This window comes from Isobaculum melis (genome assembly GCF_900111355.1).
GTDB classification, from domain to species: Bacteria; Bacillota; Bacilli; order Lactobacillales; family Carnobacteriaceae; genus Isobaculum; species Isobaculum melis.
In genome coordinates this window covers 1-107628 of record NZ_FOHA01000009.1, presented here as the reverse complement: position 1 = coordinate 107628, position 107628 = coordinate 1, and the positions used below count along the sequence as shown (strand labels likewise).

At 35.5% G+C, this 107628-nt stretch carries 95 protein-coding genes, 1 tRNA gene, 1 pseudogene and 2 other annotated features; of the genes and pseudogenes, 61 read left to right on the top strand and 36 right to left on the bottom strand.

Translation table 11 applies throughout. The annotated features are described in order from the left end of the window. Positions 1–510 (top strand): DUF3324 domain-containing protein (locus BMW29_RS08330; protein WP_143047347.1); only part of this gene is annotated, 510 nt, incomplete at its 5' end. A gap of 63 nt (positions 511–573) precedes the next feature. Here the strand turns inward: BMW29_RS08330 and BMW29_RS08325 are convergent. The 10 genes from BMW29_RS08325 to BMW29_RS08280 all read right to left on the bottom strand — a co-directional run bounded on the left by BMW29_RS08325 (position 574) and on the right by BMW29_RS08280 (position 15301). Then, positions 574–1401 (bottom strand): MetQ/NlpA family ABC transporter substrate-binding protein, encoded by an 828-nt coding sequence (locus BMW29_RS08325; RefSeq protein WP_092652324.1) that lies wholly within the window; start codon positions 1399–1401, stop codon positions 574–576. A gap of 49 nt (positions 1402–1450) precedes the next feature. Then, complete coding sequence (locus BMW29_RS08320; RefSeq protein ID WP_092652322.1) at positions 1451–2272, bottom strand: MetQ/NlpA family ABC transporter substrate-binding protein; 822 nt, start codon at positions 2270–2272, stop codon at positions 1451–1453. 37 nt (positions 2273–2309) lie between these two features. Further along, the gene (locus BMW29_RS08315) at positions 2310–2990 is read right to left on the bottom strand and encodes a methionine ABC transporter permease (RefSeq protein WP_092652320.1); all 681 of its coding nucleotides are present in this window, start codon (positions 2988–2990) and stop codon (positions 2310–2312) included. Positions 2991–3004: 14 nt separating this feature from the next. After that, positions 3005–4048 (bottom strand): methionine ABC transporter ATP-binding protein, encoded by a 1044-nt coding sequence (locus BMW29_RS08310; RefSeq protein ID WP_092652318.1) that lies wholly within the window; start codon positions 4046–4048, stop codon positions 3005–3007. 66 nt (positions 4049–4114) lie between these two features. Beyond that, positions 4115–4371: a binding site (T-box leader), on the bottom strand. Positions 4372–4423: 52 nt separating this feature from the next. Next, positions 4424–4688: a binding site (T-box leader), on the bottom strand. A gap of 137 nt (positions 4689–4825) precedes the next feature. Beyond that, on the bottom strand, positions 4826–5359 hold the full coding sequence (locus BMW29_RS08305; protein WP_092652316.1) for a MarR family transcriptional regulator: 534 nt from the start codon (positions 5357–5359) through the stop codon (positions 4826–4828). Beyond that, positions 5352–11114 carry an InlB B-repeat-containing protein gene (locus tag BMW29_RS14130; protein WP_092652314.1) on the bottom strand — a complete coding sequence of 1921 codons (5763 nt, stop codon included), beginning with the start codon at positions 11112–11114 and terminating at the stop codon, positions 5352–5354. The genes BMW29_RS08305 and BMW29_RS14130 overlap by 8 nt, the downstream gene beginning before the upstream one ends. 112 nt (positions 11115–11226) lie before the next feature. Continuing rightward, entirely contained in the window at positions 11227–11946 is a 720-nt protein-coding gene (locus BMW29_RS08295; protein ID WP_092652312.1) for a hypothetical protein, read from the bottom strand. Then, on the bottom strand, positions 11933–13345 hold the full coding sequence (locus BMW29_RS08290; protein WP_092652310.1) for a sensor histidine kinase: 1413 nt from the start codon (positions 13343–13345) through the stop codon (positions 11933–11935). Before BMW29_RS08290 ends, BMW29_RS08295 begins: the two co-directional genes overlap by 14 nt. Further along, entirely contained in the window at positions 13329–13997 is a 669-nt protein-coding gene (locus tag BMW29_RS08285; protein WP_092652308.1) for a response regulator transcription factor, read from the bottom strand. Before BMW29_RS08285 ends, BMW29_RS08290 begins: the two co-directional genes overlap by 17 nt. A gap of 683 nt (positions 13998–14680) precedes the next feature. After that, on the bottom strand, positions 14681–15301 hold the full coding sequence (locus tag BMW29_RS08280; RefSeq protein ID WP_092652306.1) for an NAD(P)H-dependent oxidoreductase: 621 nt from the start codon (positions 15299–15301) through the stop codon (positions 14681–14683). A 141-nt stretch (positions 15302–15442) separates the two neighbouring features. Between BMW29_RS08280 and BMW29_RS08275 the strand changes: the two genes are divergently transcribed. The 19 genes from BMW29_RS08275 to BMW29_RS08185 all read left to right on the top strand — a co-directional run bounded on the left by BMW29_RS08275 (position 15443) and on the right by BMW29_RS08185 (position 35212). After that, the gene (locus tag BMW29_RS08275) at positions 15443–16111 is read left to right on the top strand and encodes a Crp/Fnr family transcriptional regulator (protein WP_092652304.1); all 669 of its coding nucleotides are present in this window, start codon (positions 15443–15445) and stop codon (positions 16109–16111) included. 178 nt (positions 16112–16289) lie between these two features. Further along, positions 16290–16670 carry a GntR family transcriptional regulator gene (locus BMW29_RS08270; protein ID WP_092652302.1) on the top strand — a complete coding sequence of 127 codons (381 nt, stop codon included), beginning with the start codon at positions 16290–16292 and terminating at the stop codon, positions 16668–16670. Continuing rightward, positions 16663–17391 (top strand): ATP-binding cassette domain-containing protein, encoded by a 729-nt coding sequence (locus tag BMW29_RS08265; RefSeq protein ID WP_177165724.1) that lies wholly within the window; start codon positions 16663–16665, stop codon positions 17389–17391. The genes BMW29_RS08270 and BMW29_RS08265 overlap by 8 nt, the downstream gene beginning before the upstream one ends. After that, complete coding sequence (locus tag BMW29_RS08260) at positions 17388–18098, top strand: hypothetical protein (protein WP_092652298.1); 711 nt, start codon at positions 17388–17390, stop codon at positions 18096–18098. The genes BMW29_RS08265 and BMW29_RS08260 overlap by 4 nt, the downstream gene beginning before the upstream one ends. A gap of 25 nt (positions 18099–18123) precedes the next feature. Continuing rightward, on the top strand, positions 18124–20136 hold the full coding sequence (locus BMW29_RS08255) for an ABC transporter ATP-binding protein/permease (RefSeq protein WP_092652296.1): 2013 nt from the start codon (positions 18124–18126) through the stop codon (positions 20134–20136). Positions 20137–20425: 289 nt separating this feature from the next. After that, positions 20426–20968: a hypothetical protein gene (locus BMW29_RS08250; protein ID WP_092652294.1), complete on the top strand. Its 543-nt coding sequence runs from the start codon at positions 20426–20428 to the stop codon at positions 20966–20968. A 537-nt stretch (positions 20969–21505) separates the two neighbouring features. Further along, positions 21506–22129 carry a TetR/AcrR family transcriptional regulator gene (locus tag BMW29_RS08245; RefSeq protein ID WP_092652292.1) on the top strand — a complete coding sequence of 208 codons (624 nt, stop codon included), beginning with the start codon at positions 21506–21508 and terminating at the stop codon, positions 22127–22129. Positions 22130–22167: 38 nt separating this feature from the next. After that, positions 22168–23892 (top strand): ABC transporter ATP-binding protein, encoded by a 1725-nt coding sequence (locus BMW29_RS08240; protein ID WP_092652290.1) that lies wholly within the window; start codon positions 22168–22170, stop codon positions 23890–23892. After that, on the top strand, positions 23889–25790 hold the full coding sequence (locus tag BMW29_RS08235; protein ID WP_092652288.1) for an ABC transporter ATP-binding protein: 1902 nt from the start codon (positions 23889–23891) through the stop codon (positions 25788–25790). The genes BMW29_RS08240 and BMW29_RS08235 overlap by 4 nt, the downstream gene beginning before the upstream one ends. A gap of 135 nt (positions 25791–25925) precedes the next feature. Further along, positions 25926–26546, top strand: coding sequence for a hypothetical protein (locus BMW29_RS08230; RefSeq protein WP_092652286.1), 621 nt, complete (start codon positions 25926–25928; stop codon positions 26544–26546). A 91-nt stretch (positions 26547–26637) separates the two neighbouring features. After that, the gene (locus BMW29_RS08225; RefSeq protein WP_092652284.1) at positions 26638–27819 is read left to right on the top strand and encodes a GNAT family N-acetyltransferase; all 1182 of its coding nucleotides are present in this window, start codon (positions 26638–26640) and stop codon (positions 27817–27819) included. A 104-nt stretch (positions 27820–27923) separates the two neighbouring features. Continuing rightward, positions 27924–28385, top strand: coding sequence for a GNAT family N-acetyltransferase (locus BMW29_RS08220; protein WP_092652282.1), 462 nt, complete (start codon positions 27924–27926; stop codon positions 28383–28385). Positions 28386–28640: 255 nt separating this feature from the next. Next, positions 28641–29075 (top strand): PTS sugar transporter subunit IIA, encoded by a 435-nt coding sequence (locus BMW29_RS08215; RefSeq protein WP_092652280.1) that lies wholly within the window; start codon positions 28641–28643, stop codon positions 29073–29075. Next, on the top strand, positions 29059–29526 hold the full coding sequence (locus tag BMW29_RS08210; protein WP_092652278.1) for a PTS sugar transporter subunit IIB: 468 nt from the start codon (positions 29059–29061) through the stop codon (positions 29524–29526). Before BMW29_RS08215 ends, BMW29_RS08210 begins: the two co-directional genes overlap by 17 nt. Next, positions 29527–30309, top strand: coding sequence for a PTS mannose/fructose/sorbose/N-acetylgalactosamine transporter subunit IIC (locus tag BMW29_RS08205; protein WP_092652276.1), 783 nt, complete (start codon positions 29527–29529; stop codon positions 30307–30309). It begins immediately after the preceding gene. Further along, positions 30309–31124 (top strand): PTS system mannose/fructose/sorbose family transporter subunit IID, encoded by an 816-nt coding sequence (locus BMW29_RS08200; protein WP_092652274.1) that lies wholly within the window; start codon positions 30309–30311, stop codon positions 31122–31124. Before BMW29_RS08205 ends, BMW29_RS08200 begins: the two co-directional genes overlap by 1 nt. A gap of 16 nt (positions 31125–31140) precedes the next feature. After that, the gene (locus BMW29_RS08195; protein WP_092652272.1) at positions 31141–32190 is read left to right on the top strand and encodes a tyrosine-protein phosphatase; all 1050 of its coding nucleotides are present in this window, start codon (positions 31141–31143) and stop codon (positions 32188–32190) included. Between the two features lie 62 nt (positions 32191–32252). Then, positions 32253–34205: a BglG family transcription antiterminator gene (locus BMW29_RS08190; protein WP_092652270.1), complete on the top strand. Its 1953-nt coding sequence runs from the start codon at positions 32253–32255 to the stop codon at positions 34203–34205. Positions 34206–34351: 146 nt separating this feature from the next. Next, entirely contained in the window at positions 34352–35212 is an 861-nt protein-coding gene (locus BMW29_RS08185) for a VOC family protein (RefSeq protein WP_092652268.1), read from the top strand. Between the two features lie 21 nt (positions 35213–35233). Here the strand turns inward: BMW29_RS08185 and BMW29_RS14165 are convergent, their stop codons facing one another. Beyond that, entirely contained in the window at positions 35234–35911 is a 678-nt protein-coding gene (locus BMW29_RS14165; protein WP_092652266.1) for a TetR/AcrR family transcriptional regulator, read from the bottom strand. A 163-nt stretch (positions 35912–36074) separates the two neighbouring features. On the opposite strand from BMW29_RS14165, the gene BMW29_RS08175 reads away from it, so the two are divergent. Together BMW29_RS08175 and BMW29_RS08170 are read left to right on the top strand one after the other, a co-directional pair. Next, on the top strand, positions 36075–37790 hold the full coding sequence (locus BMW29_RS08175; RefSeq protein WP_092652264.1) for an ABC transporter ATP-binding protein: 1716 nt from the start codon (positions 36075–36077) through the stop codon (positions 37788–37790). A gap of 2 nt (positions 37791–37792) precedes the next feature. Continuing rightward, complete coding sequence (locus BMW29_RS08170) at positions 37793–39571, top strand: ABC transporter ATP-binding protein (RefSeq protein WP_092652262.1); 1779 nt, start codon at positions 37793–37795, stop codon at positions 39569–39571. A 64-nt stretch (positions 39572–39635) separates the two neighbouring features. On the opposite strand, the gene BMW29_RS08165 is transcribed toward BMW29_RS08170, so the two are convergent. The 3 genes from BMW29_RS08165 to BMW29_RS08155 form a co-directional block, all read right to left on the bottom strand. Beyond that, positions 39636–40238 (bottom strand): NAD(P)H-dependent oxidoreductase, encoded by a 603-nt coding sequence (locus tag BMW29_RS08165; protein WP_092652328.1) that lies wholly within the window; start codon positions 40236–40238, stop codon positions 39636–39638. Continuing rightward, positions 40238–40672, bottom strand: a complete 435-nt coding sequence (locus BMW29_RS08160) for a MerR family transcriptional regulator (RefSeq protein ID WP_092652260.1) — start codon at positions 40670–40672, stop codon at positions 40238–40240. Before BMW29_RS08160 ends, BMW29_RS08165 begins: the two co-directional genes overlap by 1 nt. A 191-nt stretch (positions 40673–40863) precedes the next feature. Next, positions 40864–41460 (bottom strand): nitroreductase family protein, encoded by a 597-nt coding sequence (locus tag BMW29_RS08155; RefSeq protein ID WP_092652258.1) that lies wholly within the window; start codon positions 41458–41460, stop codon positions 40864–40866. Between the two features lie 227 nt (positions 41461–41687). On the opposite strand from BMW29_RS08155, the gene arcD reads away from it, so the two are divergent. The 3 genes from arcD to BMW29_RS08140 all read left to right on the top strand — a co-directional run bounded on the left by arcD (position 41688) and on the right by BMW29_RS08140 (position 44908). After that, positions 41688–43124 (top strand): arginine-ornithine antiporter, encoded by a 1437-nt coding sequence (gene arcD / locus BMW29_RS08150; RefSeq protein ID WP_092652256.1) that lies wholly within the window; start codon positions 41688–41690, stop codon positions 43122–43124. An 89-nt stretch (positions 43125–43213) separates the two neighbouring features. After that, the gene (locus BMW29_RS08145) at positions 43214–44230 is read left to right on the top strand and encodes a serine hydrolase domain-containing protein (RefSeq protein ID WP_092652253.1); all 1017 of its coding nucleotides are present in this window, start codon (positions 43214–43216) and stop codon (positions 44228–44230) included. Continuing rightward, on the top strand, positions 44231–44908 hold the full coding sequence (locus tag BMW29_RS08140) for a DNA alkylation repair protein (protein ID WP_092652251.1): 678 nt from the start codon (positions 44231–44233) through the stop codon (positions 44906–44908). A gap of 37 nt (positions 44909–44945) precedes the next feature. On the opposite strand, the gene BMW29_RS08135 is transcribed toward BMW29_RS08140, so the two are convergent. After that, complete coding sequence (locus tag BMW29_RS08135) at positions 44946–45788, bottom strand: DUF368 domain-containing protein (protein WP_092652249.1); 843 nt, start codon at positions 45786–45788, stop codon at positions 44946–44948. A 158-nt stretch (positions 45789–45946) separates the two neighbouring features. Between BMW29_RS08135 and BMW29_RS08130 the strand changes: the two genes are divergently transcribed. From BMW29_RS08130 to BMW29_RS08120, 3 genes are all read left to right on the top strand, one after another. Next, a complete protein-coding gene (locus BMW29_RS08130) occupies positions 45947–46900 on the top strand; it encodes a magnesium transporter CorA family protein (protein ID WP_092652247.1) in 954 nt (317 codons plus the stop codon). Between the two features lie 154 nt (positions 46901–47054). Next, the gene (gene manA, locus BMW29_RS08125; RefSeq protein WP_092652245.1) at positions 47055–48011 is read left to right on the top strand and encodes a mannose-6-phosphate isomerase, class I; all 957 of its coding nucleotides are present in this window, start codon (positions 47055–47057) and stop codon (positions 48009–48011) included. A 21-nt stretch (positions 48012–48032) separates the two neighbouring features. Beyond that, positions 48033–48662: a TetR/AcrR family transcriptional regulator gene (locus BMW29_RS08120; protein ID WP_092652243.1), complete on the top strand. Its 630-nt coding sequence runs from the start codon at positions 48033–48035 to the stop codon at positions 48660–48662. Positions 48663–48708: 46 nt separating this feature from the next. Here the strand turns inward: BMW29_RS08120 and BMW29_RS08115 are convergent, their stop codons facing one another. Together BMW29_RS08115 and BMW29_RS08110 are read right to left on the bottom strand one after the other, a co-directional pair. Beyond that, on the bottom strand, positions 48709–49389 hold the full coding sequence (locus BMW29_RS08115) for a type 1 glutamine amidotransferase (protein ID WP_092652241.1): 681 nt from the start codon (positions 49387–49389) through the stop codon (positions 48709–48711). Then, on the bottom strand, positions 49386–50744 hold the full coding sequence (locus BMW29_RS08110) for a Mur ligase family protein (protein WP_092652239.1): 1359 nt from the start codon (positions 50742–50744) through the stop codon (positions 49386–49388). Before BMW29_RS08110 ends, BMW29_RS08115 begins: the two co-directional genes overlap by 4 nt. A gap of 408 nt (positions 50745–51152) precedes the next feature. Here BMW29_RS08110 and BMW29_RS08105 point away from each other — a divergent pair, with 408 nt between their 5' ends. From BMW29_RS08105 to BMW29_RS08060, 9 genes are all read left to right on the top strand, one after another. After that, complete coding sequence (locus BMW29_RS08105; protein WP_092652237.1) at positions 51153–51737, top strand: thymidine kinase; 585 nt, start codon at positions 51153–51155, stop codon at positions 51735–51737. A gap of 38 nt (positions 51738–51775) precedes the next feature. Then, positions 51776–52852 (top strand): peptide chain release factor 1, encoded by a 1077-nt coding sequence (gene prfA, locus BMW29_RS08100; RefSeq protein ID WP_092652235.1) that lies wholly within the window; start codon positions 51776–51778, stop codon positions 52850–52852. Next, on the top strand, positions 52842–53687 hold the full coding sequence (gene prmC / locus BMW29_RS08095) for a peptide chain release factor N(5)-glutamine methyltransferase (protein WP_092652233.1): 846 nt from the start codon (positions 52842–52844) through the stop codon (positions 53685–53687). Before prfA ends, prmC begins: the two co-directional genes overlap by 11 nt. A 208-nt stretch (positions 53688–53895) precedes the next feature. Then, positions 53896–54921 carry an L-threonylcarbamoyladenylate synthase gene (locus tag BMW29_RS08090; protein ID WP_177165723.1) on the top strand — a complete coding sequence of 342 codons (1026 nt, stop codon included), beginning with the start codon at positions 53896–53898 and terminating at the stop codon, positions 54919–54921. Between the two features lie 735 nt (positions 54922–55656). After that, positions 55657–56157, top strand: a complete 501-nt coding sequence (locus BMW29_RS08080) for a MarR family winged helix-turn-helix transcriptional regulator (protein ID WP_092652227.1) — start codon at positions 55657–55659, stop codon at positions 56155–56157. A gap of 334 nt (positions 56158–56491) precedes the next feature. After that, on the top strand, positions 56492–57160 hold the full coding sequence (locus tag BMW29_RS08075; RefSeq protein ID WP_177165722.1) for a response regulator transcription factor: 669 nt from the start codon (positions 56492–56494) through the stop codon (positions 57158–57160). After that, positions 57144–58574, top strand: coding sequence for a sensor histidine kinase (locus BMW29_RS08070; RefSeq protein WP_092652223.1), 1431 nt, complete (start codon positions 57144–57146; stop codon positions 58572–58574). The genes BMW29_RS08075 and BMW29_RS08070 overlap by 17 nt, the downstream gene beginning before the upstream one ends. Next, the gene (locus BMW29_RS08065; protein ID WP_092652221.1) at positions 58558–59274 is read left to right on the top strand and encodes a hypothetical protein; all 717 of its coding nucleotides are present in this window, start codon (positions 58558–58560) and stop codon (positions 59272–59274) included. Before BMW29_RS08070 ends, BMW29_RS08065 begins: the two co-directional genes overlap by 17 nt. A gap of 109 nt (positions 59275–59383) precedes the next feature. Then, positions 59384–65005, top strand: a complete 5622-nt coding sequence (locus BMW29_RS08060; protein ID WP_092652219.1) for an InlB B-repeat-containing protein — start codon at positions 59384–59386, stop codon at positions 65003–65005. 42 nt (positions 65006–65047) lie between these two features. On the opposite strand, the gene BMW29_RS08055 is transcribed toward BMW29_RS08060, so the two are convergent. Then, the gene (locus BMW29_RS08055) at positions 65048–66073 is read right to left on the bottom strand and encodes a PTS sugar transporter subunit IIC (RefSeq protein WP_245706256.1); all 1026 of its coding nucleotides are present in this window, start codon (positions 66071–66073) and stop codon (positions 65048–65050) included. Between the two features lie 167 nt (positions 66074–66240). Here BMW29_RS08055 and BMW29_RS08050 point away from each other — a divergent pair, with 167 nt between their 5' ends. The 4 genes from BMW29_RS08050 to BMW29_RS08035 all read left to right on the top strand — a co-directional run bounded on the left by BMW29_RS08050 (position 66241) and on the right by BMW29_RS08035 (position 68886). Next, entirely contained in the window at positions 66241–66765 is a 525-nt protein-coding gene (locus tag BMW29_RS08050; RefSeq protein ID WP_092652215.1) for a hypothetical protein, read from the top strand. Between the two features lie 40 nt (positions 66766–66805). Continuing rightward, a complete protein-coding gene (locus BMW29_RS08045; RefSeq protein ID WP_092652213.1) occupies positions 66806–67561 on the top strand; it encodes a GH25 family lysozyme in 756 nt (251 codons plus the stop codon). A 131-nt stretch (positions 67562–67692) separates the two neighbouring features. Next, positions 67693–67777 (top strand) — tRNA-Thr (locus tag BMW29_RS08040). A 236-nt stretch (positions 67778–68013) separates the two neighbouring features. After that, positions 68014–68886: an Abi family protein gene (locus tag BMW29_RS08035; protein WP_092652211.1), complete on the top strand. Its 873-nt coding sequence runs from the start codon at positions 68014–68016 to the stop codon at positions 68884–68886. A 290-nt stretch (positions 68887–69176) separates the two neighbouring features. Here the strand turns inward: BMW29_RS08035 and BMW29_RS08030 are convergent, their stop codons facing one another. After that, positions 69177–70022: a hypothetical protein gene (locus BMW29_RS08030; RefSeq protein ID WP_092652209.1), complete on the bottom strand. Its 846-nt coding sequence runs from the start codon at positions 70020–70022 to the stop codon at positions 69177–69179. A gap of 109 nt (positions 70023–70131) precedes the next feature. Then, positions 70132–72177, bottom strand: a complete 2046-nt coding sequence (locus BMW29_RS08025) for an LTA synthase family protein (protein ID WP_177165725.1) — start codon at positions 72175–72177, stop codon at positions 70132–70134. A 324-nt stretch (positions 72178–72501) separates the two neighbouring features. Between BMW29_RS08025 and murE the strand changes: the two genes are divergently transcribed. Continuing rightward, on the top strand, positions 72502–74025 hold the full coding sequence (murE, locus tag BMW29_RS08020) for a UDP-N-acetylmuramyl-tripeptide synthetase (RefSeq protein ID WP_092652205.1): 1524 nt from the start codon (positions 72502–72504) through the stop codon (positions 74023–74025). 211 nt (positions 74026–74236) lie between these two features. Continuing rightward, positions 74237–75634, top strand: a complete 1398-nt coding sequence (locus tag BMW29_RS08015; RefSeq protein ID WP_092652203.1) for an L-cystine transporter — start codon at positions 74237–74239, stop codon at positions 75632–75634. Positions 75635–75761: 127 nt separating this feature from the next. On the opposite strand, the gene BMW29_RS08010 is transcribed toward BMW29_RS08015, so the two are convergent. Next, positions 75762–77765, bottom strand: coding sequence for a BspA family leucine-rich repeat surface protein (locus tag BMW29_RS08010; protein WP_092652201.1), 2004 nt, complete (start codon positions 77763–77765; stop codon positions 75762–75764). 485 nt (positions 77766–78250) lie between these two features. Between BMW29_RS08010 and BMW29_RS08005 the strand changes: the two genes are divergently transcribed. Both BMW29_RS08005 and BMW29_RS08000 read left to right on the top strand, forming a co-directional pair. Next, the gene (locus BMW29_RS08005; RefSeq protein ID WP_092652199.1) at positions 78251–79027 is read left to right on the top strand and encodes an MBL fold metallo-hydrolase; all 777 of its coding nucleotides are present in this window, start codon (positions 78251–78253) and stop codon (positions 79025–79027) included. A 91-nt stretch (positions 79028–79118) separates the two neighbouring features. Continuing rightward, entirely contained in the window at positions 79119–79553 is a 435-nt protein-coding gene (locus BMW29_RS08000; RefSeq protein ID WP_092652197.1) for a GNAT family N-acetyltransferase, read from the top strand. Between the two features lie 29 nt (positions 79554–79582). On the opposite strand, the gene BMW29_RS07995 is transcribed toward BMW29_RS08000, so the two are convergent. After that, entirely contained in the window at positions 79583–79978 is a 396-nt protein-coding gene (locus BMW29_RS07995) for an effector binding domain-containing protein (protein WP_092652195.1), read from the bottom strand. A gap of 53 nt (positions 79979–80031) precedes the next feature. Continuing rightward, positions 80032–80958 (bottom strand): helix-turn-helix transcriptional regulator, encoded by a 927-nt coding sequence (locus tag BMW29_RS07990; protein WP_177165721.1) that lies wholly within the window; start codon positions 80956–80958, stop codon positions 80032–80034. A gap of 113 nt (positions 80959–81071) precedes the next feature. On the opposite strand from BMW29_RS07990, the gene BMW29_RS07985 reads away from it, so the two are divergent. The 3 genes from BMW29_RS07985 to BMW29_RS07975 are packed head-to-tail and all read left to right on the top strand — an operon-like array spanning position 81072 to position 82365. After that, positions 81072–81488 carry an SRPBCC family protein gene (locus tag BMW29_RS07985; protein WP_092652191.1) on the top strand — a complete coding sequence of 139 codons (417 nt, stop codon included), beginning with the start codon at positions 81072–81074 and terminating at the stop codon, positions 81486–81488. Then, on the top strand, positions 81485–81946 hold the full coding sequence (locus tag BMW29_RS07980) for a MarR family winged helix-turn-helix transcriptional regulator (RefSeq protein ID WP_092652189.1): 462 nt from the start codon (positions 81485–81487) through the stop codon (positions 81944–81946). Before BMW29_RS07985 ends, BMW29_RS07980 begins: the two co-directional genes overlap by 4 nt. Next, positions 81946–82365 carry an EVE domain-containing protein gene (locus tag BMW29_RS07975; protein ID WP_092652187.1) on the top strand — a complete coding sequence of 140 codons (420 nt, stop codon included), beginning with the start codon at positions 81946–81948 and terminating at the stop codon, positions 82363–82365. The genes BMW29_RS07980 and BMW29_RS07975 overlap by 1 nt, the downstream gene beginning before the upstream one ends. Positions 82366–82424: 59 nt before the next feature. Here BMW29_RS07975 and BMW29_RS07970 read toward each other — a convergent pair whose 3' ends face one another. Then, a complete protein-coding gene (locus BMW29_RS07970; protein WP_092652185.1) occupies positions 82425–83639 on the bottom strand; it encodes an amidohydrolase in 1215 nt (404 codons plus the stop codon). 187 nt (positions 83640–83826) lie between these two features. Between BMW29_RS07970 and BMW29_RS07965 the strand changes: the two genes are divergently transcribed. The 4 genes from BMW29_RS07965 (at position 83827) to BMW29_RS07950 (ending at position 87596) form a co-directional block, all read left to right on the top strand. Next, complete coding sequence (locus BMW29_RS07965) at positions 83827–84255, top strand: MerR family transcriptional regulator (RefSeq protein WP_092652183.1); 429 nt, start codon at positions 83827–83829, stop codon at positions 84253–84255. Positions 84256–84261: 6 nt separating this feature from the next. Continuing rightward, complete coding sequence (locus BMW29_RS07960; protein WP_092652181.1) at positions 84262–84831, top strand: NAD(P)H-dependent oxidoreductase; 570 nt, start codon at positions 84262–84264, stop codon at positions 84829–84831. 361 nt (positions 84832–85192) lie between these two features. Then, positions 85193–87106 carry an endonuclease MutS2 gene (locus BMW29_RS07955; protein WP_092652179.1) on the top strand — a complete coding sequence of 638 codons (1914 nt, stop codon included), beginning with the start codon at positions 85193–85195 and terminating at the stop codon, positions 87104–87106. Continuing rightward, positions 87096–87596, top strand: a complete 501-nt coding sequence (locus tag BMW29_RS07950) for a GNAT family N-acetyltransferase (RefSeq protein WP_092652177.1) — start codon at positions 87096–87098, stop codon at positions 87594–87596. The genes BMW29_RS07955 and BMW29_RS07950 overlap by 11 nt, the downstream gene beginning before the upstream one ends. Positions 87597–87632: 36 nt before the next feature. Here BMW29_RS07950 and BMW29_RS07945 read toward each other — a convergent pair whose 3' ends face one another. After that, positions 87633–89822, bottom strand: a complete 2190-nt coding sequence (locus BMW29_RS07945) for a HelD family protein (protein WP_092652175.1) — start codon at positions 89820–89822, stop codon at positions 87633–87635. Positions 89823–89975: 153 nt separating this feature from the next. Between BMW29_RS07945 and BMW29_RS13980 the strand changes: the two genes are divergently transcribed. Then, positions 89976–90140, top strand: coding sequence for a hypothetical protein (locus BMW29_RS13980; RefSeq protein ID WP_177165720.1), 165 nt, complete (start codon positions 89976–89978; stop codon positions 90138–90140). 16 nt (positions 90141–90156) lie between these two features. On the opposite strand, the gene BMW29_RS07940 is transcribed toward BMW29_RS13980, so the two are convergent. Further along, entirely contained in the window at positions 90157–90924 is a 768-nt protein-coding gene (locus tag BMW29_RS07940) for an SDR family NAD(P)-dependent oxidoreductase (protein WP_092652173.1), read from the bottom strand. A 106-nt stretch (positions 90925–91030) separates the two neighbouring features. Between BMW29_RS07940 and BMW29_RS07935 the strand changes: the two genes are divergently transcribed. Beyond that, the gene (locus tag BMW29_RS07935; protein ID WP_092652171.1) at positions 91031–91405 is read left to right on the top strand and encodes a MerR family transcriptional regulator; all 375 of its coding nucleotides are present in this window, start codon (positions 91031–91033) and stop codon (positions 91403–91405) included. A 42-nt stretch (positions 91406–91447) separates the two neighbouring features. Here BMW29_RS07935 and BMW29_RS07930 read toward each other — a convergent pair whose 3' ends face one another. From BMW29_RS07930 to BMW29_RS07915, 4 genes are read right to left on the bottom strand one after another with little or no spacing between them, the layout of a single operon-like run. After that, positions 91448–91825, bottom strand: a complete 378-nt coding sequence (locus tag BMW29_RS07930) for a VOC family protein (RefSeq protein WP_092652169.1) — start codon at positions 91823–91825, stop codon at positions 91448–91450. 13 nt (positions 91826–91838) lie between these two features. Beyond that, on the bottom strand, positions 91839–92747 hold the full coding sequence (locus tag BMW29_RS07925; protein WP_092652167.1) for a phosphotransferase family protein: 909 nt from the start codon (positions 92745–92747) through the stop codon (positions 91839–91841). A 13-nt stretch (positions 92748–92760) separates the two neighbouring features. Then, complete coding sequence (locus BMW29_RS07920) at positions 92761–93285, bottom strand: MATE family efflux transporter (RefSeq protein ID WP_177165719.1); 525 nt, start codon at positions 93283–93285, stop codon at positions 92761–92763. Next, positions 93257–94069 carry an MATE family efflux transporter gene (locus tag BMW29_RS07915; protein WP_092652163.1) on the bottom strand — a complete coding sequence of 271 codons (813 nt, stop codon included), beginning with the start codon at positions 94067–94069 and terminating at the stop codon, positions 93257–93259. The genes BMW29_RS07920 and BMW29_RS07915 overlap by 29 nt, the downstream gene beginning before the upstream one ends. A gap of 161 nt (positions 94070–94230) precedes the next feature. Here BMW29_RS07915 and BMW29_RS07910 point away from each other — a divergent pair, with 161 nt between their 5' ends. The 4 genes from BMW29_RS07910 (at position 94231) to BMW29_RS07895 (ending at position 99354) form a co-directional block, all read left to right on the top strand. Then, positions 94231–95157 (top strand): dipeptidase, encoded by a 927-nt coding sequence (locus BMW29_RS07910; protein WP_092652161.1) that lies wholly within the window; start codon positions 94231–94233, stop codon positions 95155–95157. Between the two features lie 23 nt (positions 95158–95180). Further along, the gene (locus BMW29_RS07905; RefSeq protein WP_092652159.1) at positions 95181–97286 is read left to right on the top strand and encodes a CocE/NonD family hydrolase; all 2106 of its coding nucleotides are present in this window, start codon (positions 95181–95183) and stop codon (positions 97284–97286) included. A gap of 106 nt (positions 97287–97392) precedes the next feature. Next, entirely contained in the window at positions 97393–98424 is a 1032-nt protein-coding gene (locus BMW29_RS07900) for a tyrosine-protein phosphatase (protein ID WP_177165718.1), read from the top strand. Positions 98425–98532: 108 nt separating this feature from the next. After that, entirely contained in the window at positions 98533–99354 is an 822-nt protein-coding gene (locus tag BMW29_RS07895) for a MerR family transcriptional regulator (protein WP_092652155.1), read from the top strand. A 96-nt stretch (positions 99355–99450) separates the two neighbouring features. Here BMW29_RS07895 and BMW29_RS07890 read toward each other — a convergent pair whose 3' ends face one another. The 3 genes from BMW29_RS07890 to BMW29_RS07880 are packed head-to-tail and all read right to left on the bottom strand — an operon-like array spanning position 99451 to position 102270. Continuing rightward, positions 99451–100668, bottom strand: coding sequence for an ABC transporter permease (locus BMW29_RS07890; RefSeq protein WP_092652153.1), 1218 nt, complete (start codon positions 100666–100668; stop codon positions 99451–99453). A 17-nt stretch (positions 100669–100685) separates the two neighbouring features. Next, on the bottom strand, positions 100686–101378 hold the full coding sequence (locus BMW29_RS07885) for an ABC transporter ATP-binding protein (RefSeq protein ID WP_092652151.1): 693 nt from the start codon (positions 101376–101378) through the stop codon (positions 100686–100688). A 16-nt stretch (positions 101379–101394) separates the two neighbouring features. Then, entirely contained in the window at positions 101395–102270 is an 876-nt protein-coding gene (locus tag BMW29_RS07880; protein WP_092652149.1) for an efflux RND transporter periplasmic adaptor subunit, read from the bottom strand. 217 nt (positions 102271–102487) lie between these two features. Here BMW29_RS07880 and BMW29_RS07875 point away from each other — a divergent pair, with 217 nt between their 5' ends. Next, a complete protein-coding gene (locus BMW29_RS07875) occupies positions 102488–103222 on the top strand; it encodes a metallophosphoesterase family protein (RefSeq protein ID WP_092652147.1) in 735 nt (244 codons plus the stop codon). 52 nt (positions 103223–103274) lie between these two features. Here BMW29_RS07875 and thiD read toward each other — a convergent pair whose 3' ends face one another. Both thiD and BMW29_RS07865 read right to left on the bottom strand, forming a co-directional pair. Further along, positions 103275–104090 carry a bifunctional hydroxymethylpyrimidine kinase/phosphomethylpyrimidine kinase gene (thiD, locus tag BMW29_RS07870; protein WP_092652145.1) on the bottom strand — a complete coding sequence of 272 codons (816 nt, stop codon included), beginning with the start codon at positions 104088–104090 and terminating at the stop codon, positions 103275–103277. Between the two features lie 71 nt (positions 104091–104161). Continuing rightward, positions 104162–105028 carry a Cof-type HAD-IIB family hydrolase gene (locus BMW29_RS07865; RefSeq protein WP_092652143.1) on the bottom strand — a complete coding sequence of 289 codons (867 nt, stop codon included), beginning with the start codon at positions 105026–105028 and terminating at the stop codon, positions 104162–104164. Between the two features lie 110 nt (positions 105029–105138). On the opposite strand from BMW29_RS07865, the gene BMW29_RS07860 reads away from it, so the two are divergent. Further along, complete coding sequence (locus BMW29_RS07860; protein WP_092652141.1) at positions 105139–105819, top strand: uracil-DNA glycosylase; 681 nt, start codon at positions 105139–105141, stop codon at positions 105817–105819. Positions 105820–105993: 174 nt separating this feature from the next. After that, positions 105994–106974 (top strand): phosphate acetyltransferase, encoded by a 981-nt coding sequence (gene pta, locus BMW29_RS07855; protein WP_092652326.1) that lies wholly within the window; start codon positions 105994–105996, stop codon positions 106972–106974. A gap of 177 nt (positions 106975–107151) precedes the next feature. On the opposite strand, the pseudogene BMW29_RS13975 reads toward pta, so the two are convergent. Next, positions 107152–107628: pseudogene (locus BMW29_RS13975) on the bottom strand (TMEM43 family protein); the annotation flags it as partial.

Sequence of the window (107628 nt, the reverse complement as noted above, 5' to 3'; positions counted from 1 at the left end):
ATTAAAAATGAATATGCCTATGTCGTTGGGATTGTGCTCAGTGAATCAGATGAGGCAGTTAAGCCAGAGCTTGTTTTAAATCAAGTGGTAGCAGATCAAGTCAATGCTAGAAATGCCATCAAAGCAAATGTCCAAAATACAACACCAACCTTTGTCAATCAATTGAAAATCTCCACAGAAATTCGTAAAAAAGGCAGCCAAGATGTGCTTTATAGCACCACAAAGGAAGCGATGCAAATGGCACCAAATTCTAACTTTGACTTTCCAACGATGTTAGAAGGAGAGAAGTTAGCAGCAGGAACTTACCTACTAAGTATGGAGGCTACATCAGGTGAAAATACGTGGCATTTTGAACAAGAGTTTACCATCGATGCAGATGAAGCCAAAGAGTTAAACAAATCGGATGTAACCATTCGTGAAGACTACACATGGCTTTATATTCTGTTAAGTGCCCTTGGTGGGATGCTGTTAATGCTTGCCTTTTACATCATCTTTAAAAGAAAAAGATAAGTATCAGTGAACAAACTGAAAATAAAAAAACAATCTACCCTAGAAAAGTAGATTGTTTTTTTGTTATTTATCTTGTGTCCAAGCAGGAGTAGAAGAACCTTTTGAAATTTCTTCAATCAGCTTAGCTGTGCCATCAGATTGATAAGCTTTTATAATTTTTTTGAAGACTTCTTTATCTTTATCCTTCCCATTTGCCACAATAATATTGATATAAGGCTTTGATGTCTCATCAATTGGTTCTAAGAAGATTGCATCCTCAGTTGGTACAAAGCCAGCATCGACAGCCATGCCGCTGTTAATTAACGAAGCATCAACATCTGGTAGTGCACGAGCTGTTTGGGCTGCATCTAATTCTTCAATTTTAAGATTTAATTTATTTTCAGTGATATCTTTTACAGTAGGGGTTTGAGCAGCTGTTTTATCTAGTTTAATCAAACCGGCTGTTTGTAAAAGTAATAAAGCACGCCCACCATTGGTTAAATCATTGGGAATCGCAATTTTAGCGCCTTCCTTTAACTCTTTTACATCTTTAATTTTATTTGAATAAATCCCTAATGAGGCAATTTGTGTATCAGCAATAGAGACTAAATCTGTGTCATGATCTTTATTGTAATTATCTAAAAAGATTTGATGTTGGAATGAATTTAAGTCAATTTCGCCTTCAGCTAAAGCAGCATTTGGCTGTGTATAGTCTGTAAATTTGACTAACTCAATCTCAATATTTTCTTCTTTTAATTGTTCTTTCACATAATCCCAAACTTCATTGTTTTCTCCAACAACGCCGATTTTTACTTTTTCAACTTTTTCAGCACTCTCTTCTTTTTTGTTACCACAGCCTACGACAAAACCGAGTATTGCGATAATTAAAAAGCTTATTGACCATTTTTTCATTTTTCATTCCTCCATTTTCTCTTCTAGTTTTTATTTAATCAATCATTGATTATTTGCTTTCTTCCCAAGCCGGCATAGCGGAGCCGTTGGTTGTTTCTTCAATAATTTTAGCCGCTTCTTTTGTTTGATAAGCTTTGATAATTTTTTGGAAGATTTCTTTATCCTTATCTTTTTCATTGGCTACAATCATATTGATATAAGGATCAGATGTCTCATCAATTGGCTCTAAATAAATCGCTTCTCTTAGTGGATTTAGTCCAGCATCCACAGCCATATTTCCATTAACAATTGAAGCTGTTACATCTGGCAGTGCACGTGCTGTTTGAGCCGCATCTAATTCTTCAATTTTAAGGTTTAATTTATTTTCAGTAATATCATTTACTGTTGGCATTAAACCAGCATCCTTATCGACTTTGATTAAGCCAGCTGTTTGTAAGAGTAAAATCGCACGTCCACCATTTGTTGTATCATTTGGAATGGCAATTTTAGCGCCTTCTTTAATCTCACTAATGTCTTTCACTTTTTCTGAATAAATCCCAAGTGGTGCAATATATGTTTTACCAATCGCAACCAATTTCGTCCCATGGTCTTGATTATAGCTATCTAAAAAGCTTTGATGTTGAAAGGAGTTAAGATCCAGCTCACCTTCAGCTAACGCGGCGTTCGGTTGGTTATAGTCATCAAAAACAACTAACTCTAAATCAATACCATCTTTTTTTAGTTCCTCTTTGACATAATCCCAGACTTCATTATTTTGACCAACAAGTCCAATTTTTACTTTATTTGTGTTATCATCCTTTTTACTGTTTCCACAACCTACAAATAAGACTAAAATTGTGGCAAGTACTAAACCAACTGTCCATTTTTTCATTTCTATTTCCCCGTTTCTTTTTTCAAATATGTTCTATCTAGTGGCTCACTTTTTTGATCAATAGATTGCCAATAAATTGACTGATAAAAACCATTGCTAAGATAATCAGTGTTGCAACTAAGGTAATATCGTTAAAGAAGCGATTATAGCCGCGAGCAATGGCTAGATTTCCCAAACCACCGCCACCAATCGCACCTGCCATAGCTGTTAAACCAATGAGGTTGACAATGGTGATGGACGCTGCTCTAATGATTCCTGCTAAGCCCTCTTTTAAATAAACACGGAAGATAATCCCTAGAGGACTTGTCCCCATTGCTTGAGCTGCTTCAATCACACCAGGGTCTACTTCAACCAAAGCATTTTGAATCTGTCTTGCAAAGAAAGGGGTCGTTCCAACCACAAGCGGAACAATTGCAGCAGTTGTTCCAATCGATGTCCCAACAACCCATCTTGTGAAGGAGACAATCATTGCCATCATAATGATAAATGGAATAGAGCGAAAGATATTCACAAATTTATCTAAAATATGAAAGATAAAGGGGTTTGCCATAATGCCATTTTTATCTGTAACGAGTAAAATCACGCCTAATAAAATCCCTAAAATCCCAGCGATTAGTGCGGTTACACCAACCATATATAAGGTTTGCCAAGTGCTTGTAATAAACTCCTCTTTTAGTGGAGCAACATGAGGTAAATAAGTGTCAAAAAATTGTTGCATGATGATTCTCTCCTTTAATTCGTAATGTCTTTAGTAATCGGTGTGACTTGAATTTGCTTTTCCTCTAAATAGGCTAAAGCTTGTGCTAGGTTTTCTTGTTCTCCTGAAAAGGTCACAATTAGGTTTCCAATTGGTGTATCCTGTAAAATTTCAATATTCCCAGAGAGAATATTGGTTGTAATATGAAATTGACTATATAAATGCGCAACAAGCGGTTCACTGGTTGTATCTCCAAGATAAGTGATTTTAGCTAGGAAATCTTGAGGGCCAATATGCACCACACTCTTATGCGATAAAATCGTTTCTAAAGCTTGATCAATATGGGTGGCTGTATTGATAAAGTTTTGGGTAACAGGAGATTGTGGTTTGCTAAAGATATCTACAATATTTCCTTTTTCAACGATTCTCCCATTTTCCATTACGGCTACTTTGTTACAAATTTCTTTGACTACTTGCATCTCATGAGTGATTAAAACAATGGTTAATGAGAGCTTTTGATTGAGTTCCTTCAATAGTTTTAGAATAGATAAGGTTGTTTGTGGATCAAGTGCACTTGTTGCCTCATCACATAATAATACTTTTGGATCATTAGCTAGAGCACGGGCAATCGCAACTCTTTGTTTTTGTCCACCAGATAATTGAGAAGGGTAAGCCTTACTTTTATCTGAAAGACCAACAAGCTCCAATAGTTCAGTGACTTTTTGCTTTTTCTCTGCCTTGCTTAATGCGCTACCTTTTAAAGGGAAAGCCACATTTTCATGAATCGTAAGAGTATTCATTAAGTTAAAATGCTGAAAAATCATCCCAATTTTTTTTCTTTCTTCTCTCAGTTCTGAGGGAGATAATAATTGCAGCGGTTTTTTACCTACAAATACTTCGCCTGTAGTAGGGGGCTGTAAGAGGTTAATGGTTCTAACCAAGGTGCTTTTTCCTGCACCACTAAAGCCAACGATACCATAAACATCACCTTTATCTACAGATAAATTGACCTCTTTAACAGCGTCAATTGTTTGTTTTTTTTGTGTAAACGTCACGTTAATATCTTTTAATTCAATCATGTGTTTCTGCCTCCAATTTTTTTTTAAAATAAAAAGCTCATCCTTTTAGCCAATTATTGTTTTGACTAAAAGGACGAGCATAAATGTCGCGTTACCACCTTTGTTTATGATATTCTCACGAATACCACCTTTTTGCGTACAAACCAGTTGGTTGATACGCTAGCACTGTAATGGGTGCGCCCATGATAGCCTTATATAGAAGTCTCTATACTCGGTACCCTTGCTCGAAGGCCATTTTCTTAAAAATTCCGCCACCTGCTCTCAGCATCTACAGGTTCTCTGTGGGACTTTCTTTTTAGTACTTTCCTTGTCTTAGCATTTCTTTATTCAAATAAAAAAGCTTCCGTCACTGAACATAAGATAAGTTATCTTTTGTTCAAGGACGAAAGCGTTTATTGCTTCGTGTTACCACCTTGTTTTGCTCATACTTCACAGTATTAGCCTCTATCAGTACTTGAATCCATTGCAATTCGTATACTGTTACACTGTAACGGGTGTGCCCGTAATCACCTTATCTTAGTTAGACTCAGTCATTCCACTCAGAGACCATCTTCTGTTCAACATCCACTGCTTGTTTTCAGCTACCCAAGCTCTCTAAAAAGTTTCTGTTTAAACGTACTCTTCTCATCAATGCGTTTTATAAAGTTTTATCAACTTGCTTCAAAGTTTAACAGATAATGGGAGCCTTTGTCAATAGGAAAAAATATTTACAGACATTCATTGAAAAAAACTCCCTCACTGATTTAGTTTGATCAGCGAGGAAGGGGGGAGAATAAATTAGGCACCTGTTGCTAAAGACTCTTCTTCAAGAATCATTTGTGAAAACAGTGATTCTCCATAGTAGGATTTAAGCAAAATGGCCACTTCTCGGAAGTCAGGCTCTTGTCCAAAAAATTGAGACATATTTGTTGTTTTTTCAAATAGTGTGCTATCTGTCTTATCCCATTTTTGTTCAATATCTCCAAGGATTTTTCGGCCTTTATCAGTAATGGTTGCATAGGTTGTTCTTTTATCAATCGTACTTTTCTGTAACGTCAGATAATTTGCTTTTTGTAATTTATGCGAAGCGTTTTGTGCAGTTGAAATATGCATTAAACCAAGCTGTGCTAATGCTGAAATCGTTAGATTTCCGTTTGCATTTAGAAAAGTAAGAATGGTGTATTCATGGATGCTTAGGTTCGTATATTTTAATAAATTATCCCAATCATCTTCAATTGCTTTCCAGAATGCTTTGCTTAAATGATAAATATATTGTCGATAATATTGCTCCTTGTTTCCAATAGTAGTAGGAGTTGATGTTTGACTAGTCATTTAGAGAACCTCTTTTCTTTTTTAGGAAAGTGTAGATACCTACAAGTGCAATGATAGGAGCTAACAGTATATTGTAAGATACTTTTTCACCTGTACTTGGTAACTCAGCTTTATCTTCTTCTGTATCTTCTATTTCTTCTTTTTCTTCATCTTCATTATCAGGTAGATTTTCCTCATCCGTCACTTCAATTTGGATATCTGTTGCTAGAACTTTTGTATCATTTGTGTCTGTGTCGCTACTTATTTGAGTTGCTGGATCATAAGAAAGGGTCACTTGATAAGTTCCAACAGCAGCTATTAGATTTGTATCATCTACTTCAATAGGATCTAATGAATCTTTTGTTTTCTCGACCCAAGCTTTTGCCTGACTACGTTTTAAAATTTCTGATTGAAGTGTACCATTGGCTTTTAATGCTTCCAATTCAGCAACTGAAATAGAGAAGTTTTCAGCCTGAATTTTCCATGAACCAGATGCAATTAAATCAATCCATTCAGCTTTTAGATTTAAGCCACCTGCAGGAATTGTGATTTTTCCGCTGTATTTAGTTGTACCATCATACCAACCAGCAAATTCATAGGCTGTTCTAGTTGGTTCTGTTAAAGTGTCTAAATCTAAAGTTTCACCAGTGGCTAGTATCATGTCTTCTGGTTGTGTTGTAGAATCACCACCATTAACATCAAATGTAATGAGTTGATCTTCTGCAAACCATTTCGCAGTAAGATTTAACCCACCTGCTGGCATTGTAATGACCCCACTAACTTGTGTATCGCCATCGTACCAGCCTTCAAAGGTATAGCCTGCCTTCGTTGTGATTTGAGCATCAATATCTACTGATTCATGTGTTTTAGCTGTAATGGATGCAACACCCGTTCCACCAGCTGTATCAAAGTGAATGACTTGGTCAGCTTCAGTCCATCTAGCTTTTAAGTTTAAGCCGCCAACAGGCATTTGAATCGTCCCACTAATTTGTGTTGTATCATTATACCAGCCAGTAAAGGTATAGCCTGGTTTGGTTGGTTTCTTGATGGCATCAATATTGATATTGCTATCTGTTGGCGCAATCAAATCAGCTGGTTTACTTGCTAGATCGCCTGATGTGACATCAAAGGTAATGGTTTGGTTATCTGCTTTGAATTGAGCCACTAAGGTTAACTCTCGTGCAGGCACTTTATCAGTTGCGAAGTGCCATTCATTTCCAGATAGTTGCTCTTTCCAGCCCATAAAAGTATAACCTGCTTTAGTCGGGGCTACTGGCTCTGTTAATAAGGTATCAAAAGTTGCTGAAAGTGTACTTTCTGTTCCTTGATCATTAAAGGTTACTTGGTAATGATTAATTGTATATTGTGTATATAAGGTTAATTCATATGCAGGCATTTTATCTGTTGCAAAGTTCCATTTATTTCCACCTGTAGCTGCATCATACCAGCCTATGAAGGTATGGCCAATTTTAGTAGGAGGCGCTGGTTCTGTTAGTAAAGCATCATAGGTTACCATTTGATCAGAAGTTGTTCCTTCATTATTCAAGGTTAATTTATATTCTCCAGCTGCAAAGCGAGCGTACAGGGTTAAGTCGTTGCTAGGTACTTTATCGGTTTCAAAGTCCCATTTATTCCCACCATCTGATGCAGTGTCATACCAACCAATGAAGGTATAACCCGTTTTTTGTGGTGTTGTTGGTTCTGTTAATAATGTATCGTAACTTGCTGAAAGCTGTGTTTCAGTTCCTTGATCATTAAAGGTTATTTGGTAGTCATTGACTGTATAACGAGCATATAATGTTAGCTCATTTGCAGGCATTTTATCTGTTGCAAAGTTCCATTTATTTCCGTCTGTAGTTGCATCATACCAACCTACGAAAGTATGCCCCTCTTTAGTTGGGAGAGCTGGTTCTGTTACTAAAGTATCATATGTTGTTGGTACTGTTGTTTCAGTTCCTTCATCGTTAAACAGGACATTATATTTTGTTGCAGTAAATTGTGCATACAGTGTTAAGTTGTTAGGTGGCATTTTATCTGTTGTAAAATGCCATTTATTTCCACCTGTAGCTGCATTATACCAACCAGTAAAGTCATGACCATATTTTGTTGGATCGTTTGGTTTGGTTAATAGGGTATCGAAGAACGCAGTATCATTTGTTAGCGTACCTTCTATCTGATAGGTTATTTGGTATTCTTTGGCTTTATATTGTGCAAATAATGTTGTATCCTCTGTACCAACTGTATATGGAAAGGTAATTTTTGTGCCACCTAGAATGCTATCATACCAGCCTGTAAAATCAGTTCCTGGATAAATCGCTGATGGCTCAGCTACGATGGTGTCACCTGGATATCTTTTGATGATTGTATTGGCTGTTGTGCCACCTACAGGGTTTAAGGTAATCTTTGTTGGTTCAATAATCCCAGCATCAATTTGATCAAAATTTGTTGCACTTGGAACAAGATTGCTGGCTATGGCTTGAAGATGATCGCCTGATTCTGTTGGTGTGCTTCCACCACTTGTAGGAGGGGAGAAGCGTGTCTCATCATTAGTCGTCGGATTTATAAAGAGAATATCCACCTTTTTATTTTTGTCTAAACCTAAGAATTCGTAATAACCATCTTTATCTGTTGTTACTGCGTAGATTTCTTTGTTTGTACCGGTTTCATAAGCTCTAACGGTTACACCACTACGACCATTTTCTTCAGCATCTTTAATGCCATTACGGTTTGTATCATTGAACACTTGTCCTTTGATGACACCTGTTTTTAAGCGAATCGCAATGGGATCGCTTGGTTTATAACCAGAAACAGCACCTGGAATGGCTCTATAAATACGTGCAGAATAAATATTTGCTTTTCCAGCATTGATTTCAGCTTTAGGATCATCTAGATTTAATGGAAAGCAAATCGCTTCAGTAAATTGATTCGGAATAGTATCAGTTGTTGAAATTTTTACCATTCGAATCTCTTCTTTATTTTCAATCTCATTCCATGCTTTAAATTGAGGTGAATCTTTTTCAATTTCATAAGTTGTGGCATACAAGACTTCATAGTTTAAATTTCCAACTGGAACAATCTCGTCTAAAATGGAGGTTGTCCAACCAAATGCTTCTTTTTGTAAATGATCATTTTGGTTAAATTCAGCAGGGGTATCCGGTGTTAAATCGGTTTGTTCACCTGCTTTTGGAACAGGAATTAAAGCAGTGTAACCGTCAATTTCTTTACCAGTATTATTCGCAACCGTTAATTGATAATTTGTTCTTCCTTTTGGATTTAAATCAATAATCGTTTTACCTGTATAATAGTCATAACTTGTCCAAGGACCGTCATTTAAATTGGCAGCTGTACTAACTGAAAACTCTTTTTGTGCACTAATTTTTAGGGTAGTATCTTTGTTGAGTGTACCAACAAGTTTGTTTGTATCGCCACTGCCATCTATATCAAATTTATTTTTTGTATTAAAGTATGCCGTGTTTCCAACAACAGTGACTGTATCACCGTTACTAGGAATGATTGCTAGTAAATCGGCAGTATTAATAGTGGTAGCAGGTGTTTCATTTTTTATTTTCACATCATAAGATAATTCAATTGGAGGATGAGCCTCTGTCCCGTTTTTAACGCCTAAAGTGACATCGTTTAAGGTAAACTTAATGACTCTATTTCCTGTATTATCAACGGTTTCAATCGGTGTAATGGTCCCATCTTCAACACGATAGAATGTAGTCCCTTGTTTGACAACGATTGATTCTGGATTAATTTGTAAATAGTCTCCTTCTCTTAAGTAGAGATCAAACCCTTTTTTGACAAATGCACCATTTAATTCTTCTTTAGAAATTGTTAAAGAAGATCTTAGCGTAGTAACATCGCCAGCTTTATGGTCTAGTGAAGACAACAGATTATTATGTCTAAAAGTCATATGAGTGTTGTTAGAAACGGTCGTTGTCATGATGCTGTGATTAGCTTCAGGGCCATCTAAATCTCCATCACTCACTGCAACTGTAGATAAAGTAGACTCGAATAATTTAGACTCTGGTGCATAAAAGAATTTTCCGTAAAATACGCCAGGTGTAGATGACCATAGACTATAAGAAACAGAAGGCGTTCCATTTGTCCCAGAACCAGGTAAGAATTCTGTTGACTCATAGATGATTTCTTTAATAAATTCCTCAGGGTCACTTGTGTAATCAGTTAAATCTAAGTTTGCTACTCCAGTTAGTTTAAAGTTTTTTGAAAATGGTATACGCTCAATGGTGTACTGGTCTTTATTGGTTTTTATTGTCACATTTGTTGCATCTTGGTTTTGTCCAGTTACTAATTGCACATAAGTCACACCAATTGCTGGATCATCAAAGGTTAAACGGATTTTTTGATCTGTCACATTTTCAGCAAATGAATTAGAAAAATGATAGACACCTAAAGGATAGTTTGTTGCCTCCAAAACGCTGGGGGTGTTAAAAACTCTACCAGTAGTAGGTTTAGGTATCAGTTTGTTTTCAAAAATTGCTGCAACTTTGATGATTTGTGCATCACATTTACCTAGTTCTAAGGAAGTGGGTGATTGGTAAGGCGTTGCACGGGATTCTGTGGCTTGAATGGTGTAATTCCCTGGTTCAATATTTGCTGCAGTTGAAAAATAAAATGAAATGAGTTGACGATCACTGGTTGCAAAATTTTGAATAGTCAACGTGACAATATCATGATCAGGGTCACTGACAGAGTCAACAGAATAACTAAGTTGCGATTCTTCCATAAAATTATTTGGATTATCCAGTTTTTGAAACCCTAATTCTTTCTTAAAATAAAATGTTTGGACATACTCATCGTATAGTACTTGTTCATCTCGACTGTTAGTAAAGCTGCTACCCGCGGTACTAAGACGGTAAGGGACAACAACTTCATCACCAGGAGTAATGATTTGTTCGAGGGCTCTTCTATAAAACCAAGGTTCAAGCTTTCCAGTAACTGTGTAAGATTCAATTTTTTCATCAGAAATAATGGTTGGAATACCTGATAGCTCAGCAGAAGAAGAAACTTCAAGAATATTTTCAAAACTGCGGCGGCCATCATTTGCACCAAAACCTAAGTCAAAGGTAAGTAATAAGGAAAAGTCAATATTGGCAGTTCCATGGGAGATTTCATAAATAAGCGTTCCACCTTTTGGATTGTAACCATAAATAGATTCATTAGGTGTATATGTAGCATTCGTGATGACGCCCTGATACTGTGATTCTAGTGCTGTGCTGGAAAAGATCCAGTCATTATTGTCTTTCGAAGTAGCAATCATACCAGGAGCTTGTGCGATTCCTAGACCATTGTTTAAATGAATGATTATTTTACGATTTGTTGTGGCATGATCGCTACCAAATTTAGCACTGATATCTAAACTTCTTGCATGAAGCAATGCACTGCTAATATCGTATTCCAATGCTGTCTGCCCAGCTAAATCACTTCCTCCACTTCCTGCAATGCCACCAAATACTGCAAAAGGAGTAGTCGATTTAGGTTGACTTTCGATTGTAGGAACTTCTGGTAGGGGAACGTCTTCTTTAATTTCTGGTACTGGATTATTTTCAAGTGGTAGTTGTTCCGGTTCAATCTCCAGCTGTTCTTCTTGCTCGAATTGTTGACTACTATCAACAATTGTACTTAAATCATTATCTGTGTCTTTACTTTCATCTAAAACATTTGCAAGAGCGTAGATGTTTGTTTGAGAAAGTGTTAATAGTACAATCATCGCAATAGTGATGATTGTTTTTACCCAATTTCTTTGTTTCAATGTATTTCCTCCTATGAGTTGTGTGCTATTTTTCTATTTGGTATATTTTAATATTAAAATGTTTTGTTAGTTAACTCAATGTTATTTATTTTTTTTTTGTGTCCTTTTTGTGTTATTTAATAACCAGTCGAATGACTTGCATGACAAGCTTTTGTGTGAAGCCATATTGCAGTAGTAAGGCGATAATAGGCACAAATAATAGAAGGATAAAGGTAAATTGTAAAACAACGGTTAGGGCATTTTCAAAATTAAGCCAGCTAATTTTTTCTTCCGGAGCCAGTTCTTCAAAATTGCCTAACGTGTCATTCTGATGATAACTATTGATAATTTCTTGGGTTTCTTTATCTAAAACAACTTGCACTTGAATCGTTGTCTGTACTTGATTGACGGTAAAAAAAGTAATTGGATAGGTGCCTAATTCTGTGCTTACTTTAGAAGTATCTACACTGGTAACCGAAATTTGTTCAGCTGTATCCGTGCGCCAAGCGCGAGCATCTGTTAGTTGGATCCAATCAGCTAAAGATAATTTTTCGATACTATCTTTAGGTACGACAATAGAATGTGCATCAATTGCAATTGGATCTTTGACAGTAGTTTCTTCACCAAAGACCGTCACATAAACGTTTTCTTCAATGGTTTGATCATCATCATGATAGCGTAGAAAAACCAAGTAGGTACCAGGCTTACTTTGTAGGCTAGCTGTTTTTGCTTTAACCGCTTCTTCTTTACTTGAATAAATTTCTTCTTGTGGCGTTTCTGCAAAAACTAGCATAGCACTATTTATCAGGAAAAAGAATGGAATGAAGCACCATAAATAGTTATATTTCTTCATCATTTTCATCTCCAAAAGGTAGGATAATCTCTAATCGAACGCCTGCTTCAACTGGTGTGAACGTACAGCTACCATGATTTTTTTCAACGGTATTTTTAATGGTATACAGCCCAATACCGGTTCCAAAGCCATTTTTTTCTCCTTGATTTGAATAAAATAAATTGAAAACTTGTTCAAAATCAATACCATGGTCTTGTTCAATGTCATTAAATGCTTCAATATGCAATTGCTGATTTTTCTGATAAATCGTTAATTCAATATTTCCGCCAACAGGTGTATATTGGGCAGCATTTGACATCATATTATAGAGCAGTTGCTTCAGTTCGGTTAGATCCATTGTGAAGGCCAAATGTCTTGGCGCATCTAGATTATAAAGGATATCTTTACTTCGTAGCAGGTCTTCAAAACGCTGTAACACTTCTCTTGCCACTGTAATCACATCCATATTTTCTGGTTGTTTCTCAGTGGCTGTTTCATGACTGAGCTTCACGATTTCTTTAATTTCAGTTAATAACAATTGGTTTTGTTCTTGCATCTTTTGGATGATTGCTTTTGTTGCTTCATCTTCAGTTTGCATGAGTGCTTGTTGTGCGTATAAAGCGATGAGCGCATTTGGTGTTTTTAAATGATGTACCATGGTACCAAGTGATTGGTTTTTATAGATTAATTTTTCTTTTTCGGCCTGTAGTTCTTTTTCTAATAGGGTATAGTTGATGCCAAAATTGTCTATTTTCCCTTGTAAATCATCTGTGAATTCGCTTAGCTCTTCAGAAATGGCATCATATTCAGTTCGTTTACTATCATTAGAAACATCTTCAAATTGAAAGTGTTTTAATTTTAAAATATTGTTCTTCAAGCGATTAATTGGTTCAATTAATTTCTTAAACATGATAAAAATAAGTGAAGATAGTAAGGTGAATAATAGAAGGACAGAAAAAACGAGTAGTGAAATGACCACCTCAAAAAAAGCTTGAGGTTCCATTTGATAAACTGCAAGCCAAATGCGGTAGTTTACATCATTTAATTTTAAATGATAGGAAGATTGATAGCTTAATAGTTTGGTATTGATATCTGTCTGTAGTACTTCGAAATCAGAGGTCTTTGTGGTTTTAAATTCAAAGCCATCATCTGTTAAAATGACTAAATCAATATGATGATCAGTTGCGATTCTATGTAGTTGCTTTTCCTGGGCGGTACGATCTTTGTTTTGAAGTACTTGTTCTATGTTTTCTTTAATCTGTTCAGTTCTTTTGCTATCGACAGCTTCGTAAATGCTTGGTAATTTATAGGCACCTAATGCTAGAACGACTACAATTGATAGATAAATGCATGTTAAAAGATAAAATGATTTTCTCCAAATATATTTTTTAGATTTTTTCTGTTTATTCAACCCACTCATAGCCAATTCCCCTTACTGTATAGAGTCTAGATATACGTAATTTTGCGCGAATTTTTTTAACATGGGTATCCACAATCCGTGTATCAAAAAAATCTTTGTATTCGCCCCAAACCGTTGCGATAATTTGCTCTCTTGGTAAGACGATATTCCGATTTTTTAGAAATAGCACCAACATTTCATATTCTTTAAAGGTTAGTAAAACTTCTTGTTCATCTTTAAAAACTCTTCTAGCATTTGTATCAATCCGGATGCAATCATTTTTAGAGGATAAAGAATGTGTCTCTCCTACCCAAGTCTGGTTAAGCGTGTGTTCGATGCGTTTTAAGAGTATTTTGATAGAGGTGTCTTTCTGTATGTAAGCATTAACGTTTGATTCTAGTCCTTTAATTTCATCTTCTTCACTTTCTGAGCTAGTTAGGATAATGACTTTGGTATTTTCATTTATTTTACGCAAAAGGTGTAAAAAACTAATGCCATCGACAACATCCATTTTTAAGTCACTAATCACCAAATCAAATGTTTCTTTTTTAAATAATTCAATACCCGCCATTGCATGAGTAGCTGTTTTAATTTGATATCCTTCTAATGAGAGTGCTTCTTTCAAAAAGGAAAGATAATGCTGATTGTCATCTACAAATAGTATTTTATGCATTTGGATTCCCCTTTCATTTATTGCTTATGAATCGTTATCATTATACTTTAATTGTATTTCTTTATTTATTATATGCTATTTTTATAGGATAAAACAAGAGGGTTTTGACAGAAAAACAAATATTCTTAGATAGCAAAAAATGAACGGTTCTATTTGTTTTGAAATGATTGGATGATAGGGTGGACAACAAATAGAAGATTTTTTATTGTTTTTACTCTTGGATGGATAGTGAGGATTTCGTATTTTGAAAGAGTATTAGAACGCTTTAGTAGTGCAGTTGAGACAAAAGGCGTTTAGGTTCGAGCACCAAGTAGGTACTATTCATCATCGAATCACTTTGTTCTCCGTGATTCTTAGCAACTCTAGCATTGTCATGCTTCTTAGGATTTTAATCCTTAGAAACATGATACAGATCAAACGCAGTTTGACTCTGAACCTTATAAAGTTGTTGTGATCGAAGCGTAGCGTAGTAGGTATCAATCAGCATCTGTTCACTGCGTTTACAGTGGTTCTTGACAATTGCAGACCGAACCTGCCTTTTGGCCACCGTCTATAGAGGTAATATATGGTTTTTCAGAAGCAATTTAAGAGGGCGAGACAAAACGTTAACGTTTTGTCTCGCCCTCAATAGAAATTTTTTTTCTATTGCCTTCATTAAATTATTTGATTTTATCCGTTGAAAATTAGAATGTTTGAGCAATTTTCACTGCTTTTTGAATACCTTCTAATACGATACTTTCTGTTTGAGAAGGGTCATAATTAACCCCTTCTAGGAAAACTTGTTGTTGATCTACTACACCAATAAATCCGAAAATTGTTTTAATATATTGACTTGCAGGATCTTGTTCTTTATATATACCACCATTAGATTGAATGTGTAGTAATTTTTTGCCTTTAATCAAACCAACGGGACCTTCAGCAGTATATTTAAAGGAGGTTCCTGAAACAACTACTGTATCAATCCATGCTTTTAGACGAGTTGGAATACTTAGATTCCATAATGGGTTTGCAATCACAATTTTATCTGCATCTAAGAATTTTTCTGTTAATTCATTGAAGCGAGAAACTTTATCTTGTTGAGACTGTGATAGTTTTTCAAAGCTTTCGCCATTTGCTAGCATTCCCCAAGCCATTAAAATTTCTTCATCAATTTCAGGGATAAAGCTTGTATATAGACTTAATTCTTCAATATGATCAAAATGATTGGTTTCTTTATATGCTGTGATAAATGCATCTGCAACGCGAATAGAATTTGAAGCTTCTCCTGTTAATGGATGTGCTTTAACTACTAATACTTTAGACATAAAACATGTACCTCTTTCTAATTTTTATAATTTTAAGAACAAATACTATCTTACTATAAGTTAGTGACCAATGCAAAGTTAAAAAAACTTGTTTTTTCTGCTATAATAAAATTATTAATCAATGTAAGGAGAACATTTACCATGGATATTTCTCACTCAAAAAAAGCTAATGTTGAAGCGATTATTACTTTTCTTAAACAAGTACCTTCCTATGAGGACTACATACAATATCGTTCAATTAAAAAAAATACCAGCCTATTCAGACAAGAGAGCAAAAAGAAAACCGTTTTTGTGATGTTGACGGGGTATTTAGCGGTTGAGGTGCATCAAGAAGGAGAAAAAAATCAAATCACAACTTTTGTCACACCTGCTGACTTTGTCGGTATTCATGCCTTTTCAAAAGAAGTTCATCATGATGATGGGAAAGAAGTGATCATTAATGCTTTAACGGATGCAGAAATCTTAGTGATAGATAAGGAATTTCTATTAACAGCACTCTCTATGCACCCCACATTGAATGATATCTTATTAGGAATTATTGCAGAAATATTTCAAAGACATTATGCCATCATGAACATTGTTGCAAAAAAACCAACAGAGCGATTAAAAGAGGCGTTGCTTTTTTTAGGTGAGGAGCTAGGTGAAAAAAAGGGAGAGAATATTCTCTTACCAACCTTTCTGTCTCAAGGGATATTGGCTAAGTTTTGTAGAACCTCACAAGGAAATATCTCCAAGGAATTTAAACGTTTACAGGAAGAAGGATTCATAAAAAATAGCAAAAAACCCCTGATATTCAAAAATATCCGTTGAAATTGTGACAAATGTGAACACTTAGAGCCGTAAGGGATTTTAGCGAATGATATGTTTAAATGATAGGGGAAAATGAAAGCCATTTATGTTTTTAACATAAATGGCTTTTTTGTTTGGCTTTATATTATGGATAAGCGTATGACCACACTCATACAGTCAAACAGGAAGGAGCAATAAAATGAAATTTGATCATCAACGAGCCATTTATTTACAAATTGTAGATTGGGTAAAAATAAAGATTGTGACCAGTCAATGGTCAATAGGCAAGCAAGTTCCATCAGTTAGAGTGTTATCCGTTGAATTAGGTGTTACACCTAATACTGTGCAGCGAGCCTATCGGGTTTTGGAAGAGGGAGATTTATTAATGAGTAAGCGAGGAAAGGGTAATTTTGTAACGGATGATGAGCATTTACTTGAAAAATTAAGAAAGCAATTAGCCAATCATCATGTGAGTCTTTTTTTTAAAGAGATGCAGGAATTAGATTATTCAGATGACCAAATCTATGAAGAAGTCACACTTTTTATCAATGAAAAGGAAAGAGGGGAAGAAAATGAGTAATGGAAATGAGCTATTAATTGTGGAGCATATGAAGAAAAATATTGGGTCAAATGAAGTCTTAAAAGATATTAGTTTCAAAGTGAACAAAGGCAAATTGGTTCTTTTAATTGGGTCAAATGGCGCTGGAAAAACAACTTTATTGAATATAATAGGTGGTCAAAGTAAGGTGCTACAGGGAGCTGTTCAATTAGAAAACCATTTAATTGCAGAAAATCATCTTGAAACAAATGAGATTCTACGAAGAAGAACAGCCTACTTATCAGCTGATTTAACCTTCCCAACACATTGGCTGATTAGTGAAATTGGAAAATATGGCGGTGCACTTTTTCCAGATTTTAATGAGGACTCTTTTAAAAGATTTATTTTGACTTTTCAATTAGGTCATAATCAATCTTATCAAAGTCTTTCTTTAGGGCAACAAATGAAAGTAAAGCTGAGTTTTATTTTGGCAAGAGAAGTTCCACTCTATTTATTAGATGAGCCTTTTACCAATTTAGATTTAGAAACACGCTTAGATTTAGTCCGCTTAATTATTTCTGAGACGTCACCAGATGCGAGCTTCATCATTGCCACACATTTAATTGGTGAATTTGAACAAATTTGTGATGAAGCATTAATGATGAAAGATGGCACCATTAGAGCGCATATTGAAATAGACGATATCCGTGAAAAATCGCAGCAGTCGCTGATTGAATTTTATCAAGAGGAGTTGAGAAAATGAAAGCAAGTGTGATGTTTTATTATCAGTTATTGAAGCAGAAAGTACTGACGGTTTTACTCATTCAAGTATGTCTGAATCTAATCGGATTAAGTTTATTGCTACTAGGAAATGAGTCAAGGGGGATAGAACGTGGCTGGTTCATCCCTATTATATTCACAATAGGTAGTGTTATTTATAGTGCCACACAGATAATGAAGCTAGATACTAGTCAGAAAACTAAAACCTTGGTTTCATTTTCTGCTTTAGGTGAGGGCAAAAAAACAATCATTAAGTTTTTAACATTATATGGTTGGGTAACGCTATTGATAGTTATTCAAGGGCTATTTCTTCTTCTGTTTCAGCTCTTAAATGGTACCTTTGATTGGCAAAATATATTGTATCTACCACAGGTATTAGCCTTTGTCTGTTTACTTGCAACAATGTTTAGTAGTTACTTATTAATGCCCTTTTACTGGATGAATCATCTTATTCAGAATAAACGAATGGCTAAGCTGGGGAGTGTTGCGTTGGTATTGATTGTATTTAGTATTTGTCTCTTGATTCGAACACAATTTTTAACTTTTGAACTTGCGACAGATTTCACTGTTTTTCCAAATGGCTATTTAAGTGTTAGTCTGGAATCCATTCTCTGGAATCTCTTCTTTTCGGCATTTGCAATCTTTATTGATACACAGTTTAAAGAATATCTTTTGATTAAAAAACGTTAAGAAGAAAGAAGGAGGAGTGAATGACATGTTAGAAATGAAGCATATTAGTAAATCATACCCACAAGCAAAAGGGTTAACAGAATCCGTTTTAAAAGATATTAATTTTACTTTTGAAGCAGGAGATTTTGCGGTTATTTTAGGGCCAAGTGGCAGTGGGAAATCAACTTTATTGAACATTATTAGTGGACTAGATACTTCTTATGAAGGAGAGGTCATCCTCTCTGGAAAGCCTCTTTCTAAGAAGGGCTTAGATGATTACCATAAAAATACAATTGGCTTTATTTTTCAAAGTTTTAACTTAGTAGGGCATATGAGTATTTTAGAAAATGTCAAAATGCCTCTTTATTTAGATAAACATTTATCCAATGAAGCCCGCAATCAACGGGCACAAGAATTGCTAGAAAAAGTTGGGTTAGGTGAATTTAGTAAAAAGAAACCCAATCAATTATCTGGTGGACAAAAACAACGTGTGGCGATTGCTAGATCATTAGCAAATAATCCAGATATTATTTTTGCAGATGAGCCAACAGGTGCCCTTGATTCAAAAACAGCGACTGAAATCATGAATATTTTAAAATCTTTAGCCGCTGAAGGTAAAACCATTGTTGTCGTAACTCATGAGGAAGCCTATATCAATGAAGCGACAAAAGTACTACGTTTGAAAGATGGTGTGCTAGATGCGAAAGCAACTAAGATAACAATAAAAAAGAAGAAAACACCTGTCTTTTTTGAAGAAAAGAAATCAAAATCAACGTTATCACCACTCTCAATTTTAAAATTAGGTTTTAAAAACTTTATGAATCGGAAATTAAGAAATGTTCTTGTCGCATTAGGTACTTCAATTGGAATCATTGCAATTCTATTAGCATTAGGATTAGGAAATGGCATTAATCGTGTTGTGGCTGATTTGTTTAATACAGCTTATTCTCCTAATCAGATTACCGCATTTTACCGAGAAGAAGGAGCTGGTGGACCGCCAAGAGCATCCGCGCCATTAACAGATGAAGAAATAAAAAAATTGGAAAAAATGTATCAAACAGAAAATGTAACAGAAACCTATCAAACATCACATGTTTTGGGTGTGAGATTTGAATATGAAGGAGAACTGTTAGCAGAGGTTCCACCAGCAGATGCACAAGAAGCCGTATTATCAGATGCGCGTTATGAACAATATTCAGTTGAAGAAGGCTATTTATTAGTTGGAAAGATGTTTACAACAAAAGAGGAAGGCATCTTACTCCCTTCAGAGGTTGCTAAAAATATGTTGAATTTGGAAAGTGTGGATGATTTAACAAAAGAAAATACCGAAGGATTAGTTGGGAAAAAAATAACGATTGTTACCTCAGTCAGAACCTCTGAGGTAGGAATGAGTAAAACTGAGACAATTATCAGTGGTGTCCTAAATCCAGAAGAAGAAGGTTTTGTACAAGGCTTTCTAATGAGTCAAGTCAGCTATGAGCAACTCCTAACAGCAGGAGGATTAACAAAAGATATTTATAGCGTTGATGGGTTTGCAAACACACCAGACGAGGTAGAGCCAATTATTGAGAAATATAAAAATCATCCTGATTTTGAAAACTATCAAATTACAAACGGTGTCGCTTTTCTTGAGATGATTACACAATTTACAACGATTATTGTGTACTTAATTTCATTTATTGCAGGTTTATCATTGATTGTTGCAGGGGTCATGATTGCAGTTGTCCTTTATATCGGTGTTGTAGAGCGTACGAAGGAAATCGGTGTATTGCGTGCAATTGGTTATAAAAAGAAACATATTCGCTATTTATTCATCAGTGAAGCCCTTTATATCATGTTGACATCGAATATCTTATCAATAGGCATTGCATTAGGGCTCAGTACCATTGCAAATCCCATTATTCAAACGCAAATTGGGTTTAGTCAGGTGATTCAAATGAGTGTCTTAAATATGCTAGTGACACTAGGTATTACGCTAGTATTAGGTATTCTATTTGCACTTTACCCAGCTAGTAGAGGGGCAAAATTAGATCCAACTGAAGCATTGCGCTATGAGTAAGAAGAAAGCGAGGTAAAAAAATGAAGAAAATAACAAAATTGAGCTTGATTGCGACTGGTGTATGTCTATTAGTTTTTGGTATAAAAGCGAAGAAATGTTCAACTTTTCGAATCAACTAAAGAATAGAGGGAAAAGAATGCAACTATTAAAAAAAATCTGTTTCATCATAATTGCTGCCTGTCTTTTAATGGCTATCGGGGGTGCTGTTACTTATTTGGTGTTAGGCTATCGTTAACATCCTGAAATCAGATGATTCAAAAATAAACAATCAAAGAAAAGAGGAACAACAATGAGAAAATCAACCAAAGTTGGGGTTATCACAATCAGTGCGTGTATCTTCCTTTTTTTAGGAGGAGCGTTCACTTATCGTTACATGAGAACGCAAGGTATTGCAGAAAGTCAGACGATTAATAAAGAAGAAAAGTCCGATACAAAAGTGCTGATTTTAACACAACAAAGTAGTTTTAAAGATGCAGTGATGGAAGAGGTGGAAAAGCAATTTAAAGGAAAGGATATTTTGATTCAAATACAAGATATTTCCACAATCAGTCAAGTGAAACAAAGTGAATGGGATGGCATATTGTTAGTCACCACTGTCCAAAGTAATGACTTACCAGAAAAAGCTGTAAGATTTATTAAAGAGGAAGCTGATTTTGATAAAGTTCAATTATTTGTAACAGCAGATTCTGGAAATTGGACAAAGCAGCCTGCTGATGTAGATGCTGTTACCACAACTTCTAAGTCTTCAAATGTTGATGCGTTTAGTAAAAAAATCAATCATGCGATTCAGCAAATTGAGTTGGATAAGTTGTCATGCTTCTTAGGATTTTAATCCTTAGAAACATGATACAGATTAAACGCAGTTTGACTCTGAACCCTATTCAAGTTGTTGTGATCGAAGCGTAGTAGGTATCAATTAGCATTAGCATCTGTTCACTAGGTTTACAGTGATTCTTGACAATTGCAGACCGAACCTGTCTTTTGGCCACCGTCTATAGAGGTAATTTATGGTTTTTTAAAAGTAATTTAAAGGGCGAGACAAAACGTTAACGTTTTGTCTCGCCCTCATGTCATTTTTTCTTGTATTCATTTAAATATGTAGCTTTATAAAATAGTTGCTACTTAGCTAAAAATTTCTTTCGACTTTCAGTATGTCATTCAAAAAAACGTTCATTAGAGCAGCTAAATAAAAACTTAATAAGTGGTATAAAATCAGCTAGGACTGGTTTTTTTAAGAACATTTAATAAGAAAACGCTTCATTAAAAAAAGCTGAATATCTTTTTCTTGCAATGTGACACGCTGTCATATATAATAAGAAAACGTAAATGACACCGTGTCATAAATTAGCTGAGTCAGGAGGGAAAGTCAATGCCAACTAAAACATTTTTTAATTTACCAAAAGATAAGCAAGCACGTTTATTGGAGGCCGCACGAATAGAATTTTCCAGAACATCCCTTAGCGAAGCATCAATCGCAAATATCGTCAAGCATGCGGAAATACCAAGAGGCAGCTTTTATCAATATTTTGAAGATAAAGAGGATTTGTTTTACTACTATTTTAGTTGTATTAAAAAGGACAATAAAAAAATGTTTTTAAATGCGATTAAAGTTCATGATGGTGATTTTATTTCTGCTTTTGAAGACTACTTTGTACAAACTGTGGATTTGTTGTTAGAAGAAAAGAATCAGCAATTTTTTAAAAATATGTTTTTAAGAATGGATTATCGTGCTTCAAGAAAAATAACACCCGATCTTATTAAAAGTCGTCAAGAAAAGCATGCAGATATGCAAAAAAAATTCATTCAATTGATTGATATGGAGTTATTAAATATTGAGAATGAGGAAGAATCTGAAATGCTGATGCGCCTCTTAATGACGATTATGTTTCAAACAATTGGGGATGGTTTTTCAGCGGATTTATCTAAAGAGCAAATCATTCAAAATTTTAATTTAAAAATGAAGTGGATAAAAAATGGGGTTTATCGTAAATAAGTAAGCACCATTTTGAAGATAGAGGGGGAAACACAAATATGATGAAATTAGCAAAACGAATGTCCCTATGGGTTGTGTTAGGTGCAGTCTTTTTCATGATTATTCAAGTAATCAGTGATTTATACTTACCAACATTAACTGCGGATATTATTAACAATGGTGTAGCAAAAGGAGATACGGATTATATTTGGCAAGTCGGCTTTAAAATGCTAGGCTTTTCATTAATTAGTATTGCAGCAGCTACAGGAAATGTTTTATTAGCATCAAGAGAATCACAAAAATTAGGGAAAACGCTGCGTTCTGATATTTATAAAAAAGTCAGCAACTTTTCAAATGATGAATTTGATCAAGTAGGTACAGCATCACTGATTACACGTACTACCAATGATGTGGTACAAATTCAAAATGTCGTGATGATGTTTTTAAGAATGATGATTATGGCACCGATTATGTTAATTGGTGCAAGCTTCCTTGCATATAGTAAAGATGCGCAATTAACCAAAATCTTCATTATTGTTTTACCAGTCCTAGCGATTTTTATTGGGCTTGTGATGGTATTTGCAGTCCCTTTGTTTAAATCAATTCAAAAGAAAACAGATAAATTAAACTTAGTTTTCCGTGAGGGCTTAACGGGGATTCGTGTGATTCGAGCCTTTAATCGGTCAAACTATGAAGCAGATCGTTTTAAAGAAGCCAACCAGGATTATACCAATACAGCGATTAAAGTGAATACCATTATGAGCTTTATGCTACCTGTGATGACCTTTATCATGAGTGCAACCAATATTGCGATTATTTGGAATGGTGGACATTATATTGCAGATGGCACACTTGAAGTGGGGAACTTAATTTCCTTTATGACCTATGCGATGCAAATTTTAATGAGTTTTATGATGCTTTCAATGGTCTTTGTATTTGTCCCACGTGGACAGGCTTCAGCAGCGCGTATTAATGAAGTATTAGATATGGAAAGTAAGATTAATGATCCTAAAACACCAGCTCAATTACCGACAACTAAACAAGGAACGCTAGACTTTAATCATGTGGATTTCCGCTATCAAGGTGCAGAAAATCTAGCTCTTAAAGAGATTGATTTTCATGCGAAAAATGGTCAGGTAGTGGCCATTATTGGTGGAACAGGTTCAGGTAAATCTTCTCTCTCAAATTTAATTCCGCGCTTTTATGATGTCGAATCTGGAGAAATTAAAATTGATGGGATCGATATTAGGGAAATGAAACAACATGATTTGCGTAACCGTGTAGGATTTGTTCCTCAAAAAGCAGTCCTTTTTACAGGAAGTATTCGTGATAATCTACAATATGGTAAAAAAGATGCAACAGATGAAGAAATTTGGAAAGCGTTGGAAATTGCACAATCTAAAGATTTTGTTTCAGAGTTGCCTGATGGCTTAGATACCTTTGTAGAACAAGGAGGAGGCAACTTCTCTGGTGGACAAAAACAACGTTTGGCGATTGCTAGAGCACTAGTAAAACAACCAGATGTGTATGTTTTCGATGATTCTTTTTCAGCTTTAGACTTTAAGACGGATGCAGCACTAAGAAAAGCATTAAAACCAGAAATAAAAGAAGCAATTGTTGTCCTTGTTGCACAACGCATTAGTACAGTAGTGGATGCGGATATTATTATTGTGTTAGATGAAGGACAGGTTGCTGGAATTGGAACACATCAAGAATTAAAAGAAACAAATGTGACCTATCAAGAGATTATTAGCTCTCAACTTAGAGAGGAGGAAATTGCATGAGTGAAACAAAAAATAACGTAAAAACAGCACCAAAAACTGGGAAAGGTCCTGGCGGCGGTGGTCCTGGTGCTAGAATGCCAGCAGAAAAAGCAAAAAACTTTTGGCCAACAGTCAAACGTTTATTAAAATATATGTCTGGTCGTTCAATTGCCATTTTAGTGGTATTCGTTTTAGCGATTGCAGCAACGGTTTTCCAAATTCAATCTCCAAAAGTCTTAGGGGAAGCCACTACGAAAATTTTTGAAGGCTTTGCAACAGCCATGAAATTAAGAATGAGCGGTGTAGCAGATGCACCAATCACTATTGATTTTGATGCGGTTAAAACGATTCTGTTTACAGTAGCATTGCTTTATATTGGCTCAGCCATCTTTAGTTTCCTACAACAATTTATTATGACACGTGTGTCTCAAAGAACGGTGTTTGATTTACGTAGAGACTTAAAAGATAAAATGAATAAAGTGCCAATGAAATATTATGATACCCATACAAATGGGGATATTTTATCTCGTGCAGTCAATGATATGGATAATATTGCCAATACCCTACAACAAAGTTTAACTCAAATGGTTACAAGTCTTGTGATGTTCTTTGGGGTACTCTATATGATGCTTACAATTAGTGGGAAATTAACCTTAGTAGCACTCGCGACAGTGCCTCTTAGCTTAATTGTTGTTGGCATTGTGGCACCAAAATCACAAAAATTATTTGCCAGTCAGCAAAAAACATTAGGTTTGCTGAATAACCAAGTAGAAGAAACGTATAGCGGTCACGTAGTCGTGAAAGCTTTCAATCGTGAACAAGCATCAATTGATGTATTTGAAAAAGAAAATGAAAAGCTGTTAAATGTTTCTTGGAAAGCACAATTTATTTCAGGCTTAATCATGCCATTAATGAATTTTATTAAAAATGTAGGGTATGTTTTTGTCGCTGTATTAGGTGGAGTTGCGGTAGCAAATGGGACAATGACAATTGGTAATGTCCAAGCTTTCTTGCAATATACAAGCCAATTTTCACAACCAATTACTCAGCTTGCTAACTTGATGAATACGATTCAATCAACTGTTGCTTCAGCAGAACGTGTTTTTGAAGTGTTAGATGAAGCAGAAATGAATGATGAGCCTTCCAATATTCCAGCCGTTTTGAATAGTCCATCTAAGGTTTCTTTTGAACATGTCCAATTTGGTTATGGAGACCGTGGTGCAGATTTATTGATGACTGACTTTAATTTAGAAGTCAAAAAAGGTCAAATGGTTGCAATTGTTGGGCCAACTGGCGCCGGTAAAACGACTTTAATTAATCTCTTAATGCGCTTCTATGATGTGAGTGGTGGTAGCATTAAATATGAGGGTGTGGATACCCGCGATATGACCAGAGAAGAACTTCGTCAACACTTTGGCATGGTGCTACAAGATACGTGGCTGTTTAATGGAACCATTCATGACAATATTAAATATGGGAATGAAACCAAAGCAGGAGAAGATCATATTCTTGAAGCTGCAACAGCTGCCCATGTTGATGACTTTGTGCGTAAATTACCGCATGGCTATGATACAGTTTTAAATGAGGATGCAAGTAACATTTCTCAAGGTCAGCGACAATTATTAACCATTGCTCGTGCCTTCTTAGCAGATCCAGATGTGTTGATTTTAGATGAAGCAACATCAAGTGTCGATACGCGTACGGAAATCTTGATTCAAAAAGCGATGCGTAAATTACTTGAAGGACGTACAAGCTTCGTGGTTGCTCATAGATTATCAACCATTAGAGACGCAGATAATATTATTGTGATGAACCATGGTTCAGTTGTTGAAACAGGAACACATGATGAGTTAATGGCGAAAAACGGTTTTTATGCTGATTTATATAATAGTCAATTTTCTGAAGAAATCGCGATTTAATTGAATCGATTTGTAGCAATATAAAAAATAACACTGCATACAGTTTATTGTATGCAGTGTTATTTTTATGCTGGGAAAGGTAGTTGATTTTGGGTATGATAGAGATAGAATAAAAAGAATGAACGGAGGTCTATTGTGAAGAAAAACCAGCTTATTTTATGTGGTTTACTTTGCTTATTAGTTGGGTGCTCAAAACCTGCTGAACAGCAAGCTAAGCCTAAACAAGAGGATGTAGCTTGTCAGGATGCTTCTCCTGTTGTAAAAGAAGAATTTTATGAAATCTATGATATTAGTAAGTATGAAGAAGAGTTCATGCGGTATCAATGGTATATTTTTGATCAAAAAGGGGAAGTGCTAGGGCATGATATTGATCGGAGTCTAGGCGGTGGACTCCCTAATATTGAAAAATTTGAATCACTTTTGGTGGTGCATGAAGGTGGCGGTACAGGTGTTTTCTTTCGAACCTTTTTTGATCCAATCAATAGCCTAGCATCTAAAAGATATGGGAACCCTTATGGTTATACAACAGAATATGTCATGACAATGGATAGTGATTATAAAGCGCTGCGCTATGATGTTGTGATTCAAGAAATATTTAGTGGGAAAGAAATCAAGCGTGAGCAATTAGACTTTGCACATGTTGCTGATGTGAGTTTCAGTATCAAAGAAGTACACTTCTTAACGGATGAAAAAGCAGTGGAAATTACTTATTTAAATGAGCAAAACGAACTTTCTGAACGGGTTATTACCTATTAAACGTAATGGCGTATTTAGTGTAAAAAAAGCAAGTTGAGCCATTTTTCTGATATAATAGGAAAGTAGTACTGAAAAAGTAAGGAGTGAAAAAATGACTGAATATAAAATCATAGATGAGGCCTACTATCCTGATACAATGACATTGGCTAGTTATGCTTTTAATAAAACATTAAGTGAAGAACGAACAAAGCTCAATCTTGAAATGAAAAAAAGAGGTTATCCTTTAGGTGCTTTTCAAGACGGCATTTTAACTAGCCAAGTGGTGGTTTATCACTATATTGCTTCTGTTTTTGGTGTTCCTTACAAGATGGGTGGAATTGGTGAGGTTGCCAGCTATCCAGAATATCGTGGTGGCGGGGATGCAGGGAATCTGATGAAGCTCGCATTAAAAACCATGAAGGAAAATGGCATCACCATTTCATATCTTGCGCCGTTCTCTTATCGTTATTATCGTAAATATGGTTATGAGCAGTTATTTGATCAATTAATTTTAACTTTTGAACCAGGTGAATTGCCTAAGTTTAAAGGCCAAGGAAAGGGCAAGATTAGACGTCTTAATTTGGCGCAAGGAATGACAGATATTTCAAACGTTTATGAAACCTACGCTAAAGCCCATCATGGGTTACTCATGCGTGATGAAATGCGCTATTTAGCCACTCAAGCGCGTACACCAAATCGTCAATTTGCAATTTACTATAATGAACAGAATGAAGCAACAGGCTATCTTGTTTATCAAATGGAGGGCGAGACTTTTATCATCAAAGAATTGATAACACTTGAACAAGATGCTTTTTATGATTTATGGGATTTTGTTAGAGGACATGGCATGAGCTTTAAGCAATTCCAATATATCACAACACCTGAACAAAATATTGCTTATTTACTTGATGAAAACACCATCAAACAGGAAATAAAAGCAGATATGATGGGAAGAATTGTTGACTTCGTTCCTTTTATTCAAGCCTATCCTTTTGCTGCAGATTTAGAAAATAATCTTTATCTTTCAGTCAGTGACCAAACTGCACCTTGGAATGAAGGTCTTTGGAAATTAGCTGTGAAAAATGGCAAAGGAAGCTTAACGAAGTTTGAAGGCATTGCACCAAAAGAAAAAATGATTGAAGGAAGCATTCAAAGCTTTACGCAATTATTCTTCAACTACCGTGATGCTGCAACCTTACAACAGTTTGGGCGCGTTCTAGCTTCAGAGGAAGCTTTAGCGTTACTTGCAACAGTGCTGCCTAAAGGAAAACCTGAATTATATGATTACTTTTAAATAAAGAAGAGAAAGCTTACTGGTAATGATTCAAAGATAGCATCAGTAAGCTTTTCTTGTTAGTTATGTCATGCTATTTTAAAACATAAAGGAGATTGAAGCAGATGGAAAAAATAACCTGCACGACTTGGAACAATCACTATTTAGATGAAGCCATTCAACTTTATCTTGATGTTTTTACAAAAGATCCTTGGAATGATGATATTACTTATGATGATATTACTAGCTATTTTGAACGCTTATTACATATGAATACCTTTGAGGGCTATATCGCTTTATCTGAATCTGGTGCCTTACTTGCTGTATCAGTAGGATTTATCAGACCATGGTATAAAGGGATTGAATACCACTTAGATTCTTTTTATATGGCTTCTGATTATCAAGGGAAAGGTGTAGGCACAGTATTTTTGAATGCAATCAAAAAGGCACTTTGTCAAAAAAATATTCCAAGCATTGTTCTTGATACAGATATGGGGTATCCTGCTGAGTATTTCTATCGTAAAAATGGATTTGAGCAAAGTGAAAATGGTGTGACATTATATGGTAGTACAAAGAATCCGTCCTAATTTAGGAAGAAACTAGCGGTATAGAGTAGTAGTATGCTGCTAAATATATCCAATAAAACCTTACTGAGACATGATGAGTAAGGTTTTTTTATTGAAAAAAATCAAATATAAAGAGTGTTTGCCTCACTTTTTTTAGCTCTATACATATTCTGTTTTGGTTTCACTATATAAAGTGAAAAACATTCTCTTTCAATCTTTTAAGATTCGATATATAGTTAATTTGTAAGAAACAAGTGAAAAGAGAGGTGCTAAACAATGGAAAGTGAAGTAGCAGTTTTACTAATGAGTCATGGTAATTTTGCAAAAGAGGCGATGAAAAGTGCAGAGTTAATCATTGGTAAACAAGCAAATATGGCAACACTTGGTGTCCATTTAGAAGATCAAGTAGATGCACTAAGAGAAGAAATGCTTGAAAAAGTGAAGCAGTTAGATACAACAAAAGGATTAGTGGTTGTCACAGATATTATTGGTGGGACACCAATGAATTTAGCAGGTGCCTTAATTGGTCAAGAAAATCTAGTCATTTCATCAGGGTTAAGCTTACCTCTATTATTAGAATTATTACTTAATCGCACGAAAGAAACAGCAGAACTTGTTCCATTAATGCAACAAGCCTATCAAGCAGGACAAACCATTCGCACAAGTGAAAGTTTTAGAGAGGAAGAGGATGAAGATGATTCAATTTTGTAGAATAGATGACCGATTAATACATGGTCAAGTTGTAACAACATGGGTAAATACTTATCAGATTGAACAAATTATTATTTTAAACGATAAAATTGCAGGAGACAAAATGCAACAAAATATTTTAAAAATGTCTGCACCACAAGGGATTAATGTTCGTGCTTTTGGCGTAGCGAAATTTGCAGAAATTGCGGCGAATAATCCAATTACTCGTAGAACAATGTTGTTATTTACTACAAGTAATGATGTATTGAAATTGATTGAAAGCGGTTTAAAAATCGATGCCTTAAACGTTGGTGGGATGCGTTACCAAGAAGGTAGAGAAAGATTGACTAAAACAGTCGCAGTCACACCAGATGAAAAAGCATCTTTCAAAAAATTATTAGACTTAGGGGTCGATATTCAAATTCAAATGGTACCTAAAGATGAAAAAATCAAATTAGGAGAGGTGATCTAAATGTTTACAGCGATATCTGTAGCACTTTGGGCAGGAATTTGTGGAATTGATGATATGTCTACCCAAATGATTCGTCGTCCACTATTGATAGCAACTGTTGTTGGCCTATTAATGGGAGACCTGCAAAGTGGTTTAATTATTGGAGCAACATTAGAAGTGATGTGGATGGGCATTGGAAATGTGGGAGCTTACTCAGCGCCAGACATTATTTCTGGAACAGCCATCGGAACGGCATTAGGAATTTTATCAGGAGGCGGAACTGCAACAGCTGTTGCTTTAGCCGTACCAACATCATTATTAGCACAGCAATTATTAATTTTATACCGTTCAAGTATTGTTGCTTTAAACCCAATTGCAAAAAAATGGGCAGCAACAGGTGACTTCAGTAAAATCTTTAAGATCAATGCGATTCCAATGATTTTTGTTTTCTTAATTCGTGCATTACCAACTTTCTTAGCGATTTATTTTGGCGCTGATGTGATTGAAACTGCTGTTAAGGCTTTACCAGAAGGAATTATGAATGGTTTAAGCGTTGCAGGAAAAATTATTCCAGCTGTAGGGATTGCGTTATTAATGCAAATGATGCTTAAAAAAGCTGAATTATGGGTCTTTCTATTAGTTGGCTTTATACTCGCAATCTACTTAGATTTATCTGTATTACCAATTACATTTATTGCCTTACCATTTGCTTTAATTTATGATATGGCATCAAGAGAAAAAGTAGTTGTAGCGAATACAACAGAGGTTGACGAAATGGATGAAGATGGAGGTTATGATCTGTAATGGAAAATACAAATAAAGTCACAAAATCAGATTTAAATAAAGTATTTTGGAGAATGCAAGTTTTAAATATTACCAATAACTTTGAATCCATGCAAGCAATTGGTTTCTTATCAAGCTTTATCCCCGTTTTAGAAAGATTATACGTAGATAAACCAGAAGCAGAAAAGGTTGCAGCCATGGAGCGCCATCTTCAGTTCTTCAACAGTCATGTGAATGCGGATGCCTTGATTTTAGGGATTACAGCAGCCATTGAAGAAACGACAACTGAAGAGGAAAAAGAAACAGTTGTTTCAATTAAAACAGGTTTAATGGGACCACTTGCCGGAATTGGTGATAGTTTACTGAAATTTACTTGGTTACCAATCTGTGGCAGTATTGGTGCTTCACTAGCTTTTACTGGTAATGTGATTGGCCCAATCTTAATGTTCCTTCTATATAATATCGTCAATGTGGCATCTAAATATTATGGTATCCATTGGGGCTATAAAAAAGGTGTAGAAGTCATTAATGGCAGTGCAGGAAATAATGTGATGCAACGTGTTTCTAATATGGCAAACGTTGTTGGTCTAATGGTTATTGGTTCATTGATTGCTTCTGTTGTGAAGGTCAACCTGGTTGCCGAAATTTCTGCAGGAGAAAACACCATTTTATTACAAGACATGCTAGATAAAGTCATGCCAAGCTTACTTTCATTATTGGTAACACTTGTTGTTTATAAAATTTTACAAAAGACACGAGGAAAACATGCAGCATTGCTAATTTTAGGTATCATGGTTATTTCAATTGCTTTAACGATGTTACATGTCATTGGCTAGAAAAGGGGCGAGTGGATTGGTTGAACGGTTTAAGGTAGAAAAAAATGAACAAAATGAATATATATTTACAACTGAAAAAAAGCAAGACGAAACAGTTACAGTCTTTTTAACAACTAGCAATGATGTGAAAGCAGCTCAAAAAAAACAACTGATTGTAACAACAGCGTCAACATTCACACTCACATTAGAAGCAATTTCTGAGCGCCCCTATTTTATTATCGAACAGGGAGCAGAAAGCTATGTGATTGCAACAAGAAATGTTGATGTTCCTCATATGAATAACTTTAGAGATATGGGTGGCTATGCAACTGAAAGTGGTCAACATATTAAATGGGGCATGCTTTATCGCTCTGACCAAATCTGTAATGCAAATGATGCCGGTTTAAAGGCATTAAATCAATTAGGCATTCGCACAATTATTGATTATCGCAGCCTGGATGAAATTGAAAAATATCCAAATCCAACAATTAATCCAGCTGTAACAACCTATCATTTAGATCCAAATGCGCATGCAGCAGAGTTGTCTGCACAATTTCAAGCCTCGAAAGAGGATGAAGATAAAAACTTGATTGCTTCAATTATTGAACAAAAAAATAAAGGGGCATTAGTTGATCGTTATGATATTGTGATGGAGCAATATAACAACTTTGTTTCAAAAGAAAAATCAAAAGCAGCCTTTGGAAAAATGCTGAAAGTGGTAGCGAATCCAGAAGCAGCACCAATTGATCAACACTGTCGTGGCGGGAAAGATCGAACAGGCTTTGGGGCTATGCTAGTTTTAGGTGTCTTAGGTGTTTCTAAAGAAGAAATTGTAGCAGATTATATGTTAACCTATCAAAACCGTGTGAAGCGTAATGAGACAAAAATGGCGCTCTATAAAAAGCTAACACAAGATGAGGACGTTTTAAATTACTTGTATTCTTTAATTGAAACAAGAGCAGAATTTATTGAAACCTCATATGACAAAATTATCAAAGAATATGGCACAATGAGCCATTATGCAACGACGGAACTTGGGCTGACAGATGTTGATATCGCAAACATGAAAATGCTATACTTAGAATAAATAGCGAGAATGGGTTGAGGGATTCCTTAACCCATTTTTATCAGATAGGAGAGAAGCAAAGAATGGCAACTTTTACTAAGGAAAACCTCATGTATTTTTTAGACAACCATGCTAGATATAAAGCCTTATTTTTGTTGCTGTTGCGAGCGGATGAGCCGAAAACAAGTGAGTATCTTGCTGAAGAGTTACATGTGACATCTAGAACGATTAAAAATGATTTGAAAAATATGAAGCAGACGTTACAAGATACTGGTATTTCGCTTTGTTCTAAAAGAGGAACAGGCTATTATTTAGCATTTGAAGAAGAGGCTTTATTAAGTGAAATTAAAGCCTTATTTCAATTGTATCAGCCCTCAAAATTAAATACAGATAAAGACTTACGTGTCAGCTATCTGGCTAAAAGGTTATTAACCAGTAAAGTCCCTTTAAAAATCGAGGATTTGTTAGCTGAACTTTATTTATCCTCTCAAGAAGCTTTGACAGCTGAATTAAAAGAAGTAGAAAACCTGTTGAGTAAATATCAATTAAAGCTGATGAGAAAGGCTCATCATGGGATTTGGGTTGAAGGGGAAGCTTTTGGTCGGATGCTGTGCATGGTGCGGATTTATAAATATTTCCATGATGGCAGTCAGACCCCATTTGCCGTAGCTGATTTTGATCAACAATTTCAATGTGATGAAGAAAGCTATCAAAAAATGCGAGAGATTACCTTTAGCACCTTAGCTACTTCTAAAATTGTTTTTTCAGACTTATATGTCGAACGCTTTGTTTTATTCTTAATCTTTTTTAGAAATCAAGTCTTGCAACAGACCTTACCCACCTTAACCTTTCCGACCATTGATTTTGCGTTTGAGCAAACCCAGGAATATGCTTTTGTTTATGAATTAACTCATAAGTTAAGAACACAGCTAACAGGCTTTGATTTTCCTAATGATGTGTTGCAGTTCTTTACCTATCTTTCAGTCATGAGTACAGATTTATATCGCTTTTCAGATTGTACAGAGGAAAGATATGGCACTTTAGTAGGCTTAGCAGAAGAAACTAGGAATTGGATTCTGAGCCTATTTTCAGCGGATTTAAATAGTAATTTTTTTGATGATTTTACCACGATGAAGGACTTGCTGAAAATCATGATTCCAATCAGCTTAAAAGTAAAATTGTCCATCTCAGATGATATCGATTTAGGTATTCATGATTATGAAAAAGGCATGATGAAGCGTCCAGTTATTTATTATTTCATCCAAAAATTAACGGTTAGCTTTGCTGAACACTATCACTATACTTTTTCTATTAGAGAACAATACTTAATTTTTGGGGTTATTTTAGGAACAATTAATCGGATTAAATTAGAACAGAAAAAACTAAAGTTGGCGATTATTGCTTTAGATGGCCGTTTAAGTACCCAGCAGCTCAAATTCAATTTACAAGCCTATTTTAGTGAATATATCGAAAAAATAGAAACCAAAGTATTATATGAGTTAGAAGTGATGGAAAATCCAGATTATGACTATTATTTATGTATTGAATATGGAAAAAACTTAAATATCCATTATCAACCGATTTATTTTGCAGATGAAACCTTAAGCGAATCGGAGCATGTCTCCTCGTTAAAAAATATTTTTTTAACCGCTTATGATTATGATGAGCGCTTGCCAAAATTGGATGTGATTGAAATAGAGGAAGGCTTTGCTTTTAAAGAATTTCCAATTCAACAGTATTTAAATCAAGCAAGTAACAATTATCATCATTTGCGTGTAGGAGAAAAAAATGAAGTTTCCGTTTACTTCTCTTTGAATCATGAGTCAGAAAAAATCAGTATCTATCACTATTCAAGAGAAGAGTATCTCAGTGCCCAAAGCGAAAAGTATGTGATTGTCGCAGATCTAAATATAAATGGCGACTTTAAAAAAATGAAAATGTTTTTAACCTTGATTGATAAAATCGCTGAAGATGCTAATAAGCTTATTTTTCAGCAAACCGATAAGAAAAATTCATATGCAAGATTCTTTATTTAACTGGCTAGTTTAAAAGCATTTTCCAAAATGGAGAGTGCTTTTTTTCTTCACTAAAAAACAGCTTACTTTTTGTAAGCATATTCGTTGCGCTTCATTTGAAAACAGAGTATAAATAAGTGAGACTAAAGAATGGGAAGTGGTCAGTAATGAATGAAAAAATTTCACCACAAACACAGATAGGATATGTTGTTTTAAAAGTAAAAGACTTAGAAAAGATGGTTGATTTCTATGTTACAACATTAGGACTTGAAATAAAAAGCCAAGATGAAAATCAAGTTGTACTTGGCGCAAGAAATGCTGCAAAAACTTTACTCATTTTAACTGAGCAAACGGCTGAAAATATGGAATCATCAGCTCAAGCAACAGGCCTGTATCATATGGCCTTTTTACTACCTAAAAGAGCAGATTTAGGAGATATGCTGCTTCATTTACTACAAGTGAAGTATCCGCTCCAAGGCGCAAGTGATCATGGCTATAGTGAAGCTTTGTATTTAAGTGATCCTGAAGGCAATGGCATTGAAATTTACCGTGACAAACCAAAAGAAGAATGGACGATTCATCCAGATGGTCGCATTGATGGAATTACGATTGAAATGGATGTAGAAGGTGTGATTCATGCAGCAACTAGAAAATGGACAGGAATGGTTGCTGGAACAGTCATGGGGCATGTGCATTTGAAGGTTTCAGATTTGGCAAAAACGAAGTGGTTTTATGAGCAAGTTGTGGGAATGGCAGTCAAAGCAGAATTGCCAGGTGCTATTTTTATGGCTGCAAATGGCTATCATCATCATATTGGGGCAAATATTTGGGGTGGAGGCCAGCACTTAGTCCCAATCAAAGACCATCAAATTGGTTTATTCTACTATACGATTGTCTTACCTGATCTAGCAGCTTTAACAAGTTTAGTCAATAGACTAACCAACCATCAATATCCCTTTGAACAGCATGGACAACAGGTTATTGTAACAGATCCAAATGGTATCCAATTACGATTTGATCACAAATAAAACAAGCAAAGCTGGCGTAATTTACGACTGCTTTGCTTGTTTTTCTTTGCTTAAATGCTCTTCCATACCAGCAATCAATAAATGAATCCCTGTCATAAAGGACTCTTTTTCAGAAATCTTTTTTCTGATTGAAAAACTCTTTTCCATATAAGAAAAATCATTTGCTTCAAATTGCTGCTTAAAGGCCTTTAAAATTTGTTCAAAATGCTCATCCTGCTTAATCACTTCTGCATGCAACTTCTTTTCCTCTGCTAAGTCCATCATGGCTCCCATAATATAACTATTAAATGAGACCACACAATGAGAGGTAAATTCAAGAGAGAAGCCTGAGGCGATTAGTAACTCTAAAAAATGATTGATAGCACGCATCCGAGCAGTTGTATAGGGAATCGTCATCATCATTATTTCAGGACTACAAGGAAATTGATGATAAATATCAAAAATATTGGTACAGGCTGCTTCAATTTGTCTCTGCCAAGGCTGCTTTTTATCTGGAAATGGTAGTGCTTCGGCAATCGTTTCAGCTAGAGCCTGAAGCAGCTCATTTTTATTTTTAAAATACCAATAAAGGGCAGGAGCTTGAACATTTAATTCAGCTGCAAGCTTTCGCATGGAGAGCTTTTTTAGATCTTTTGTGGTCTGTAAATAGTTGAAAGCGGATTCGATAATCATTTCCCTAGAAAGCTTATGTTTACTCATTTTATCTCTCCTTACGGTTAGCTTTTTTTCTTGCTTTTTATAAGTGAAAATGCTAAATTAAGAAAGCACTATTTAACAGTGTTAAATATTAAGGCTATTATATCATGAACGCTTAAAAATACTAGTGTACAAAATGAGTAATGAAATGGAGGAAATAAATTAAATGGGGATTTTAATACAACATTTAAAGAAATATAAAAAAGAAGCTTTTTTTTCTATTTTTTTAGTGGTCATAATGGTTGCTTCACAGCTTTGGCAGCCTAAGCTTTTACAAAATGTTTTAGAAGCTATTTTAAATGATGATTCTGAAAAAATGCAACAAACAGGTATTTATTTAATTGGGATTGCAGCTATCGGGTTAATTGCGGGGATACTGAATACAATCACTGCGGCGAAAGTAGCACAGGGTGCAAGTGCAGATATTAGGGAAAGTGCGTTTAGAAAAATTCAAACCTTTTCTTTTTCGAATATTGAAAAATTTTCAGCAGGGAACTTGGTAGTTAGATTAACCAATGATATTACACAGGTGCAAAACTTAGTGATGCTCTCTTTACAATCACTGATTCGAATTCCCATCCTCTTTATTGGGAGCTTTATCTTAGCGCTAATGACGATTCCAAAATTATGGTGGATTATTATTGTCTTAGTGGTGCTGGTCTTTTTGATTGTGAAATTTACTTTTGGCTCAATGGGTAAGCATTTTGGGATCATTCAAAAATTATTAGATCGAGTAAACGGTTTAGCTAAAGAAAATCTTTTAGGGATTCGCGTTGTAAAATCATTTGTTCAAGAAGAGAATGAGGAAAAACGTTTTAGCGCGGTTAGCGATGATTTAACCAAGCATACAATCACTGTGGGGACCTTATTTTCTATTATGATTCCGTCCTTCATGTTTGTGGCGAATATGGCAACTGTTGCAGCAATTTATTTTGCTGGCACAATGGTTAAAGCAGATCCAGCAGTGATTGGGGCGATTGCGTCCTTTATGAATTATTTGATGCAAATTATGATGTCGATTATTATTGGCGGTATGCTGATGATGATGTCTTCTAGAGCTTTTATTTCATTAGGCCGACTGCAAGAAATTATGTCTACAGAGCCAGATATCACTTATGATGAAAATGCACCAATGGTTGATTTACCAGGAAGTGTTGAATTTAAACATGTGACCTTCACTTATCCAGGGGATGAGGTACCAACCTTAAAAGATATTTCCTTTAAAATTGAACCAGGTGAAATGATTGGGATTGTTGGGGCAACAGGGGCAGGTAAATCAACCTTAGCACAGCTGATTCCACGTTTATATGATCCAACAGAAGGAGAAGTCCTTGTTGGAGAGATTGATTTGAAAAAAATGAATAAAAAGAATTTACGCGAATCAGTGGCTTTAGTTTTACAACGTGCGATTCTCTTTTCTGGAACCATTGCCGATAACTTGAAACAAGGTAAAAAAGATGCGACCCAAACAGATATGGAACGCGCCACTGGGATTGCACAGGCAAAAGAATTTATTGAAAAAAGAGCGGAAATTTTTGATGCTCCGGTTGCTGAAAGAAGTAGCAACTACTCCGGTGGTCAGAAACAACGCTTATCGATTTCACGTGGTGTCATTGGTGATCCTAAAGTTTTAATTTTAGATGATAGTACCAGCGCACTGGATGCCAATTCTGAAAAATTAGTCAAAGAAGCTTTAAATAAAGAATTAAATGATACAACAACGATTATTATTGCACAAAAAATTTCTTCAGTGGTCAAAGCAGACCGTATTTTAGTGCTAGATGACGGTCATTTAGTCAATGTGGGGGATCATCGAACCCTATTGAAGGAAAGCCCTGTTTATCAAGAAATTTATGAAACTCAAAAAGGTAAGGAGGCGTAACAATGAAAGAGCTCGTAAAAAGTATGAAATTTTTCCATATGTATTTAAAACAGTACAAATTACAGTTTTTCTTCATTATTGTATCAATTGTTGTAGCCACTTATTTACAAGTAAAAGCACCCCAATATATTGGAGACGCGATTCAAGAATTAGTGAATTACCTTGGTAAATTGAATGCTTCCGGTGGAAAAATTGATGATATGAGCACTTTTGTCCATATCATTCTATTATTGATCCTCTTCTATGTGCTATCTTCAATTGCTACCTTTATCCAAAGCATGTTAATGACGCAAGTAACAGGAAAAGCAACGAATAGAATGCGTATTGGTTTGTTTAGCAAACTTGAGAAATTAACCATTCGTTTCTTTGATAGTCACAATGATGGTGAAATCTTAAGTCGTTTTACTAGTGACTTAGATAATATTTCGAATACTTTAAATCAAGCATTAATTCAGGTCATGTCCAATGTGGCATTGATGATTGGTGTCTTGATTATGATGTTTAGAGCAAATGCACAGCTTGCTTGGGTAACCATTGCTTCTGTTCCTTTTGCGATTATTATTGCAACTGTGATTATTCAAAAAGCAGCAAAATATGTTGATTTACAACAAGACTCAATTGGTGAATTAAATGGTTATATGGATGAGAAAATTTCTGGTCAAAAAATTATCATTACCAATGGTTTAGAGGAAGAGACTGTTGCAGGCTTTCTTGGACATAATGAGGCGGTTAAAAAAGCAACGTATAAAGGACAAGTATACTCTGGTTTATTATTCCCAGTGATGCAAGGAATGTCCCTAGTAAACACTGCAATTGTGATTTTCTTTGGTGGCTGGTTTGCGTTAAATGGGAGCTTAGATAGAAGTGTTGCCTTAGGCTTAATTGTGATGTTTGTGCAATATTCACAACAATTCTATATGCCATTAACACAAATTTCATCACAATATAGCATGTTGCAACTTGCTGTGACAGGTGCCCGTCGTTTGATGGATGTCTTTGATGAAACAGAAGAACCAGATGCTGTAGGTGGTAGCACCTTTAAAGGAATTAGTGAGGAAGTATTATTAGATCATGTTTCCTTTTCTTACAATGAAGGGACACCGATTCTAAAAGATGTTTCTATTCAAGTGAAAAAAGGCGAAATGGTCGCTTTAGTAGGGCCAACTGGTTCTGGGAAAACAACCGTAATGAATTTACTCAATCGTTTCTATGATGTGGATAAGGGCAATATCTCCTTTGATGGAACAGATATCCGTCATTTAACCTTAGCCTCTTTAAGAGAGCATGTTGGGATTGTCTTACAGGATTCTGTTCTTTTTTCTGGTACGATTAGAGACAATATTGCTTTTGGTAAGCCAGAAGCGACAATGGATGAAGTAATGGCTGCAGCGAAACAAGCTCATATTCATGACTTTATTATGGAATTAGAGCAGCAATATGAGACTGAGGTTAGCGATGAAAATAATATTTTCAGTACGGGTCAAAAACAATTGATTAGTATTGCGCGTACGATTATTACCAATCCTTCATTATTGATTCTGGATGAAGCAACTAGTAATGTGGACACTGTAACAGAGAGCAAGATTCAAAAGGCAATGGATAATGTGATTAGTGGCCGAACCAGCTTTGTAATTGCTCATCGTTTGAAAACCATTTTAAATGCAGATCGAATTGTGGTCTTGAAAAATGGCGAAGTCATTGAATCTGGTTCACATGCTGACTTATTAGATGAAGATGGCTTTTATGCAGAATTATATCGTAGTCAGTTTGTGTTTGAATAGTTGTCTTAAAAATAAACGCAAGATTGGAAACTGAACCAATCTTGCGTTTTTCTTTATGTACTATTTAAATGGCTTGATTTATAAATTTAATATGTTGAGCATGCTGGTAACATTGATTCAGCCATTTATTGATTTTCTGTTGATCTCTACCTTTTACATAAGAAAAGCGAAAATGCTTCACCACTTTTACCCCAGTCATGATACTTAAAATTTGTCTTTTTAAGACATTCCCATAGTCTTGTAACGCAACGACTCTAAAGAGTGATAACGTATCATCCGTTGTGATAATCGAAGCCGTTTTTCCTTTTAACTTTCCTTCAGGAAATAAGCCTTTAAAGTTGTAACAAAAGCCAGTTGTAAAGACCTTATCAAAATAGCCCTTCATGATTGCCGGCATCGCTCCCCACCAAATTGGAAAGATAAAGACCAGATGATCTGCCCAGGAAATTTGCTCCCGATATTTTTTGGTTTCATCTAAATACTGCAAATCACGTCTACGATGCTGTTCATCAAAATAAAGAACAGGGTCAAACTTTTCTTCATATAAATCAAGCACCGTGACAGCATGTCCTTCATCAATAAAGCCATTTTTAGTTTTTAATAATAATTCATAATTTAAGCTGGTATGATTTGGGTGTGCAAAAACAATTAATATATTTTTTTTCATCATAATTCCTTTCCATTTTCGAGAATACTTGTATAAAGCTGATTGACTAAAGCATTTATTTCACTACAATTATCTTGCTGATCCAATGACACCATGATTGTCTCCATCAGTGCAACAATTCCTTGCAGACTTGAAATTTTCCGGGATAATTCATGCTTTTTATGATGTAAAAGCTGTTTTGAATTCTCTAACGATTTTTCTGGGGAAGCGATGTTGCGTCGGTTTTTTAGAATCAGAGCGGTTTCTTCTAAAGTAAACCCACCAATTTTTAATAATAAAATACAGGTTAAATCATCTTTATCCTGCTCAGTGTAGTAGCGATAATTATTTTCCTTCCGCATAGGTGAGACTAAACCAAGTGTGTCATAATAGCGGAGCGTTTGTTTGCTGATATTTAATAAAGTAGCCATTTTTTGAATGGAATAGTGTGTCATCGTATCCCTCCTTCTGAATGAATCATAACATTATAGTTAACTGTAATGTCAATGGTTTAAATGTTGTCTTATATGTAAATAGATATTTTATGTAAACACAAATTTAGAGCTGTTTTTAAATCTAGACTTCAAAAAAACTTCTAAAAAGTTGGTATGTTAACTTTTTAGAAGTTTTTATTCAAAATTTTTAATTAACGAATTGTACGGAAACGAGCTGCATCATCCATATATTCTTTTTCGCCAGCTTCAGCTAAGATATTACCAAATGGCATTTGACCTCTTAATTTCCAGTGTGCTGGGATATCCCATGTTGCAGCAACCTCAGCATCAATAATTGGGTTGTAATGTTGTAAGCTTGCGCCAATTTTTTTTTCAGCTAAAGCAACCCATACGGAATGTTGTGCAATCCCGCTAGCTTGTTCAGACCAAACTGGGAAGTTATCTGCATATAATTCAAATTGTTCTTGTAAAGCTTTCACAACATCTGTGTCTTCAAAGAATAAAATTGTTCCTTTACCAGCAGCAAAGCTTGCTAATTTTCCTTGAGTAGCTGGAAAGTTTTCAGCAGGTGTTAATGGACGTAAGGTATTTTCTACAATATTCCATAAGTTTTTATGTGCTTGATCAAATAAAATCACAACACGAGAGGTTTGTGAGTTAAATGAAGAAGGACTTTCTTTGACTGCCTCTTTAATTAATGCTTCTACTTCAGCTTCTGAGATGGGTAATTCAGCCCCGATTGAGTAGATTGAGCGTCTTTTTTTTAAGTGATCGATAAAGTTTGTCATATTTGTTTAATCCCCTTTTTTTGTTCTTAACATACGTTAGTATAGCATCTAACTTAAAGTAAGTAAATGGTGTTGTCTTATTATTTACAAATAAATGATGACATCTTTAAAAAACCAACACTTAGAATAGATTGTGCGTTATTTCAAAGGTTGGGGAATGACCAATTAGGGGAACTATGGTAAAATGTGAAGCGATGTATAACAATTAAAAGTCGGGAGACGAATGTATGGGGAATCAAGAAAAGAAACAGCCAAAAGTAGGATTATTTCCATTAATTACCATTGTAATTGGTTCTACGATAGGTGCTGGAATCTTTAATTTAATGAAAGATATGGCAATGGGCGCAGCTCCTGGAGCGGTGATGATTGCTTGGCTCATTACAGGTGTTGGAATAGGAACATTAGCCTTATGTTTTCAAAATTTATCTAATAAGCTACCTGATTATGATGCGGGTATTTTTCGTTATGCGGAAGAAGGCTATGGAGAATTTGCTGGTTTTGCCAGTGCTTGGGGCTATTGGTTATCGATTTGGTTAGGCAATGTCGCTTTTGCAACGATGTTAATGAGCAGTTTAAGTTATTTCTTTCCTATCTTTGAGGATGGTCAAAATTTACCCTCAATACTTGCAGCAAGTATTTTATTATGGGTCTTGAATTATTTAGTGACCAAAGGGGTAGAAAATGCAGCAGTCATTAATTTTGTGGTCACAGTTTGTAAGTTAGTGCCCATTTTTATTTTTATTGTCTGTGCCTTTCTTGCCTTTAAGGCGAATATTTTCACCATGAACTTCTGGGGCACACTCTCACATCAGTTTGAATTTGGTGATGTTATGGGGCAAGTAAAATCAACAATGCTGATATCGATTTTCTCATTTGTTGGGATTGAAGGCGCAACAATCTTATCTGCCAGAGCGCGTCGCAAAAAAGATGTTGGACGTGCAACAGTCATTGGGGTAACAGCTGTTTTAATTGTCTATATTTTTGTTACCTTACTATCTTTTGGTGTCATGTCACAGGCTGAATTAGCACAACTACCAAAACCAGGGATGGCCTTTGTCCTTGAAAAAATAGTAGGGAGCTGGGGTGCAGCCTTTATCTGTGGAGGCCTATCCATTTCAATTTTAGGTGTTTGGCTCTCTTGGACTATTCTACCAGGTGAAACAGCCATGATTGCAGCCAAGCAAGGGCTGTTTCCAAAGGTATTTGGTGCTTTAAATCAACATGGTGCACCTGCAAAAGCATTATTTATTACGAGCTTATCCATTCAGCTCTTTATGTTTACCTTTTTGATTTCAGCACAAGCCTACCAATTTGTAACCTCTTTAGTCGCAAGTGTGGTATTAGTTTCCTACCTCTTTGTGACCATGTATCAAATAAAATATATGAAAACGCAGCCTAAAGGCCGTGAAAGAACCGTGCAACTTTGGATTGGATACCTTGCAACAGCTTTTCAAATCTTTGCAGTGATGAGTGCAGGCGTTAAATATATTCTATTATTAACCTTACTTTTTGTGCCAGGCGTCTTCGTTTATATTCGGGCAAGAAAAGAACAAGGAATCAACAAATCGATTTTTAATAAAATTGAATGGGTTGCAGTAATTTTTATTTTTACCGGCGCAGCTGTAGCAGTAATCGGTTTAATTAGTGGCATTATTCAAATTTAAATTACCAGAAACGAAAATATCCAGAGGATGTTTTCGTTTCTTTTTTAATGCTATAATAAAGAAAAAATGAACAGCAAAGGAGACAGTCGATGTATCCTAAAACAGAACAAATCATCAATCGAATGCTAGCAGAACAGACGATTCCAGGTGTGAGCTTCAGCTTTATTAAAGGCAAAGAAAGCCAGCAATTTCATCATGGATGGGCCAGCCTTTATCCCAATAAAGAACCCTTAAAACCAAAGATGCAATATGATGTGGCCTCCTTAACTAAAGTCATTTGCACCACGACGCGGATACTACAATTATGGGAAGCCCAAAAAATTCAATTAGATACCCCCATTAACCAAATTTTAACCACTTTCCAAGATCCAAGAATTACCATTAGACATCTACTGACACACACTTCTGATATTGATGGCTTCATTCCCAATCGAGACCAGCTAACGGCTCAAGAATTAAAGCAAGCCATCTTAGCCTTAAAAGGTGGAACCGCTGTTGGCGAAAAAATGAAGTATACAGATACCGGATTTATCCTCTTAGGCTTTATCATTGAGGAGCTAACAGGAGAAACCGTGTGGGAGAATGCTGAAAAACATGTGCTCAAGCCACTTCATATGGAAGAGAGTACCTTTCAGCCAAAAGAGCAACAGCAGTGCATTCCTACAGAAAACCATGCCAAAAGAGGGCTAATTAGAGGTGTGGTGCATGATCCAAAAGCCTATACTTTAAAAGAACATTGTGGCAGTGCAGGTTTATTTACCACCTTAGATGATATTGAAGTCTTTATCCAACAAGTCTTTTTTGCCATTGAGCCCACACTACTAAAACGTGCCACCATTGAAGGCTTAGTACATGATTTTACCCCGACAGGAACAAATCATCGATCATTGGGCTGGATTTATTTACCTGCGAGCACATATGGTACAGCCTATCCAACTTTAATGCATACAGGCTATACAGGTACCTTCATTGTTTTGGATATTTTGAAGCAAGAAGCCTTTATCTTCTTATCTAATCGTGTCCATCCAAGCGCAAATAACCAGCGTTATTTAGAAAATCGTTCTGAATTAGTCCAAACCTATTTAAAAGAAAAGGAGCAACACTAAATGCATCTCTTAACGAAAGAAATCATCGCAATTTACACAGCAAACCAAGATCCAGTCAGAGCAGTTGGGATGGCAGCTTATATGAAAAATCATTTTTCCTTTTTGGGGATTTCAGCCAAAGACAGAAGAACCCTGATCAAGGAGCAAATGAAAGCTTCAAAGAACCTAGAGCTAGCTGAACTTTTTCAAGTATTTGAAGCCTTATACCAACAAGAAGCAAGAGAATACCACTATGCAGCAATTGACCTGTTAGAAAGAAACATCAAACGCATCCCAAATGACATGACTGCGATACTACCTTATCTCGCATTTATTCAAGAAAAAGCTTGGTGGGATAGTGTCGATGCGTTAAGAAAGCCGATTAGTTTATGGGTTAAACACCATCAAAAAAGCCCATTAGCAGAAGTAATGAACTGGCTGATGGCCTCAGAAAATATGTGGGATAGACGCGTAGCGATTACCTTACAGCTACAGTGGAAAGAAGAAACAGATCTTGACTGGTTAAGTAAAACGATTGTACAAAATGAAGAAAATCCAACCTTTTTTATTCAAAAAGGCATTGGCTGGGCACTTAGAGAGTACGCCAAAACCGATGCGACATGGGTCATCAATTTTGTTGCAGCACATCAAGCAAAGCTAACCCCATTAGCCGTTAAAGAAGCGTTAAAACACCAATAAAAAATGAGGTATCCAATCGGTTGGATACCTCATTTTTTTATGACGCTTGCTCTTTTTTAGCTTGAATCTTCTCTTGTAATTTTTCACTACCAAACCAAAGGGCAATCCCTACACCAATTACAAAAAGTGCGATCCCTGCAAAACCTTCAAGATTAAAGCTAAAGCCAGGGAAGATGGTCATTAATGAGCCAAATACGAAACCTAAAATGGCAAAATAAGTCCATTGATGCCACTTATTTAATAAAATATGAATCAGCTTTGCGCCACCAATAATCCCTAAAATAACGCCTAAACCGATAGGTACCATCATTGGGATATTAAAACTAGAAAGTGCGGCGATAAAGGTTGGGTAAGTTCCCAATAAAATCATCACAAATGAACCACTTAAACCAGGAATAATCATCGCAATGGCTGCGACAGCTGTTAATAGGAGCAAACGAATAAAGACGGGTGTCGTTAAAACAGTCAGTGCTTCTCCGGTTTTATCTGGAGACATAAAATTTAAAGCAAACATCAAGGCAAAAGTCACAAGGAAGGGAATCAAAGCTGATTTATTAAATCCCTTTGATACGGCGTTTTTTGCAATCATAGGAATACTTCCTAAAATTAAACCCATAAAGAATAAATTCGTTGCAATTGGAAAATACTCTAAACAATATTTAATGAGCTTACTAAAAATCAAAACGCCAGAGACTGCACCAAGTAAAACAGGTGTGAGAAAAATAACAGCCCCCTTAAAATCTTTGCGCCAATTGGCCACGGCTTCAATAATACGATCATATAAATTTAACATTACCATCATTGTCCCACCACTCACACCTGGAATAATATTGGCAACACCAATTACCATACCAAAAATAAAATCTACAATTTTTTGCATAAATGTCTCCTCTCAATTCTTTCAATGTGTCATTTAATAGCTTATCCTATTTTGTATCCATCACGCAAGAAAAAAATGGATGCTGAGAAATTGCTTTTCTGATTTGAAACGCTTAGACTAGAGAGAGAAATGATTAGAGGGTAAAGGGGCTATTTTAAATGATTCAATATTTTAAGACAACTGAAGAGGCTGAAATTGAGCAAATGACAGCTTATCAAAAGGGGTGTTGGATCAATGTTAGTGATCCAAATGAAGCAGAGATTCAACAATTATTAACACAATTTAACATGCCTAGAGACTATTTAACCGATGTCCTAGATGAGGATGAGGTTTCTCGGATAGAGCAATATGCACGGGAAGATAAAGAAGCAACCTTAGTGCTGATTCAATATCCCCATATTGTGCCAAGTAGTGCAGGCTATCCGATGTATGATTCCTTTCCGCTGGCGATTATTTTATTACAGGACACGATTTTAACTGTGAGTAAATCAAAGCCACATTTTATTGAAGAGATGATGCTTGGCAATGTAAAAATGAAATTTAAAACAGAAGCAGCAGCTCATTTTATGGCGCGTATTTTATGGTCAATCTCTGCTTCCTATTTGAAATTCTTAAAAATCATTGATCATGAAACCAATAAGTTAGAAGCACAATTAAAGGAATCAACCAAAAATGAGCAATTATTTGCCTTATTAGGCTTACAAAAAAGTTTAACGCATTTTTCAGTGGCACTCTCTTCAAATCATGATGTTTTAGCTAAGGTTCAACAAAGTCAGCGCTTTGTGGAGGATCCTTTGCTTGCTTCAGAAATTAATGATGTCCTGGTGGAAAATAATCAAGCCATTAAAACCACCAAAATTTATACACAAATTTTATCTGATTTAGGTACCTTATTTTCATCTGTTGTATCAAATAATTTAAATATCATTATGAAGGTGCTGACCTCCTTAACCATTGTTTTAACCATCCCAACAATTATTGGGGGGATTTATGGGATGAATGTCCCGATTCCAAACGCAGATCGTGCAGATGCTTTTTGGTTAGTGATGGCATTGATTTTCTTTTTAACAGGTATTACAGTTTGGATTTTGAAAAGACACGACTTTTTTTAAGCGAAGCTTTTATCAATGAAAAGAGACGAATCTAAGACGGTTTCTGTTGGTTGCTTGTAAATGATGCATAAAAAGCAATTTCTGGGTTATCATGCAAGGCAAAGGATGGTATGATAACAGAAGTGAATTAAAGAAATTGAGAAGAGGGAATTCGATGAATGAACCATTATTTTTAGACTCTGTTTTACAAGAAAAAATTTGGGGGGGAACCAAGCTGAGAGATGTGTTTGGTTATTCATTGCCTAGTGAAAAAACAGGGGAATTTTGGGCAATTAGTGCACATCCAAATGGTCCAAGTGTGATTAGTAACGGAACCTATCAAGGTACATCACTTGCAGATTTATGGACACAAGCACCTGAAGTATTTGGTCATGCTAAAGGGGATGTTTTTCCATTATTAACCAAAATTTTGGATGCGCAAGATGATCTATCTGTCCAAGTCCATCCAGATGATCAATATGGTTTGGCCCATGAAGGCGAGCTAGGCAAAACAGAATGCTGGTATGTGATTGATGCAGATGAAGGGGCAGAAATTATTTATGGACACCATGCAAAAACAAAAGAAGAGCTTAGAGAAATGATTGAAGCAGGAAAATGGGATGATTTATTAAGACGAATCAAGGTCAAAAAAGGTGATTTCTTCCATGTACCTAGTGGAACGATTCATGCAATTGGTTCTGGTATTATGATTTTAGAGACACAACAAAGTAGTGATACCACTTATCGCGTCTATGATTATGACCGTTTAGATGATCAAGGTCAGCAAAGAGAGTTGCATATTACGCAATCTGTGGAAGTGACAACTGTCCCTCATGTTGACCCAAGCTTAGCCATTGAGACAAAGAACCAAACGGGTGCTGAAGTGACAACCTTTGTTTCAAATGATTATTTTACTGTATATGAATGGTTCGTCAGAGGAACAGCAACGATTGAAGCAACAGGTCCTTACACTTTAGTGAGTGTACTAGACGGGGAAGGAACCTTAGCTATACCAAATGGACAAACTTATTCTATTAAAAAGGGGAGTCATTTTATCTTACCAAATGAAATTAAAAGCTGGACATTCCAAGGAAATCTACAAATGATTGCCTCTATCCAAGGAAAAGGGTAAGCACTTGTCGAGGTGACAAAAATGGAAAAAAAGAAAAGTAATAAAGGGCAAGAAACAAAAGAAAAAATCCTAATGGCTGCAACCAATCTTTTTTCAGATGGTACTTATGATCGTGTATCTATGAAAGAAATTGCTGCAAATGCTGGTGTAAAACCAGCTTCCATTTATAATTATTTTGCTTCAAAAGAGGAATTATTAACAGCCATTATTTGTTATTATGCTGAGGTGCTTGAGGAGCTACTTCATTTTAATCGAATAGATGACTTAATGATTCGTTATAAGAATCCAATTGAGATTTTAAGGAAAATGGTTTATTTAGAATCAGAAGAAGAACGTATTTTAGCTCAAAAATGTTTTCATGTCGTCTTTCGCATTCAATATGTTTACCCAGGTAAAATGAATGAGCTATCTAGCTTTACCTTTTTTCAATATTATCAATATGGCTTAAAGCAACTAGCAGATCGTGGAGATGTTTCACCCAATGTAGATTTTTATGCAGATTTGCTTTATCGCGTGGTCAGTATGCAAGGGTTTGAACTCTTTTATCCTAATAAATCACCCAATGAAGCGGTGATGTATTCTTTTGATGAAACAATTGAAAAAATGCTCTCTATTTTTCTAACGGAACAAGGGGAAAAATGGAGTCAATAAAAAATAAGCGAGCCCTTTATCTCAGATTAAAGGACGCGCTTATTTTTTATAGCTTAATTTCAGCTGCTTTTTCAGGATATCTTGCTTGTAAAGCTGTTGCTAAGATCCGATAAGCAAGCTGCTCATTTTTTGCTAGTAAAGGACCATGAAAATAAGAACAATAAGTTCCCTTATAAAGAGCACCTTCCGTTTGATCCTGGCCATTATTGCCAAAGCCTTGAACCACTTTTCCAAGAGGTAAGACACCATCACCTAGAAATGTGCATCCCCCATGATTTTCAAAGCCTTGATAGGTTTCATTAAAGGTTTCATTTTTAATAATCGTGTTGCCAATATAACGATTATCTTCTTGTTGATTTAACGTATAGTGATTTAACGCGCCAATTCCTTCAATTCTTTCTCCAGTTGCATCAAGATAGTAATGACCTAATAATTGGTAGCCACCACAAATGGCTAAAACAGCTTTCCCTGCTTCAATATGCTGCGTCAGTGCCACTTTCTTTTGCTGGATATCTTTTGAAATAATCATTTGCTCATAATCTTGTCCACCACCAACAAAAACCAAATCATATTTATCTGCATCAAAAGCATCATCTAAACTGATAATATCTGTTTTAAATTGAATGCCCATTTTTTTTCCATAATATTCAAGAATCAGTAAATTCCCATTGTCACCATAAGTGTTCAAGAGATTTCCATAAAGATGGCAAACATTTAATGTGATCATTCAGCTTGTCCTCCTTTCAAGAAGCCTTGTTCTGTTAAAACCTTACGTAAGTTGATGACTGCTGTATAAGTAGCCAAGACATAAATATTTTTAGTTGGGGCATCTTTAAAGCTAGCAACCAATGCTTCTAAATCCTCTTTAATGATGAGCTCATCTTCAGGAATACCAGCAACCTCTAAACGTAGTTTTAAATCTTGATAGCGTTCACCGCTGACGGTATATTGTGCAATATTTAATGTAGGCAGTGTTTCAAATTGTGCATCCCAAATCCAGCTCACATCAATTCCATCAGCATATTGTGCATTGAGAATGGTTGAAAGTGAAAATGGTTCAGGATCTAAGGCAATCATATCAATGACTTGGTTTAAGCCAACTGGGTTTTTTACCAGCACAATGGTGACTTTTTTATCTCCGATTTGGATAACTTCTTGACGACCAAAAACTTGACCATCTAGCTGTAAACCTTTTGCAATTTGCTCAGGAGAAACATCAAACATTCGACCGACAGAGTAGGCAGCTAAAGCATTATAGATATTATAAAGACCACCAATCCCCATATGGAAAGGATGACCATCAATGGTAAAATCAGAAGACTGATTGGTTAATGAAGTCATCTCAGTTAAACGATAGGTTAGCTCTGGTCGTTTAAAATCACAATGTGGGCAATAATATTTACCTAAATTTGTATAGGTAATAAATTTATAATGTAAAATATGCTGACAATGTGGGCAAAGGATGCCATCTGTATTATGATGCGCCAACATTTCTCCATCAGGCTGGTTATCAAAGCCAAAATAAGTCACAGGATTGGCCACCTTTACGGAGTTGAAAATCGGTGCATCACCATTGACAACCAATGTCGCATTCGGTGATTGCTTCGCGCCATCAAGCATTTTACGATAAGTGGTATAAATTTCTCCATAACGATCCATTTGATCTCTAAAAACATTTGTAAAAACAATGGCTTTTGGATGAAGCTGCTTTGTCACATGAACCATACTGGCTTCATCAACCTCAATTACTGCCAATTTTTTCACCTGTTTTTTACTACGTTTATAATGCTCTAAAAAGGTAGCAGTCACGCCTTGAACCATATTTGCACCAGTAGGGTTTGTAATCACATGGTCATATTTTTGTTTTAAGACTTTATATGTGAGGGCAGTTGTTAAGGTTTTTCCATTTGTACCTGTTACTAAAATAACATCATAGCCTTCAGACAATGTTGCTAAAATTGCGGGGTCAAACTTAGTAGCCATTCGTCCAGGCATACTTGCACCGCTTCCTTTTGAAAAAGTACGTAAAAACCATTGTGTCGTTTTACCAGCTGTAATGGCTAGACTACTTTTAAATCCCATATTTATTCCCTCACCATCATTTTTATTTATTATTAACTTAGGACCTATTTGCAAATTATAGCAACCACTCTTTTTGCGCTGCTTATCTAATGGCTGGATTACATCAGCTGGACGTTCTTGTTAGCTTGCCATTAACATCACTAGAAAATTGAATGCCATAGTAAATTTTAAACGGGTCCTATTCTTAGCTGTGCTTTTTTTAAAAGTTTCCATTCCCAATAATAGCACATTTCGCCAAAAAAATAACGTCTTGTGGCATCTTTTTTATTTAAAGAAATCTTAAGGTAACTGATTTCTAAGCATTCTCAATCAAAAATTCTTTAAAAAATGTATTTATACTACTCAATAGAGGGAAAATAACGTATAATTCATATTGGAGAACTTTGAGAACAAGTGAGGGAAATAAAAATGGCACAACTTTTCTTTAAATATGGGGCAATGAATAGTGGTAAAACAATTGAAATTCTAAAGGTTGCACATAACTATGAAGAGCAAAATAAACCTGTTGTTATTATGACAAGTGGGATAGATGATCGTGAGGCAGTTGGGCTTGTTTCAAGTAGAATTGGCTTAAAGCGTGATGCAATTCCAATTTTTGATGAAACCAATGTTTATGAAACAATTAAGGACTTAGCTGTCACACCTTATTGTATTCTGATTGATGAATCACAATTTCTAAAAAAAGAGCATGTTTGCCAATTAGCAGATATTGTGGATCAATTGAATATACCAGTGATGGCCTTTGGTTTAAAAAATGATTTTAGAAATGAACTATTTGAAGGATCGGAATATCTTCTATTATATGCAGATAAAATAGAAGAAATGAAAACCATTTGCTGGTTCTGCCATAAAAAAGCCATTATGAATTTGCGTGTTGCAGATGGACAACCTGTCTATACAGGTGAACAAATCCAAATTGGTGGCAATGAAAGTTATTTCCCAGTTTGTAGACAACATTATCATCAGCCAGTACTAGAAGAACAGAACAAATAATCCATTGACACAGAAAAAGAATTGAGGGAATAGAAACCATGTATGATAAATTACAATCAGTAGAGGATCGTTATGAAGAATTAGGCGAGCTATTAAGTGACCCAGAAGTCATCTCAGATACAAAGCGTTTAATGAGCTTAACCAAAGAGGAAGCTAGTATCAGAGAAACAGTAGCTGTCTACCGTAACTATAAGAAAACCATGTCACAATTGAATGAAACAGAAGAGCTTTTAGGGGAAAACCTAGATGCTGAAATGGCTGAAATGGCAAAAGAAGAATTAAGCACCTTAAAAAAGGAAAAAGCTGATTTAGAAGAACAAATGAAAGTCTTACTTTTACCAAAAGACGCCAATGATGATAAAAATATTATCATGGAAATTCGTGGTGCCGCAGGTGGAGATGAAGCCCAGTTATTTGCTGGTGATTTATTTACCATGTACCAAAAATATGCAGAATCACAAGGCTGGAAAACAGAAGTCTTAGAAGCCAATATTACCGGCATTGGTGGCTATAAAGAAATTATCTTCATGATTACAGGAAACAATGTCTTTTCAAAATTAAAATATGAAAATGGTGCCCATCGTGTGCAACGTGTCCCAACAACTGAATCACAAGGCCGTATTCATACCTCAACTGCGACAGTTGTTGTGATGCCTGAAGCAGAAGAAGTTGAAGTGGATATTGCTGAAAAAGATATTCGTACAGATATCTATCATGCAAGTGGTGCTGGTGGACAGCATGTCAATAAAACAGCATCAGCCGTACGTTTAACACATTTACCAACTGGAATTGCAGTTGCGATGCAGGATGAACGTTCACAAATTAAAAATAGAGAAAAAGCGATGAAAATATTACGCGCTAGAGTCTATGATATGTTACAACAAGAAGCCCAAAGTGAATATGATGCCAATCGTAAATCAGCCGTAGGAACAGGCGATCGTTCTGAACGGATTCGCACATATAACTTCCCACAAAACCGGGTAACAGACCATCGTATTGGTTTAACCATTCAAAAATTAGATCAAATTTTATCAGGCAAACTAGATGAAATTGTGGATGCATTGGTGCTTTATGATCAAACAGAAAAACTGGAGCAAATGCAAAATGGCAACTAATGCTACCTACCTAGAAGTCCTGCAATGGGCTTCTTCTTTTTTAGCACATCATAAAAGAGAAGAATATGCAGCAGAGCGCCTTCTGCTAGATTTATTAGGCTGGGATAAAACCAAATTGATTCAGTCTTTACAGGCTGAAATACCCGAAGCAATTAAGCAACGCTATCAAGCAGCGATTAAAGCGCATGCCACAGGAATGCCTATTCAATATTTAACAGGCTTTGAATATTTTTTTGATCGTCCGTTTAAAGTTACAGCGGATACCTTAATTCCCAGACCTGAAACAGAAGAAGTGGTTGCCCGAGTGTTGGCAGAAATTGACTCTCTTCAAGCACCTAAAATCTTAGATGTAGGAACAGGCTCAGGTATCATTGGTCTAACATTAAAAGCAGAGCGACCTGATGCAGCAGTGACGCTCACAGATATTTCAAGCGAAGCATTGGCTGTAGCCAAAGAAAATGGCAAGCAGCATCAGCTTGCTGTACGCTATTTAGCAGGGGATTTATTTGCTCCTGTAACCAAAGAAAAATTTGATGTGATTGTGTCGAATCCACCTTATATTCCTGAAATAGATAAGCAGTTAATGGAGGATGTTGTGCTTGAGCATGAACCACACTTAGCTTTATTTGCTGAAAACGATGGTTTGGCCATTTATCAAAGATTTGCACAGGAGTTATCCACATATTTAAAGACACCGGGCTTTGCAGCCTTTGAAATCGGCTTTAATCAAGGACAACGTGTTAAAGCGTTGTTTCAGCAAGCATTACCTACTGCTCATGTCTGGTATGAAAAAGACTTAGCTGGAAATGATCGGATGCTATTGATTCAGTTATAACAAAGTTATCCACAAGCTTTGTGGATAAAAAATTTTATTAAATAATAGAAAAGTTCTAATATTCCCTAAATCATAAGATTTATAAGGAATTCACACTTTCCACAGGAGTTATCCCCTATTGACAGATGAGTTATCCACAAAATGTGGACAACTCAAGTGAATATCCTTAAAATAAAGGAAAAGATCAAAAGAAATGGAGGAAAACCTGTTGATAACTAAAATTTGGAGTAAAGAAGATTTAAATGATGCAGCAGCTGTAATTAAGGCAGGAGAATTGGTATCATTCCCAACAGAGACCGTTTATGGCTTAGGAGCAGATGCCACAAATAACGAGGCAGTTAGCCAGGTTTACTTAGCCAAAGGACGTCCAAGTGATAATCCTTTAATTGTTCATTTAGCACAACAAACGGAAGTGGCAAAATATGTTACTGAAATCCCAGCTATTGCAGAAAAATTAATGGCACATTTCTGGCCAGGTCCATTAACCCTCATTTTTAAAGCGAATAAAGCAGCACTTGCGCCGCTTGTCACAGCTGGATTAGATAGCGTGGCCATTCGTATTCCTGATAACCAAATCACACGTGATTTCATCCGAGCCTGTGGTGTCCCACTTGTTGGTCCTAGTGCCAATACATCAGGAAAGCCAAGTCCCACTTCCGCTACTCATGTTTACCACGATTTAGCAGGGAAAATTGCTGGGATTTTAGATGATGGTGAAACAGGTGTCGGACTTGAGTCAACAGTTGTAGATGTGACCAATCCAGACAAATTGGTGATATTAAGACCAGGAGCCATTAGCCAAGAAGAGATTGAGCAAACACTGGGGATTATCATGAATATGGATCAATACTTAGTTAATCAAGAGGCTCAGCCTAAGGCGCCTGGAATGAAGTATCAGCACTATTCACCAAATGAGCCTGTGATCCTAATCAAGCAAGCAGAAGATTGGCAAGCAGCAATTGACTATTATCAAGCTAAAGGAGAAAAAATTGGTTTACTTGCCAATCAATCCATTGTATCTCTTTATGAAAATCAAATAGTTGCAAGCTATGATTTAGGTCAAGCAGGAGATATTGAAACCGCTGGCCGAAAATTATATGGGGGCTTACGCTATTTTTCAGAAACACCTGCTACCCTTATATTAGCTGAAGCCTTTAGCAAAAAGGGATTTGGAGAAGCTGTAATGAACCGCTTAGAGAAAGCAGCAGGTTTCCATTATTTTAAAAGAGGATGAGATAAAAAGGCGTTTAGGTTTGAGCACCGGGTAGGTACTTTTCTACATCAACTCATACTTCGTTGTGAATCAAAGCAATTGGAGCAAAAGACGAACAATTGTCATGCCTCTTGTCATGACTCTTGTCATGCCTCTTAGGATTTTTAATCCTTAGAGACATGATACAGATCAAACACCGTTTGACTCTGAACCTTTATACTTTCCTTATCCAATGTTTTGTGAACCAAATCCTTCACCAAGTAGGTACTATTCATCATCGAATCACTTTGTTCTCCGTGATTCTTAGCAAATCTAGCATGTTTCATGCGTAGAATTTGTTGTGATCGAAGCGTAGCGTAGTAGGTACCAATCAACATCTACTCACTTACGTTTGTAGTGATTCTTGGCAATTGCAGACCGAACCTGCCTTTTGTCCACCGTTTACGGAGGCAACTTATGCCTTTTTAGAAGCAATTAAGGGGACGAGATAAAACTTTTTGAGTTTTGTCTCGTCCCCTTATTGCCTCCAATTATTTTTAATAGTTAGATACTATTTTGATAGAAAGTATAGCCAAATATTTTAAAGTCACCTTAGAAAAAAGTTGAAATATGTTTTTCTTGTAACAAATCACACAAAAAGACACAAAAGTAGCCCGAAAAAACTTTGTATATTCACTTGAAACTTTGTAAAATCAATATATACAAATAAAGAAATCAGAAAAAATACTGAATTAGAAAATATTGGAGGCCGCTAAAATGGAGTATACAGCAAAAAGAGATAGCCGTGAGGTTAGTCATTTTCATTATTTATATTATTTAAGCAAAGTTTTTGGTCGTATCTTAGAAACAGATTTTGAAGAAATTTGTCATGAGAATGGTATTACATCAAAAATTTATGATGTCTTAACCGTTTTAAAGCAAAAACAGACATGTAGTGTTTCAGAAATTGCCCAATTAGGGTTGATGCATATTTCATCTGCAATGAATAACTGTAAGTCACTAGAAAAAGATGGTTTAGTGAAATTAATGAAAGACCAACAAGATTCTCGTGTGACCAATGTGGCATTAACAGCAGCTGGAGAAGAATTTATTGACAAGATTACGGGACAAATGAAACATGCAGATTTTTCAATTGGAGAAATTTTAGATAGCGCTGAACATGATATTGGAATTAAACCATCATTTGTTGATTTACACCATATTGTGCATCATTATTGTGATAAGGAAACAATGAATTATATTAGCGGATTTAAATAAAAGAGATAGATATAGTGAAAATTAATTTTTAATACTTAGTTTTGAAAAAAATAATAAAAAAGTAAAAGCTGGTAAAATGACAAATTACAAATGTTATTTTATCAGCTTATTTTTTTTTTTACTCTCTAGAAAAACAGTATATCAGTAGAGTTAGATGCGTTTTTATTTGGAGATTAATCAGGGTAAAACTACAATGAAATAATAAAAATGAGATTTAAAGTTTATTTTTTAGGAGAAATATGATATTTTGAATAAGTAAATAGAAAAAATCATTTGATAAGAAAACTAAAAAATAATGGAACTTAATAACAAAGAACGAAGGAGAAAAAGGAAAATGATAAAAATTTTATTTGTTGATGATGATTCACGCTATCAAATAGTCATTAAAAATCTTCTTGAGTCTGAAGGCTATGAAGTTTTTTTAGCTAATGATGCAGCCGAAGGATTGGGCTTATTTAATCGCATACCCTTTCAACTGATTATCAGTGATTTGAAAATGGTGTCTATTGATGGTCTTCAATTTCTATCACTCATCAAAAAAATAGATGAGCGTGCAAAGGTCATCATTTTAACAGGCTCAGATAATGACGATGATGAAGTCAAAGGACTGACATTAAATGCCAGTGACTACATAAAAAAATCTGCTTCTTTAAGTGTGTTATTGCAGAGAATTAAAAAAGTTTTATCAGAAGAAAGTACTGTACAACAAGAAATGGTGTATTCAAATAAAGAAAATATAAAAGTGAACTTGAGAGAACGACATGTTTACCGAGACAATCAGTTAATAGAGTTAACGCTAAAGGAATATGAACTCTTACTGTTTTTCCTGAAAAATAAGAATATAGTGTTGCCTAGAGAACAAATCATTAAAGAGATTTGGCAAACAAATCCTAAATATGTTGATTCAAGAAATGTAGATAATCACATTAAAAATTTACGAACCAAGCTAAAACTTTCCAGTATTTATTCAATTAGAGGTGTTGGTTATGAATGGTTCGAATAAAAAAAGAAAAGTCTATTTATGGCGGAAATCCTTTTATTTAGTTAGTGTTATTTACTTTGTCACAATTATTTTATTAAGTCTGGTTGTGTATAATGTTCCTGCTGTTTATCAGGCAATGGAAGATAAGAGAATTGAAATGATTCAGGAACAGGTTGCAACAATTGTCACCACTGAAGAAGAGCCTCAGATAAATGAGGCTTTAAATGAATTTAGAAAAAATGAAGAAATTGAACTTGTAACAATTGGTGAACAAGGAGAGCATTATGGCACACTGCCAATTTATGATTTTGATTTACTCAATCAATGGGCGGGTGACAAGAATTTTACATACTATAGTGCTTATGAATTAAAAGGAAAAAATCAAACCTATCAAGTTTGGCTGGCAATTTATCGAATGGATCCTCAAACCCTTTTTCATAAAATCGTCCTATTCTTAGCGATTGGTATTATGATTTTATTTGTGATTATCACAATTTTAGTGATGACGATGTTCCGTAATTTAGTCACACCGATTAAACGTCTCAGGGATAACTTGTTTAAATTAAAAGATTTCAAATTGTCAGAAATACATCAGAATCAGAATAATCGTGACACAGAATATGATGCTATTTCAAACGAATTAATCCTGTTTACAGGTGATTTACAAGAAAAAATGGATACAATTGGTGTGAAATATTCAAGCTTAGAAAAAGAATTACAAGCACAAAAAGAATATTCAATCTATAAAGAGCAAATGATTAGTAGCTTGGTTCACGATTTAAAAACACCACTTAGTGCAAGTGCTTTGCAAATTGAAAGCATTAGAAATAGTTATTTACATGATTCATTTTTGGTAGAGCAATTAGATCAAGTATTGCTTGATGACCGTAAGCTATTTTCTGAAATTAAAGAGCTGTTACACTTTATGCATACAAAATATGACAGTTTAGATCGTCAAAAGAGTGCATTCAATGTTTTAACAATTGTTCGAGAAAGCTTACAACGTTTTTCTAAAACTTTTGAAAAACAAAAGATTCATTATTTAATTGATATTCCTTCAGATTTAATTATTTCAATGAGTTCCATAGAATTTAAACAACTGATGCATAATATTCTGTCAAATGTTTGCCAATATACAGATGAAGGTGGAGATTTTTCTTTAAGTATTTATGAAATGGAAAACCAACTATATATTGAGGCATACAATGATAAGCAAGATACTTCGAAGATTGATTTTCCTAAAGTATTTGATTTATTTTACTTTACTAAAAATGAAACCAACAGCTTTAGTACGGGAGTGGGAATGTATACGATTAAAAGTATGATTGATCAGTATCGTGGCACATATAGCTTTGAACCAAAAGATAAAGGCGTGTTGCTAAAATTGACCATTCCTTTTGAAATGGTAGGTGTAAAAAATGAAACCAATCATTAGTCGCTTTGTCCTCTTCCTCTTTTTCTTTTTTATATTTTCTTCAACAAAAATCGTGCTAGCGGAAACCATTTATCCATCAGAAGAACAAGCAAAAGTAGAAGAAACAACCAAACTAGTGGCACAGCAAACGAAGCCAGGAACCTATCCAGTAAGCATTAAATTTAAACAAAACAATCAGGTAATTGAAAAAGAAATACGATGTACAGTGATTGGTGAAAATACGAAAGAAAAAGGACAGTATGCAATCAATGCTGATGCAACTCAAATTACACCAAATCAAGTTGGCCATTTAACTTTAAAAGAATGGCTGGCTCTAACCAATGCGTATGCTTGGAATATTCGAACAGGGGATTCGGCGCCAATCCTTCGCGTTCATGAACAGGAAATTCAAGCGCAACCAGGAAATTATGCTTTAACAATTGAAGCCATTGATGGACTTGTTACAGAAGTCAACGTAGAAGTACTAGATACTACCAAAATCAAAATGCAACATTTTTATCAGAAAAATATAGGAGATTGGTCAGAAACTTATGCTGATAAAGGAGCGATTACTTGGTCACATTTTGAAACCCAAGCAGTAGTTCTGATACAAATAACCTTATTATTGCTCCTTTTCTTACCGTTACTTTGTCTCGTTATTCAATATTTGATGACCTCTAAATTAGTGAAGCAAGTTGTACATCTTGTTATGAAGCCATAGTTTATCCTGGAATACACAAAATTACACAAAAGTATTTTTAAAACAGTTTGAATGATAACAGTACTGTTTGTAAGATATAGTTATTAAATGTAAGAAGGAGCGTAAACTAGTGAAGAAAAATATATTTGGAAAACTATTGATGATTACTGCCATTGTTTCAATGGTATGCACACAGACAGGAATACTTACATATGCTAATGAGAATGAAGAACAGATAGAGGGAGAAGTAGTTGATATTCTTCCAGAATCAGAAATGAAGGAAGAAAAACCTAAAGAGGAAAAATTAACTGAGGAAGAAGTCAATCATGTAGAGGAAGACAGCGTTGATCAGCAAGAAGAGCCTACAGATAATCGTGAGTTACCTATCCTTGAACAACCAAAAATAAGTGAATCACTTCCTCTAACAAAAGATGAAGAACAACCAATTATTAACAATTCAGTTGTCCCATATGCAGCAGGCTTTGCCTCATTTGATGGAACTGATTTATTTGGTCAAACAAATTTAAAATTTAATTTTGTTTCTTTATCAGGTGTACCAAGGATTTTAAAAGTAGACACAAAATTTAGCAGTTCAGGAACTGTTACAAACCGAAAAGTTCGCATTAAAATTGGTGAAGGTTTAGCAATTACCTCAGCTCCAGGATTAGTAAATAAAGGTTCGGTAACTGATTGGACTTTTGATAGCAGTACTTTACCAACACAGTTACAAGGCGTTTTAATAAATGGTCGTTATCAAGTAGATGCCCCTATTTATGGGAAATCTATCAATAGTGGTGTTTTAGAGTATGAGATTGCACAAGGAACTACTTCGGTTCAATTTGAGATTCCAATTAAACTTGATCTTGGCTTTTCATTGTTTGAAAAATCAAGAGATTTTAATCAAGCAATTGAAGTGCAATCCACCTATGAAGAAGCTGGTCAAGAACATATTGCGGATAAGGAATCCTTAGAAAAATTAACAATTGATGGCAATAAAACAACTGTATCGGCTTATATTGAGTCAAAAGAAGTTACAGCGATGAATGGAGACAGCTTGACTTTTGCATACAAAATGTTGGCTAGAGGTAGTGGCTTTGAAGTTTCTAGGCAACTTGTTAAGGAAGCTAAGTATACAATTAAAATTCCTAAAGGATTAACTTTTGAAAAAATTAAGCTACCTTCTGGAACTAATTTAAAGCTAGAGCAATTAGCCTACACGATTGATAAAACGACTGATCCAAACAATACATTAGTGATACTAACACTTAAAGAATTTTCTATCGGTTTAAATATGAGATTTGATGTAGAAGTTACAGTGAATGAGGAAGCTAATCCTGATACTACACTTACAATTAGCGGAACTGGCACAAGTCAACCGTATGGAGTTGATACAGCTTATCCTGGTGGATTCTCAAGCCAAATGATACGTATTGTTGGTGACTTTGAGAACAAGTTAACCGTTTCCGGACAAGATATTAACTTTTCAAAATTAAATAGTAATGAAGTGACCGATTATGCATTTTTAGGGAATTTTGTTTTAGCCAATCAACAACCTAGAGAAGTGACAAATCAATCCTTGCGCTTGACTTTTGATGATTCTCATATTGGGGTTAAATCTGTTCATATCCCAACCGCAATAGGAGGGAAAGCGGAGAATATTCGCATTAAAACGACGAAAGGAAATATCAAAACGATTGCATCAAGAAATGGTGTTCCAGCTGGAGAAGGAAATGCTGCTAGAGCATATATTTCTTTAGCAACTCTAGATGTGACGGATCCTGATGAATTTATTTCAGAGCTTACCTACGATATTCCTTCTCTTCCTTCAGGTTATAAAACATCGAATGGATGGTTTTTAGGTTATACACATCTTGCGTATTATGGACGTATTTTAAAAGAGCCAGAAAATCATGTGTTTTCAGCAAAAGTCTCAATTGTAGACAAAGCTGATGGAGACTTTGATAGTGAAAATGCAGTAAAAGCAATCTCTCATACCACAATAAAAGATGGTGGGAGATTTGGTTATCAAACATCCCATAATTTCTCTAAATCTAGTCATTTTGCTGGTTCTGAAATCGACTTATCTGCTACTTTTTATCATTCAGGTTATGTGGAAACTGGGACAAATAGTAGTTACTTGGTAAAAGGTTTTGAAGTCTATCTACGAGAGGGCGACTATTTACAAATTAGTAAGAATGACATTGTTGTCAAATGGGGGAAAAAGGAGTATCGTGCATCTGATGGCAGTTTACTTATCTCTGAATCAAAAGATAATCAAGGGAATAAAGTCTATAAATTGTTATTACCAGATGTGTTATTAGGTTACGGGGCAGCAGAAGGCGCTAATCAACCTAATATTCAAATTAACTATAAAGCTAAAATTAAAACAAATGCACCAACAATTAGTATCCCCACTGGTGAATTGGTTTTATTCCAGCCAATAAATAAGGATATTTTATCTACAGCTTATGGTAGAGCGTATAATACAGATAAAAATAAATTTAATGTTGATGGTAGTGGTGATACCAATAAATTAATTGGTGTATTAAATACAAATACAGCGTTGAGCATCAAAGCACAACAAGATTTTACAGTAACATCAGCTGCAAACATTAATGATGGTCCTTGGGTAAGTTATGACTATGAGACGGATAAGGAAATACTTGATCTAAACCCAAGCGGTAATACGAAGTATCAACTAACAGTCGCAAACAATTCAGGAAATACGATTAAAGGCTATACGGCACTGATTCCAATTCCAAAGGATGGCGAAAAAACAAATTTAACGCCTAAAACAGTAGATGAATTTGATCCATCTGAGCATTTACAGAAAGAGGCCTTTAGTTGGACTGCATCTATCCTATCACCAGTATCAGCAACTGGTTTATTAAGTTATAAAATCACCTACGCAACAACTTATGAAACAGATAAAGACTCACCTAAATTCAAAGCATGGAATGAAATTGCAACTAAAGAAGACATACGAATGGTGAAAATTGAAACCCCAGACAATATTGCAGATGGACAGACAGATAATATCTCATTCCCATTAGCTCTTACAGATGAAGATGCAGATAAAAATGCTGGCAACATCAATATTTATTCAGCGAGAATTTATCGTGAATTGCCAGGGACAACGGGTTATAAGCCAAGTGAACCGATTGCGATTCGTTTGCAAACAGGTGCAGTAAAAGGATTAGTTTTTGATGATAAAAATCGAAATGGTATACAAGATGCTGGGGAATTAGGTAGAAATGGTGTAACCGTACTGGCATACAAAGCAGGAACGAAAGAGTTAATCACAACTACAACTACAGCCCAAATAAATGGAATTGCTGGTTCGTATGAATTTATTGGACTAGATAAAAAACAAAAAGTAGATATTGTTTTTGTCAATCCAACCAATGATGATAGTATACACTTTGCTCCTGTTACAACCAATGGTTCAACACCAACAGCAAACAAAGATCATACGCAAGCAACAACAACTAATTTAGAACCAAGTAGCACCAATTTCGATAAAATCAATGCTGGATTTATTACACCAATTAAGATTACTCTTAACCCAGGTATTGGTAGTACAGCAAATCCAATCATTTCAAAATATCCGAATGATACCATCAAAGAAGAGCCAGAAGCAGTTCTAACAGGTCATTCTTTAAAAGGTTGGTATACAGCTGCTACAAATGGGAATAAAGTTAGTTTCCCTTATACTGCTGGAACAGCTGATACGACACTTTATGCACAATATGAAGTGAATCAATATCAAGTGACTTACGATGTCGAAGGAAGCACACAAGAAACAGCGAAAGTCGATTTTGATAGCGTGTTGACAGAACCAACCATCCCAACAAAAACAGGATATACTTTTGACGGTTGGTATGATGCGGCTAAAGATGGTAACAAATGGGATTTTACAACTGGAAAAATGCCAGCTAAAGAGATGAAACTATATGCAAGATTTAAGATTAATCAATATCAAATAAATTATTATGTAGATAGTCAGTTAATCAGTACAACTCCTGTTACTTATGATCAATTAACCAATGAACCAGCTGAGCCAACCAAAGTTGGGTACACTTTTACTGGCTGGTATACAGCGGAAACAGCGGGCATTAAATGGGACTTTACTAAAAATAAAATGCCAGCAAATGAAGTGAATCTTTATGCGAGATACACGGTCAATCAATATACAGTAACCTTTGACAATCAAGGAACATTAACTGATATACAATCAAAATTTGGAGAATTAATCACAGAACCAACAGCACCTACCAAAGCAGGTTATCGTTTTGATGGTTGGGTAGTATCACCAACCCAAACAAAATGGAACTTTACAACGGATCAACAACCAGCTAAAGATATGACATTAGTTGCAACCTTTAAAGCAGAAAACCAAACGATCACTTTTGATGTGAATAGCGGCGATATGAGCACTCAGCCAGCTGATATTGTCCAAGTAACAGATAGCAATGTCAATCTGGATCAAGTTGCGAAGCCAACTAAGGCAGGTTACACTTTTGTCGGCTGGTTTAATGAAGCAAAACAAGTCAGTGGCACGATTAAAATGCCAGCAGGTGGCTTGGAATTAAAAGCGAAATGGACAGCAGATGACCAAGTGATTCATTTTAATACCAATGGTGGCGGTGGCGTAGCCTCTCTTACAGCAAAAACAGATAGTGAAATTGATTTGGATGAAATCACAACAACACGTCCAGGTTATACCTTTAAAGGCTGGAAACATCAAGATACAGCTATCAGTGGTAAGATTAAAATGCCAGCAGGTGGTTTCATCTTAGATGCACAATGGCAAGCAGAAGAACAAGAAATCCACTTTGATGTAAATGGTGGAGATATGGATAGCCAACCAGAAACAATTAAAGCTCTGACAGATAGTGATGTAGATATGACAACTGTTACCAATCCTACACGAGCTGGTTATAGCTTCACAGGCTGGACAATTGAAACAATAGCAGTTGGTGAAAGCTTCAAAGTTCCTGCTGGAGGTGCAATGTTGATTGCACAATGGACAGCAGACGATCAAACAATCACTTTTGATATTGATGGAGGAGAATCAACTAGCCAACCAACAGATATTATTGCACCAACAGATAGTACGGTTGATTTAAATTCAGTAACAGCACCAACACGTCCAGGTTTCCAATTTATGGGCTGGTCTGATGGTACAATTATCCTGAGTGGAGAAATTCCAATGCCGGCTGGTGGGCTTACTCTTAAAGCAGTCTGGAAAGACTTAATTGCAGAAGAGATTTGGAAAATTCAAGCAGATGATTTACGCTTTACAACAAAAGAAGTGGATCAATTAAAACAAGATCAAACGTTAGCATCAGAAATTCTAGCACGTAGTCAGGCAAAAGCTTGGAATGATGAAACAGGGGAGCAACTTGAACCAATTGATATAGATATGAAAGCATTAGCTGAGAGTAGCGAACCAGGTAAATACCAAGTGACAATTTCACATACACCACAACCAAGTCAACCGCAAACTAGAAATGCTGAACCAAGCAATGAAAGTATTCTTAAAACGGATATTACAGTAACTGTGGTCAAAGATGAAGAGAAAGACAAGTCTGCTACAAGTGAAAAAGAGTCAGAAAAAACAACTTCTGAGCAAGCAAAACTACCAAGCACAGGAGAAATAACGCATTCTATCTGGTTTAATCTACTTGGTGGAACAGCGATTATCGCTGCATTTGTATTTTTCATCAGAAAAAGCAAAAAAACTGAATAAATAAGCGACAAACAAAAAAGACATCTACATGTCTTTTTTGTTTTATCTATCCACTTCAAGCTTAATTTTCAAATCACCAGGCTGTAGCCAACCTAATTTAAAAAGAAGTGGCTTCAAGAGAGCACAACCAATCCCTGGAATTACCAACACAACAAGTAAATATTGCAATAAAGAGGCGCCTCCTTGAATCCGAAGAATTTCAAGTGGTGCAACCAGTGCACAAAGCCCCATCCCGGCAATTTGAGAAGAGGCTTCTAACTGACAGACTAAGACACCAAATGGCGCTAGCAATACAGTAAAGAGCATAGGAATCAGCACTAAAGTAGGCTTTTGAATTAAATTACCCGTTTGTAATTTAGGGGTAATCAGACATTGTGCAAAAAAAGTACCTGCATCATTTTCATGACGACTCAGCACAGCAAAAACAATAAATGGCATGCTACAACCAATCAATGCGGCAGCAGCAGCTGATCCTTCAAGCTGCAGAGCAATCGCAAGGGCAGCGGAAGAAGCAGGAGATAAAATCAAAAAAGTAAAGAGGAGTCCAATCACAACTGTTGAAAGTAAAGGAAAGCCGCTTGTTGCTTCTGTGATGAAATGAGCGCTTATCTGGAGTCCATTTTGAATCGGTTGAGAAAGTAAATAGCCAAATCCGCCACCTATAGCAATTGAAAATAACGGCACCAGCATCATATCAAACGGTGTTTTACCAAACAAAAAAGACCCTACTTCAATCGTTAAAATAATGGCAACCAAAGCGCCAATTGGTTCACCATTTGTTAAAGTAAAGGTACCAGCATCATTTAAAAGATAAGCTTGTCCACCAATTACGCCAGTTACCATCGCACTTAGAGCGGTTAAAATATTTACTCTTAGATAATAGGCAATCCCAGCACCGAGAGCTGGAATCATTAAGAGCTTAGCAACATTGCCTATGGGAATCAAAAAATCTATCTGCAATAAAGCGCCTAGATTCTGAAGCAATAAGCCAATTCCTAATGTGACCACAATAGCAGCTGCAATTCCTTGAGATACTTTATAAAAATAATCCTTTAGCTGTTGATTCATCAAAATAAAAAAGCCCCTTTAAGTTATTTGCTTGTATGATATCATTTCTGAGAAGAAAAGCGTAGATAAAAAGCATAAAGACGAAAAAACCTTTTCAAAAGTCAGAAAATATGTAAGAATGGAAGAAATGCAACTGAAAATGATAGAATAGTAAAGGAGTGTATCTTTTGAAAAAGATATACATAGTACTCACTAAAACGAATTCGCAATTTGGTAGGTTGATTAGATGTTATACAAAAAGACCTTATAATCATGCCTCCATTAGTTTAGATAGTGATTTAGAGATGGTTTTTAGCTTTGGTAGAAAGAACCCAACCAATCCATTTAAAGCAGGATTTGTACAAGAACAATTAAGAAATAATCCCTTTTTCAAAAATTCAGTCACAGCTATTATGAGCGTAGAAGTTACAGAGGCACAATATCAATCTTTAGAAAATCGCATGCAACATATGTTTCATCAAAAAGAAAACTATTATTATAGTATTCGTAGTGTAGTAAGTGTGATGTTTTCAAAGAATTTTACAGAGGGAGAAAATGGCTATATCTGTTCAACCTTTGTAGCAGATATGTTGAAGACACTGAATATTGAGGTGTCAGGAAAACCCGTTTATACAATCAAACCATATGATTTCATTGAGGCACCCACCTTAACAATGGAATTTCAAGGCTCCTTAGAAGAATATTTAGCTTAAGTAAATAGGAGTATCTCTAGGAAAGGAAGTCTGCTTTTGTATGGCTAGGAAAAAAATAAAAGTAAGAAAACCTTTAAATAAAGAAAAAATTGTTGCCATTGTAGGCCCTATTTTGGTACTGCTCATAGCGGTATTATTTTTCTGTTGGAAAAGTGGCTATTTCTCATTTGGAACAACCATACCAAAAGGCTATCAAGTCCAAGGGACAATTGTTTCCAGCGAGCAAGGCTATATTGATTGGCAGGACTTAGCAAGTAGTAATAAAAACTTAGCCTTTGCCTATATGAAAGCAACAGAGGGTAGCAGCTATGAAGATGATCGCTTTGATAACAATTGGACCAATAGTAAAGCAACAGCTTTAAGGACAGGTGCTTATCACTATTTTAGTTTTGATAGCTCAGGAGAAACACAAGCGAGTAATTTTATCAATAATGTGCCAGTTGAGCAAGGACGTTTAGGCCCTGCTATTATGATTGAATTTTATAATGGTAAAGACAAAAATCCACCTAATGAAGAAGAAGTTGTCGCAAATCTGACACAGTTAAAGACGAGCTTAGAAGAACAATATGGTCAGCAAGTCATCTTTTATGTTTCAGAAAAAATTTATCATCTTTATATTGAAGACTACTTTCCTAATCAGCCAATTTGGCTATATGGTCAAACAAGTCAGCCTGATTTGAAGTGGACTTATTGGGAGTATGATACAGAAGAAAAGTTAAAGGGTGGCGCTAAAAAAGAATTTCCTGTCAGTGTTTTTAATGGTGATAGCAAACAATTTAGTGGATTTGAACCCTAAATAAGCAATTCAGATATTGACAGGCCTCTTTTTTAGCTTTAAAATGAAGAGGTTCATGTTGCGGTCGTGGCGGAATGGCAGACCGGATGCTATCAGTTAGTAGATAGCACGATATATGCGATATATGCAAGGCGAGAGTGGTGGAATTGGCAGACACGCAAGGTTGAGGGCTTTGTGAGCATTGCGCTCGTGTGGGTTCGAGTCCCATCTCTCGCATATAGAAATAAAAATAATATTGAAAAAAACATATAATACTACATATTGTATCATATGGTTTTTTTATGGAAATTATTTAAAATTTAACACTATATGTAGTAATATCACACTGTAAAGTTATATTTTTTAAGTTTGACAGAATAAATTCTATGCCATATACTAACATTAATAGAACCCCTCACACCTCTCTACGATGTGGCCCATGAGGGGACATTTTTTTATATAGAGGTGTAAAATTGTCATACAACAGATGCGCAACAACAGTAGAAGAACAATTAAATATTTTAAAAAGTAGGGGCTTGAAAGTTATGAATGATAACTTTGCTTTAAAGGCTCTACAACAAATAGGATATTTTAGATTTAAAGGTTATTGTTTACCTTATTATTATGAAAAAGATTTATTTAAGCAGGAAATAACTTTTGAACAAATCCATAAGAATTATAGGTTTGATGAAAGACTAAGGTTGTTAACTTTTCAAATAATTGAACACGTTGAAGTAGAGTTAAAGTCTGTGATTTCAGGTGAATTTGCAATGCAGAATGGACCTTTGGGACATTATGAAAGTTCGAATTTTAACAATACAGATTACCATGTTAATTGGATGAATAGATTTGAACAATTAGTTTCTCAGTCTTCAAAAAGAAGAGAACTTTATACGGAACATTACATAACTAATTATCAAAGTACATTTCCAGTTTGGGTTGCTACAGAGATTTCTGACTTTGGTTCAATATCGAGATTTTATAAGAATCTAGATTCAAAATTAAAGAATAAAATATCTAAAGGCTATTATAATATTTCAGGGGATTATTTAGCAAACTGGATATATGTGCTCTCTATTACAAGAAATGTCTGTGCCCATAATGGTAGAGTATATGATAGAGAATTGGCTATTGATGCCAAATGGCACAAGGAAGATTTTAACATAAATAGAAGACGAATATTTGCAACAATATATATTTGCAAGAAAATATGCTTGGATACTCTTTATTATGAAATGTTCAAAAAAAATCTAAATATCTTGGTTGAAATGTATCAGGATTGTATTGACTTAAAGGCAGTAGGCTTCCCTTCAAACTGGAGAAAAATTTTAGAAATAGATAATTGAGCTTCATCTATGATATTGATATTATAGATGAAGTTTTTGTATAATATGCAAGCCTACCATACTATAGTTACCCTACGCGCCAGCTTGAGGGGCTGGTCGGGGTTACCCCGGTGGAAGTTCGAGTCTTCTCGGCCGCATAAGTTTTATAGACGTTTCAAAAAGGGTATTCAAAAATTGAATACCCTTTTGAATACCTTTTTTATGAGGTATGGTTTAGTAGGAAGGTTTACTTTTCTAATGATAAATTGTTTTTGATAAGCGCTCCTTATGCTGTTAAGATGGAGCGTTTTTTATTGTCTTAAATTATTTAGTATCTCGTTTCCGCCAATCAATAAATATTTGATGATTAAATCATTCTCATCTTTTCCAGTCCAATCGAAGATGACTTTGACTCTTCCATTGTTGGAGGATTGAGTTACAGCAGTCCAACGATAGGTATCCTCATACTTCATTTTATTAATAGTCCAATCTTTTAATTGAGAACTTGTATCATCTTCATATCCATTTCTTTTTATTGCTATTTGAGCGGTAGCTTGGATCATTCTTGCTTCAGATTCAGATACAGAAGATTCAGATGAGTTAGAAGATGGTGCTTGCGATTCTTTTGGATTGCTTTTATTTGCTAATTCTTTGTCTCGTTTCTCGCGTTCTTCTTGATTTTTCTTCTCTTCTTTTTCCTTAGCAACTTGTTTTTGTTTTTCAATCTCAGCATTTTTTTCTTCTTCTTCCTTATTTTTAGAAGTAATGTAATCACTATTTAATGCTACAGAAATTACTTTTTCTGTAATAACTCCATCTCTAAAAGCGGATATTTTGTATTCTGTTTGTTCTGTTGAGGGAACAGTACAAAGTAGTTCAAAATCACCATTTTTATCAGCTTTTGTTCCTTCTCCATAGGCAATGTCAAAAGCAATACTTGCTCCTTCAGTTGCTTTTCCTTTAATGATAAATTCTCCTTTTTCATTTGTTTGATAATGATCTTCAATTTCTAAAATCACTTTGGCCACTTTTTTTTCTGATGAAGCAGTTGCGTCAGAATTTTCCTTTTTATCAGCTTTATTTTCTTTATTACCACAACCACTTAATACAAATAGTCCTAAAATAACCACTAAACCAAATTTAATTCCTTTTCTCATGTGCTCCACTCCTAATTATTTGTTAAATATTAAGTTATCCCTTAATCAAATATTACTACATATAACTGTAAAAAACTTCCTGCAACCAAAGTTACAAGAAGTTTTTAAATCATTCTTTATCTTTTAACTCAGGTGCATTTGTCTGATACAAGTCCTCAGTTGATTTATTCCCATTCTTACTATAAAGACTAGTTGATTGATCACCAAGTTCATTTCTAATCTCTTCTAATTGTTCCATTTGTTTATGGTAGTTATAGGCAGCTTTATCAACAGGTGAGAAATTCGCTGGTGTATAGTAGCGTAGTAAATCGCCATTAATCACTTTATCAGATAAGCCTAAGCGTGTATCAACACTTTGCTCCGCTTGGTCAATTTCCTCTTGTTGGGCAGGTGTTAAATCTTCAAGCACATTACCTGTGGCTGTATCATAAACAGTAGCGCCCATTTTTGTATATTTAGGTGTAACAAAGTCTCCATTTCTAAAGGCCACGACTTGATTGTGTTTTTCAGAGAATAAATCTGTCCCAAATTGAACATAATCTGTTGTTGAAATACCCAATAAGTGTAGTAAGGTTGGAAGGACATCTGTTTGTCCGCCATACTGCTCAAACATGCCGCCAGTTTGACCTGGGATATGCACCATAAATGGTACACGCTGCATCATCGCATTATTATAACTATTCCACTCGTCTTCATCTTTCCCTAAAAGCGGAGCAAGCGTTGGGTTTCTTGAAGTAGAAATACCATAATGATCCCCATAAAGCACAATAATTGAATTGTCATATAAGCCGGAATCCTTTAAATATTTAAAGAATTCTTGCACCGCTTCATCTAAATAATGAGCGGTTTGGAAATAGCCATCAATACTAGAATCCCCAGTTTTTCCTCTTGGAAAATCAGCATTTAACTCATCTTCTGGATAAGGGAAATGGTTAGAAACAGTAATGAATTTTGAATAAAACGGTTGCTGTAATTGTTCTAAATATTTCACAGATTCTTTAAGGAAGATTTTATCCTTCAAACCATATTCTGCTAACATATTTTTTTCATTTGAATAATAACTTGAATCAAAGAAATAATCATAGCCTAATGAACGATACGTATTATCTCGGTTCCAGAATGAACCACCATTACCATGGAAAGAAGCGCTTGTGTAACCTTCTTCTTTTAGGATAGCTGGTGCAGCTTGGAAAGTATTTTCAGTGCCATACTGTGTGAAAACAGAACCTTGTTGAATCCCAAATAATGAGGTTTCAAGCATTGTTTCAGCATCACTTGTTTTCCCTTGTCCTACCTGGTGGAAGAAATTAGGGAAACTAAAAGTAGAAGCGTCATGGTAAATACTATTTAAGAACGGTGTCACAGTTTGTCCTTCTAATTGATAATCAAGTAGGAATTGTTGGAAACTTTCTAAATGGATATAAATCACATTTTTTCCTTTAGCAACACCAAACAGTGCATCCTTTGGTGGGGCTTCATTTTCCTTCATATACTCCAGTACTTCATCCATATCAGATTCACTTGCCTGCGCTCTAATTTGATTTTTTTGAGCGGTGGAAATGCCATCATGAATGGTGAAAACATTAATCCCTAAATATTTGACAATATAATTACGGTCAAATGTCCGTTTTAATAGCTCTGGACGATTGGCTTCTGCTAATCCTAAATTAATTGAAAAAATTAAGAGTGCAATTGCAGAAAAAGCAAAGGCAACCCGCTTTTTAAGTGGTTTAGGATCCATTTTAATGACTTTAAAAGCAAGTAAGCCAATCAGAATCGCAATATCTAATAAATAAATCACATCATGTGGTTTTGCTAAAGCTAAGCCACTTGTGTTTAAACCAGCAGAAACACTTTTAACGCCTAGCATCGTATTGACTGTTAAGAAATCAGTAAACTCACGATAATACATAATATTGGCGTATAATAAAATCGTGTTTAAAATATAAAGAATCATCATCCAAATATAGGATGCTTTGGTATTCTTCATATAAAGGGCAATACCAAAAATAAAAATGGTTGTTGCAATTGGATTAATGGCAAGGATAAACTGTTGAGCAGGCCCAACAACACCAAGTGAAAAATCAAGTTGATAAGAGAGATAGGTTTTTAACCAAAAGAGAAAGGTTAAAAGTGTAAAAAAGCCTAATCTCATATCTAAAAATGTTTTTAATTTTTTTAAAATAGTCAAGTGAAAATCCTCCTAAGTATGATGGAATGGCAAGGGTGTAGGGTGTCACACATTTGCAAAAACAGTCATTCCAATTAATGATATGAAAAAAACGAAAACACTATCATTATACATCACTATCATTTTACGCTTTTATTTTCAAAAGTCAATTTTTATATAGTAAAATTGACCTGGTAAATGATAAGAATTCATTAAAGAATATTTAAAAAAAGTTTGTTATAATGAGAAGTATAAAATAAAAAAGAATTTTCATGAAAATAAAGAATAGATGATATTGGAGCGATGAACATGTCAGGTTGTATATTGAAATTAGAAGAGGCTCTTGAGCTGTTAAAGGAACATCAAATTTTTGATCAAGTCATTGGAGAATTCCCTGCTCAACTAAGCTTTGAGCATATTAGCTATGATTCTCAAGCAATCAAAGCAAATACTCTCTTTTTTTGTAAAGGGGCGAATTTTAAGCCGAGTTACTTAACCAGTGCCATTCAAGCAGGGGCAACAGCTTATCTAGCGGAGAGTGCCTATGAGTCTATCACAGATGTACCAGCAATTATTGTGACTGATATTCGAAAAGCGATGGCTGTTTTGGCAATGGCTTATTATGATTATCCACAAAATAAATTAAAGATTACGGCTTATACTGGAACAAAAGGGAAAACAAGCTCTGTTTATTTTTTAAAACATATTTTGGATCAACAAAATCATGGTAGAACAGCGCTTTTTTCAACCATTGTGACTTATACAGGTGGCGCATATGAAAAATCAGCTTTAACCACACCAGAAGCTCTTGAGCTCTATCGAAATATGCATCAAGCAGTTGAAAATGGCTTAACGGATTTAGTCATGGAAGTTTCATCCCAATCCTATAAAACAAATCGGGTATATGGTCTAACCTTTGATATTGGGATTTTCTTAAATATTTCTGAAGATCATATTAGCCCAATTGAACATCCTGATTTTGAAGATTATTTAAATTGTAAGCTTCAATTAGTAAAAAACAGTCGCTTAGCTGTGATTAATGCTGAAACGCGTGAGTTTGAAAGAATTTATCAAACGGCTAGAGCACATGCAGAGCGTGTGGTTTTATTTGGGAATGCAACCAATCATGCAGCAAAGGATTACTATTTTGATCATTTAATGAATCATGATGGTGTACTGTCATTTGAAATTGCAGGAGATACGGTAGAGAATCAAACCGGTCCACTGCTTAATGGTTCCTATGAAATGAATATGCTAGGGGCTTTTAATGTAGAAAATGCTTTATCAGCGATGATTGCAGCAAAAGAGTATGGCTGTGATCGAGCGATTTGTGCAAGAGGAATTGCTGAAACCAGTATTCCTGGTCGTATGAATTTAATGAAGGTCAATGATATCACAATTGTGATTGATTATGCCCATAATTATGTAAGTATGTACAATTTACTGACAACCATTAAAGAAGATTTTCCTTTAGGGAATAAAATTGTTCTTTTTGGTAGTACAGGAGAAAAAGGGATTTCTAGAAGAAAAGATTTAGGGCGCGTAGCAGGGGAGTTTGCTGATCAAATTATTATTACCGAAGATGATCCTCAAGGGGAAGATCCAATGAAAATTTGTTTGGAAATTGCTTCTTATGTGGAAAGTTTTGATACGCCTTATGAAATTATTTTAAATCGCTCTAAAGGAATTGAACAGGCTTTAACGATTGCTCAACCTGGCGATGTTGTGATTTTGGCGGGTAAAGGAGCAGATGCTTATCAAAAACGTCATGGTGTGGATGAGTATTATGAAACGGATATGGGTGCTGTGAAGCGGATTTTAAATTTAGCATAAGCATAGATTAAAATTTATCATTTATTGAATGAAATAAGAAGAGGGCGTACAGATGAAATTTGTCTGTGCTCTTTTTTTTAATAAAATCATTTTTTCAGTATACTTGAGTAGACAACTCAAGATTAATCTTGTATGATAGAACCATCCTTAAGACCTTTACTCTTAATGGTTAAAAACTCCATGTCATAGGGAGTCAAAAAGGAGGAGTTTTATGACAGTCGAAGTAATTAAAATGCTCGTTGTGTTAGTGATATTTAGTGCACTTATTTTTGGCTTTATCAAAATGCAACAAAAGCATGTTAAATTTTCAACCAGGGTGTTTATCGCTCTTGGTGTAGGGATTGTATTTGGGGCAGTGTTACAGCTGATTTTTGGTAGCCAAAATGCAGTTGTTACAGATAGTATTGCATGGATTGGCATTGTAGGAGATGGGTATGTTAAATTACTACAAATGTTGATTATGCCACTTGTTTTTGTTTCTATTGTAGGGGCTTTTACAAAATTGAAAATATCCGAAAAACTAGGAAAGATTAGCTTAAATGTTTTGGTAACATTATTAGCAACAACTGCGATTGCAGCTTTCATTGGGATTCTGATGGTTTGGGTATTCAATTTAGATGGTGCCAGCTTTACTGAAGGGGCAAAAGAAACTGCGCGTATTGCAGAACTTGCAACTCGTCAAGAAACAGTTGCAAGTATGAGCATTCAAGATCAAATTTTAAGCTTCTTACCAACGAATATTTTTGCTGATTTATCTGGCACACGTCCAACTAGTACGATTGCAGTTGTGATTTTCTCTGCATTTGTTGGAATGGCTTATCTAGGCGTCAATAAAAAAGACCCTAAAACAGGTGAATTCTTTGCCACATTAATTGATACATTATATAAAATTGTCATGCGTATTGTAACTTTAGTGTTACGCTTAACACCATTTGGTATTTTAGCGTTAATGACAAGAGTGACAGCAACAAGTGATTTCCAAGCAATCTTGAATTTAGGAAAATTTGTGATGGCATCCTATGCAGCTTTAATTCTAGTCTTACTCATGCATGCAGGTATTTTAATGCTCAATAAAATTAATCCTATTCAATTTTTCAAAAAATCATTTCCAGTGTTAAGCTTTGCCTTTACTTCTCGTTCAAGTGCGGGTGCGTTACCAATGAATATTGAAACACAAACACAAGCACTTGGTGTGGATGAAGGAACGGCCAATTTCTCAGCTAGCTTTGGCTTATCCATTGGTCAAAATGGCTGTGCGGGTGTTTATCCAGCGATGCTAGCCATGATTGTTGCACCAACGATGGGGATTAATGTTTTTGATCCATTGTATGTATTAACTGTTATTGCTGTGGTCACCATTAGTTCATTTGGTGTTGCTGGTGTTGGCGGCGGTGCGACCTTTGCTTCATTAATTGTACTTGGTGCACTAAATCTACCTGTAACGATTGTTGGTTTAGTGATTTCAGTTGAACCATTAATTGATATGGGCCGTACAGCTGTCAATGTGAGTGATAGTATGTTAGCTGGTGTGGTAACTAGTAAACGAATTGGTGAATTAGATGAAGATAAGTTACATGATGCAAATGCAGTGATTGAATCGTCATTATAGGGGTCATTAATAGAAGAAATAGCTGAAAAAAAGCTATGATTTAGGGGTTGAGACAAAGCTAAACATTTGTCTCAACCCCTTTATTTTTTATTTAATTGATTAGCATATAGAATGAAATAGGTGCTTCTTATTTTTCCGTATGTTGTTTTCGTTTGTAAAACCAAGCTAGCACTGCTACAGCAATTAGGCCAAAGCCAGCAATTGTAAACCAGCTAGTCACAGACTCACCTGTTTGAGGAAGCTGATCTGTACCTTTTGGATCTGAGCTAGTTGGTTTAGTTACTGGTTCTGGGTTTGTTAATTGTTCTTGCTTGGCTGACTCTACGACATTGCTTTCTTTTATTGGATCATTTTTTTCTACGACATCATTTGCTTGATAACGTAGAGTTATTGTTGTTTCACCATCAGCGTATTGACCAGTTAATGGATCAGAAAGTGCTGTGGCAAATGTATAGCCATTAATTGCTACTGGAGAAATTGTGTAGGTAGTACCAACATTGCCTGATTGGCTGAGAGGTGCTTGTAGTTCTAATCCAGTAGTCGCATCAAGATATTGAATCGTAAGTGTCCCTATTTTAATTGAAACAGGGTCTTTAGTATAAACAAAGGTAACCACTTGTTCAACATCAGAGAATTGACCTTGAGTTGCACCTTGTATTTCTTTAAATGTGTAGCCATCAATCGCTAATTGATAGACATCCGTTGAAACATCATACGTATCTTGGATATTCCCAGGAACAATTGTGGCATCTGCAATGTCATTGCCATCCACATCTTGATAGCTGACCGTCAAATCTTTCGCTCTATTCATTTGCCAAACATAGGTATCTGCATCCGTTAATTGATGATAGTTTTCCATCAATTCACTAGAAGACCATATTTGCTTTCCTTCAGGCATTGCTTCGGTTCCGACCCCTACATTTTGCCATTTTCCTGTATAGCGGTCAGTGGCAGAGATAAATGGAAGTTCCATCAGAGCATCAAACTTAAAGTTTTGACCAACTTTTATTGTCGCTAATTCAAAACAATTTGTAAACATACCTTCAATATGTGCACCACTTGTAGCGTAAGCGTTATCAAAGTTGTTGATATCTAAACTTTTTATACTAGAAGATTGAAACATATAAGACATATCATATACTTTTGCTGTATCAAAGTTTTTTAAGTCTAAGCTCTTTAAATGACGCGTATTTGAAAACATAAAGTCCATTGTTGTCACTTTGTCAGTATTAAAGTGGCTAATATCTAGCTCTTCTATACCAGAGAATTGAAACATTGCACTCATATAAGTCACATTATTTGTATTAAAATTTGATAAATCGAGCTGCGATAAATTGTCAGTCCCTGAAAACATAAAGCCCATATTTGTCACATTAGAGGTATCAAAACTGCTAACATTTAAGCTCGTTAAAGCATCATCATAATCAAACATAGAGGACATCGTCGTCACATTAGAGGTATCGAAACTACTAAGATCTAGTGTAGTCATTTTTCTCAATTCACGAAACATGTGACGCATACTTGTCACATTAGAGGTATTCAGCTTTGATAAATTAACAAACTGAGTCAATTCACTGAGACTGCCAAAAAGAAAGGTAGCATCTCCATTAATGGTTAAGTCACCTTCAAATTGAATCGTCTGCACTTTTCTAGGAAAGGCTAGATCAACTGTATGAAGGGGTGTAGGATCTGTAATTGAACCGCCTGGGATATGTAATACGCCGTCTTCTGTTAAAGTGAGGGTTAAGCCATCCCAATCAAAAGTCTGTCCAACGACTATGGGGTCAGATTGTGCTGTATCGTCTCCAGTGGTAATGTCCGTCTCCTCACTATTAGTTGATAAAACATTTACTGTACTAAGAGAATCTGTTTGTAACTGAGATTGATTTTCTTCTGTTGAAAGCTTATTGGCTACAACTGGATTTTTAGCTTCTACATTCGGAACTTCAACGTTGGATGAATCAGCTGTTTGATTTATAGAGGTAGTCTCTTCTGTTTGATTTTGTGCAAATGATGTCGTAGTAAGCAAGTTTGTCAGTAAAATACCACAGACAAATATTGTTGACAAGCGTTTGATGATCATTTTATGTTGATCGTCAGATTGTCTTTCTTTTTGTTTTAATCTTTTCATTTTTTACACTCCTTTTCTATTCTTTTTAATTATATCATGATAATATTTAGATTCAACAAGAAAGAACGGAGATGTTTTTTGTTTTTTTGGGTTTCATATTTCTGTGCTTTTTTTAAAATGTTTGTCAATCTTTTTTTTGTGAATAGATTCTCCTGGGTTTAGAAGAATATAAAAATTTGGGTCGAAAGGTAAAGATATTAACAAATATTAAATGTGGATATGGGTAAAAAATATCGAGTAATATTTAAGACCATTTAATCAAAATTAAGCAAGAAAATAGATACGATTGAGCTCTTTTCTAATTTAAAATCTAGCTAAGAAATTTAGATTCGTTTATTTATTGAGACTGTTAGCATAAAGAAACAAGCAGTAAATAAAAATTAAGGGGATGATAAAAAAATAATGTCTAAAATATTTCTTATTTTTTTGAGAAATTATGGTAAGCTACCTATAAAGAAGCAAAGCTAGCTGAGGAGGTTTATGCGATGCAATTACATATGTTACTAGAAAATAAAAAATCTGATGCAAGCTTACAAGCAAGGCATGGTTTATCGATTTTACTTGAAACAAATGAGGGGAAGTTATTATTTGATGTAGGCCCTTCAAAAGCTTATCTCAATAATGCAGAAAAAATGGGGCTTTCTTTTGGAAGTCTAGAAGCAATTATCTTATCTCATGGTCATTCAGATCATATTGGTGGCTTGAAATATTTAGCAGAGGTAAACCAGAATACCCCTATTTATTTGAATGAAAAAGCGATGGAGAAGCATTGGTTAAAGGTGGCTGGGCATTTTCATTTTGTTGGGATGAAAAAAGAAATTGCTGCAGCCTATGCTGAGCGATTTCGATATGTGCAGCAATTAAAGCAATTACTTCCTCATGTCTGGTTACTTTCATTAGAAGGATCAAGCCAAGAAAATCCTGGGAATTTGTTTAAAGGCGAGCAAAAAGTATTAGATGACTTTCAGCATGAAATGGTTTTAATTATTGAAGAAAAAGGTGGGCTGGTTGTGGTCAGTGGGTGTAGCCATAATGGCATTGTAAACATTGCATCGATGGTGCTTGAGCAGTTTCCAAATCAAAGAATAAAAGCTTTAATTGGTGGCTTTCACTTGATTAAAATACCAATTATCAATACTGTTTCAAAATCACAGGAAGAAATTCATCAAATAGCAACTGACTTACAAGAGATGCCAATTGATAAAATTTATTCGTGTCATTGCACAGGAGATAAAGGGTATCAGTGGCTGAAGAAGTGCTAGGAGCAAAGCTTTCGGCACTTCATACAGGGGACATGCTTGTTATTTAAATAAGCGTCAAAAAATTGTTATCAAAGTAATATGGGGGATTTACATGGAAATAAGAGATAAGATAAGAGAAGATTATCCAACACTCATTCAGCTTTGGGAAGGTTCTGTTCGGAAAACACATCATTTTTTATCAGAAGCAGATATTATGGAAATTAAAGCAGTATTACCTAGTTATTTTGATGCAATCCATGTTGTTGTTGCAATTGTTAATAATCAAATCATTGGTTTTGCAGGAGAACAACAAAAAAAATTAGAAATGCTGTTTATCGCGGACAATGCGATTGGAAAAGGCTATGGTGGTCAGTTGTTCGCTAAAATGGTACAGCAATATCATATTTGCTTGATTGATGTCAATGAAGACAACCAACAAGCGAAGGAATTTTACTTATATAAAGGATTTGAGGTAGTATCTCGCTCAGAAACTGATGATGCAGGTCGCCCATTTCCTATTTTACATTTAGAAAAAAGCGTTGATTGATTAAAATCAGCGCTTTTTCTTTGCTTTCTTTACTTAACATTAACTGCAATCCAAATCTCAATTTGACCATCTACTGTATAGCGTTCAAAGTCAAATGTATAGGTGCGATTTAATTGTCCCTTACTTTCCAGCTGCCAAATCATGGCCCAAGTCCCAGTCACATCATTGTCCGTAACTGGAAATTTTTGATAATGTTGCCCATCTGTATCAAATATAACAGCTGTTGAAACTTCTTTCTCTGTAGCAATCGAACAAGTATAGTCACCTTCATAATTGCTTTCATAATCTGAATAAATACCATATTTTGTTTCATTTGCTAGCTCAGGCATCATTGCAATTTCTTGCCATAAGCCCCTAATTTTTTCACCAATCTTTGCATCGTTAAAGTTATTTGTTCTCACACGATTAATGACATATAATTTCATTTGCTTCACTCCTTTGACTTGATACGATCAGTATATCCCATAAAACCTGACAACTAGTTGTCAGGTTCAGAATAATAATGCAGATACATCTTTTTTACTTTATTTGCCAGTGTCTTCTTTAGAGAAAGAGGTGCAAGCACTTCAACTTGATCTTCAAAACCAAGTATCATTTTATGAACCCATGCTTCATCAGGATAGTTCATTTCTACTAAAATCTTGCCATCAGTCGTTCTTGAAATAGCTGTATCGGGAAAATGATCATAGACTTCTTGAAATTTTTCTTTTGGAAATAATAATCTCAGCTCATGATAAGTCCGGTTGTCCCCCATATTGATTAACCATTGATTAAACTGCTTATTACCAGCAGTTTGAGTAAAATCATCTGTAAAGACTTCATCCGTAATCTCTAAATTAAAAATCCGAGCTAATTTAAAGACTCGGTAATCATTTTTCTCTGTACAAAATCCATATACATACCAGTAAAGATGATGAAAAAACAACTGTAGTGGCTTGACTATTCTCTCCTCCGCACATTCCTTCTTTGCATAGGAAAAGCAAACTACTTGATGTTGAAGAATACTTTGTTGTAATAAAAATCGTTTTTCTTTATTTCGTGCATCTAAATAAGAAAAATCTGCAATTTGTTCTGTTTTTTGAGGATTCACAACGGCCATTTTGTCCATCATTTCTTGAGCCTCTTGATCTTGATAAAGTGTAGCCATGCTAGCGGACATCTGCATCATTACTTGAAAATCATCAGGTTTGAAAAAATTCAAATCCATCCCATAATTATCAATTAATTGATAGCCACCATTTGTTCCTTGAATTGCAAAAACAGGAAATCCTGCTAAGGAGAGGGCATCAATATCCCGATAAATAGTTCGTGCTGAAACTTGAAAATGCTGTGCTAATTCAGTTGCTGTTACTTTTCTACGATTCAATAAAATAAACACAATTTGCATCAATCTTTCGAGTCTCATAACCAGCCTCATTTCTTGTTTTTTTATTATTATAACATTTTATGATTTTAATACTTGATTTTTAAAATATAAGCATATATATTATAAGTATACTTACGAAAAGGGTGATGAAAATGGAATGTCGTTTTAAAATGGAAGTAGCAGGCACGAAGGAAACACTTTGGTCATATTACAGTGAGGTAGAAAAGTGGTTTTTTTGGGAAGAAAATTTAGAAAATATTTCAATTGATGGTGCATTTGAAACAGGAACTTATGGTAAAATGAAACTTGTGGGACAGCCAGAAATGGCTTTCAGACTAACTTCTGTTATTCCTTATCAAGAATTTTGGAATCAAACAGATATTCCTGGATTAGGAAGTATCACTTTTGGACACGAAATGTTAGAAGAAGAAGGAAAGCTTTTTATTCAGCATACTGTTAGATTATTTAATGCGCCAGAAAATACAAAAACGATTGATGTCTTGAGTCAGATCTTTTCAGATGTGCCTCATGCTGTTTATTTATTAAAAGAAAAGGTTGGGATTGCATGAATTTTCCATCAAAAAATCAGTTAAATGCAACAGAATCACCAGGGTTATTATTTATCAAAGCCTACAATAATTGGCATACGGAAATCAAGAAACAGTTGAAAAAAATTGATTTAACGCATCCACAATTTGTTGTGATGGCTTCTTTAGGCTATCTAAGTCAGCATGATGAAGAAGTCACACAAGTGATGATTGCAACTTTAGCTGAGATGGATGTTATGACAACTTCACAAATTTTAACTTTATTAGATAAAAAAGGGTGGATTATCCGTAGAACACATGCGACGGATACGAGGGCAAAAGCGATTGAATTAACAACTGAAGGTCATCATATGTTAACAAAAGCTTTACCAATAGTTGAAACAATTGATGCACACTATTTTGCTTGTTTAGAGGCAGAACAAGAAAGCTTTAAAACCAATTTAAGACAGCTAGCGGCCTATTCATTTGGTGAAAAATAATGACAAAATATTGGGTTGGAGTTGCTTCATATGATCATATTCAAAAAGGAATGGATGGAAATTTCTGTCAGGTTTGTCATGGGAAATCAATACCTTTAAAACGGATGAAAAAAGGAGACTGGATGGTTTATTATAGCCCTAAAGTTGCTTTTTCTGGTAAAGAGCCTTTACGTGCTTTTACAGCAATTGGAGAAGTGGTTGACGAAGAGGTTTATCCATTTCAAATGACGCCAGATTTTATTCCATTTAGAAGAAACATGGTCTTTTTACCCAATACTTCCTTTCTACCAATCAAGGAAGTGTTAGAGGAGCTAAGCTTTATCACTGATAAAAGTAAATATGGCTATCAGTTTAGATTTGGTCATTTTGAGATTCCGCAAGAAGATTTTTTATTAATTCATCGTGAAATGATGAATTAATAAAAAATAAAGGGATAACAATCCACATTGTTATCCCTTTTGTCATTTCCTGGGAAATATTATAAAATCTGATTCCCTTTATGATAAGACAAGGTGACAGGTATCTGTCTCGCTACAAATTCGGCAGAACAGCTAGCAGTTGTTAATAAGAAAGTAGCATCATCGCCAACTTTAGGCCAGCTAATATTCCCTTGTTCATCAAGAGCTGTTTGGTGATTCGTAACAAGTCCTAAAGCCTGTGTTAATTGAGTTTGAGAAGTAAGCCCACTCATTTCACCAAATCTAGCCAACTTATCTGAAAGATTACCTGTACCATAAGGCGACCAAGAATCATAAATATTGTCACAGCCTAAATGCACCTTGACCCCATAACTTTTCAGTTCCATTAATGGTGGCATCGTATTTGGTGTAAGAGGCACACTTGAAACAATCCCGATATTTTGACGTGCTAAAGCAGTAAATACCTCTTGGCGTTCTTCGCCTTGAAAATCATTTAAACCAAAAGCATGACTCATAAAAACCTTGCCTTCTAATTGACTTGCTTCAGTTAGCTGAATGATCCGACGAATGGTTTCTCTACCTGCATCATCCCGGTTATGCAGATGAATATCAATCGGTGCATTAAACTCGGTCGCAAGATCAAAAGTGGTCATTAAAGAACCTTCTAAATCATCATCTACAGTTGCTGGATCAACACCGCCGACAAAGGTTGCACCATTCCGTAAAGCATCCTTCATCAGTTGTTGACTGTGTGTGCGTAATAAACCATGTTGTGGAAAGGCGACAAGTTCATAGCCAATCTTTTTATCATAATCATTTAATGTATCCATTACTTGTTCTAAATAAGAGAGCCCGACCTTAGGGTGAATATCAATATGCGAGCGGAAAAAGGTCACACCATGTTGTACTTCCAAATTTAATAAATTCTTTGCACGTTGCTTTAATGGTAAAGCGAGTTGATTTAATGCAACAATTTCAGACTCAAAACGTTCAACAATATTTTTAGCAGGCATGATAGGTTCCCAAGGAACACCCAATTTACTTTTATCTAAGTGACAATGCTTTTCAACAAGAGCAGGCGTTAAAAGTTGCCCCCCACCATCTATTTGTTGACTATTTTTTGGAATGAGAGTAGCATCTTCAATCATTTCAGAAAAAACGCCATCCTTAATATGCAAATGAATCATTTTTGTATCCGTTCTGTCAACATAGGCTTCATTTTGATGGAAGCCAATTTCAGTGCGGACATTTTTTAGCCAAAAATCTTGTGTCATAGTAGCAATTCCTCATTTCTTTTATCTTATTTTGATAGATACAGTATAATATTTTTTGAGAATGAAAGATATTGAAATGTTCTGAAAATAAACAAGAAAAGTAAATGTATCTTTTTAATTGCCTTGACCTTACACTCAAGTGCAATGTTATACTTTGTTTGTCGACGAGAGAAAGGAAATAACTAAAATGTATACAATTAAAAAGCTAGCGCAAAAAGTAGCACTCCCTGTCTCCACCATTCGTTATTATGAACGTGTAGGCTTGTTGGTACCACAAAGAGGAGAAAATCATTACCGCTATTTTACTGAAGCAGATGTTTTAAAAATAAAATATATCAAAGTCATGAAATATATTGGCTTCACTATTGAAGAAATCAAACGATTACTACAATTAGACGAAACACCACTTGAAGCAGCTTGTATTGCTGAAATGGATGGACTACTTGGACATAAAGAAAAAGCAATCCATGAGAAAATCAAACAGTTAACACTAGTTTTAGATTTAATGACTTCTATGAAACCGCAGCTTATGGCCACGAATGATGAACAACAGCGTCCAAAAATAAACCAAAAAATTGCAACCATTTATACAGAAATCAGCCAAAAAGGAGAATGAAAAATCGTGCAAACAACTATTATTTATGCACATCCGTGGGAAGGAAGTTACAATCACGCGATTTTAGATAAGATAAAAATAGACTTAACAAAGCAAGGGAAAGACTATACTGTCATTGATTTATATGAGGATGAGTTTAATCCAGTCCTAGCAAAACATGAATTAGCAGTCTATGCAAAAGGAGAAGGGAAAGATCCATTGGTTCAAAAATACCAACAGATACTAACTGAAACAACAGAGTTAATTATTTTATTCCCTATTTGGTGGTATGAAATACCAGCCATATTAAAAGGTTTTTTTGATAAAGTCATGCTCAATCATTTTTCATATGAAGAAGGAAAATTAGGTTTAGTTGGTCAACTGACTCAAATAAAAAAAGCCACTATTATCACAACTGCAACTTCTCCAAAATGGTATTTACGCTATTTTAAAGGAAATTATGTCAAAAATATCCTAATGAAAGGGACACTTAAAGATATGGGCATCAAAAAAATGAAATGGCTACATGTTGGAAATGTAAAAGGAATCACACAAATAAAACGTCAGAAATTTCTAGCAAACTTATCTGAAAAGTGATAAAAAAGCCACTTTATTGACAAATCAAATAAAATTCGTTAATCTAATAGTGAATTAGCGTTCTATATGGACGACTTAACAATAGGGGTGCATTTTGTGAGTGAAATCGGCGTTTAATAGGCAACTAAATACAGTGAAATAAGGATACCTTTAGGGTAGTTTATTTCGTGTACCTATGAAAATTCCGACATGACAAAACACTTCCAAGATAGCTATGTAGATAAGTAGCTATTATTCAATTTTGAAAAAGTGACTGTTTAAGCTGTAGGAGTATTCCTGCAGCTTTTTTTAATATTCTTTTGTCCATTACGCTAATGGATGTTGGGTTTTCTGTCAATTAAAAAAACAGGGAGCAAAAAAAATGATAACTGAAGTAAATGAAAAAATGCAATTAAAAGAAGTCAAAGAAATCGTAAAAAGCTATTGTGTAAGCAGCTTAGGTAAAAATCGCTTTGATCGATTAACCGCTAGTAGCAATGTCAAAGTGGTCTCACATCGTTACCAAGAAACCAAAGAGGCGAGAACTATTTTAGAAGCCAAATTAACGATGCCATTTATGGGTTTAACGACGATTGATCATCTATTTTCACAACTAGAAAAAGGGATGATTTTAGAGGCGGGGGATTTAGTAGAATGTGCTGATTTCCTTAGAAGTGGCCGGATGATTAGACGATTTATGGAAAAACATGAGGACATTGCACCAAGTCTTGCGTTATATGCCCGCTCAATCAATGAGTTTATCAACATTGAAGACGCTATTTATCAAGCCATTAAAAATGGACAAGTAGCATCAGAGGCCAGTCGTAATCTAGGGAAAGTACGCAGACTCATTAACGAAAATGAAACGAAAATAGAAGAGCGATTAAATAAATTTCTAAAAAATAAGACCAATCAACCAAAAATTCAAGAATTTTTTGTGAGTCAAAAAAATCAGCGCTTTACGATTCCAATTAAAGCCTCTTATAAAAATCAAATAGAAGGAACAATCATTGAAACCTCAACAAAAGGAACCACCGTTTTTATGGAACCAACAAGTGTGACGAAGCTGAATGATGAACGCTACCTGTTACAAATGGAAGAAAGCACTGAAATTTATCAGATTCTAGCAACATTATCAGGGATGCTATTAGAGTGTTTAACTCAAATAAAGTTAAATATTGAAGTCATTGCAGAATATGATATGATTTTTGCAAGGGCAAAATATAGCAGAAGTATTCAAGGGGTTACACCAAAATTAAATCGTGAGGGTCGCATCAAACTCATTCAAGCCAAGCATCCATTACTAGGAAAAGCAGCGGTACCGCTTAACTTTTCTATAGGTACAGCTTATCGTGGTCTGATTATTACTGGCCCAAATGCAGGAGGAAAAACAGTTGTCTTAAAAACCGTTGGCTTACTCGCAATGATGAGTATGTATGGTATCCAATTACCTGTAGCACAAGGTTCAGAAATCGCGTTATTTGACCAGATTTTAATTGATATTGGAGATAGTCAAAGCTTAGAAAATGCTTTAAGTACCTTCTCCTCCCATATTCAAAATATTGCCTTAATGATGCAAAAAGCAACCAAAAATAGTCTTGTTCTCTTTGATGAGATTGGGAGCGGAACAGAGCCTAACGAAGGGGCAGGCTTAGCCATTGCAATCCTAGAAGAATTTTACCAAAAAGGCTGTCTGATTGTAGCCACAACCCATTATGGAGAGATTAAACGCTATTCAGAACAGCATCCAGACTTTATGAATGCAGCGATGGCCTTTAATCAAGAAACACTGACACCACTTTATCAGCTGATTATTGGCAAATCTGGAGATAGCAATGCTTTATGGATTGCTAAAAAAATGGCTTTAAAACCAGCTGTTATTGAAAAAGCGCAGGCTTATATTGCCAATAAAGACTATGATTTAACGAAAAAAAACTTTTCAAGCAAAAAAAGTCAGCCACAGCAGAGGGAGGAATCATCTACAAAACAAGTCAATTATCAAAAAGGAGATAAGGTGCTCCTTTTAGATGCCCAAGAAGAAGGACTTGTTTATGAGCAGCATCCTTTAAAGCAAACCATTACCGTCTTCTGTAATGGAGAGATGCATGAAATTCTTCCTAAACGATTGAAGCGCTTGCTACCAGCAACAACACTCTATCCAATAGATTATGACTTAGAGACATTATTTACCAGCTATACAGAAAGAAAATTAACGCATGATATTGAAAGAGGCTCGAAAAAAGCCTTAAAGAAAATCTTTAAAGAAATGAAAAAGGAGCAAACACATGATTCCTAACAATAGACATTCAGACCGCTTAACTTTTACTGCTTTACAACAAAAGGATGCAGTCGCAGCTTATCAAATCTGGTCAGATCCTCTTGTCACAAAATTTATGAATATTGAACCTTTTAAGGAAATAACTCAGGCCGAAGCAATGATTGCCTTTTTTGAAGCAAGCCTTCAACGAAATGAAGCTGTTCGATATGGTGTTTTTTATCAAGGGCAAATGATTGGTAGCTGTGGTTTTAATGAAATCAATTGGGAAACAGGCACAACAGAAATAGGCTATGAATTAGCTCAAACCTGTTTCCGCCAAGGGTTTGGTACTGAAATGCTTAAAACCTTATCTGAGATTGCGTTTAACCAGTTACAGCTAAAAGAAATAATTGCTGAAGTTGAGCAAGAAAATAGAGCATCTCAACAGTTACTATTGAAGCAAGGCTTCAAGCTGATCTCAGCATCAGAAAAGCAATTAACGGTTTATCAAAAATTAAAAGCGGAATAAATAAAAAAGGAGCACCTTGATGAGGGTGCTCCTTTTTTACTCTTCTACCAATTGAAAATACTGCTCAGGAACCTGTTGTAAAAAAGTCGTTTCCTTTCCACAGATGAAAAGTGTCAATTGCTGCCTAGCTCTAGAGCAAGCCGTATAAAGTAAGAGACGATCCTTTTCATTGTGATAATCAGCCTCAGACGCGTTTGCTACTACTACAGCATCAAACTCTAATCCTTTTGCTTGAATAATGGATAAAATTGTAATCGGTTTTTCAAACATTTTTTGCTTTTTCTTCACTTGCTCGATTTCATCTTTTAAAGAAGTTGTTGCTAACGCATCAAATAAAGCTTGAGCTTCAGCTTTTGTTTTGGCAATCAAAGCAATGGAACTATGGGTTTCCATTTGCTTGGTTAGTGTGGCTAGTAATACCTGTTTCCATGAATCCTCTGCTTGATACTGCTGGACCTTAGGTAATGAACCTTCTCTTTCAAAAGGGGTAACAGCTGTAGGATTTTGCAACAAGTATTTTGTGAAATTTGTAATCTGCTTTGTTGAACGATAACTAATATTTAACTGATATTCTTTAAATTTCTCCCCTTGAGGTAAAATTTCCTGATGGAAGAAAATATGATTTTCAAGCTGATGAATTGCCTGGTTTTTGTCCCCAACTAAGGTAAATTTACTGCGTTTAAAAATGGCGAATAATAAACACATCTGTGATACAGAAAGGTCTTGCACCTCATCAATAAAAATATGTTGATAGTTTTTAGGCAACTCAATACCTGTCATTAAAACTTTTAAATAGAGTGTAAAAGTAGCATCTGTTTCAGCAATCAACTGTGCGGCAAATTGTGCTTGTTTTTCTGCTAAGCAAGCTGGGAAATTTTCCGCCAAATAATTGAGATATTGTGTCCCAAAATCAATAAAATCTGCTTGTTCAATTGCTTGCATGGCTTGCTTAATTTCTTTGCGTTTTAAAAAGCGCGCTAGAAATTCTTTTTCTTCATTATAAGACTTAAATTCTTTATGGCCGGCAATTTGCTTATATGTTTGATGAGACAACATTTGAATTTCACTTTCCATCAAAGGCGAGCGCATGATTTTTCGAATTTTATGCTCAGATTTTTTATATAGCAGCTCTTTAAAATGAATAAATCTTTGATAAATCGTCAACTCTTTAGAAGTCGTATCAAAAATCATTTTTAAATCATTTTTTGAGAAAAGTGTCGCCTCTCCAATTAAAATCGGTTTAAAGATGATTTGATCAGCAGTTAAGGCTTCAACATAAGGCGCTAAACTAGCTAATACAGCTGGCTGTTGCTGAATATCTAAGGCACTATTTCTTGTAATCTTATATCGTTTCAGTTGCTGTCTAACAAATTTACGATAAGTCATTTGTTGCAACTCACTTTCCCCTAATGAAGGAAGTACCTGTGAGATATACTGACTAAAGAAATCATTGGGTGAAAACAATAGAATATCGTCATTTTTTAAGGCATTTTTATTTTGATAAAGTAAGAAAGCAATGCGCTGTAAAATAATGGCCGTTTTACCACTACCCGCACAACCCTGTACCAAAATAAAAGGATGCTTCAAATCACGAATAATCTCATTTTGTTCCTTTTGAATGGTAGCGATAATAGGACGCATATATTGCGCCGGCTGATGATCTAAGACAGCTTTTAACTGTTCCAAATCTTCATCAATATCATAAATAGAGAGCACCTTGTCCTCTTTCACATTGATATTGCGCTTTAATAGTAAAGTCGCTTCTACAGGACCATTTGGTGTTTGATAAAAAGCCTGACCAACAGCTTTTTCATAATATAAGCTACAAATAGGCGCACGCCAATCATAAATTAAGATATTTTGCTGCTCATCAAAAAAGGTCGCATTTCCGATATAAATGGATTCCACCTCAGTTGTATCCTGCTCTGTCATCTCAATTTTTCCAAAATAAGCATGATGAAGTAAGTCTGTTGTTTTTTGGAGGCTATCTTCTAATTGAGAGAGACGCATATCCCTTGCACGTAAGTCATTATTTTGCTGCTGAATTTCAGATAAATTATCAAAAGCATCCTCTGCACCAGCATGATAGGCGATTTTCTCTGTTTGGAAATCCTCTGCTTTTAGCTTACTAAGGGTTTGCTCCAGAGTTGTTTGATAAGTGACTAATTTTTGATACATCTGATTTAAATGATTTTGTTCCATTTGTTTACGGTCATCTGCTTGCACATTAAAATCTCCCAACACTTGAATTTTCAGACTCCATTATAGCATGTTCTCGCTTTCTTTTGCATCAAACGAGATTTCATACCTAAGAAGTATTTTTTTTTATGTTTCATTTTGTTATCATTAAATAAAATACATAAAAGGAAAGTGTTGTAAATGGGAGAAATCATGCTCATTTTTGTTGAAACTTTATTTGAAGCTGCATTAGAACTTGGCATCTACCTGATAGGAACATTCAAAGAAAAAAAATATCGCTATGCTATAGTAGGAGCCGTACTTCTGATTGTCTTTATCTGCTTAGCAGTTTATCGTAAAGCTTAATGAATAACAGGAAAAACTACATATTTTTCATAGCTCCCTCATAATGATCAAAAAGTGGTTCAGATAGCTTAAATTCAAAAGTATCTCGATTGACTAAACCAACCACTTGATTGCTATGGTATAGATCCAAAAGAAATTGTGCCATCTCCTTGCTGGAATGAAACTGTTTAAAGCCTTTTTGATAGTCATAGGATGCTGAATGATTTGCTACTTGTGCAAATTCAGTTTCCGTAGCTGCCGGTGCTAAAATTTTTGCTTGTAAGGGCGCTTTTTTTACCTTCAATTCGAGTGCTAGCCCTTCTGTAAAGGCACTGACATAAAACTTCGTTGCACAATAAGTGACTGCGTTCGGCACATTTTTATAGCCACCTGTTGAGGAGACATTGATTAACTGAGTGCCTTCAATCATTTCGTAATCGGCAATATAACAAGTAGATAAAATCGTTAAAGCTTCAATATTTAATTGAATAAGCTGCTGAATTTTTTCCATACTTTGTTCACCAACAGCACCATAATAGCCAAGCCCTGCATTATTAATCCAAGTTTCAACCTGATACACTTTTGTTTCCTGATAAAAAGCTAAGACCTGATTTCTAACTGATAAATCTTTGATCATTAAAACAACCTTTAATGTCGGATGCTCTTTCAAAATTTCTTCTTTTAACACTTGTAGCCTTTGTTCTCGCCTTGCAACTAGAATCAGATTCTTGCCTTCCTTTGCAAAAGCTTTTGCTGTTTCCAAACCAATTCCTGAGCTAGCACCTGTAATGACTGTATATTTCATGAATCAATTCCTCCTATCAATAATGTTAGATGTTACAATAGCAGTGTATCCCTTAGAGGCGACTCTAAGGCAAGGAAAAATAAAAATAAAGGAGAAATAGGACATCATGGCAGATACAATTAGTGAATTTTCCAAAAACACACAAATTAGTGAACACACATTAAGATATTATGAAAAAGAAGGCCTCTTAAAACCAATTAGAGATGAACACAATTACCGATTATACTCAGAAAAAGATTATGACTGGATTCATTTTATTAATAAATTAAAACGCACAGGAATTTCCCTAAAAGAAATGAAACGCTATGCCTATTTAAGAGAAATAGGGGATGAGACCATTACAGAAAGAAAAGAACTGCTCCTTAAACACCGTGAACAGGTATTATTAGCATATGAAAAAGTCAAAGAAAATCTTTCTCTACTAGATGATAAAATTACCCTTTATCGCCAAATGGAAAAAGCGCAAGACCAAACTGAATAAAGTTTCCTAACCTAAAAAGAACACCACTAAGTGATGTTCTTTTTAGGTTAAAGCAGCAAACAAACTAATTAAATTTCCTTCACAATCATGAATAATCGCATAACGTTGACCCCAAAAAGCATCCCAAGGCTCTTTAAACAAAGAATAGCCAAAGTCACGCATTTTTTCGCAAAGTGTATCCACTGCCTGTGGTGACTCAAGAAGAAAAGCTAATTCAATTTGATGGCCAATTTTATTTGGTTCAAAGCCATAAATCCCAGCAACCATTTTCTTAGAATTTAAAGAAATTCGAACACCATCATTTTCTAATTCCGTATAATTCTCATCCATTTCACCAGCAACCTTTAACCCTAAACGTTCATAGAATAAACAAGCGGCTTCCATATCACTTACAACAAGCCCAACCATATCTAATTTCATTAAATTTCCCCTCCTAAAAGTGTGATGCAGATTTACTTACATCATACCATTTTGGACAAGCTAAAGTGAAATCATCCCACTGCACCAGCACATCTTTAATTCGCTCATCAAAAAAGGCGATTTCACTAGGACAAGCTTCATGTGCCCAAACCTTTGAAGAAATCAAGAGCATTGCAACATAAAAACGGTGTAACAGCCAAAATTCTGTTGGAATCTCCTGCCCTAAAAAATAACCATCAAACAAACCACGAGCATAGCATTTACTAATTGGAACAGTGAAAAATTCAGTTTTTTGAAAATCAGTATACGGATCCTCTAGGGTTAATTTTTCCCAATCAATTAAGCCAGCAAAAGCTTCTTGATGAATCAAGACATTTCGAGGATGCAAATCATGATGACAAATAGCAACAGAACGATTTTCAAGCAAATCAAATTGTGATTCAATGAAGCTTAGCAAATTTAAATACTGCAAATCTTCACCAACAATCGCTTGCAGTCTTCCTTTAAGATTGACATATTTTTTTAGCATCCGTTCTTTCCAATTGTATTGATCCTCTTGATCAACAGGAATTTGATGAATGACACGATAACATGCTCCAACAGATTTACCTAAAGCATATTGCTTAGCCAAAGGAAAATGAGGCAGAGCGACTTCCATATCAGACCCCGTCATATAATCAAGAACCAAATAAGCTTTACCTTGAAAGCTTCCTGCATCATATACTTTAGGAACAAAGCTCGTTTCTTCATTGATTTTACGAAGGTATTTTTCTTGAAATACAATCAAATCAGCTGATTTTTGAGGTGAGATACGCAATAAATAAGTATCATCAATCACCCATTTTTCATCCTTGGAAAATCCAACATTGATTAATTTTGCTTGCTTCATATTTTTTAAAAATGAAATATCTTTAAACGGCATGAGAAAACCTCCTTTAAATTGTTTTAAGCTTTTGTTGATATTTTAAATAAAAAACAGTTGCTAGGAAAAAGTAATTACCAGCAAAAACTGTAAAAATAGAATAAACAGTCAGTTGGAAAAAGAAAGTGGAGCCAATTAATATCAAAAAGGCCAGTAAATTAATACAAGCTGTTACACCGAGAACAAAGCGACTTTCATCTAAAGATTGTAATGTATATTTTTGTACTTCATATAAAATAACAAACAAATTAGCTACCAAAAGAATCCCTAGTAGTTGAATACTCGTAGGAATAATTTGCGCATTTGATTGAAACAGAGGAATAATTTGTTCTGCAAAAAAGATAAAAACACCACCAATTACAGCATAAAATATTGTCGAAAACCCAATCGCTAATTTAGGAATCTGGACAAGCTCATTCATAGATTTTCTCCCAAAGCTTTCACCACACATAATCATCACAGCGTTACAATACATATAAGCGGGCAACAAGGCATAGTGGGTTAATTGACTAGCAACAGCATAAGATGCTAAGGTCAATAAGCCAAGTCTCGCAATCAAGGACTCTAAAGCAATAATAAATAAAGAGCCTTCTAAAATTTCTTGCCCTATCAAGAGGCAAACTTTTTTTGAAAAGAAACCCTATTCTGTTTGGTTTAAACTCTCTAGCTTTTTTTAGAGGCTTTCTTAAGATGAATAAATAAAGGCAACTTGTAAAGAAGAGTGAAATCATGGATGCGATTCCTGCACCATAAAGTCCTAGAGCAGGGATGAAGCTAAAACCATTAATCAAAAGAAAACTGAATCCTACCTGAATAAGTGAGCTTATCATTGTGATTGTAAAAATAGAAGTTGTTTTTTTCTCAATTTTAATCAGATTGGTAAAGGTGAAGTTGAGGATGGTAAATAGTAAATAAAACGCCATGATTCCTAAGTAATTTTCAGCAGTTTCAAGTAATTCTCCCTGGAAACCATATAAAGCCTGTAAAATAGCTTTTCTAAACAATAAAATAATCATGGAAATACACAAACCAATACTAAAATTGAGTGTCATTGAGGATGAGAGTAGATGATAAAAGGATACTCTATTTTTTTCGCCTAAAGCCTTTGCACCAAAAATATTAAAGGAGACAGAAAACACACTAAAAATACCTGCAATGGCATAAAGTAAACCATCAATTGCAGCCAGTGAACCTAATGCCTCTAAGGAAGTTCGACCTGCTAAAATTTTGGCAATTTGACTAATTGCCATGCTACATAATTGTGTGAAAATTAAGGGATAAGTGAACTGATTCATCTCTTTTATTAAATGCTGTTTTTTCATAATAAGAATCCTTTGGAATATGTATTTACGTACTTTTCCACCCTATCATAAGAGAATTTCAGTGTCAATGTCAGAATTTTCAATAAATACTAGTAATTCTACCAGAAGAAAATTATAATGTACAAAAGGCTTATAAGCTAAAAAAGAAGGTAGGGATTCAAATGGAGACAATTGATTTACATTGTGATGCATTATTAAAGCTTCAATTAGGAAAGGGCCAGCTTTCTTTTTCAACTAGTAAAGAACTAGATGTCAACTTAGAACGTTTAAAACAAGGAGGCGTTAAAGTCCAAGCCTTTGCAATTTATATTGCACCAGAAGTTTTAGTAGAAGATAAATTTGACCATGCTTTAGAACAAATTCACTATTATCAAGAAGAAGTATTAGCGAAGCATCCTGAAATGAAGCAAATCAAAAGCTGGGAAGAAATCCATCACTTAGCTCCAGGAGAAATTGGGTCATTTTTAACCCTAGAAGGTGTCGAGCCAATTGGCAATGATTTAACAAAGCTCCATCAATTATTGGATTTAGGCGTACTTTCCGTTGGCTTAACTTGGAATCCTGCCAATTTAGCAGCAGATGGCATTATGGAGCCACGAGGTGCTGGCTTATCCAAATTGGGCTATGACATTGTCACAATTTTAAATGAACGCAAGGTCTTAACTGATGTTTCTCACTTGAGCGAACAAGGCTTTTGGGATGTAATGGAAGCCGCACACTATCCAATTGCCTCCCATTCAAATGCCCGTGCAATTTGCCGTCATGTTCGCAATTTAACCGATGCGCAAATTCTTAAAATGATTGAAAAGGATTGTATGATCCATGTGATTTTTAATCCTCCGTTTACAGTCGATGAAGGAACTGCAACAATTGCAGACTTTGTGAAGCATATTCAGCATATCGTCGATCTTGGAGGCATCAAAAATATTGGCTTTGGCTCCGATTTTGATGGGATTAGTAGCCATATCGAAGGACTAACCCACTCAGGCGAAATCCCTAACTTATTAACCTACTTAGAAAAAAATTATACAACAGAAGCCATCGCGGGCTTTGCAGCTCAAAATTTCATGCAGCATTTACCTAAATAGAACATGTGAAGGAGGTTTTATCAATGGCAGAATATCAATTGATTCAATTTGGTGTCATTCAAGCCTATTTTAAGATTCAAAAAGGACAGAAAACACAAATAAAAATGTTAACAGTTGAAACCGGGCAGCTTGGTGATTACCGATTCATTACCGAAGCAGATGCGCATTACTTTACAACCAGTCTAAAATATCCTTTGGCTGATTTATTAGAAAGGATGGCGCAGCTACAGTCTTATCCTTTTTCCCCAACGGAGCAAAAGCTGACAACAGATTGGCAAGGAGTCTACCATCGTTTAGATGAACAGCTCTGGGTAGAAAGAGAGAAAAAATTTCCAATGGATATTTGGACGGTCAATCAGCAGTTTAGAGGAGTTATTTTGCCTAATTCACAAAAAATATCTTTTCTAATGGAAGTAGGCTATCCACAGCATCCTTTACTAGCAGAATGGGAGAAGAGTGTTCCCAAAATCATCAAAGAGCATCCTTATGGGATTCAATTTCAACAAAGTGAGCTAGTACCAATGCGGGATGGTGTCCATTTATCAACCTGTGTGATGTTGCCAAGTAAAGGAACGCACTTTCCTGTTATCTTTATGCGCACCCCATATGGGAAAGAAGAGGCCATGATTGCGCACTATCCTTATGTTCAGCTTGGCTATGCAGTTGTCTTACAAGATGTACGTGGTCGAAACCTATCAGAAGGAGATCCATATATCCCAAAAATCTATGATCAACCAGATGGCGATGATACCTTAAATTGGATTGCTGCACAAGAATGGTGTAATGGTGAAATAGGGATGATAGGGGCTTCTTATGGTGGCTATGTCCAGTGGGCGGCAGCTGCAAGTGGTAATCCACATCTTAAAGCAATGGTTAGTATTGTAACCGCAGGCAGTCCTTTTGTTGATTTACCAAGAAAAGGCGGAACCTTTACTTCAGGTGGAATTGCCCTTAATTTTGGTTTAGCCTCTAAAAAGTTCGACCGTACAAAACTGATGAGAGATGATTGGGATGAATTGATTAAGATTCGTCCAATTCAAGACATTCCTGTTAAGGGACTGGGCTTCCGTATTCCATTTGTTGAGGAACAATTGCAGCATCCAGCCTATGATACTTTTTGGGGAAAAGCCAATTGGCATGCCAAAAAAGAGCAGATTCAAGCACCAGCGATGGTTGTCTCAGGCTGGTATGATGACAACTATGGTGGGACAACCGAAGCCTTAGATGTTGTAGCAGATTATCCACGAGATAAATGTAAAATTATTTTAGGACCATGGCTACATAATGGCAATACAAACCGTGATATATGTGGCATTTCTATGGGCGATAAAGCAATTAGACACGATTTAGATTTACAATATATCAAATGGCTGAATCACTTTTTAATGGGGGAAGAAAATGGCATTACAGCAGAAAAAAGTGTCGATTATTATACAATAGGTGCAGGGGAATGGAAACAAGCTGAAACTTGGCCACCTACCAATATTCAGTTAGAAACCCTTTACTTTCAATCGAATGGCCAGGCAAACTCAGACATACAAGCAGGGCAATTAGTGACACAACAAAGTGACACAAATGAAGTCGATCATTATTTATATGATCCAGAAAATCCAACACCACATCTAATCGATTTATCTGAAAATGAGCTATCTTGTCCAGATGATTATGCTACGGTAGAATTACGACCAGATGTCTTGACCTACACAACAGCACCATTTGCTACTGCCAAAACAGTGACAGGAAGTGCTACAATTTCCTTTTATGCTAGCTCTACTGCTGTCGATACAGACTGGGTTGTGAGATTATGTGAAGTCACACCAGAAGGAAAATCAATTAAATTAGCAGATGGCTTTTTAGGTGCAACTTTTAGAGAAAGCTTTACAGAACCAAGCCTATTAACACCAAATCAGGTTTACTTATATGAAATTGAAACCGCTAGAATTTCAGCCGAAATACAAGCAGGTCATGCCTTAAGAGTCAGTATCACATCCAGTGCTGCAAACTATATTTTCCCAAATAGCAATACAGCAGAAGGCTTTAATAGTGGCATCAATCTTGTTGCAGAGCAAACGATTTATCATAACCAACAATATCCATCAAAAGTAGTGATCCCAATAGAAAAAGACTGACACCTCTCACTATAAGAGTGATGATTGAAAATGACTCAAATTGATACAAATAATGGTCATTTATTGTATACTTAAAGAAAAGTATGAATCAGAAAGGTTTGATTTCATGTCTATTCTAACAATCAATAGAGAAAACGGTTTATTACACATCCAAGTGAATCCAACAAAACCGATTGCGACAATCCAATATGGTACACAATTAAAGGCATTAGCAACAGATCTTTTGCTAAATCAAGACCAGCTAACAGCAACTTTACCGATCGAAGCACCACGATATTATTTTCGAATCAACTTTCAAGATGGTACTGAAAAAATCGAAGCCGAGCGCCTAGTTGATTTAACAGGTACAAATAATTTTAGAGATCTTGGTGGTTATCAAACCAAGGATGGCAGACAAGTTGTTTATGGTCAGCTTTATCGTTCAGATGCCCTCAACCAATTAACCGCTCAGGATTTAATCTATCTGCAAGAGAACTTAAATATACATGGGATTATCGATTATCGTAGTGAACAAGAACGAGCAAAAGAACCAGATAGACTGTGGGAAAATGTGAATGTACTTTTATTAGATCCCAATGCAGTGATGGCTGAGCTAGCATCTGAAACAGGTCAGCCTAAGCATACCTATCATCTCTCATTTGTAGAAAGATTACAGCAACAAAAAGAGACAGAAATGATTCGTGGCCTAAAAGACAAACTCATTCAGCAATACCGTGATTTTATTTTAAGCGAAACCTCAAGAAAGGTCTATCGTGAAGTGATCAAAGCACACTTAACAGATGAACTGGTTCCTATCGTTCAACATTGTAAAGGTGGAAAAGATCGGACAGGCTTTGGTTCAGCGCTACTCTTACACTTATTAGGTGTGCCAAAGGAAACGGTCATGGCAGATTTTTTACTTTCTGACCAATACAGAGCCAAGCACATTGCTTCACGAATGAAGCAATATCAGGAATACACAGATGATGTTGTTTTGCTAGAAAATTTAAAAGCTCTTACATCAACAGAAGCAAGCTATTTAAATGCCTCCTTTGAACAAATTGAGGCGAGCTATGGCGACTTTTTGACCTTTGTAAAAGAAGGACTTGGCGTGACTCATGAAGAAATCGAACAATTAAAAGCAAAATATTTGATTTAAAACAGCATATCGCTTAACAAGAACAGCTCATAATTCCCTTGTAGAATGGTGGGCTGTTTTTATGCTACAATAAATGAAAGCTTTCCCAACTTAATGGAGGTAAGGAACATGTTTAAAATTGGCGACTTTTCAAAATTAGCCAGCATCAGTGTCCGGATGCTCAGACATTACAATAAAATCGAGCTGTTGATCCCAGAAGTAGTAGATGCAGATTCAGGCTATCGCTATTATTCTGCTCAACAATTACAGACAATCAATCAAATAAAAACATTAAGAGACATGGGCTTTAGCCTAGGTATTATTAAAGAAATTATAGAGACCAATGCAGATGTTGACATACTAAAAAAATATTTTGCCCAAAGAGAAGCCGAGCTAAAAGCAGAATTAACGGCATTAAATCAACAAAATAACATGCTGGAAAGCGCTCTAAAACAGCTCAAAGAAAATACCTTTAAAATGAATTATCATGTACAATTAAAAGAACTTCCTGCAAGAAAAGTGATTAGTGTCAGACAGCAAATTCCTAATTTTGAATCTGAAGGCAAGCTTTGGACGATTTTAGCAGCTGAGGCAACCAAACAACAAGTGAAATTTTCCTCGAATCCTTATACAATGGCGATTTTTCATGACCAAGAATACCAAGAGACTGAGATAGATGTGGAAATCCAAATGGCAATTGAAGGACAATTTAAAGAAGAGGCACAAGTAAAATGTTTTGAGGCACCTGTAGTTAAGGTAGCGAGTGTCATGATGAATGGCAGCTATGAACAGGTAACTGCAATTACCGAGACGGTTGCCCAATGGATAGAAGAAAATGATTATCAATTAGATGGACCAATGTTTAATATTTATCATGTTTCTCCTGGAGAAGAGATAGATTCTGACCAATGGGTAACGGAAGTTTGTTTTCCTGTTAACTGCTTTGAGTGAGATTGAAAATAATAAAGAAAAAATGACCTGACACTCTGATGATAGAGTATGAGGTCATTTTTTTTACTAGAATAACATGAAATATTCAATCAAGCTTTATTCATAACGCAATGCTTCAATTGGATCAAGCTTCGCAGCTTTTCTAGCAGGATAAATCCCAAAGAAAATTCCAACTGCACTTGAAAATAGCAGGACAAGAATAACAGCACCTGGCGTAATACTAGGTACAATATCTAGTGCACTTGCTACACCATTTGCAAGTAGAATACCTAAAACCAATCCAATGATACCACCAATCAATGAAAGAATCACAGACTCCATTAAAAATTGGAAGAGAATCGTATTGGTTGTGGCACCTAAAGCTTTTCTAGTACCAATTTCTCTTGTTCTTTCAGTCACAGAAACTAGCATAATATTCATAACGCCAATCCCACCAACAACTAAAGCAATCGCCGCCACAGCAGCAATAAAATTAATAAACAAGCCTAAAACCGAATCGATTTGATCCAGTGATTGCAAGAAGTTGGTTGCACTATATAAATCATCGCCGACTTTTTCATGTCTGGTTTCGAGTAAGCGCACCATCTGCTTAGAAACACTGTCAATATCATCCTTGGAGCTAACTTTAACCGTAACACTATCAAGATTACCTAATTCAGGATTCAGTGTTTCAAGGGTGGTTAAGGGCGTAGCAATAAAGACAGGCATATTTTCAGCATCAAAGAAGCCAACAGTTGATTCTTGGCTACTAGCAGTTACGCCAATAATTTTTAAGCTAAGGGCTGTTCCCCGATAACTTATATTGATTTTTTCACCAACAACATCTTTACGCCCATTAAATAAAACCGTTGCGCCATCCTCTGAAATCACAGCAACATTTTTCGCATCATCATATTCATTTTGATTAAAGTAGCGTCCATAAACAAGATTATTTTTCATCGTTTGATTCGTAAACTGCAAGTCAGTTGTGCCACCATAGGCAATAACCGATTTATCAGAAAAATCAGATGTGATTGTGCCAGCTAGTCGTGCATCAGGGGAAATATAATCAAGCTTTTGAATACTGTCTTTCATCGTTTGAAGATCAGCTTTTGTGATGTAATCCGCTTTGATAGCCTTGTCACTAACCGATAAGGAAATTGTTGAAGCACCTAAATCATTAAATGTACCTGTAATTTGGCTTGTTGCACCATTTCCCACTGCTAAAATCGCAATCACAGCTGTAATCCCAATAATAATTCCTAACATGGTTAGAAAGGAACGCATTTTATTCGCAAAAATACTATCTAACGCCATTTTAAAGTTTGCTTTCATTATTGCTTTCCTCCCGTCTATAAGATTATCGGATTTTCTACTAATTGATCATCCATTAAACGTCCATCTTTAAACGAAACAATCCGTTTGGTATATTGAGCAACATCCGGTTCATGGGTGACCATCACAACCGTCGTCCCATCAGCATTTAAATCCTGGAAAATTTTCATAATTTCAAGTGTTGTTTTTGAATCTAAGTTTCCAGTAGGTTCATCAGCCATTAAAACAGCTGGCTGATTCACAATCGCTCTAGCAATCGCCACACGCTGCTTTTGCCCACCAGAAATTTCGTTTGGTTTATGCTTCACACGATTTGCTAAGCCAACCTTTTCAAGAGCAATCATGGCACGTTCATGACGTTCCTTAGCAGAAACCTTAGCATAAACCATCGGCAACTCAACATTTTCTAAAATACTCATTCGAGGCATTAAATTAAAGGATTGAAAAACAAAGCCAATTTCCTTATTTCTAACATGAGCACTTTCATTATCTGTTAAACTAGAAACATTTTGTCCATTTAAAATATAGCTTCCTTCATCAAAGCGATCCAGCAAACCTAAAATATTCATCATGGTCGATTTCCCCGAACCACTTGGTCCCATAATGGAAGTGAATTCCCCTTTTTTAATTTGTAAAGAGACATCGTTTAAAGCAATGAGCTCTTCGCCACCAGTATGATAGATTTTTTTCACATTTTTTAAGTCAATCATCTGCTTCACCGGTCCTTTACTTTTCTTTGATTAATGCGCCATCTGATAGTTTTTCATCAGGAGAAAGAACAACCTTTTGTCCCTTTTCTAACCCAGTTTTCACTTCAATTTTAGTATCTGATTGTAGACCAGTTTCAATGGTTACTTTCTTAGCAACAGCCTTTTTATCTTTATTTTCAGAAGCGATATAAACATAAGGCTGGTTGTCTTTGTCGTAAAGAATGGCTTCAACTGGAATTGCCAACACATTTTCAACAGTATTTGTGGTTACCGTGGCATCTATCGTGAAGCCTGCAATTAAATCAGTTGGCGCTTGATCAAAAGAAATCACAGCGGGTAAGGCCGTTACACTACCAGTAGCACTTTGTGAAGTTACAGCAACTGGATTGACTTCAGTCACATGACCTGCATATTTTTCACCTGCATTCGTTAAGACTACCACTTGATCTTTTTTGATTTTACTTGCTTCAGATTTCGAGAGATTTACCTCAACTTTAAGTGTTTCCAAATTAGCAAAGCTAACAGCAGGTTTACCAGATTGTGCACCTGTATCTACCTCATCATTTTTGACATTTAAGGCAATAATTTTTCCATTAAAAGGTGCTTTTATTTCTGTACCGTCCTTGTAAGTCAGCACAACATCATCTTGATTGACAGCATCTCCAACACTGAATTTTACTTCATTGACGATACCTTGACCGTAAACATCTTTGGTTTCATTTGGAACAAGTGTCCCAGTTAAGGAAAGCACCTCAGAAATATTTTCTTCAGTTACAGTTCCAGTTTTAACAGTATCAATTGTTTCTGGTTTTTGATTGCCAAACACATTAAAGCCAATAAAGGCAACAATTGCTAGTGCTACAACAATTCCTAGTATTTTTTTGATGTTCATTTTACTCATCCTTTCAAATTCGTTTTCTACCTAATAAATCATATCAAAAAATAGAGAAAATGTAATGAATCATTCACTTCTTTCATTGATTAGTAACAGTCTATTCGTTTTAAGCTGAGAAGTCCAACCTAATGAAGAAAAGATGCACTAAAAAGAAAAAAAAGTAGCTGGATTCTGCATAAACCGTGTATAATACAAATGAGGAGTGAGTGCTAAAATGAAAAATAAAGTGTTTGCAATAGGAGACATTCATGGCCAGATTCAACTTTTTGAAGAGATGCTTACATATTGGAATGAGGCTGAGGAGCAACTTGTTTTAATGGGAGATTTAGGGGACCGTGGAGAAAACCCTAAAGCTTGCTTCGAGCTAGGAATGAAATTAGTGAAAGAAAAGCAAGCAATTTACTTAAAAGGAAATCATGAAGATTTGCTCTTAAACTTTATGGCAACCCCAGAAGAACGCTATGAAAACTATGTAAGAAATGGTGGGGTTGCAACGATTGAAAGTTTGCTAGGGGAAACGATTGGTTCAGAAGAAAGTGCCACACAAGTCAGAGATCGATTGCAAGAGAAGTGTGCATCCTTATTCACCTTTTTTGAAACACTACCCTTATATCAAGAATGGGGCGATTTTATTTTTGTTCATGCTGGCGTTGATTTAACACTTGCTGATTGGAAAGAAACACCTACTAGAGAGCTGATGTGGATTCGTGAGCCATTCCATCAAGGAAAGAATCAAACAGGCAAGACGATCGTTTTTGGGCATACCGTAACAAATACCTTACATCAAGCAACGAAAGATTTTAGTATTTGGCAAAGTGATGGAAAAATTGGGATAGATGGCGGTGCCGTTTATGGAGGCGTCTTACATGGCGTGACTTTTGCAAAAGACCATCTTGAAAAAATTGTCACACTAGAAAATAAAGGCTTTGCTTGGCAGGGAGAACAATAAAAATAGCACATAAAGTAAAGGGAAATCTTTACTTTATGTGCTATTTTTTATTCTATGCTTTACTCAAACGATACCCTGCATGGAAAACAGGTCCAACATATTCATTAAATTGATATCCAGCTTTAATCGCTTCCGTCACAAAATCTTTCGCTTTTAACACAGCCTCCTTAACAGAAAGCCCATTTGCTAAACCACCAGTGATCGCAGCTGCAAACGTACAACCAGCACCATGATGATAAGCTGGATTAATTTTGTCAGTTTCTAAAATCAGATAGTCATTGCCATCGAACAATAAATCAATCGCTTTGCTACCATCTAACGCTTTACCACCTTTAATCACCACATTTTGCGCACCAAGCGCATGGATTTTTTTAGCAGCAACTTTCATCTCTTCAATGGTTGATAGCTTACCCAAACCAGATAAAACACCTGCTTCAAATAAATTAGGTGTTGTCACAGTTGCTAAAGGAATCAATAAATCTCTTAAAGCATCTGCACTTTCAGGATTTAAGACTTCATCTTCCCCTTTACACACCATCACAGGATCAATCACCACATTTTGTTGCTGATTTTCTTGAATCATTTTTTCAACAACCTGAATAATCTCAACACTACCGAGCATGCCAGTTTTCATTGCATCCATTGGACCACCAGCTAAAATTGTTTTTAATTGCTCAGCAACTAAGCTAGCTGCTACTGGATGGACATGATGATGCCAGCCATTATCGGGATCCATTGTCACAATCGTTGTTAAGGCACTAAAGCCAAATGTATTGTATTCTTCAAACGTTTTAAGGTCAGCTTGTAAACCAGCGCCACCACTGGAATCACTACCTGCAACTGTTAATGTTTTTAATACTTTATTCAAAAAAATTCCCCCTTTAAATAGCTTCATGATTTGCTTTATTCTCACTTGTTTTATTTATCAACAACAACATTTTAAAGCTTTTCATTAATGACACGGAAAATGGCTTCTGCAACCCCATTATCATTATTATCAGAAGTAACATATCTTGCTTTTTTTTTCACTTCTTCCTCAGCATTTCCCATGGCAAAACTAACATCTGCTGCCAGTAACATCGAAACATCATTAAAATTATCCCCGATTGCCATTACTTCAGACATTGGGATATCAAGCTTATGTGCCACTTTTGTTAACGCAATGCCTTTTTGTGCTTTGACATGATTGATTTCAATATTGGTTTGAGAAGAAGCTGTAATCGCTAAATGTTCCATGTCTGCTAATTCAGCTTTGGCACCAGTTAATTTATCCGGTGTTGTACTAAATGCCAACAATTTCAAGACCTCAATTGCAGGATCATCCACGATTGCGTTATAATCATCTATATAGTTAATATTAATAATTTCTGGACGAGCAGCAGCTAAGGCTACACCCATTTTGTACGAAACATCCGAATTTAAACGCGTAATCAAAGCCGCAACAGATTCAATTCGTTTCGCTTGATCATTTGAATAAATCCCTTTTGAAGTGACCAATTCAGCATAAAGATTGTGCTTTTTGAAAATGGCAAGAATCTCATGCACCGTTTTCTTTTCAAGCCCAATTGTCTCGATAATTTTCCCTTCACCATCAATTGTTTGTGCCCCATTTAACGTAATTAAAGGACAATTAATCCCTGCTTCCTGCAGCAGTGGCCAAGCTTCTGAGTAGCCTCTACCTGTCGCAATCATAAACTTAATCCCGTGTCTTTCCGCTTCTTTGATGGCTGCGGCGTTGATGTCTGAAATCACCATTTTTTCATTTAATAAAGTCCCATCCATATCTGATGCAATTAATCGAACCATTTGACGTCCTCCTAAAAGTTATTCAACTATAGTCTACCATTAAATGCCAAAAATGAAACAGCTGACAACTTGTTTTTTGAAACAAACTGACCTAGAAAGAAGGAAACCTCATGAAAAAAATCATCCAAAATAGCTGGCAAGACATTTTACAACCTTATTTTGAAACAGATGCCTATCAGCATTTAAGAACCTTTTTAAAACAAGAATATCAAACCCAAACGATTTATCCTGATATGTACCATATCTATGAAGCTTTACAACAAACACCTTATGAAAAGGTCAAAGTGGTTATTATTGGTCAGGATCCTTACCATGGACCTCAGCAAGCCCATGGGATGAGTTTTTCTGTTCAACCACAAGTTGCGATTCCACCTTCCTTACAAAATATTTATCAAGAATTAGAAAGTGATCTTGGAATTCCACCAGCATCTCATGGTCATCTAACTGCCTGGGCAACACAAGGGGTACTCTTATTAAATAATGTGCTCACTGTTAGACGCAATCAAGCACATTCTCATAAAGGCAAAGGGTGGGAAAACTTTACCCAGTATGTCATTGAACGCTTAAATGAGCGAACTGAGCCAATTGTCTTTATTCTTTGGGGAAAAGCTGCAAAGGAGAAAGCCACTTTCTTGGATACAGGGAAACATTTTATCATTTGCTCCTCACATCCTAGCCCCTATTCTGCTGACTATGGATTTTTTGGCTCTAAACCTTTTTCAAGAACAAATACATATTTACAACAAGCAGGAATGGAACCAATTGATTGGCGTATTCCACCACAAAAGTAATACAGCAGGCTATCTTTGCTAAATCTGTATTATAAACAAAAGTTATCGTAAGTATAAGTTAGGGTTATTATCATAAAAAATAAAGAAACAGATGAAAATAACTGTTATTTTATCGTAGAAAATAGTATGATAAAGAGGATGAATTTTAAAAAACAATTAACGGAGGTTAACATTGTGGAATTATTTGATAGCTTAAAAGCAAAAATTACAGGGAAAGATACACGTATTGTTTTTCCAGAAGGTAACGAACCAAGAATTATTGGTGCCGCAGTAAGATTAGCAGCAGAAGGCTTATTAGTACCCGTTTTATTAGGGAATGAAGCAGAAATTAAAGAAGTAGCAGCACAACGTGGTTTCTCTGTGGATAATCTTGAAGTGATTAACCCAGAAACTTATTCAGAGTTTGATGCAATGGTGACAGCTTTTGTAGCGCGTCGTAAAGGAAAAGCAACAGAAGAGCAAGCGCGCACTATTTTAAAAGATGTGAACTACTTTGGCACAATGTTAACTTATATGGGCTTAACAGATGGCATGGTCAGTGGTGCTGTTCACTCAACAGGTGATACAGTTCGTCCTGCTTTACAAATTATCAAAACAAAACCAGGTGTGAGCCGTACAAGTGGTGCTTTCATTATGCTACGTGGTCGTGACAATGAAAAATATTTATTCTCAGACTGTGCGATTAATGTCAATCCAAATGCCCAAGAATTAGCTGAAATTGCTGTAGAAAGTGCAAAAACAGCTGAATTATTTGATATTGAGCCTAAAGTTGCAATGTTAAGCTTTTCAACCAAAGGTTCTGCTAAAGCAGAAGAAGCAACAAAAGTAGAAGAAGCAACGAAAATTGCCCAAGAATTAGCGCCTGAATATGAAATTGATGGTGAATTACAATTTGACGCTGCCTATGTCGCTTCAGTTGGCCAACAAAAAGCACCAGACTCAAAAGTAGCTGGCCAAGCAACTGTTTTTGTTTTCCCAGAATTACAATCAGGAAACATTGGCTATAAAATTGCCCAACGCTTTGGTAACTTTGAAGCAATTGGTCCGATTTTACAAGGCTTAAATAAACCTATTTCAGATTTATCTCGTGGTAGTAATGAAGAAGACGTTTATAAATTAGCGATTATTACATCTGCACAAGCATTGATGAATTAGTCTTAAAAATGAAAAAAGAGTAGGGGAATAGTCAGTTTGGAAACTGCTCAATTCTCCCACTCTTTTTTTATTTTATGCGCACAAAAACAGCTCTTCTTGTTGTGATTAAAAGGACGAAACAAAAAAATATCTTGGCGAGCTTCAGTTCATTGTTCTGAATTTCACCAAGATGTTTTTTTAAAACTCTTTTCGTTTGATGACTTGAGCATTGATAACAATCGAACAAGCAATCAGTCCTAAACTAATCAGTATATAAGGAATCAAGGCTTTACCAGTTAGGCCATTTAAAGCCATATTTTGTGCTAAACTGAAGAAGTCAAAGTATTTTAGTTCAGACCATTTTGTAATTAATGCAATAATTTGAATCAGCATTGGATAAATTGCAATAAAGATAGTGGCTAAGATACTGCTGTTAAAGCTAATTAATAGAATCGTTGCCAAACTTAAGATGACACTAATACAGAACGAGATAGATAATGTCGCAAATACAATATCTTGCAGTAACGTACCCACTTGAAGATTATCCATTCCATATTTGATGAAAGAGAACACAAAGGTTGAACCAAGATAAAGCATTGTACCAAGTATCACAGTTAACAGTTGCGAGAAATATTTAGATAATACAAATGTGATACGACTCACACCTGCAGTTAA

Bases quoted from the DNA above. Each gene is read 5' to 3' on its own strand.
- prfA (WP_092652235.1), top strand. From the start codon at position 51,776: ATGTATGATAAATTACAATCAGTAGAGGATCGTTATGAAGAATTAGGC.
- BMW29_RS08075 (WP_177165722.1), top strand. From the start codon at position 56,492: ATGATAAAAATTTTATTTGTTGATGATGATTCACGCTATCAAATAGTC.
- prmC (WP_092652233.1), top strand. From the start codon at position 52,842: ATGGCAACTAATGCTACCTACCTAGAAGTCCTGCAATGGGCTTCTTCT.
- BMW29_RS07890 (WP_092652153.1), bottom strand. From the start codon at position 100,668: ATGAAAGCAAACTTTAAAATGGCGTTAGATAGTATTTTTGCGAATAAA.
- BMW29_RS08255 (WP_092652296.1), top strand. From the start codon at position 18,124: ATGTTAGAAATGAAGCATATTAGTAAATCATACCCACAAGCAAAAGGG.
- BMW29_RS07940 (WP_092652173.1), bottom strand. From the start codon at position 90,924: ATGAAATATACAGTCATTACAGGTGCTAGCTCAGGAATTGGTTTGGAA.
- BMW29_RS08000 (WP_092652197.1), top strand. From the start codon at position 79,119: ATGGAAATAAGAGATAAGATAAGAGAAGATTATCCAACACTCATTCAG.
- BMW29_RS07910 (WP_092652161.1), top strand. From the start codon at position 94,231: ATGGAGACAATTGATTTACATTGTGATGCATTATTAAAGCTTCAATTA.
- BMW29_RS07900 (WP_177165718.1), top strand. From the start codon at position 97,393: ATGTCTATTCTAACAATCAATAGAGAAAACGGTTTATTACACATCCAA.
- BMW29_RS08225 (WP_092652284.1), top strand. From the start codon at position 26,638: ATGACTGAATATAAAATCATAGATGAGGCCTACTATCCTGATACAATG.
- BMW29_RS08120 (WP_092652243.1), top strand. From the start codon at position 48,033: ATGGAAAAAAAGAAAAGTAATAAAGGGCAAGAAACAAAAGAAAAAATC.
- manA (WP_092652245.1), top strand. From the start codon at position 47,055: ATGAATGAACCATTATTTTTAGACTCTGTTTTACAAGAAAAAATTTGG.
- BMW29_RS08285 (WP_092652308.1), bottom strand. From the start codon at position 13,997: ATGCATAAAATACTATTTGTAGATGACAATCAGCATTATCTTTCCTTT.
- BMW29_RS08215 (WP_092652280.1), top strand. From the start codon at position 28,641: ATGGAAAGTGAAGTAGCAGTTTTACTAATGAGTCATGGTAATTTTGCA.
- BMW29_RS08165 (WP_092652328.1), bottom strand. From the start codon at position 40,238: ATGAAAAAAAATATATTAATTGTTTTTGCACACCCAAATCATACCAGC.
- murE (WP_092652205.1), top strand. From the start codon at position 72,502: ATGTCAGGTTGTATATTGAAATTAGAAGAGGCTCTTGAGCTGTTAAAG.
- BMW29_RS08045 (WP_092652213.1), top strand. From the start codon at position 66,806: ATGGCTAGGAAAAAAATAAAAGTAAGAAAACCTTTAAATAAAGAAAAA.
- BMW29_RS08070 (WP_092652223.1), top strand. From the start codon at position 57,144: ATGAATGGTTCGAATAAAAAAAGAAAAGTCTATTTATGGCGGAAATCC.
- BMW29_RS08270 (WP_092652302.1), top strand. From the start codon at position 16,290: ATGAAATTTGATCATCAACGAGCCATTTATTTACAAATTGTAGATTGG.
- BMW29_RS08235 (WP_092652288.1), top strand. From the start codon at position 23,889: ATGAGTGAAACAAAAAATAACGTAAAAACAGCACCAAAAACTGGGAAA.
- BMW29_RS07885 (WP_092652151.1), bottom strand. From the start codon at position 101,378: ATGATTGACTTAAAAAATGTGAAAAAAATCTATCATACTGGTGGCGAA.
- BMW29_RS08105 (WP_092652237.1), top strand. From the start codon at position 51,153: ATGGCACAACTTTTCTTTAAATATGGGGCAATGAATAGTGGTAAAACA.
- BMW29_RS07980 (WP_092652189.1), top strand. From the start codon at position 81,485: ATGAATTTTCCATCAAAAAATCAGTTAAATGCAACAGAATCACCAGGG.
- BMW29_RS08140 (WP_092652251.1), top strand. From the start codon at position 44,231: ATGCATCTCTTAACGAAAGAAATCATCGCAATTTACACAGCAAACCAA.
- BMW29_RS07990 (WP_177165721.1), bottom strand. From the start codon at position 80,958: ATGAGACTCGAAAGATTGATGCAAATTGTGTTTATTTTATTGAATCGT.
- BMW29_RS08320 (WP_092652322.1), bottom strand. From the start codon at position 2,272: ATGAAAAAATGGACAGTTGGTTTAGTACTTGCCACAATTTTAGTCTTA.
- BMW29_RS08305 (WP_092652316.1), bottom strand. From the start codon at position 5,359: ATGACTAGTCAAACATCAACTCCTACTACTATTGGAAACAAGGAGCAA.
- BMW29_RS08325 (WP_092652324.1), bottom strand. From the start codon at position 1,401: ATGAAAAAATGGTCAATAAGCTTTTTAATTATCGCAATACTCGGTTTT.
- BMW29_RS08135 (WP_092652249.1), bottom strand. From the start codon at position 45,788: ATGCAAAAAATTGTAGATTTTATTTTTGGTATGGTAATTGGTGTTGCC.
- BMW29_RS14165 (WP_092652266.1), bottom strand. From the start codon at position 35,911: ATGAGTAAACATAAGCTTTCTAGGGAAATGATTATCGAATCCGCTTTC.
- BMW29_RS08025 (WP_177165725.1), bottom strand. From the start codon at position 72,177: ATGAGATTAGGCTTTTTTACACTTTTAACCTTTCTCTTTTGGTTAAAA.
- BMW29_RS07925 (WP_092652167.1), bottom strand. From the start codon at position 92,747: ATGCCGTTTAAAGATATTTCATTTTTAAAAAATATGAAGCAAGCAAAA.
- BMW29_RS08160 (WP_092652260.1), bottom strand. From the start codon at position 40,672: ATGACACACTATTCCATTCAAAAAATGGCTACTTTATTAAATATCAGC.
- BMW29_RS08250 (WP_092652294.1), top strand. From the start codon at position 20,426: ATGAGAAAATCAACCAAAGTTGGGGTTATCACAATCAGTGCGTGTATC.
- BMW29_RS13980 (WP_177165720.1), top strand. From the start codon at position 89,976: ATGGGAGAAATCATGCTCATTTTTGTTGAAACTTTATTTGAAGCTGCA.
- BMW29_RS08030 (WP_092652209.1), bottom strand. From the start codon at position 70,022: ATGAGAAAAGGAATTAAATTTGGTTTAGTGGTTATTTTAGGACTATTT.
- BMW29_RS07875 (WP_092652147.1), top strand. From the start codon at position 102,488: ATGAAAAATAAAGTGTTTGCAATAGGAGACATTCATGGCCAGATTCAA.
- BMW29_RS07965 (WP_092652183.1), top strand. From the start codon at position 83,827: ATGTATACAATTAAAAAGCTAGCGCAAAAAGTAGCACTCCCTGTCTCC.
- BMW29_RS08310 (WP_092652318.1), bottom strand. From the start codon at position 4,048: ATGATTGAATTAAAAGATATTAACGTGACGTTTACACAAAAAAAACAA.
- BMW29_RS08005 (WP_092652199.1), top strand. From the start codon at position 78,251: ATGCAATTACATATGTTACTAGAAAATAAAAAATCTGATGCAAGCTTA.
- BMW29_RS08015 (WP_092652203.1), top strand. From the start codon at position 74,237: ATGACAGTCGAAGTAATTAAAATGCTCGTTGTGTTAGTGATATTTAGT.
- BMW29_RS07935 (WP_092652171.1), top strand. From the start codon at position 91,031: ATGGCAGATACAATTAGTGAATTTTCCAAAAACACACAAATTAGTGAA.
- BMW29_RS08010 (WP_092652201.1), bottom strand. From the start codon at position 77,765: ATGAAAAGATTAAAACAAAAAGAAAGACAATCTGACGATCAACATAAA.
- BMW29_RS08290 (WP_092652310.1), bottom strand. From the start codon at position 13,345: ATGAGTGGGTTGAATAAACAGAAAAAATCTAAAAAATATATTTGGAGA.
- BMW29_RS07915 (WP_092652163.1), bottom strand. From the start codon at position 94,069: ATGAAAAAACAGCATTTAATAAAAGAGATGAATCAGTTCACTTATCCC.
- BMW29_RS08130 (WP_092652247.1), top strand. From the start codon at position 45,947: ATGATTCAATATTTTAAGACAACTGAAGAGGCTGAAATTGAGCAAATG.
- BMW29_RS07995 (WP_092652195.1), bottom strand. From the start codon at position 79,978: ATGAAATTATATGTCATTAATCGTGTGAGAACAAATAACTTTAACGAT.
- BMW29_RS08265 (WP_177165724.1), top strand. From the start codon at position 16,663: ATGAGTAATGGAAATGAGCTATTAATTGTGGAGCATATGAAGAAAAAT.
- BMW29_RS08200 (WP_092652274.1), top strand. From the start codon at position 30,309: ATGGAAAATACAAATAAAGTCACAAAATCAGATTTAAATAAAGTATTT.
- BMW29_RS08210 (WP_092652278.1), top strand. From the start codon at position 29,059: ATGATTCAATTTTGTAGAATAGATGACCGATTAATACATGGTCAAGTT.
- BMW29_RS08190 (WP_092652270.1), top strand. From the start codon at position 32,253: ATGGCAACTTTTACTAAGGAAAACCTCATGTATTTTTTAGACAACCAT.
- BMW29_RS07860 (WP_092652141.1), top strand. From the start codon at position 105,139: ATGAAAAAAATCATCCAAAATAGCTGGCAAGACATTTTACAACCTTAT.
- BMW29_RS08145 (WP_092652253.1), top strand. From the start codon at position 43,214: ATGTATCCTAAAACAGAACAAATCATCAATCGAATGCTAGCAGAACAG.
- BMW29_RS08280 (WP_092652306.1), bottom strand. From the start codon at position 15,301: ATGTCTAAAGTATTAGTAGTTAAAGCACATCCATTAACAGGAGAAGCT.
- arcD (WP_092652256.1), top strand. From the start codon at position 41,688: ATGGGGAATCAAGAAAAGAAACAGCCAAAAGTAGGATTATTTCCATTA.
- BMW29_RS08115 (WP_092652241.1), bottom strand. From the start codon at position 49,389: ATGATCACATTAAATGTTTGCCATCTTTATGGAAATCTCTTGAACACT.
- BMW29_RS08260 (WP_092652298.1), top strand. From the start codon at position 17,388: ATGAAAGCAAGTGTGATGTTTTATTATCAGTTATTGAAGCAGAAAGTA.
- BMW29_RS07955 (WP_092652179.1), top strand. From the start codon at position 85,193: ATGATAACTGAAGTAAATGAAAAAATGCAATTAAAAGAAGTCAAAGAA.
- BMW29_RS08055 (WP_245706256.1), bottom strand. From the start codon at position 66,073: ATGAATCAACAGCTAAAGGATTATTTTTATAAAGTATCTCAAGGAATT.
- BMW29_RS07970 (WP_092652185.1), bottom strand. From the start codon at position 83,639: ATGACACAAGATTTTTGGCTAAAAAATGTCCGCACTGAAATTGGCTTC.
- BMW29_RS08240 (WP_092652290.1), top strand. From the start codon at position 22,168: ATGATGAAATTAGCAAAACGAATGTCCCTATGGGTTGTGTTAGGTGCA.
- BMW29_RS07880 (WP_092652149.1), bottom strand. From the start codon at position 102,270: ATGAACATCAAAAAAATACTAGGAATTGTTGTAGCACTAGCAATTGTT.
- BMW29_RS07895 (WP_092652155.1), top strand. From the start codon at position 98,533: ATGTTTAAAATTGGCGACTTTTCAAAATTAGCCAGCATCAGTGTCCGG.
- BMW29_RS07950 (WP_092652177.1), top strand. From the start codon at position 87,096: ATGATTCCTAACAATAGACATTCAGACCGCTTAACTTTTACTGCTTTA.
- BMW29_RS08080 (WP_092652227.1), top strand. From the start codon at position 55,657: ATGGAGTATACAGCAAAAAGAGATAGCCGTGAGGTTAGTCATTTTCAT.
- BMW29_RS08295 (WP_092652312.1), bottom strand. From the start codon at position 11,946: ATGAAGAAATATAACTATTTATGGTGCTTCATTCCATTCTTTTTCCTG.
- BMW29_RS07930 (WP_092652169.1), bottom strand. From the start codon at position 91,825: ATGAAATTAGATATGGTTGGGCTTGTTGTAAGTGATATGGAAGCCGCT.
- BMW29_RS08205 (WP_092652276.1), top strand. From the start codon at position 29,527: ATGTTTACAGCGATATCTGTAGCACTTTGGGCAGGAATTTGTGGAATT.
- BMW29_RS08175 (WP_092652264.1), top strand. From the start codon at position 36,075: ATGGGGATTTTAATACAACATTTAAAGAAATATAAAAAAGAAGCTTTT.
- BMW29_RS08170 (WP_092652262.1), top strand. From the start codon at position 37,793: ATGAAAGAGCTCGTAAAAAGTATGAAATTTTTCCATATGTATTTAAAA.
- BMW29_RS08110 (WP_092652239.1), bottom strand. From the start codon at position 50,744: ATGGGATTTAAAAGTAGTCTAGCCATTACAGCTGGTAAAACGACACAA.
- BMW29_RS07975 (WP_092652187.1), top strand. From the start codon at position 81,946: ATGACAAAATATTGGGTTGGAGTTGCTTCATATGATCATATTCAAAAA.
- BMW29_RS08065 (WP_092652221.1), top strand. From the start codon at position 58,558: ATGAAACCAATCATTAGTCGCTTTGTCCTCTTCCTCTTTTTCTTTTTT.
- BMW29_RS08155 (WP_092652258.1), bottom strand. From the start codon at position 41,460: ATGACAAACTTTATCGATCACTTAAAAAAAAGACGCTCAATCTACTCA.
- BMW29_RS08220 (WP_092652282.1), top strand. From the start codon at position 27,924: ATGGAAAAAATAACCTGCACGACTTGGAACAATCACTATTTAGATGAA.
- BMW29_RS07865 (WP_092652143.1), bottom strand. From the start codon at position 105,028: ATGGTTCGATTAATTGCATCAGATATGGATGGGACTTTATTAAATGAA.
- BMW29_RS08275 (WP_092652304.1), top strand. From the start codon at position 15,443: ATGGATATTTCTCACTCAAAAAAAGCTAATGTTGAAGCGATTATTACT.
- BMW29_RS08245 (WP_092652292.1), top strand. From the start codon at position 21,506: ATGCCAACTAAAACATTTTTTAATTTACCAAAAGATAAGCAAGCACGT.
- BMW29_RS07985 (WP_092652191.1), top strand. From the start codon at position 81,072: ATGGAATGTCGTTTTAAAATGGAAGTAGCAGGCACGAAGGAAACACTT.
- BMW29_RS08185 (WP_092652268.1), top strand. From the start codon at position 34,352: ATGAATGAAAAAATTTCACCACAAACACAGATAGGATATGTTGTTTTA.
- BMW29_RS07905 (WP_092652159.1), top strand. From the start codon at position 95,181: ATGGCAGAATATCAATTGATTCAATTTGGTGTCATTCAAGCCTATTTT.
- BMW29_RS08315 (WP_092652320.1), bottom strand. From the start codon at position 2,990: ATGCAACAATTTTTTGACACTTATTTACCTCATGTTGCTCCACTAAAA.